We start from the raw sequence: 112,599 nt of genomic DNA, 5'->3' as shown, positions 1-112,599 counted from the left end.
GGGGAATACCGAGATCGAACGACTGGCGTTGGAACGGCGACGGGCCGTAGACCGGCGCCTGTCCCGGCTGGTGGTCGACGCACAGCAGGAAGGCTCCCTCCGGCAGGACATCGACCCGCGCACCACCACGCGGCTGTTGTTCGGAACCATCAACTCGCTCGTGGAGTGGTACCGCACCGATGGCCCATCCACTCCCGAGCAGGTCGAGGAAAACGCGATCGCCATGATGCTCGATGGGCTGCGCGCCTGAACTGTGGTCTCATCACGCCGAGGGTTGATCGCTGCGCGGATTCGGGGGCGGCAAGGCTCCGGCGGTACCATCGGTAGGTTCCCTCCGTGCGGCCCCTCGCCCACGCCTGCTCCCATCCGTTCGATAGGCATTCTTCGTGGACCAGCTCTTCCAGACCCTCTTTAACCAGGCCGCTGGCACCGACACCGCAACGATCCTCGCGCTCGACGCACTCAGCGTGCTGTTCACCGGGGTCGCCCTGTTGCTGCTGGCCCGCCGCAACGACCTCGGCTGGTGGTTCCAGATCATCGCCGTCTTTGCCGGGCCGATAGTGATCGCCCTGCAATTCGGTTTCGACGGCTTCTTCAAGGCCGTTCCCTTCCTGTTGGTACCGATCTACGGCCTGTGGCGCTTCAGCAAGTACCCCTTAGTCGGAAAGTTTGGCCGCACGGTCGAGGTGCGGGCGTTCACTGCGTCGTCGCTCATCTGGGGTTTCGTCATCACCCTGCTCATCGCCTTCGCATCGGCCATTCCCACCATCTTCAGCGGGCAAAGCCTGGGCAGCATCCAAATCAGTTTCTGGTTGACCCTGGTCTTTTCCGCTTTGGTTCCTGCTGGTCTGGTGGGTGTGGCCAACGGCTTCCGCTGGGCGTGGCTTATCGTGGCGGCTTCCGCCGTGGCCCAGGTGGCCGTCTACTTCGGCAACCAGCCGGCCTTCGCCACGCTGGCGGTCCTCGTGCTTCAATTCGGTGCCTCGCTCTTTGGTTGGTGGTCCTGGCGTCAACTTCCGGCCGAGGCCATTCAGGACGACGCAGTGGAGTACCCGCCGAGCCCCTACCAGGAGGCCTAGCCGCCGCTCACGCCACTGGTGTGCGGCCCTCTGCTGCGGACCTTAACCCGGCAGGATGTCCAGGGGGACGGCTTCAGGCGCCGGGTCCGTGGCCAGCCGGGCCCAGAGAGCCGTATCAAAACGCTCCCAGGTTCCGCCCTCGTTCTGGTAGCGCAGCTTCTCCCGTTCGACCCCTTCGCGGATGAATCCCGCAGCCGCGGCGACAGCACCGGAGGCCGGGTTGTTCAACCGGTGCCCCAATTCCAACCGGTACAGGCCCCACCTGGAGAAACACGAGCCGGCGAGCGCAGCGACTCCCGCGGTGGCCAGCCCCTGGCCACGAGCCGAGGAAGCGACCCAATAGGACACCCACCCCGTCTGGTGCCGCCATTCCATCCCGGAAACCATGACGTTTCCGACGGCTTCGCCATCCACGTCGATGGCCAGGGCCCGCAGCGTGGCCGGTTCCGGCCCCTGATCCTGTGCCTCCTCGGCGCTCGGTTCCTGGACGTCGGCGCGTGGGACCGTGACGTCCAGCCACGCACGGGCACCAGCGGCATCGGCGATGGGCCGGGCCGACTGCCCAGCCATATCAGGGGCGGCGAAGGCCTGGATCACCGCGGCGGTGTCATGGTCGCTGAAGGTCCAGGGGCGCAGGACTGCCGCCCGGCCCGCGGCGGTTTCAAAACTCTGGATCATGGTCCCCATCCTACGGACGAGCCGTCGCCTCCGTGGCTTCTGCTTCATGACGGGCTCGCGTCAACGATTCTGGAGCCAGAGGCTACTGTCCGGTAACTTAGCTGTCAGCAAGCAAGGACGCCGCGGGGCCCTCCCCGGCATCCGCGTCCCGGCGTGACGGATCATTCAACGGCGAAAGAGGTCACCGATGACAACCATCCAGCACACCCCCACGACTGCCGGTCACCTGATCGTGGCGACGCTGGTCTCCCACGGGGTCCAGCGGGCCTATATCGTCCCCGGCGAAAGCTACCTTGACGTCCTGGACGGGCTGCACGACTCCCCCATCGACACGGTGGTCTGCCGTCACGAAGGCGGTGCCGCCTATATGGCCGAGGCCGACGGCAAGATGAATCCGCGTCCGGGCATCGCGATGGTCACCCGAGGCCCCGGTGCTGCCAACGCCCACGTCGGCCTGCACACCGCTTGGCAGGATTCCACCCCGATGGTCCTCTTCGTCGGGCTCATCCCCTTCGAACACCGCGAAAAGGAGGCCTTCCAGGAATTCGACCCCAAGGCCTGGTTCGGCACCGGTGCCAAACGCGTGATGATCCTCGACCACGCAGAACGCGCCTCGGAGGTCGTCGCCGAGGCGATGTTCGCGGCCATGTCCGGCCGCCCGGGCCCCGTGGTCGTCGGCCTACCCGAGGACATCATCAAACGTCAGGTCCCCTCGGATCTGCACCCACGGATCCCGGTCGCCTCCGGTGGCATGACGGTCACCGATTGGAAAGCGCTGAACGGGGCGTTGCACGGCTCCGAGAAACCGTTGTTCATTTTCGGCGGCAATGATTGGACGGCCGAAGCTGCCCAGGAATTCACCACCTGGCTTGAGGAGCATGACCTTCCGGCCGCCGCAGAATGGCGGTGTGAGGGAACCGTCCCCTTCACGTCGCCCTCATACGTGGGGCCCATCGGTTACGGGCGCCCCAAACCCACCTACGACCTGCTCGAGGAGACCGACCTGCTGATCTTCGTCGGCACCGTCCCCGGCGACGTCATCACCGACGGCTTTGCCATCCGGCAGAACTGGGAGAAGAAGAACTTCCTGGTGACCATCGACCCGTCCCTGCGTGGACGCTCGGGCCCGGTATCGCACCAGATCGTGGCCAAACCCGAGGTCTTCGTCCGTGACCTGGTCCGCATGGAACTGCCGGTGAAGGATTCCTGGCGTGAATGGACCACCAGGATGCGCGCCGAACAGGAAAGGTTCGCCGCCTTGCCCGACGCCACACCCGGGGACGGGCAAGCCAGGATGTCCACGTTGATGGCCCAGTTGGTTCCCACGCTGCCCCGCGATGCCATGGTCACCTTCGGCGCCGGGGAACACACCAACTGGGCGCACCGGTACTTCCCCACGAACAGCTACGCCTCCATGATCAGCGCCCGCAACGGATCGATGGGCTACTCGATCCCTTCGGCGGTCGCTGCCTCCCTCGACAGTCCCGGTCGGCGCGTGGTGAGCATTGCCGGTGACGGGGAATTCCTCATGAACGGCCAGGAACTGGCCACTGCGGCACAATATGGGGCCACCCCGCTGATCATCGTGATGGACAACCAGGAATACGGCACGATCCGCACCCATCAGGAGCGTGACTACCCACACCGGATTTCCGGGACGCAGCTGAAGAACCCCGACTTCGCCCTCATGGCCACGGCCTTTGGCGGCTTCGGGATCCGTGTAGAAAACGACGTCGATGTCCCCGCGGCACTCCAGGCGGCACTGGCCGCCATTGATCACGAAAGACGCTTCGCCCTGATCCATCTCATCGTCGAACAGCGGGTCAAGGCATACTAGGAAGCCTCTCATCTGCGGCTCATCCAAAGGAGGAACACTAGGGGCATGAGACGGTTCGTGAATCTCACCGCATCCATCGTGATCCTACTGGCCCTGGTGGTCGGCGCCTTTGCTGCTGCCCGGGCGCTGACCGCCCCACAGCATGAAGATGTGGGGCCCGGCCTCGTCGTCGACGATGGAACGCTGCCGGCCCTACCAGGGGACCTCAACGCCCCCGGCTCCGGCGACAAGGCCTCCTATAGTCCGCCCATCAATGCGACCGAATGGCCCGTATCGTCGCCGGCCGCACCCTCTTCCACCGACTCCGTCTCGACCGAGGCGAGCCCCTCCAGCGTGCCGACCGCCCCGGCACAGACCCGGGTTCCCCCCAAGACCAAGGCCCCCGTCGCACCGCTTCCCCCATCCCCCGCGGACGACGACGACGATGACGATGACGACGATGAGGATGACGATGATGATGAGGAGGATTAGCCCGGCACGTGGGGGTTGGTCGGTCCGATCCCGTGTCCTCATCGGAATGATCGCCATCGTGACCATCACCCTGGTGGTCGCCGGGGCAACCATTTATCTGCTGCAACGTTCGGCACTGAACGAACGGATCGATGATTCCCTGCGCCGGACCGTCGGTGAGTTCCAGGTCCTTGCGGCCCAGGGCCTGGATACCGAAACCGGCAAGGCCTTCACCGAGGCGAATGATCTGCTTTATATTGCCATGCAACGCACCCTGCCGGCCCGGACTGAAGGCATGGTCAGTTTCAGTGAAGGGAACCTGCAGTGGACGGCCCCCGAAACGGTCGACCTGCGCTTGGAAAACGATGAGGAATTCGTGGACTGGGCTTCGACCACCGGCCAACCGCATCGGATTGCCCTCAGTTCGGTCACCACCGCCACGACCACCTATCGTGCCGTGATCGTCCCAGTCCAGTTGGCTGCCGACCAGAAACCGGCCCGACTCGTCCTCGCCTACGACTACGGTGCCGAGATCAAGTCGCTCGATCGCAGTTTCGAATTTTTCATCGCCGTCGGCGCCGGGGTGACCGTGCTGGCGGGCATTGCCAGCTGGCTGATGGTTGGGCGGATGCTCTTGCCGGTCAGGCTCCTGCGTGAGACCGCCGTGCAAATCTCCGAAAACGATCTCTCCCAACGCATCGATACCGTGGGAAACGACGAGTTCGCAGATCTGACCATCACGATCAATGCCATGCTCGACCGCCTCGAAACCGCGCTGACCTCCCAACGACAACTGCTCAACGACGTTGGACACGAGTTGCGCACCCCGGTGACCATCATCCGAGGGCATCTGGAACTCATGGACGACCACGACCCCCAGGACGTCACCCAGTCCCGGGATATCGCTGTCGATGAGCTCGATCGCATGTCGCTACTCATCGATGACCTCGTCACCCTGGCGAAATCGGATGGCCCGGGCTTCGTGGCCCCGCGGCCCGTGGAACTGGGCCCCTGGCTCGATGAACTTCTGGAAAAGGCACGCGGGCTCGGCGACCGGGACTGGCAGGTGGACCAGCGCGCCGATGCCTCCGTCGCCGTGGACCCCAGACGCCTGACCCAGGCCATGCTGCAATTGGCAGCCAACGCCGTGAAGTTCAGCGGTACCGGTTCTGCCATCGCCCTGGGTTCGACCATCATCCGCGCCGACGGTCCCGGCACCGGAACCGGTACCGACCTGCTGCGGCTGTGGGTCCGTGACCAGGGAACCGGCATCGAGATCACGGATCAGCAGCGGATCTTCGAGAGGTTCGGCCGGGGCCGCAACAGCACCCGGAGCTTCGGCTCGGGGCTCGGACTGAACATCGTCTCGGCCATCGTCGCTGCCCATGAGGGTACTGTCGAAGTGGACTCCGCCCCGGGGCGCGGTTCAACCTTCACCCTCACGCTTCCCGTCCACGAGGAGAACACTGCGCATGAGCCGGATCCTGATCATCGAGGATGAGCAGCGCATTTCCTCCTTCGTCGCCAAGGGCTTGAAGGCGGCGGGCCTGCAACCCAGCGTCGCCCATACCGGCGAGGACGGCCTACAGCTGGCCACCGACGAGGACTTCGAGGCCATCGTCTTGGATCTGGGACTCCCCGATCTCGATGGGTACGAGGTCCTCAAACGTTTGCGGGCCTTCGGGCTGCAGACCCCGGTGATCATCCTGACGGCCCGCAGCAGCATCGATGACACGGTCACCGGGCTGCAAAGCGGGGCGGATGACTATATGGCCAAACCCTTCCATTTCGAGGAATTGCTGGCACGGCTGCGATTGCGGTTGAAACCCGAAAACAGCGCCTCTGACCCGGCCCTGCTGAGCAATGGCGATCTGGAAATGGACTGCCGGGGTCGCCGGGCCCTGCTCGATGGCCGGGAAGTGGACCTTTCGGCCCGTGAGTTCGCCTTAGCCGAGACGTTCCTGCGCAACCCCGGCCAGGTCCTCAGCCGGGAGCAGCTGCTCTCACGGGTCTGGGGCTACGATTTCGATCCGGGCTCGAACATCGTGGACGTTTACGTGAGGTACCTGCGCAATAAGCTCGGCACCGAACGCTTCGAGACCGTCAGGGGCATGGGATACCGGATGGTGGACCTGGGCTGATCTGCCGGCGGCCCTCGCCACCGGCAGATCCCCGAAGGCCTTATCCGCGCCCCGGCCAGTTCTGGTAGATGGTGTCTTCCTTCTCCACCAAGGTCAAAACGTCATAGGTCGCCACGATCTCATCATCCTGGTTGTGGATGATGGCATCCCAGGCGACCTCCCCATACTCGTCGGTCACCCGCGGGGTGATCTTCTTGGCGGTGAGCGTGACCCGAACCCGGTCCCCGGCCGGAACGGGAGTGATGAAGCGCAGGTTCTCCAGCCCGTAGTTGGCTAGCACCGGCCCCGGGGCCGGCTGGACGAAGAGCCCTGCAGCCCAGGAAACCAGCAGATAACCGTGCGCGACGACCCCGGGGAAGAACGGGTTGGCCGCCGCTGCTGCGGCATCGGTATGGGCGTAGAACGTATCGCCGGTGGTCTTCGCGAAATCGGTGATCTCGTCCAGCGTGACTTCACGCAGCGGAGAGGCGAAGGCGTCGCCGATCCGCAACTCAGCCAACGATTTACGGAACGGGTGGATGGCTCCTGCCACGGCCCCGAATTCGGGGGCCCCGGCGATGACCCGATCCGCACCGGTATGCCAGACGCCGGTGACCGCGGTCAGCAAGTTCGGAGAGCCCTGGATGGCGGAGCGCTGCATATGGTGTTTGATGGACCGAACGCCACCGAGTTCCTCGCCACCCCCGGCGCGGCCCGGCCCGCCATGGACCAGATGCGGTACCGGGGAACCGTGACCTGTGGAGGTGCGGGCGGTTTCGCGGTTCAGGATGTGGATCCGGCCGTGATGCCCGGCGATCCCGATGGTCAAGGCACGGGCGGTCTCCCCATCATTGGTGCACACGGTAGCGACCAACGAGCCGCTGCCACGGGCGGCGAGTTCCACCGCCTCATCCAGGTCCCGATAGCCCAGCACGCTGGCCACAGGACCGAAGGCCTCCAGCGAGTGGACGGCCTCTGCCTTCGCGTCGGTCCAGGTGAGCAGCAGCGGGGACATGAACGCCCCGTCGGGGACCTCCTGCTCCTCACCCGAGGCGGTTCTGACCCGCGGGGCATCCAGCGTCCCGTAGGCGATTTCTCCGCCGGCGGCCACCATGGCCTCCACCGCACCTCGGACATCACCTAGCTGATCCAGCGACGCCAAGGCGCCCATGGTGACGCCTTCGGCCCGGGGGTCCCCCACGACCACGCGCTGGGTCAGGCGGTCAGCCAAGGCAGCAACGACGTCGTCCTCGAGTTCTGCCGGGACGATGGCCCGGCGGATCGCCGTGCACTTCTGTCCGGCTTTGACGGTCATCTCGGTCACGACGGATTTGATGAACGCATCGAACTCCGGGGTGCCGGCGACGGCGTCGGGCCCCAGGATCGCAGCATTCAGGGAATCGGTTTCGGCGGTGAAACGGATTCCACCGGACACGACGTTCGGGTGGGACTTCAGAGCATCGGCCGTCGAGGCCGAACCGGTGAAGGAGACCATATCCCGGTAGTCCAGAACGTCCAACAGGGTACGGGCGGAACCGGAGACCAGCTGCAGGGAGCCCGCCGGAAGGAGCCCGGATTCAACGAGCATCCGCACCACGGCTTCGGAAAGGTAGCCGGTCGGGGTGGCGGGCTTGACGAGGGTGGGGACACCGGCGATGAAAGCAGGAGCGAATTTCTCCAACATGCCCCAGACGGGGAAGTTGAAGGCGTTGATCTGTGCCGCGACCCCGGGGATGCGGGTGTAGATGTGGCCGCCGAGGAACGAACCGTCACGAGAGAGTGGCTCCGCGGGGCCGTCCTGGACGACGTTGGAATTAGGCATCTCGCGACGGCCCTTGGACGAAAGGATGAACAGGGCACCAATACCGCCATCGATGTCGACCATGTTGTCGACCTGGGTGGCGCCGGTCTTATAGGAGACCTCGTAAAGTTCCTGGCGGCGTTCATTGAGGTACTGGGCCATCTCCTTGACCCGGAGGGCGCGTTCGTGCAGCGTCAGTTTCCCGAGCTCCCGGTGCCCGACGGTGCGACCGTGGTTCACGGCGTCTGCCAGGTCGAGGCCGGCGGCACTGACCAGGGCCAGTTCCTGACCGGTGTTCGCGTCGAGGACCGTCGTGGCCCCTTCAGTGCCAGTGGGGGTCCACCAGGAGTCCTGAATATAGCTCGGTACCAGCTCGGGGGTCTGCGTTGTCATCGTCGACAAGTCCTTCCTGAACGATCGGTCAGTATTTGAGATCCAGCCTACATGACGGGCAGCAGACGTTGCCGAATCACCAGTGATTGACATACACCGATCACTGGTGTTGTCTCGGAGGACCACCTACGCTCGCCGACTCCCGGGAGTCACCATCACCTTGAAACCGAACCCCCCTCTTGATCCAGCCGAAACCTTCCAGAAGCTGAAGCCCACCGCAACCCACGCCCCCATCCCCGGCGAGGCGCGCCCTGCGGGATGGAACATGCTCGACGACTCCCTGGCCGAAAACCAACGCTGGTCCACGTGGAACAGCGTGGAGAAACTGATGCGCGGCCCCGAGCCACGTCCCGAATTCATCATTGAGGACGCCGGGGCCATCGACACCGAGCTCGGTGTGTTGAAAACCGGCAAGGAAGCAGATGTCCTCCTCCTCGAACGTGCCACAGATACCCGCCGATCCCTGTTCGCGGCCAAGAGGTACAGGACGCCGGAGCAACGCTCCTTCCGCCGCTCCACCATCTACACCCAGGGCCGCACGGTACGTCGCAGCCGCGACTCCCGGGCCTTAACGAACGGCTCCGCCTATGGTCGCCACATCGAGGCCGCCCAATGGGCAGCCGCCGAATGGAATTTCCTGGTCCGCGCCCACCAGGCCGGGATCCCGGTCCCCTACCCCATACAGGTGGATGGCATGGAGATCCTCATGGAATTCATCAGCGACCCCGACCACCCCGGCACTGCCGCGCCGCGACTGCAGCAATTGCGGCCGACGAGGCCCGTGCTGGAATCCTACTTCGACCAAATCCTCGAAGCCATGCACGGGCTGACCTCACTGGGCTACGCCCATGGGGACCTCTCCCCCTACAACGTCCTGGTCGCCGGATCGAGGCTGGTGATCATCGATCTGCCACAACTGGTGGACCTGGCGGCGAACCCGCTCGGTGCCGATCTATTGGCCAGAGATTGCCGGAACATCTGCGCCTGGTTCACCGGCCGCGGACTCACCCGGGATCCAGAGGAATTGCTCGCTGAGCTACTGGCCGCCGCCTGGTCTTGAGGAGTTTTCCGGCAAAAGGATTGTCAAATAGGCCGTCGGGGTCTACATTGACCTCACCGGCCGATATCATCGCCGTGTGAGCTCTTGTGGCCGGCCTGCATCCGACGAATCCTAGGACGCAACGCGTCCACCCCTTCGACGGAGCCGCCGGTTCCGTCCCGCTCGTTGGAGCCCAGCCCTCATGCGGCAAACTTATAAGATCCTCGCCCACCTCATCGCTGCAGCCGTCGTCATTCAGGCGGTGATCATCGCCTGGAGCACCTTCACTGTCATCAACATGCTTGAATCCGGAGCGACCGTCACCGGCCCTCCGGCATCCGCCATGATCCACAGCATGCTCGGCATGTACGTTATTCCGCTTCTGGCGGTGGCACTACTGGTCGTGGCCTTCCTGTCACATGCTGGCGTCCGCTGGGCAGCGTGGCTTCTGCTCGCTGTCGTTGTCCAGATCGCCGTAGCCCTTGCCGCCTTCTCCACTCCTGTCCTCGGCATTCTGCACGGGCTGGTGGCTTTCGGCATCCTCGCCTTGGCGGAGGTCGGCGTCTGGTCCGTGGCCCACGCCTCGGCTCACGTAGCCGCTCCGGCACGAATGAAACCAGCCGTCTGATCCGCCATGTGGAGGACGGAAGGGGCCCCGTCGCCCCCCGCCCCCGCCTCAGCCCAACCGGCTGATCAGCTCCGCCTCATGATCCGGACTCAATCCCGAGCGCGGATCATCGGTGGGGTCGTGGGCGGCAATGATATCGGTGAAGGTCTCGGCCAACGGTCGACGCACCAGCCCCCATTTCAGGGCCCTGCGGTCAGAACGTCGGGCAAAACCGGCGAATTCGGTCCCCGCGGGCAGAACCAGCGGGAGGGAACGTGGACCTGCCCAGGGGGCGACGGCGTCGTCCTCCATCCGGTGCAATGGGTAGGGTGCCACCGCTGCGGTGTACCCCGCAGCGCTCTGGGCACTGGCGATCACATCACCCAACGGCATCTCGGCGCCGACGACGTTGACGGGGCCGTTCCGTGCCTCCAACCCGGCGCGCAGGATGAACGCTGCCAAATCACGGACATCAACGATTTGGACATAGCGGGCATCACCGTCGTCGTCGGGGACGAGGACCGGTTCCTGCCCGCGGGCAAAACGTAGAGGCCAATAGGTGGAACGTCCGGTGGGATCCCCGGGGCCTCCGATCAGCCCGGGACGGACCAGCAAGGCTGCGTTGCCGCGCGAAGCAACCGTGAGCCATTCACAACCGGCCTTGGCTTCGCCGAACTTCTCGTCGCAGTAGTCGATGCTGGAATCTTGTGCGACCAACAGTTTGGAGGCCTCGACGGCTCCCGGCCTGGAGTGGACGGCATAGGCGGAGCAGGAGGAGACGAAAACCCAGTGTCCGGCTTGTGGGGACAGGGCTTCCACCGCAGCCTTGGCGTGGGCGGGCTGGCAGGTCAGTTCCACGACCAGATCCCAAGGTTCGTCCGCGGCCCCCGCATAGGCGTCCTGGGCGTCACGGTCGGCCCGGAATATCCGCGCCCCCTCCGGAAATTCGCCCGAGTTACCGCGGGCGAGACACCCGACGTCGTGCCCGTCCTTCAGGGCTTGCAGCGCCATGGTTCGGCCAAGCCAAGCGGTGCCACCGAGAACGAGGATTTTTGCCATGCCAACTAGCCAACTCCCCCGGCCCATGTTCTGGCAAGTCGGATTCGGAAAATCGTTGGATCGGACAATATATGTCCTGACCCGCGGAGGCCCGCACCGAGGCCGCGCGATCTAGGAGCCCGAGAGCAGCTCGCGCACGGCATCGATCTCTTCGTCGCTGAGCCCCTGCTGACGCAGGAAGGTCTCCACGTCGATCCCGTCGATGAATTCGGCCAGCGCCTCCTGACGTCCTGCCAGCACGGGTTCGAGTTCTTCCTCGCTCAGATGTCGTTCGTAGGGGTGCTTGACCGGGCTGATCCGGTGCCATTCGTTGATGCCGCGCGCCCCGGCGTCGTATTGGCCGGCGATCAGATCCTGCCGACCGACCAGGGCTAGCGCCATGCTGATGATCATTCCCGTCCGGTCCCGTCCGGCCGAACAATGCACGACGACGAAACCCCGGGCCCCCGCCAAGGCACGGAAGACGTCAGCGATAAGTGAGGGAAAGTGGTCCAGATTCGCCGGATAGTAGCGCGGGTCGCTCAGGTACGGGGTGTCCGCTGAGGCGGCCGCCGCCATGAATTCCTCATGGTTCTGGTCCTCGGTGGGGCAGTGCAGGACGGTGATCCCTGCCAGCGCTTCGGGCTCGACGACGGGATCGGTGGGTCGACGTCGCCGTTCGTCCTGGTTGCGCAGATCAATGACCGTGCGCAGCCCCTCATCGTGGGCCTGACGCCACCCTTTTTCGGTGAGCCATTCGCTGCGGCCCATCCGGTAGAGCCGTCCGGCCACGCGGCGCGCGTTGACGGCGCCGTCCCAGTTCACCTCGTCCATGGGCCTATCCTGCCACGCCGCGGGTCAGGGACCCGGGCGGACCGGTTCAGCTCCAGTTGTAGAAGCCCCGTCCGGATTTGCGGCCCAGTTCCCCGCGTTCGACCTTTTCGCGCAGGATGGCCGGCGGGGCGAACCGTTCACCGAGTTCGGCGTGCAGGTATTCGGCGATCCCCAAACGCACGTCCAGCCCCACGATATCTGTGGTCTTCAACGGTCCGGTCGGGTGTTTATACCCCAGCACCATGGCGTTGTCGATGTCCTCGGCGGAGGCAACCCCTTCCTCGAGCATGCGCATGGCTTCCAAGGCGAGCATCACGCCCAGGCGGGAGGAAGCGAATCCTGGAGCGTCGTTGACGACGACGGCCGTCTTCCCCAAACCGGCCACCCACCCGCGAGCCCGCTCCACGAGTTCCTGCGCGGTCTGATCGGCAATGACGACCTCGATCAGAGTCGAGGCCGGGACCGGGTTGAAGAAGTGCAGCCCCAGGAAGTTTTCCGGGCGGGTCAAATGTCCTGCCAGTCCACTCATGGACAGCGAGGAGGTGTTCGAGGCCAACACGGCGCCGGGGCCCAGCTCTGTCTCAACGGCCCGCAACGAGGAGACCTTCAGAGCCCAAATTTCAGGTACGGCTTCGACGACGAGTTCCCGGTCGCCGAAATCGGCATAGTCGGTGCTGACCCTCAGGTGGCCAAGATGCTCCTCGACGGTTCCTGCCAGACCACGGTCGATGGATTTGCCCAGCGCCGTGGCTACTCGTTCACGGGCGGCATCGGCACTGGCTGCGTCGCGTTCGACGATCAGCACCTCGGCTCCCTTGATGAGGAAGCCGTGGGCGATGCCGGCGCCCATCCGTCCCCCGCCCAGGACCCCGACCCTGGTCGGCAGGTGGACGGTCGTCGCGGTATCGGTGGCCGGGGTCTTTTCCGGGGTGCTGGGGGTCATCGTTACTTCTTCTTCCGGTCGAGGAATGCCTGCATGCGGTCGAATTTGGCCTCGGATTCAAAGAGCATCGACTGGGCCAGGGTGTCGATGACCGGGTGGGCTTCCCGGGGAGTGTGGAATACGGCCTTGGAAACCCTGACAGCCAGCGGATCCTGGGCGCCGATCCGGTCCGCCAGGGCTTCGGCGGCAACCGACAGCTCTGCCGACTCAACCAGTTCGCCGATCAGTCCCACCTGCAGGCAGTCCTCGCCGGTCAGGACCTTCCCGGCGAGCAGGATCTGTTTGGCCATGGGCTCCCCCACGAGCTCCTTTAGTCTCCAGGTGGCCCCGGCTGCTGCCATGATGCCCAGATTCGTTTCGGGATTGCCCATCCGTAGGGAGGGTGTTCCGATTCTGAAGTCCGCCGCGTAGGCCAATTCGGCACCGCCTCCGAGGGCGTAACCATCCAGGGCGGCGATGACCGGCATCGGCAGCCGGGCGATCCGCTCGAAGAGCGAGGAGTTGATCCCGGCCAAGGCGTCTTCGCGGCGGCGTTGGCGTAACTGGGCGATATCGGCACCGGAAGCGAAAATGCCCTTGGTTCCGGTGTCAGGATCGCCGGGGGTACCCGCCAGGATGAGGATCTTCGGGGAGGCCTCCAGATAGCTGCAGACCGCGTGTAGTTCATCGACCATGGCCTGGTCGATGGCGTTGCGGACCTCTGGGCGGTGCAGCCGGACGGTGAGCCGGTTAGCCCTCTCGGTGACGATCAGCGTACTGAAACCCTCCGCTTCGAGCGTGGCTGCGCCGTCGTGCTGTTCTTCGGTTCCCAGCTCTTTTCCGCCCACCCCTAGACTCCCTCGACGAGGAGGGCAGCTCCTTGGCCAACGCCCACACACATGGTCGCCAGTCCCAGTTTGTTCCCGGTGGAGGCTTCGCGCTCCAACCGGCCCAGCAGGGTCAGTGCGATGCGGGAGCCGGAGGAACCCAAGGGGTGGCCCAGGGAAATGGCGCCGCCGTCGTTATTGACAATGTCGGGGTTCAGGCCGAGTTCGCGCATGGAGGCCAGTGACTGCGAGGAGAAGGCCTCGTTGAGTTCCACGGCGGCGAGCTCGTCCACGGTGTGCCCGGTGCGTTCGAGGACCTTGCGGGAGGAGGGGACCGGCCCCATCCCCATGATCTCCGGCGCCACCCCTGCCGAGGCGCCGTCGAGGATGCGGGCCCGCGGGGTCAACCCGTATTTCTCGATGGCCGCCTCGGAGGCGACGATGATCGCCGAGGCACCATCGTTGAGCGTCGAGGCGTTGCCTGCGGTGACGACCGAGCCGCCCTTGACTACTGGGCGCAGGGCGGACAGGACCTCCATGGTGGTCCCGGCGCGCGGACCCTCATCGGTGTCGACGATGGTCTGGGCGCCCTTGCGTCCGGTCACGGTGACCGGGACGATCTCCTCGGAGAAGCGCCCTGCCGCTATGGCCGCGAGGGCGCGTTCGTGGGACCTGACGGCGAAGGCGTCGCAGTCCTCCCGCGAGGTCCCGAAGACGCGGGCTACCTCCTCTGCCGTCTCGGGCATGGAGAAGGTGGTTTTCCCGTCGCGGGAGAGTTCCCCGGAGAGGAAGGCGGGGTTGGGGAAGCGCCAGCCGATCGAGGTGTCGTAGGTGGCTCCTGGCTTGGCGAAGGCCTTGGAAGGCTTTTCCATCACCCAGGGAGCCCGGGACATCGATTCGACGCCGCCTGCCACGACGATATCGGCGGCCCCAGCCTTGATCATGTGGCTGGCCATCGTGATCGCTGACATGCCCGAGGCGCACAACCGGTTGACGGTGATCCCCGGGACGGAATCGGGGTAGCCGGCCAATAACCAGGCCATGCGGGCGATGTTCCGGTTTTCCTCCCCGGCACCGTTGGCGTTGCCGAGAATGACCTCGTCGACCAGTTCCGGATCGACGCCCGCCCGTTCAACGGCCGCGCGAACGGTCAACGCCGCCAGATCATCGGGACGTATGGACGCCAAGGCTCCGCCGTAGCGACCTACCGGAGTGCGGGCTCCGCCCACCAGGAATGCTTCGGACATGAAAACCCCTCTTCGGTTGGCCTCTGTTCAGGCGTCTTTGCCGGCCGTGGAATGCGTCACGGGACACAATTACCGACCAATCGTTCACTAAGAGATTCCCACCCCAAATCCGACCGGTCAACTCACCCACGTATTGATGACGAAATTGACCGCTTTTATACCTCCCGGTAACATAGATGGCTTTGACAGACTCCGGTGTTTGATGGCCGGATCGTGGACCGCCGCTGGCCCGTCCGTCTCGAGCGTTCGGAACCGGCCCCTGTCGACGAAAAGCTGAAGATATTTGGGAGGCACTCATGCCACCGGACGACAGCACACACACCGCAGCCACGGACGGCACAGCCGCCAGCGGCACCCCAGAGCCCATCGACTACTCCGAGGACATCGGCCCGGATCTGGCGACCGCCGAGGGCCGCTCGATGATTCACAAAGCCACTGCAGCTTCGGCCATGGGCAATATGACCGAATGGTTCGACTACGGCGTATACGCGGTTGCGGTCACCTACATCACCGCTCATTTCTTTCCCGGGGAGTACGGAACGATCCTGGCCTTGGCCACCTTCGCCGTCTCGTTCGTCGTGCGCCCCCTGGGGGGAATCATCTGGGGCCCGCTGGGCGACAGGCTCGGACGCAAAACCGTCCTGACCCTGACCATCCTCATGATGTCCGGGGCCACGTTCCTCATTGGCGTGCTCCCGACGTTCGACATGGTCGGGATCCTGGCTCCGGTCCTGCTGATCCTGCTGCGCCTGGTGCAGGGTTTCTCCACCGGCGGCGAGTACGGCGGCGCGGCGACCTTCATGGCCGAATACGCCCCGGATAAGAAGCGCGGATTCTTCGGCTCTTTCCTGGAGTTCGGCACACTGGGCGGTTTCGCCCTCGGTGCTGCCGTCATGCTGCTCTTCCAACTGGTGCTCCCTGAGGCGGCCATGGATTCCTGGGGCTGGCGGATCCCGTTCATGCTGGCCCTCCCGATGGGCCTGGTCGGTTTGTACCTGCGCAATAAGCTCGAAGACACCCCGGTGTTCCAGGAGCTCGAGGAGACCGGCGGGGTGGAGGAGGACGGCAGCCTCAAGGCCGTGATCACCCAATACTGGCGTCCGATGTTGGTCATGTTCGGCATGGTCGCCTGCCTGAACATGGTGAACTACACCTTGATCACCTACATGCCCACCTATCTGGAAAGCCAGCTGGGGATGGATTCGAAGCAGGCGCTGATCGTCATCATCCTCGGTGAGGTGGCCATGATGTGCGTCATCCCGTTCGTTGGCGGCCTCTCCGACAAGGTCGGTCGCAAGCCCATGTGGTATGCCTCCACCATCGGTCTGATCCTCTTTCCGGTACCGATGTTCTGGCTCATCGGCCAGAGCTTCGGGCTGGCCATCCTCGGCTTCGCGGTGCTGGGTCTGTTGTACCTCCCGCAGCTGGCCACGATCACGGCCACCTTCCCGGCGATGTTCCCCTCCCAGGTCCGTTTTGCCGGCTTCGCCATCACCTACAACGTGGCTACCGCACTCCTCGGGGGGACCGCGGCCATCGTCAACGAGGCGGTCATCGATTCCACCGGTTTCGTACTCTTCCCGGCCGTCTACATGATGATTGCGGCGGTCGTGGGTCTGATCGCCGTGCGATACATGGTCGAAACCGCCGGAGCATCGCTGCGCGGCACGGACACCCCGAATGCCAACGACACCGGGATCCTCGCCGAGGATCCCCGCTAACCGTCCCGAGAGTACGGCTGCGGGCCCGGAACCACCCAAGTGGTTCCGGGCCCGCAGCCGTTAGCGGGTTCCTCAGTCCTCCGTTGCAACCCCGGGTCCGGGATCCGGTTCGACATCCGCCCCCGAAGTACTCATCCCGGTTCCTTCACCCGGGTTCCCCTCAGCGCTTTGGCGAACCTCTTCGTGGTCTCCTCGGGTTTCGGCGGCCTGCCCCAGGTTCCGGGCCAGCTCGTCGAGCCGGGCCTTCGGGTCCTGCTCGTCGTCGCCCACGATGCCGTGCAGAATCCCCGAATCCCTGCGGTCCAGTACCACCGTGCACCCGAATTCGGTTTCGGCCAGTTCGAAGGTGATCTCCGAGGCGCCCAATCCCCACCCGGGGCCCGAACGCCAGGTCATCTTCCGTCGGTTCGTCGCCGTGGTGACGTGTAGTCGGGTACTGTCCTGGCCTTCCGGCCCGTGCAGGGTGATGGACTGGCCGTCCTGAATGCCGCCATCAACCTGCTCGACTCCGGGCACCCAGCTGCAGTATTGGGCGCCATCCTGCAGCACACTCCACACCACGTCAGCGGTGGCTTTGACGTCCTGTTGGGTTCGCAACGATTCCATCCTCGGAGCCTACAGCCCCTCACCTCCTACGTTCAGTAGCGGAAGATCGCTGACATGGGGCTATCCGGGTCAACGGGTGCCGAACTGGCATGGACCAGTCCCCCGTTGCCCATCGTGGCAACGGCTGCCGCCTCGATTTGCTCACAGATCGCATACCGGTCGTCCTGGCCCAGGGCCACGATGGCATGTGGGCCCGAAGCCGCCTGTTCCCAACACCACGGATCGGCTTGAACGAATAAGGTCTCGACCCGGCCGTGCAGCGCGGCTTCATGGATTTCGGCACGATCGCTGGAGACCCTTCCGGTTCCATGGAGGGAACGGAACTGTTCGATCAGCCTCGACCTCTCGGCGCGCAACCGGTCTTCGATGACGGGCCAGGCCAGTCGATGCAGTTCGCCGGAGGACAGCGGGTCCGGGTTGCGGATCACGGCATCGTCCAGGATGTGGGGATAGTCGCCGGTGCCCCGATATTCGCTCACGAGCAGATCGGGGCCCACGAGCACCAGCGGCAGCCCGCGTTCGAACAGCAGCGGACGCAACCCGCTGGCGGCTTCACGTACGAACCGTGTCACTTCGTTCTTCTTGAAGTGCTCATCGGCGGCACCGTGGCCGTAGAACACGGCCGAACCGCCCTTGGTTCCGGCATCGGCGGCGGGCCGGGCCATGGTGTCCGAACGGGGTTCCTGGGCCTCGACGACGTCACGCAGGGCCGTGGGCACCCCGTTCAGCTCGAGTTCAACCACCTGCTGACGATCGCCCTCCAGCAGACGAAGATTCCGTTGGCTGATGGCCAAGAGCAGGAATTGTTCATCACCGGTGAGCAGCCGGAACAGCGGCCCCAGCACCAGTCGGTCACCAACCGTGGAGAATTCAGGGACGGAATACGGCACACGGTAGCTGGCATGCCACCCAGGCCGCATGAACAATGCGACCCCGTCGCTCATGTGCTGCCAGCCCCACGCGTCGTCACGCAGTTCTCTGGCAGGTGCTAACAGCTCGTCGATTTCGGCCGGGCGCAGACGCCCTTCCAGTGACTCCTCGAGAGCGTTCAGCAGGTTCTTCCAACGCAGCTGGTCCGCCCGGGACTGGTCGCCGAAGCGATGGGTGGGCATGAACATCGAGATATGTAGTGCCGCCGGATCGGCTTCAGCCAAGAACGGTAGATCGGCACGGGTGATCATTTCCAACGTGTCCTCCTGATTCCAGTGGACACTTCATTCTACAGGGTGTCGAAAAACCCGGTCGGCGGTGAGCGGCACTCGCGCTGCCGCTAGACTCGTGGGCGTGATTGAAAACGTGCTCCCACCCCAGGTATCCGATCTCTTCGACCCCACCCGTTGGCGGGTCGTGGAGGGCTTCGATTTCGAGGACGTCACCTACCACCGGCAGGTCGAACGGGACGCGGACGGAATGATCCTCCGTGATCTGCCCACCGTACGCATCGCCTTCGACCGGCCCGAGGTGCGCAACGCCTTCCGCCCCGGAACCGTCGATGAACTCTTCAGGGCTCTCGATCATGCCCGCATGACCTCGGATGTTGCCGCAGTGTTGCTGACCGGCAACGGCCCCTCGGCCAAGGACGGGGGCCACTCCTTCTGTTCCGGCGGGGACCAGCGCATCCGCGGCCGGGACGGCTACCGCTATGCCGGCGGGGAGACCGCCGAGACGATCGACCCGGCCCGTGCCGGGCGCCTACACATCCTCGAGGTCCAGCGGCTGATGCGCACCATGCCCAAGGTCGTCATCGCTGTCGTCAACGGCTGGGCGGCCGGTGGCGGCCATTCACTGCACGTGGTCTCTGATCTGACCATCGCCTCCCGTGAACACGGGAAGTTCAAACAGACCGACGCTACCGTCGGTTCCTTCGATGCCGGTTACGGTTCGACGCTGCTGGCCCGCCAGGTCGGGCAAAAGAACGCGCGCGGCATCTTCTTCCTCGCCCGCGAATATTCTGCGGACGACATGGTTTCGATGGGAGCCGTCAACGAGGCGGTGGAACACGAACGCCTGGAAGAGGTCGCCCTGGAATATGCCGCCGATATCGCCCGCCAATCACCGCAGGCGATCCGGATGCTCAAATTCGCTTTCAATCTGGCCGACGACGGACTGGCCGGTCAACAGGTCTTCGCCGGGGAGGCCACCCGTCTGGCCTATATGACCGATGAGGCTGTTGAGGGCCGCGATGCCTTCTTGGGCAAGCGGGAACCGGACTGGTCCTCGCATCCCTACTACTTCTAGGAGCCTGGATGGACTTCGAAGCCACCCTGAAAGTCGTCGCCGCGGCCCTGAATGATGAGGGACCTGCGGTGGAGATCCTGCCCGGCGATACGACGGGCAGCCATCGCATCGAAACCCCGCAGGACGCCCCGGAGGGTACCGCCGCCGTCGTGCGGACCTCCGGCTCCACAGGCACCCCGAAGCGAACGGTGCTGCCGGCGAACGCGTTGGCCGTTTCCTCCATGTCCACGGCCGAATATCTGGGGGCCGAAGGACAATGGCTGCTGGCCCTGCCGGTGCACTACGTCGCCGGGTTGGCAGTGCTCACACGCAGCCTCTACGCGGGGACCCGCCCGTGGGCCATGGACCTGAGCACCTCGTTCACCGCTGAGGCCTTCACTGCTGCCGCAGGCGAGCTGACCGACAAGGTGCGCATGACCTCGTTGGTGCCCACCCAGTTGGCCAGGCTGTTAACGGATCCAGCTCCGGAGACCATCGCGGCCCTACGCCGCTTCAACACGATCTTGCTCGGTGGTGGACCGGCCTCGGACTCGCTGCGTGCCAGCGCCCGCTCCCACGGGCTCAAGATCATCCGCACCTATGGAATGACCGAGACCTGTGGTGGCTGCGTATACGACGGAGAAGCACTCCCCGGAGTGCGCATCGACACCGTGGAGGGGAGGATCCGGCTGGGCGGTGATGTCCTCGCTGGCGGGTATTTGGGCGCCCCCGAGCAGAGCGCCGAACGTTTCCTCGTCGACGCGGAGGGAGAACGTTGGTTCACCACAGATGATCTGGGCCAGTACGAGAACGGGCTGCTCAGTGTGGCAGGACGCCTCGACGATGTCATCAACACCGGTGGCGTCAAGGTTTCTGCCGCCGCAGTGGCTGCCGCCGTGGAAACCGTTCCCGGAGTCCGTTCCGCATTGGTCGTCGGGGTCCCCGACACCGAATGGGGATCCGCCGTCGGCGCCCTGGTCACCGGGGATGCCACCGGCGAGGCCATCCGCGATGGCGTCCGGGCTTCCTTGGGAAGATCCGCGGTCCCGCGCCGGCTGTTGCAGGTCTCCGAACTGCCGGAACTCCCCGGTGGAAAACCTGACCGGCGGACCGCAATTTCCCAGTTGGCGGCGGCGGGGAGAGAATAGGACGCTGGAGAAACAGCCAGCATCCAACCGAGAGGACCCTGCCGTGGCCACCCCCGCCCAATGGATCGAAGGCGCCCGGTTGCGCACCCTTCCGATGGCCATTGCCCCGGTCATCATCGGCACGGCGGCAGCGTTCGGGGTGGCGGGAGACGTCCACTGGATTCGCGCTGCACTAGCGGCGCTGGTGTCGCTGCTTTTGCAGATCGGCGTGAACTACGCCAACGACTACTCCGACGGGATCCGCGGCACCGATGACGTGCGCGTCGGCCCCTTGCGGCTGACCGGCTCCGGTGCGGCGAAGCCCGGCCAGGTCAAGGCCGCCGCCTTCGCCTGTTTCGGCGCGGCAGCAGTCTCCGGGCTCGTCTTGGTGGTGCTGTCCGAGGCCTGGCCACTACTACTGGTCGGTGTCGCCGCAATTTTCGCTGCCTGGGGATATACCGGCGGCGACCGGCCCTACGGCTACCAGGGGCTCGGCGAGGTCTTTGTGTTCTTGTTCTTCGGCCTCGTCGCCACCTTGGGCACCACGTTCACCCAAATCCTCGAATTGCCCGCCACGGCCTGGATCGGTGCCTGCGCCACCGGGTTGATCGCCACAGCGCTGTTGATGGCCAACAACGTGCGGGATATCCCCACCGACCGCGAGGTTGGCAAACGGACCCTGGCAGTGCGTTTGGGTGATAACGGAGCCCGCGTCTCCTATGTGCTGATGCTGGGGCTGGCACTGCTGCTGCCACTGTTGGTGGTGACAGACTTCCCCTGGCTGATGCTCGTGGTGCTGGTAGCGCCGTTGTGTTTGATGCCGTCATGGGTCATGCTGCGTACCCGGGAGCGCAAGGCACTGATCCCGGTGTTGCGGCAGACAGGGTTCATCAACCTCGGCTACAGCGTGCTCTTTGCCATCGGCATGGTCGTGACGGTCCTGCTCCGTCAACAGGGCTGATGCCCCGGCGGGCTACAGGCGGTCGTCCTCGGCTTCTTCGTCCTCACGCTCTACCGCTCCCTTATGGGTTCCCGGGCTCCGGCGGAATTCTTCGACCCGGCCCTGGACCTGCTGAACGCTTTCATGGCGCAGCCGGTTCAGGAACAAATAGGCCACGCAGAAGGCGACCACGGCCGCGATGATCGCGGCCATCCAGAGATTAAAGCCCAGCAACCAATACAAGGCGGCGAAGACCGCGAAGAAGAGGACCAGTCGGATGAAGGTGTACTTGAGGAACTGCACTCTTCGATTCTACCGGCTGAAGCGGCATCTCGTTTTCTTCACTACACTAGTTCCATGGTCAGAAACTTGATGCTCGGTGCGCTGGTGGCCCTCGCCGTCACCATCTACGCGGTGATCCAGTGCGTGCAGACACCGGCAGACCGGGTGCGCAGCATTGCTAAGCCCTGGTGGATTCTGGCCATCATCCTGCTTCCCCTGGTCGGGGCGCTCTTATGGTTCTGGCTGGGCCGTCCGGATGATTCGGGCTCCGGCCCCGCCCAGGGCCAACGGCCCACGCGTGGCCCGGCAGCACCCGATGATGATCCCGATTTCCTGCGCAGCCTCGAAACTCAGCGCCGTCAACGCGCCAAGGAGGAGGACCTGCGTCGCCGGGAGGCCGAGTTGAAGGCCCGCGAGGAACAAGCCCGGAAGGATCAGCATCCGCCGCACGACGACGGATCACATTCCTCCGATCAGGATTCAAACCCTCCGACGTCCTGAAGCCAGGCTGCCCAAGGTCCTTGCGGTGTTCATTCCTGGGACTGCCGTGCTGCTTCCTTGCGGACACGCGCCCACAGGATCCCCAGCGTGACGCCGCAGGCTAGGACGAAGACCAGCGCCAACGCCAGCAACACCAGCTTGGCTACCAATGCCGCCAGAAACGTCGATACCAATGCCAGGGCAATGGCGACCATCGCCAGTAACAGCGGCAACATGGCAGTGCGGTGGAAGGGCAAAGGGTCTTGGACTGAGGGCATTAAACCACTCTAGGTCATGAAGCCCGGCACCCCCTGAACGGCAAGGACCCGGGAGGAAACCACAGTGGTTTCCTCCCGGGTCCTGGGGCGACTCTAGTGGTGGCTAGACACCCGCATAGGAGTGCAGGCCGTTGAAATACAGGTTCACCACGGTGAAGTTGAAGACGACGCAGAGGTAGCCGATGATGCTCAGCCAGGCCGAGCGGGTGCCGGTCCAGCCGCGGGTGGCCCGGGCATGCAGGTAACCGGCGAAGACCACCCAGATGACGAACGTCCAGACTTCCTTGGTGTCCCAACCCCAGTAGCGCCCCCACGCGGCCTCCGCCCAGACGGCCCCGGCCATGAGCGTGAATGTCCACATCACGAAACCGATGGTGTTGATCCGGTAGGCGAAGTTCTCCAGGGCGGCAGCACTGGGGACCATTCGCAGGAACGCGAGCTTATCGGGCTTGCCGGCGGCCAGCTTACTCTGGCGATCTGCCTGGAGCAGCTGCAGCACACTGAGAGCAAAGGTGATGGTGAACAGTGAGGAAGCCAGGACGGCAATGGAAACGTGGATGATCAGCCACGGGCTCTGCAGCGCCGGGACCAAATGGGCGACAGGGGTCGGGAAGCCCATCGTCGCGGCGCAGAGCATCAAGGTGACCAGCCCGATGACGAACGTACCCATGAAACGCAGGTCCTTGCGCAGGAGTACCACCAGGAAGACGGTGGCCACCACGAAGGCACCCGTGGTGAGGAACTCGTACATGTTCCCCCACGGCACCCGGCCGGCGGCAATGGCACGGGAAACGACGGCGAAACCGTGGATCAGCCAACCGATCCACGCGACCGAGACACCGATGCGGGCTGCGGTGCGCTTACCGGCATCCCGGGTGTAGTTCATCGATTCATTGACCAGGAGGCCATCATCTTCGGCGGGCGCATGCGGCCCGGACGGGGAATGGGTGGCTGCCGAACCACGGTCGGTTCCTGTTGTGGCCGCACCGGCCATGGCCAGCTGTCTGGCCTCATCAGCCAGCAGTCCCGATTCGAGTTCACGGATGGTGCGGCTGGATTTAGCCAGATCCCAGGCGAAGGAGATAAAGGCAATAGCGTAGGCCATGGCCGCCAACAGCATGAAGAGGTCGCTGTAGGCGCCGAGGTTTTCGTTGATCGTGGGCATGCGTTGTTCCTCTGTCTCCTAAACTTCGGTCCGGTCGGTTCCGGTGAATTCACGCTCAAGAAGTGTGCGAAGCTCCCGGGCTTCCTGCCGTACACGTGGGTCCTCGCCACGGGCGAGCACCCCGTATTCGATGATACGCCCACTCTTTTCCTCGGAAGCACTAGGCTCCTCCGTCGCGGGGTGCACCTTGATCCAGACGCGTCGGCGGGGGGTGAAGAGGGAAACGCCCAGCCCCATCAGGGCCAGTGCGGCGAAAATGGCCACCGGAAGCTTTCCTGGATCGTGGTGGACGTCCAGTGCGGCATAGCGTTTGATGCCCTTGAAGGTGATCGAGCCCTTGTCTTGGGGCAGTTTCACGGTTTCTCCCGCATTGACGACCAGACCGCCGGAATCCAATTTCCTGCTGTTCAGCTCGGTCAAGTCATCGGTGTCCAAGACGAACACGTTCTGCGGATCCCCGGCGTCCAGCCCGAGGTCACCGTAGTAGGAGTTCAGTTGCAACTGCGGCACCGTCGGGCTCGGGTCCAACGAGACCCCCACTCCATCGGCGGTGAGCCCGGCGGTGGGGAGGAATAGCCCAACAAAGCCAAGCTGGTCGGGTGCGGCATCGGGGACCTTGAGCACCAGTAGCGAGGTGAAGACGTCGTCCTGCGGCACGGCGACCACCGGGCCCGAGTAGGCGACCTTGCCGTTGCCGTCATGGACAACGATGTCGGGGGCGTACCCGTTGCCCACTAGGTAAACGGCGGTTCCGCCGATCCGCAACGGATGGTTCACGCGCAAGTCGTGTTTTTGTGCTTTCTCGCCGGGTTCGCTCGTGGTGACCTGGGCGTGGAAGTCGATGGGCTGGCCGTAGTGGGTCGTTGATTCACGGTCGTAGGTGACGTCGAAGTCGTCCAAAGTCACGGAGAAGGGGCTCAACGAACTCTCTTTGAAACCCGTTCCGGGGTTGAAGGAGTCGTAGGAAACCAGCGTGTTGACCAGTGATTCGCCGACCACGACGATCCGCTGGCCGGTATAGCCGAAGACCCCACCGATCGCGACGGAGATCAGGACCCCGATGAGCGAGAAGTGGAAGACCAGGTTCCCGATTTCACGGACGTAGCCGCGTTCGGCGGCCACGGACGGCGTCTTGTCTTGTGGACGTTGCTCGACACGGTAACCGCGTTTGCGCAGCAGCGCGGCGGAACGGCTGAGTACCTCGCTGTCGCTCCGGGCCGCGGCATCGGAGGTGATCTCGAACTTCCCGTTTTCGGGAAGCCGCGACAGCCGTGCCGGCGTCCGCGGTGGAGGAGTGCGCAAGGTCTTGTAGTGCTTTTTTGCCCGCGGAAAAACACAGCCGATCAACGAGATGAACAGCAGCAGGTAGATCGCGGAGAACCAGACGGAGGAGAAGACGTCGAATAGCTGGAAAGTGTCCAGCCATTTTCCCAGCACCGGCTTATTCTCCAAATAGGCGGTGACTTCCGTGGGGTTCACCGGGCGCTGCGGGAACAGCGATCCCGGGACGGTAGCCACGGCCAGGAGCAGCAGCAGGAACAAGGCGGTGCGCATGCTGGTCAACTGCGTCCAGGCCCACCGCACCATGCCCCACGGCCCAAGCGAGGGGACCGTCACGTCGGACTTTGCCCCACCGCGGGGTTTTTTCCCGCCATCGGATCCCGACGACGGGTGATTGGACTTGCTCTTCACGGCCATCAGATCGGCAACCTTACTTCGTTGGTGAACCATGTTTGCAGCTGGACGACCCAGTCACCCCACAGCCCTGTGGCCATCACGATGCCCAGCAGGATGAGCAGGAGGCCACCGGCGCGCATGACGGCCAGTTGGTGTCGTTTGAAGAAGGCCAGCGTGCCGGCTGCACGGCGGAAGCCCAGGGCGATGAGCAGGAACGGTACGCCCAATCCCAAACAGTAGGCGAAGGTCAGCAGGGCGCCGCGCATGACGTTGGCGTCGGGGCCGGTTCCCATGATGAGTACGGCCGAGAGCGTCGGACCGATGCACGGGGCCCACCCTAGCCCGAAGGTCATTCCCAGCACGGGGGCACCCCAGAGACCTGCTGGAGGTTTGCTGTGGATCTTGCGGTCGCGCTGGAACCAGGAGAATCCTCCCATGAACACCAGGCCCATGATGATGACCACCAGGCCCAGAACCTGGGTGATCCAGTCGCCCTTCACCGTCAACCAGACGCTCAGCTGCGAGAAGACGACACCCACCAGCATGAAGACCACGCTGAAACCCAGGACGAATAATCCGATGCCGGTGAGCATCCGCCCGCGTTTCTGCTCGGCCAGGTCGGCACCGGTCAACCCGGTCACGTAACCCAGGAACCCGGGAACCAGCGGCAGAACGCAGGGCGAGAGGAAGGAGACGAGACCGGCGAGGATGGCCACCGGGATCGAGAGGAGTAGCGAGCCATCCTGGACGGCCTCGGCGAAGGGATTGCCCTGGGCGTTCAGCGCCGGCAGGGCAGTGACGAGCCCGGCGATCACGCGGACTCGGTGACCAGGTCGGAGATCAGTGCCTTCAGGGTGGACTCATCTGCCTCACCCAGCAGCCGGGCTGCCACCCGACCCTGGCGGTCCAACACCAGGGTGGTCGGCACAGCCTGCGGGGGAACGTATTCGGTCATCGAGAGCAGAATCGAGCCATCGGCGTCGGGCATTGAGGGGTAATCGATCTTGAAGGTGCGTTCGAACGCTTTGGCCGTGTCGTGACCATCACGGACGTTCACACCGAAGAACTGCACACCCTTTTTCTTGAAGGCCTTGCTCAGTTTGGCCAGATGCGGCGCTTCCAGTCGGCACGGAGCACAGGCGGCATACCAAAAGTTCAAGACCGTGATCTGGCCGGTGAGCTGCGCCGAGTCAATGGTTTTACCCTCGTACGTCGTGCCGTTCAGTTCCACGGGCTTCCCGCGGCTTGCTTGATCGTATTCCTGAACGGATCCGTCGCCGGCAATGTAGTTCTTCCCGTTGCCTGCTTTGGCCTGCTCCGCCAGCGGGTCTTCCGAGGCCGTGCAGGCGGCCAGCGGCAAGACGACGGCGAAGAGCGCTGCGGAACGCAGGATGTGGCGTCGTGCGGGAAGGGATGAATCGGACGGGTGGGACGGCATGTTCTTTAGGCTCCGGGGATATTAGCCGCGTTGGCCAGCAGGTCAGCGCAGGGTTCGGTATAACGAACGGCAACGAGCCGTTCCCCCTCAAAATCCAGGCTGGTGACCGACGCTAGCGTGCATTGCCGCTTCCGGGGGTCATGCCATAGGTGCTTTTTTTCGGCGGCCAGGCGCGTTACCCAGATGGGTAGCTGGTGGCTGACCAGCACTGCCTGTGCCCCGGGGCCGCCGAGTGAAACGGCCCGGTCGCGGTGATCCTTCACTGCGGACATCATGCGTTCGACCTGGACCTGGTAGGGCTCCCCCCAGGACGGACGCAACGGGTTGATGAGATAGGGCCAGTGCCGCGGGTTGCGCAGGTGACCCTTGACTCCGGAGAGTCCTTCGAAATGGTTCCCACCCTCGATCAGTCGGTCATCGGTGGCGATCTGCAGGTCCAGGGCCTGGGACGTGGGTTCGGCGGTTTCCTGGGCCCGGACCAACGGCGAGGCCGCCAGATGCACGATCTCGGCTCCTGCCTTTCGCTGGGCACCGAAGTACTCAGCGGCCCGATATGCCATGGTGTGCCCGAGGTCGGAGAGGTGGAATCCGGGTAGCCGACCATAGAGCACCTTGTCCGGGTTGTAGACCTCCCCGTGACGGAGCAGGTGGACGGTGGCGACAGGCATGCCCCCAGTGTCTCAAAACTTTGCGGCGACACCTAAAAGGAAGTAGTGATCCCGCCCACTCTTGCTTCGGTCCGGCACAATTCAGCCTTCTTGATGATGCCCCGGCCCGGGGGTGGCGCATTAGTCTGGGAACTGGGCCCGCCGTACGCAAGACCATTGGAGGACAGAGAATGAGCACCCCCACCCCCGAGGATCCCCGACAAGACCCGGACGCCGTCTCCGGTGACGGCGTTCCGCCGGTGCCCGGACCTCCGCAGTACGGGCAGCGCCTGCCCGACGGCGGAGCAGGCGCCTCCGGATCCCCGCAATACGGCCAAAACGCCCCGGGCCAGTACGGCCAGGGACAATACGGTCCAGGCCAGTACGGCCAGCCGGGTCCCGGCCTGCCTCCGGGCTACGGCCAGCCCGGTCAGCCGAACCTACCGCCCCCCGGACAGGGCTACTCCACTCCAGCCCCCTCTGCCTACGGCTATGGCTACGGCCAGCAGCCCGCCGGTGGAGCGCCGGGGTTTGCCGGTCCTGCCGGTACGAGGCCGACGCCGCCGAAACAGCTCAATATCGCCTTCTGGCTGATCATGGCTGCTGGGATCCTCACCCTGGTGCAGGCACTCGTCCTCATCTTCGTCCCCTCCTCGGTGTTCATGCAGGCGTTCAACGAGGCCATGTCCGCCCAAGATCCCGAGATGCAGCGACAGTTCAAGGATGCGGGGATCGACATCCAGTCCATGGTCGCCCCGATGAAGATCGTCGCCACCATCCTCATGGTCGTCACGGCAGGGGTATATGCCCTGATCGCGAGCTTCATCCGCAAGGGCAGCAACGGGGCACGAATCACCGGAACCGTGTTCGCGGCGATTTCATTGATTGGCCTCGTGGCCCCCTCGGATCCTTTGACCCTGATCATCACCGTGCTGGGCATCGCCGGGATCGTGTTCGCCTGGTTAACACCTTCCTCGCAATACGTGAAGGCGATGACCCAGCGTAAGCGCGGCGGTTTCCGCTAGGAGGCGTCAGGCCGGGTCAGCCGGCCTGCCGGCCCCGAATCCTGCATGGTAGGCCAGGATCTGCAGCTCGCGGGCCATATCTACCCGACGTATGTGGATGCCCTCGGGGACGTGGAGGATGACCGGGGCGAAACTCAGAATGTTGGTGATCCCCGCACCAACGACCCGGTCGCAAAGTCTCTGGGCCGCCGGCCCGGGCACGGCTAATACGGCCATGTTCAAACCCAGTTCCGCGGTCGCGGCTGCCAGTTCACCCACCGGGCGGACCGTGAGCCCGGCCACGGTATCGCCGATGATATTTTCGGCGACATCGAAGACGGCTTGGATGCTGAACCCGCCCTCCCGGAACCCGGCGTAGCCGGCGAGTGCACGGCCCAGGTTGCCGGCGCCAAGGATCCCGACCCGCCAATCCCGTTCCAACCCCAGGGTCGCGGAGATGGTCTCAGCCAGCACTTCGATCCGGTAGCCGACACCACGAGTCCCGAAGGTCCCCAGCAACGACAGGTCCTTACGCAGGATTGCCGAATTCACGCCGGCAGCGGCGGCCAGAACTTCCGAGGAGATGGTCGAGCGGCCGACCTCGCGCATGGCTTCCAACGCCCGAAGATAGCCGGTCATCCGGCTCAGCGTCGCTTCAGGTAATGCCTTTTGCACGGGAATCACGCGCCGATCAACTTCTCGAGCCGGTCAGCATCGATCACCCAGAAATCCCGTTGTACGCCGTCGACCAGCAGCACCGGAACCTCTTCGCCAAATTCGTGCATGAGCGCTGGATCGTCATCAATGAGAACCTCGTCCCAAGCGACTCCATGCCGTTCCGCCACCGTTTGGACGGTGGTGCGGGCGGCCGCGCAGAGATGGCAGCCGGTCCGGCTCAAGAGCCTGACCCGAGGTGTCTGAAACGAAGAATCCATACTCTCAACCTACCGTTTCACCACCGCTGTGCAGCAGAAACGAGCCGTCCCATGACGCGCACCACAGCTCGTGTGCTCGGCGTCGGTGGATAGACTGTCCAGATGCCAGAGCAGCCCCGCGCCGCCCACGTATCCGCAGACCCACCCATTCGTGGGCATGCTGCCGCCTTCTTCGATGTCGACAACACCATGATGCGCGGGGCCAGCCTGTTTGCCGTGGCCCGCAAAATGTACAGTCGCGGGGCGTTCAGTCTGCGCCATGCCCTGTGGATGGGCGTGCAGCAGGTCAGTTTCATCCTGCGCGGCGAGGACCTGGCACAAGTCCATCGGATCAGGGACCAGGCGCTGGCCCTGGCCGCAGGCATCTTGGTCGACGACATGAGCGCCCTCGGCGACGAGATCTACGACGAATTCATTGCGAGCCGGATCTGGCCCGGGACCCGGGCGCTGGCGCAGGCGCATCTCGATGGGGGCCGCCCTGTGTGGCTGGTGACGGCCACACCCGTGGAAGTGGCCGAGGTGATCGCTGGCAAGCTGGGCCTCTCCGGGGCCCTGGGCACCGTGGTGGACCAGCACGAGGGGGTCTACACGGGCCGACTGGTCGGCGAGATCCTGCACGGACCGGCCAAGGCCACCGCCGTCACCGAGCTGGCCGCACGCGAAGATCTAGACCTGTCGGAGAGTTGGGCCTATAGCGACTCCTATAACGACGTGCCGCTGCTCACCGTCGTCGGGCATCCGGTGGCGATCAACCCCGACGTACGGCTGCGCCGACACGCCCTGGCCCACAACTGGCCCGTCTACGACTTCCGACGGGGTCGACGTGCGGCAACCATCGGCATCCGGGCCGCAACCCTGTCGGGAGCCGCCTACGGCCTCTGGCGCGGCCTGCAAATGATGCGGCGTCACTTCCGCCCCTAACGCACGCTGAACGGGCGGCAGGCAACGTTTCCGCGCCGATCTCCTGATATAACGACGGCGGGGCCCCACCCGAAGGTGGGGCCCCGCCGTCATGCGCCCAGAGCGGGATCATGTCCCGCCGGGTGCTACTTCTTATTGCGGCGCTGGTGGCGCGTCTTGCGAAGCAGCTTACGATGCTTCTTCTTGGCCATCCGCTTGCGGCGCTTCTTGATAACTGAGCCCATTTGGTTCCTCACAGACTAATGTTTGATTACTGCTGACGGCCACGCGGGGAGCAGGCAGCAACCGTCGCGGACGTTAAATGTTCCCTACTAGTTTACCTTGCCCATGGAGGCCATGCGGACCACGCCCTCAGGCGGTCTCCGACGCCCCATCCACACGCGCGGTTTTCAGGTATTCCTCAACGGCGGTCTCCGGAACGCGGTACGAGCGACCGAAGCGGACTGCCGGAAGGTCTCCTGCGTGCACGAGGCGATACACAGTCATTTTCGACACACGCATCATCTCGGCGACTTCCGCCACCGTCATGAAGCGCGCGTTCGAAAAGTTCTTAGCGTCGGCCATCGGCAATTTCTCCTGAATCGGATGATAAGGAACACCCCAGCGAGGCAACGCGCAGAAAAACCGCACGCAGTACCATCTAGCAGACCACACTAGTGGCTGGTGGTGTGATTGTGAAACCCGTCGCACGAACTCCGGTCATCCCGTGTTCATCTGGGCCAAGCGCCGAACCTTGGAATACTGGGCCACGACGGCGTCCTGCCGGTCATCGCCTCAAATGCCGGTATTCACGGGAAAAGTGGATCAGTGGGTCGTTCCCACCGGCCGAATCCTCGGTGGTGCCCATGGCCACGACCTCACCGACGACCACCAGATGTGTTGCCACTTCGTGCACTGCCGTCGTTCTCAGATCGAACCAGGAAATCGCACCGTCGATCACTGCGGCCCCGCTCACCGGCGCCCGCCGGAAGGGGACTTGGCTCAACAGGCCATGGACGGGGTTGGCGGGGCTGGCCAACCAGTTGGCGATCCCCTGGTGCTCCCCGTGCAACAGCGACAGGGTCCACCCCTCGGATTCGGAGACTGCTTCACCTATGCGACCGTCCCCGTAGAGGCTGACCAGCATCGTCGGCGGATCGTAGGACACGTCCAAAAACCCGGTGACCGTCGCGGCGATGTCTCGGCTATATCTGCGTGTGGCCACCACCGCGGCCCCCGAGGCAATGTCCCCGGCGAGCAGACGATACGTGTCGATATCATCTTGCTTCGGCGCGTCCGGGTCGATGCGGTGGGCGGTGAGTGCTTCGGTGTTCTCCATACCCCCATGTAAACACCCCTGACACGACGATGTCCCGGACGCCGTGGCGTGCGGGACATCGACCGAGGGTTTCGGGTGTTGGACCTAGATGACGCCCAGGGCCAGCATGGCATCGGCGACCTTGGTGAAGCCGGCGATATTGGCGCCGGCGACGTAGTTGCCGGGTTTTCCGTAGCGGTCCGCAGTCGTGGCACACGTGGAGTGGATGCCAATCATGATTTCCTCGAGACGGCGTTCGGTGTGACCGAAGCTCCACGAATCACGGCTGGCGTTCTGCTGCATCTCCAGCGCGGAGGTTGCCACACCACCGGCGTTGGCTGCCTTGCCCGGCCCGAAGAGGACCCCTGCCTCCTGGAAGATGGCGGTGGCATCGGCGGTGCAGGGCATGTTCGCCCCTTCGGCGACCGCGACGATGCCCGCTTCGACCAGACGTTTGGCGTCCTTGGCTTCGAGTTCGTTCTGCGTGGCGCTGGGCAGGGCCACCGTGGCGTCCACATCCCAGACACAGCCGTTCTCGACATATTTCGCCTTGCCACCGCGCCGTTCGGCATATTCGCTGATCCGACCGCGTTCGACTTCCTTGATCTGGCGCAGCAGGGCCACGTCGATGCCGGCTTCGTCGACGATGTATCCGCCGGAGTCGGAGGCCGCGACGGCCGTCGCCCCGAGGGACTGTGCCTTGTCGATGGCGTTGATGGCCACGTTGCCCGACCCGGAGACGACCACGCGCTGGCCGTCGAAGGTGGCCCCTCGGGTCTTGAGCATCTCCTGGGCGAACAGGACGGCGCCATATCCGGTAGCCTCCGGACGCAGCAGCGAGCCTCCCCAGCCCATGCCCTTTCCGGTGAGCACGGCCGATTCGTAGCGGTTGGTGATCCGCTTGTACTGGCCGAAGAGGAAGCCGATTTCACGGCCTCCCACACCGATATCGCCGGCGGGAACGTCGGTGTATTCGCCGATGTGGCGGTACAGCTCGGTCATGAAGGACTGGCAGAAGCGCATGACCTCGCCTTCGGACCGGCCGCGCGGGTCGAAGTCCGAACCGCCCTTGCCGCCGCCGATGGGCATTCCGGTCAGGGCGTTCTTGAAGACCTGTTCGAAGCCCAAGAACTTTACGGTGCCCAGGTAGACCGAGGGGTGGAAGCGCAGGCCGCCCTTATACGGGCCGAGCGCCGAGTTGAATTCAACCCGGAAGCCGCGGTTGATCTGCACCTTGCCCTCGTCATCGGTCCACGGGACACGGAAGATGATCTGGCGCTCGGGCTCGCACATGCGCTGCAGAATGGCCGCGTCGGCGTATTCGGGGTGCTTGCCGATCACTGTGTTGAGGCTTTCGAAGACCTCGGTCACGGCCTGGTGGAATTCGGATTCACCCTGATTGCGGTGGAAAACGTCTTCGCGGATATCGAGCAGATGCTGATCCAAGCGGTACTCCTTAGAACTTACGGGGTGGGCGCGACGGCACCCATAGGGGGGGGTGATGAGCGTCGGCGCTCCGAGAAGAACAATGGCACGTCCGGGGCCATCAGACCCAACCGATCGTAAAATATCCGAGAACCAGTCGTAACGTAGACCAGCCCGATGGCCGCCTCTAGCGGCGCCGGCCGAACTTCGGTTTCTGTAGCCTTTCGAGAAGGTCCTGGGCCCGACCGGTGACCTGTTCAACTGTACGCCCCACGGTCCGCCCCAACTGTTGTGGAGTGTTCCCGGAGCCCGGGTTTGCGGGGTTTTCCTGCTCAAGAGCCAACGCCTCCTGGGCGGAACGCTCCTCCAGTTCTCGTTGCTGGGCGGAACGATACGAAGCCGCCGTCTCCAAAGCTCGGACCGTCGCTTCCTCCCCCGCATTGTCGTCGACAGTTGCCGTATCGAGGTCGTTGCCGAATGACCCGTCTTTCTTGTATTCTGCGCGCGTAATCGCGGTCACGGCCATTTCGGCACCAGCGTGGCCAGGAAATGCAGCCAACCAGCTGGCGGCCCGGTGCAGGGCCCCTGGTTCGACAGAATAGATTCGACGCTGCCCATCGGCACGCATGCGCAGCACACCGACTTCACGTAAAACCTTCAGATGTTTGGATACCGTCGGCTGGGACACCTCAAGGAGCTGGACGAGGTCTCCCACGGAGTTCTCCTCTTCACGCAGGGCCTCGAGGATCCTGCGCCGGGTCGGATCTGCCAGGACGGAAAAGACGTCGTCGAAGGTCATTCCATCACCTTATCCGCAGATGTTCGTCCGGGCATCCCGGCCCCTGAACGCTCAGTCGAACCACGGGTCGAGCCCAAAGACGGGAAAGACCTCTTTGCGGGTGGCCATGATGGTCCGGTCAATGAAATCAGCCGGGTCGTAGCCCACTTCCCAGGAGCGCCACCAGAGGTCGACGCCATCGTTCATCAGCGCGGGACCGGCGGCACCGTACTTTTCTTTCACATAGGCCAACCAGCTGCCCGGCACCTCGGTACGCAACGGCACCGGCTGGCCTCCAGCGATCGCCACCAGATGGCTCCACGCCCGGGGAACGACCTGGATGAGGTTATATCCCCCACCGCCGGTGGCGATCCACCGTCCGCCACAGTGGCGTTCGGCCAGGTCGGAAATATCCAGGGCATTTTGTCGTTGACCGTCGACGCTCAAACGGAGATTGCTCAAATCGTCCTCGCGATGACCGTCACAGCCGTGTTGACTGACGATCACCTCGGGTTCGAAGGCGGCCACCAGTTGCGGTACCACCGCGTGGAAGGCTCGCAACCAGCCAGCATCGGTGGTCCCTGCCGGCAGTGCCACGTTCACCGCACTGCCGATGGCTTCGGTGCCACCTGTCTCATTGGCGAAGCCCGTCCCGGGGAACAGTGACATCCCCGATTCGTGCAAGGAAATGGTCAGGACCCGGGGGTCATCCCAGAAGATCGATTGGGTTCCATCGCCGTGGTGGGCATCTACGTCGATATAGACGACCCGCTGCGTACCACCGTCGAGAAGCCGCTGGATGGCCAACGCGGCGTCGTTGTAGATGCAGAATCCGCTGGCTTTGCCACGGGAAGCATGGTGCATGCCGCCGGCAAAGTTGACCACATGCAGGGCACGTTCGGCCAGCACTGCCTCGGCCGCCTGGAGCGAACCTCCAGCCAGGCGGGCACTGGCCTCATGGATATCGGCGAAAGCCGGGGTGTCCTCCGTGCCCAGCCCGCGTTCCTCGTTGACTTCATCAGGATGCTCGCCGGCGTATTGGACCGCTGAGATGTATTCCCGTTCGTGTACAAGCGCCAGCTCGTCGATGGTGGCAACCTCGGGGGCCAATAGTGAGATGTTCTTCCGCTCCAGGATGCCCAGACCCTCGATCATGCGCATGGTCAGATCCAGACGCGAGGGATGCATCGGATGACTGTCACTGAAACGGTAGGACATCAAGTCCTCGCTCCAGAGGATCTCCGTCGGCGGTGAAGGCGGTGTCGTCAAGCTCACGGGGTCAGGCTACGCGATATCGCCCTCCGACGGGTGAATGTCATCGCCGCGGCGGTTGCCCGCCGCCTAGCCGGTGGGAGGTGCTTTACTGTGGACAGTGCCGGGAAACGCCCGGATCCACCGTTTCCCGGAGCAGCCCGCGACCATGTCCGCCATACCACCAGCCACCCCGCTCAGTTGGGGGAACGCCGTGCCGCGTTTCCTCCACGGGGTACGCGACTTCGTCGACACTGTCGCGGCCACCTCGCCGGCACGGTTGGCAATCGGTGTATTCCTTCTGGTCATCGCCCTGTTCACGACACTGCTTTCGTTGCCGGTGGCCTCCTCTAGCGGGGAATTCACTCCCCTCCACGATGCCCTCTTCACGGCCACTTCAGCTGTCTGCGTGACCGGCCTGACGGTGGTGTCCACGGCGGCACACTGGTCGTTCTTTGGCCAAGTAGTCATCATCGTCGGCATCTTCATAGGTGGTCTGGGCATCCTGACGCTGGCCTCGTTACTCTCCTTGGCGGTGAGCAAACGGCTGGGCGTGCGCGGCAAGCTCCGCGCCCAGGAAGCGATGAACATCCAAAATGTTGGGCGCCTCGGAGAGGTCGGCACTTTGTTGCGGGTCGTCATCACGACGTCGGTGACCATCGAAGCCCTGCTGGCGCTGGCCCTCGCCCCACGGTTCTTGGTGTTGGGCGAGTCCATCGGCCAGGCCATCTGGCATGGGATCTTCTACGCAATCTCGGCTTTCAACAGTGCTGGTTTCACCCCGCATTCCGATGGTTTGGTCCCCTACGAAACCGATTTGTGGGTTCTGGTCCCCATCACGGTCGGGGCCATCATCGGTTCTCTGGGGTTCCCGGCCCTCATGGTGCTGATCGTCTTCCGCGGTAAATTCCGCAAATGGAACCTCCACACCAAACTGACCGTCGTGGTCTCGGGCATCCTGCTGCTGGTGGGCAGCCTCAGCTGGGGCCTCATGGAGTGGAACAACCCGCAGACGATCGGCGGGATGAGCCTGTCAGATAAGCTCATCCACTCCTTCTTCGCTTCGGCGATGACCCGTTCAACTGGTTTTTCCCTGGTCGACCAGAACCAGCTCGAATCCTCCACGATGCTGCTCACCGATGCCCTGATGTTCGCCGGCGGCGGTTCCGCCTCCACCGCGGGTGGCATCAAGGTCACGACGATCGCCGTGATGTTTTTGGCCATAGTGGCCGAAGCGCGGGGCGATAAAGACATCAAGGCCTTCGGCCGGCGCATCCCCGAAAGCACCATGCGCGTGGCGATCTCCGTCGCCGTTCTCGGCGCCACACTGGTCAGCGTGGGGACCGGCCTGATCCTATCCATCAGCGACGAACCGTTGGACCGGGTCCTTTTCGATTCGATTTCCGCGTTCGGCACGGTGGGGCTGAGCACGAATCTGGCTGCCGAACTCCCACCCGAGGGTAAATATGTTCTCTCCGCCCTCATGTTTGCCGGACGCGTGGGCACCATTACACTGGCGACGGCACTGAGCCTGCGCCAACGCAACCAGTTGTACCACTATCCGGAAGAGAGGCCGATCATTGGCTGATAACTCGTCGAACCACAATGCGCCGGTGCTGGTCATCGGTCTGGGCCGCTTCGGTGCGGCGGTGGCCAATCAGCTCGTGCGCCAGGGCCGGGAAGTTCTGGCCATCGAACGGAACCAGGATCTGGTGCAGAAGTGGGCCGGTACGCTCACCCATGTGGTGGAGGCCGATGCGACCAACGTCGATGCCTTGCGTCAGCTCGGAGCCCAGGACTTCAGTTCGGCGGTGGTCGGCGTGGGCACCTCGATTGAGTCCTCGGTGCTGATCACCGTGAACCTGGTCGATCTCGGGGTCGAGCACCTCTGGGTGAAGGCGATTACTCCTTCACACGGCAAGATCCTCTCGCGGATCGGTGCCAACCACGTAGTTTACCCGGAAGCTGATGCCGGAGTGCGCGCAGCCCACTTGGTGGGTGGGCGCATGTTGGACTTTATCGAGTTCGACGATGGGTTCGCGATCGTCAAAATGTACCCACCGAAGGAAACTCAGGGCTTCACCCTGGGCGAATCACAAGTCAGGTCCAAATACGGAGTGACCATCGTCGGCGTGAAGTCTCCCGGAGAGGACTTCACCTATGCCCAGCCCGATACCAAGGTCACCCGGCGGGACATCCTCATCGTTTCCGGACACGTGGACCTGCTCGAACGATTCGCTTCCCGCCCTTAGGCCGGGGGATCTAGCCGGCCAGCTCGCGAGTGATCTGCGCCGCCCGCTCGGAAGCTGCCTTAACGCCTGAACCGATTCCTGCACGCACCCCCGCCGCGTCGAAGCCCTCCAAAGCGGCCTGGGTGGTGCCCCCGGGGCTGGTGACTGCGGTGCGCAGCGCGGAGGGGTCGGCATGCGGTTCGTCGAGCATGACCCCGGCACCGGCAACTGTCGCCCGCGCCAGATCGCGAGCCAACCCGGTCTCTAGGCCCAGTTCTTCACCCGCAGCGGCCATCGCCTCGGCGAGGTAGAAGGCGTAGGCGGGACCGGAGCCACTCACCGCCGAAACGGCATCGATCTGGTCTTCCGAGACCACGCGCACCATTCCGGATCCGGAGAGCAACGCGGAGACCGCTTCAAGGTCGGCCTCGCTCGTGGAAGAACCTCCCGCGAGAGCCACGACGCCCTTGCCAACGGTCAGGGGGGTGTTTGGCATGGCGCGGACGACCGACTGCCCCTCTGGCAGCGACGCTTCGATCATGGCGATGGTCACCGCGGCGGCCACACTGACGACGACGGCCCGCTCGGGAAGGGCCGGGGCGATATCGCGGCAGGCATCTTGGATACCGACAGGTTTGACGCCCACGAAGACAATGTCGGCCGCTGCCACCGCTTGCCGGTTGGCTTTCTCATCCTCGGAAGTGGCCAGGGTGGCAACCCCGGTGTCGGTCGCTAGGAGCTCCGCTTTTTCGCTGCCACGCACCGTGGCCGTGATGGACTGGGGGTCGAACCCTCCGGCGAGGATCCCACGGAGAATCGCCCCGTTCATGTTGCCGGTGCCGATGAAGGCCAGGCGCTGTCCAGTCGACGGGGTGTCAGGGGTTTCATTCGAAGTTGCCATGGAATCATTCTTCCATGGTGTGTGCACCGGCCGTGTCGCCGCCCCTCACGTGGCGGGCCCGGGGGGCCTCTCAGGACCGCAGCGTGGAGGAATCCGTGGAGGTATCGGCTGGGGCAGGTTCGAGGTGTTCTCGGGCGAAGCGGAGGGTCTCTGCCAGCCATTCCTCGCGTCCGCCGGCTCCCTTGGCCTTGCGGGTCGACACCTCCACGACGACATGGCCGTCCCATCCGCTGTCCCGGAGGTACCGCATCGACTCGACAACCGGCTGGGTGCCCCGTCCGGGGACCAAGTGCTCGTCCTTGCCGTTATCAACCCCATCGCAGAGGTGGACGTGGCTGAGGCGGCTGCCGAGGGACTGAATGGATTGCAGCGAGTCCACGTTCGCGATGGCGGCATGGGAGAAATCCCAGGTGACGTACTCGTAGGGTTGCGGAACGGGGTTCCAGTGCGGCAAGTACATCTTGGCCTCACGGCCGCGGGCCCGCCATGGATACATGTTCTCCACGGCAATACGCACACCGTAATCGTCCATGATCTTCTTGACGCCGTCGGCGAATCCGGTCGCATACCCGCCTTGCCAGCGGAATGGGGGGTGGACGACCACGACATCACTGCCGACGTCACGGGCCATGGCTGCGGACATCTCGATCTTTGACCAGGCATCTCCCCAGACCTGCTGGGTCAGCAGCAGGGTCGGGGCGTGGATCGCCAAGATCGGCTGATCGTAGCGGGAACTGAGTTCGTTCAGCTTGCGGGGGTCCTGCGACAGGTGGTTGCCAGTAACCAGCACCTCGACGCCGTCGTAGCCCAGGTCGTGCGACATGGCGAAGGCATCGTGAACGTTCAGCGGGAACACCGATGCACTGGACAACCCCACCTGAATCGGATCCTTCGACATTGCCTGGCTCCCTCTTTTCAATCGACCGCGCCCACGGTGGGCACCCTCGGCAGCTGGCCGAGTTCGACGTGGCCAACTCCCACGCTACTCCCCAGAGGTAAAGGTCCGTCAAAGATCAGGTGGTCGAAGCGTCGAAGGATCAACCCTTCACGCAGCGCCCACGGGCAGATGCGCAAGGATTTCACGCCGAGGGTGTTCATGGCCACGGAGGCCACGATGGCTCCGGCGAGCATCTGTGGTGCGCGTACTTCGGAGACCCCTGGTAGCTCGGTGCGTTCCAGGGTCGTCATGGCTTCGAGCCGGCGGGTCCAGAGTTTGAGGTCTTCGAGCCGCAAGACCCGTTTGACATGAATTCCCTCGGCGCTGGGCGCGGCCCCGGTGATCCGGGCCAAGGATCTGAAGGTCTTGGACGTACCGGTGACCAGGGTCGGTTTGGGATGTTGGGCGATCCGGGCCAGTGGTTCGGCCAACGTGTCCTTGACGTAGGCACGTAGCGCTTTCACATCGGAGGTGCGGGGCGGATCCCCGGGGAGCCAATCGCGGGTCAGTCGGCCGGCGCCGAGGGGCACCGAAAGGGCCAGCTCAGGGAATTCGTCGGTCCCGTAGGCCATTTCAAATGATCCGCCGCCGATGTCGAGGTCCAGGATGCGTTCCGAACTCCAGCCGAACCAGCGACGGACCGCATGGTAGGTCATCCCCGATTCCTGTTCGCCGGAGAGCTCAGCCAACTGGATCCCGGTTTCCTGCATGACTCGTTCGAGGACGGCCGGACCGTTGCTGGCGCTGCGAATCGCCGAGGTGCAAAACGCGAGCAGATCCTCAGCACGGTGACGGGTGGCGAACAGCGAGGCTTCATGAACAAAATCAAGCAGCTCGCGCTGGCCGTCCTCGGTAATCGCACCGTCCTCGTCGAGGTAAGCCACCAAGGACAGCGGTCGCTTATGCGAGGCGAAGGCAGTGGGCCGTGCACCCGGATAAGCATCGATCAACAGCAGGTGAACCGTGTTCGAACCAATATCAAGGACGCCCAGTCGCATCGCTGCCTCCGCCTGCGCTACTTCTTCTTCTTGGCTGCCGGGCGCTTGGCCGGGGCCTTGCTGCCGCGCTTGACCGGCCCCTTGGCGCGCTTCTCGGCCAATAGCTCCACTGCCTGCTCACGAGTCAGGTCCTCGACTGCGGTCCCCCGCGGAACCGTGATGTTGGTGGCCCCATCGGTGATGTAGGCACCGAAGCGGCCTTCCTTGACGATGATCGGCTTCTCCGAGACCGGGTCGTCGCCGAACTCGGCCAACGGCGGAGTTGCTGCGCGGCCACCGCGTTGTTTGGGCTGGGAGTAGATCTCCAGCGCCTGTTCCAGCGTGATGGTGAAGATCTCCTCCTCGGTGCCGATGGACCGCGAATCGGAGCCCTTCTTCAAATATGGGCCGAAGCGGCCGTTCTGCACGGTGATCTCCACGCCTTCGGCGTCGGTACCGAGCACACGAGGCAGCGAGAGTAGCTTCAGCGCATCATCGAGGGTGATGGTTTCCAAGGACATGGACTTGAACAGCGAACCGGTGCGCGGCTTGATCTTCGCCGGCTTCTTCGGGGGTTTGGGTTTGCCGTTCTTGTAGTATTCCACCGGCCGGGCGGCCAGTTCCTCCTCGGTCGGTTCAACGATCACCTCGGACACGAAGGGACCGTATCGTCCGTCTTTGGCCACGATCTCGCGTCCGGTCGACGGATCGGTGCCCAGGACGCGTTCGGAGGGGCCGGCGTTGTCCATCAGGTCGATGGCCTTTTCGGCGGTGAGTTCATCGGGTGCCAGGTCCTCGGGCACGTTCGCTCGTTCGGGATCGGTGCCCTCCGGGGAGCCTGCGGGCGCCGGACGTTCCAAGTATGGGCCGTATTTGCCCACCCGCAACACGATGCCCGGTGCGATGTCGATCGAGTTGATGGCGCGGGCGTCGATATCACCGAGATTCTCGACGATTCCCTGCAAACCCTTTTCCTCGCCGTCGCCGAAATAGAAGTCTTTCAGCCAGGCAGAGCGGGCCAGATGACCTGCGGCGATCTCATCGAGATCATCTTCCAAACGGGCAGTGAACCCGTAGTCGACGTACTGGGCGAAGTGTTCCTCGAGCAGGCGGATCACCGAGAACGCGATCCAGCTCGGCACCAGGGCGCCACCGCGCTTGGTGACGTACCCACGATCCATGATGGTCGAAATCGTGGGGGCGAACGTCGAGGGCCGACCGATCTCTCGTTCTTCGAGTTCGGCGATAATCGAGGCCTCGGTGTAACGCGGCGGTGGGGAGGTTTCGTGGCCCGAAGCCGTGACGTCTGTGCCCACGAGGGCGTCGCCTTGGGTCAGCTGTGGCAGACGGCGCTCGGCGTCCTTTTCTGCTTCTTCGGCCGCTGAGACGTCCTTGCCCTCTTCATAAGCGGCCATGAAACCGCGGAAGGTGATGACCGTACCGGAGGCTGAGAATTCGGCGCGCCGGCCGTCGGTGGATTCACCGGCGAGTCGGACCGAAGCGGTCGAGCCCTTGGCATCAGCCATCTGTGAAGCAACGGTGCGCTTCCAGATCAGTTCGTAGAGGCGGAACTCATCGGCCCCGAGCTGAGATTTCACATCGCGAGGACGGCGGAAGGCGTCGCCAGAAGGCCGGATGGCCTCGTGGGCCTCCTGGGCGCTATCGGATTTGGCCTTGTACATGCGTGGCTTGGACGGTACCGATTCCTGCCCATACAGTTCGGCGGCCTGTTTCCGGGCGGCCGAGACTGCCTCGTTGGAGAGGAACACCGAGTCGGTACGCATATAGGTGATGTAACCGTTTTCGTACAGACGCTGGGCGACCTGCATCGTCGACTTCGATGACCACCGTAATTTGCGTGAAGCTTCCTGCTGCAGGGTCGAGGTGGTGAAAGGTGCTGCGGGACGGCGCGTATACGGCTTGGTGTCGACATTGGTGACAGCGAAGTCGCTATCCTGCAGGCCAGCGGCCAGCGAGGTAGCGGCTGCTTCGTCCAGGTGGACGACTGCGGTGCCGGATTTGGGGGTCTTCAGTGCGCCCCGGTCATCGAAGTCACGGCCAGCGGCCACACGGCCACCGTCCACGGCAACGAGCTTGGCGCGGAATGACTCCCCGGCGGTGGTGGCGAATTCGCCGGCCAGATCCCAGTAGAAGGCCGAGCGGAAAGCCATCCGTTCGCGTTCACGTTCAACGACCAGGCGGGTGGCCACGGACTGCACGCGACCTGCCGAGAGCCCCCGGGCGACCTTGCGCCACAAAACGGGCGAAATCTCGTATCCGTAGAGCCGATCCAGAACACGACGGGTTTCCTGCGCATCGACCAGATCGGTATCGAGCTCACGGATGTTCTCCATGGCCCGGGCGATGCCTTCCTGGGTAATTTCCGTGAAGGCCAGACGATAGACCGGAACCTTGGGCTTGAGGACCTGCAGGAGGTGCCACGCGATGGCTTCGCCTTCGCGGTCCGCATCGGTAGCCAGATAGAGTTCGTCGGCATCCTTGAGCTCGGCTTTGAGCTCCGAAACCTTCTTCTTCTTGTCCGGATAGACCACGTAATAGGGCTCGAAGTCATTTTCCAGGTCGACGGCGAACTTGCCGACCGGGGACTTCTTCAGTTCCGCCGGCAGCTCCGAGGGCTGCGGAAGGTCCCGGATATGACCGACCGAGGCATCGACGATGAAGCCGTCGCCCAGGTACTTGGCGATCGACTTACTCTTGGCCGGTGACTCGACGATCACGAGTTTCTTGCCGGTTTTTTCCTTGGCCTTGGGGGGCACAACACTCCTATTTGCAGCTGATGGCACGCCGTTGGGGGCGCACCTGCTCATTCTGCACTAGGTTAGCCGCTTCCGGCACACCAACTGCAAGCCAACACCCCCGGTTGTGGTCAACGCCGCGTTGGCCGGGTCAGGAATCGGTGGCGGCAACTTCCGGCAGGAAGGAGAGCATGTAGTAGATCCGTTCGCCTTCCACACCACGTTCTTCCGGTTCTGCCATGGCCTCATATTCGTCAACCAGCCCGTAGACCCGTTGAGCGAATTCCTCCTGTAGTTCCTTGCGCAGGAACACCATGCCGGTGGTCAGAACCGGTGGCCGGCCCGGAGACGGTTCGATTCCTGCCTTACGTTCTGCATCACGGCGGTTGATCTCCACGCTGAGCCGTTCGCGGAAGGCATTGAGTTGGACGTTGAGGAACGCGTTCTTGGCTGCCGTTGATTCGGTCAGGGAACCGACCACCAGCTGATCCCCGGCCGCCTTCCAACGACGCTCTCGCCCATCCCCTTCACTGGCGGCACGTTCGACATAGCCGTATTTCTCCAACGCCCGCAGATGATAACTCATGGCGCTAGGCGTCAGGTTGCAGCGCGAAGCCAGTTCGGTCGCGGTACGGGTGGACTGCGAGGCGAACAGCTCTTCGAGAACCTCCAACCGGGCTTCATGTGCCAACGCACGGATGGCCTGCGGGTCACTGATGACCACCGGCTTTTGGGCCTCTCGCCGGAACTTTGCCTCAGTGGGCAGCTCTTCTCCGGATGTGTTCTGAGTCATACAAAAAAAGTTTAGCCTTTGTTTCGCATTTCGGTGACGAACCCTTGGGTAACGAGTCGATCAACACTGGCCAGTAGGTCATCGGCAATCTCCTGCGGGTCCCCTTCCACCAGGGAGGCAACGGCCTGCGCCAGCACACCCGCGCTGAATTCGCCATCGCAGGCTGAAACGAATCCGGCCTCCGCCGAACTGAGCAGGGTGGTCCGGCGCAGCCCGGCCCCCTGCCGCAGCAGAATGACCCCCGGATGTTGCGCACCGGGGCGCTGGTGCCGTTCTTCGGTCACATCATCGGCAACCACCAGAACGAGTTCCGCGCGGTCACGTCCCATCAGGGAGTCGGTGGCCTCGATCTGCGCCTGCAGATACGGAGCGATGGGCTGCTCCAGGGGATGAGCGATCTCCTCGAATCGGAGGCCGAACCCCAGTTGCCCCGGTTGAACCGGCCGGCGGAGCCAGAGCATGCCAAAGCCGATCCCGTCCACGTCACGGCCGGCGAAGTCTTCCAAATAGTCGCCATAGGCCTCGGCGTAGGCTTCCTGATCACGCCCCTGAGAGGCGTCACGCAACCAGGTTTCGGCATAAACCTCGGGGGCGGTGACATCTCGCTGGATGAACCACGCCTCCGTGCCGGAAGAAATCCAGGAACGCGGCCGAACCTCCCAGGCACTAGGTGTTTTATCATCCGGTGCAATTTCACCTTCCGGAGGGTTTTCGTTGTTCGACGCAGGCTCTGCGGCGGCTCTGATTTCCCAGTTCGCCAACAGCTGTGCCGTGCCCCCTGGCGCGAGCACGGCAGGCAGGCCGCGGACGAGGGACTCGACGAGGGAGTCTCCGGGCATGCCTCCGTCACGGTAGGTGTATCGGTCTTCGGCCCGCTCGGTCTCCCGCCGCGGGGTGATCACGAAGGGTGGGTTGGAAACGACTAGATCGAACTCTTCCCCCGCTACGGGTTCAAGCAGTGAGCCGTGTCGAAGCTGGACCCGATCCTCGAGCCGTTGTGGATCCAGCCCCAGTGTCTGGTGGTTGAGCAGGAGGTTGAACCTGGCGAAGGCCAGGGCCCGTTCCGAGATATCGGTGGCCACGATTTGCTGGCAGTGGGTCAGCAGATAGAAGAGCTGGATACCGGATCCCGTGCCGAGATCCAACGCTTTTTCCACGGGGCGACGAATGACCGCCTGCGCCAGTGTCACCGAGGCGCGGCCGACGCCCAGCACGTGGTCATGCCGCAACGGCCCGGGCCTTTGGTGGGCCCCGAGGTCGCTGGCAATCCACGTTTCGGCAGCTACATCGCTAGCGTGGGGGCGCAGATCCGCAGCAGCACGGAAATATTCTCCGTCCGCTTCGATCAACTGCAGTCGGCTGGCACCTGCGGCCCCGGTCAGTGGCAGTGCAGCATCGAGAACTTCCGCACCGAAGGACATCCCCAGAAGCCACAAGCCCACCAGCACCGGCAAAGCTTCGGTGGTTCCGCCCTCCAGGACCCTCTCAACGACCAGTTTGGCCGGTACGATCTGGTCCCGCCCCAGAGCCTCATGGGCGGCATCGCCGAGCAGTACGGCCACGGCATCCTGAACATAGCCGGCCCGGGTCAGATCTGCGGCGAGTGCTTCGAGTAGATCCTGCTCGTGACTCAGCGGGGCATGGTTCATGACGGAGAGGGGGTCCGAGATATTCACCTCTTGAGCCTATCGGCGGATAGGCTTCCGATGCACTGACCGCACCGGAACTTGAGGAGCAGTTTTGACCTTGGTCACCACGACGTCCCTGCAGATGACCTCTGCCGGGTCCTTGAACCCTGCTGCCCGCCCCCTGCCCGAGGGGGCCCGGATCGAACGGGTCCCGGGGATCACCGCCGACTACAGCAAGTTCCTCTACCGTTCGGTGGGCGGATCCTGGAACTGGGCGGATCGGCTTCCCCTGACCCGAGAGCAGTGGTCGGCCGAAGTTCAACGCGATGGCAGCGAGACCTGGGTGTTGACGGTCGACGGCGCTCCGGCCGGCTACATCGAACTCGGCGGTTCAGCCGACGGGGTCGTGGAAATCGTCTATTTCGGTCTTTTCCCCGAACAGCTCGGACGCGGCCTTGGCGGTCTGCTGCTCAGCGAAGGGACGGCACGGGCCTGGGACCTCCATACCCGATGGGAGGGGTTCGCTGCCGTCCACCGTGTGTGGGTCCACACGTGCTCTCTTGACGGTCCTGCTGCCCTGGCCAATTACCGGGCCCGCGGCTTCGAGGTCTTCGCAGTCGAAGAGGCAGATCAGGTGGTGGGGGACGGCTCGAGCGGGCTCTGGCCGGAAGCGTAGCAATCGGGGCAGAGCCGCAGCTGGTCGTCGGAGGCACAATCAGCGCAGAATAAGCGCAATTTGCGGCAGGAGGCCGTGGCGCAGTTCTCGAACTTATTTGTCGGCCCCTGGCAGCCCACGCAGCGCCCGACCGTCACCGCCTCTGGCGTGAATTCCAGGTGCATCCGACGGTCGAAAACATAGAGCGATCCCTCCCACATGCCGCGGTCCCCATACTGTTCGCCGTAGCGTGCAATACCGCCTTCGAGTTGGTAGACCTCATGGAAACCGCGGTTGAGCATCAGTGCCGAGAGCACCTCACAGCGGATGCCGCCGGTGCAATACGTGACCACTGGTTTATCTTTCAGGTCATCATATTTTCCCGAGTCGAGTTCCTTGACGAAGTCGCGGGTGGTCTGCACGTCAGGAACGACGGCATCACGGAATTTGCCGATCTGCGCTTCGAAGGCGTTGCGTCCGTCGAAGAAGACCACCTCTTCTCCCGCTTCGCGACGGGAGTCAACGAGTTCATGGACCTGTTGGGGACTCAGATGCCGACCGCCGCCTTGGACTCCGTCATCGGTGACCGTCAATTCGCCCGGCGCCCCGAACGAGACGATCTCCTCACGGACCTTGACCGAGATTCGCGGGAAATCCTCTGCGCTCCCGTCGCTCCACTTCACATCCAGGCCATGAAAAGCAGGGTATTCGCGTGTGGATTTCAGATATTGCTTCACCGCACGGATTTCCCCGCCCACGGTTCCATTGATTCCGTCCCGCGAAATGAGGATGCGTCCGCGCAGCCCCCATTGCTCGAGGAGTGACCGCTGCCAGAGGCGCATGGCCTCGGGATCGGGCAACGGTTTAAAGGCGTAAAAGAGGGCGATGCGGTGCTGGGCCATCCCTTAAGGATAAGGCGAGCACCCCCGACTCAGCGCCTGCACCGGGACCGCACCTTCGGCACCGGGGATGAGGGCCCCACTGAACGGTCGCCGTCGTTAACAATTCGCTACCAAAGTGCCGAAGTTGCCCTCCCGACTCTGCAGAGGATCGCACCACCGGGTATTGTCAGAAGCATGGGATCGACTGCAACTGACAATTTGATTGGCGTCTGGGTCACCGGCTGGGTCGGTGCCCGCGGTTATGAAAGCCGCACCGAAGGCCGGGTCCATGCCGCCCTGCGCCACGACACGAGCGGGGACTGGGAATACATCATCCACGAGCCCAGCTCCGAGGAGCTCGTGGCCGTCAGTGAGACGTTGCATAAGCACCCTGCCCGTCGGCTGACGATCGTCACCAACGATTCCCTCAGTACCACCGAGGCTGCCCTGACGGCCGGCTTGGGTGTGGTCACTTCGGACGAGGCCTTGATGGTCGCCGATATGTCCGGCCAGGACGTGGAATCACCTCGACCTGCCGAGGGCTTCACCATCGAGACGGAACGTGATGGCAAACATGCCTACGTCTCCATTCACCTCGAAGATGATCCAGAGGTCGTTGCCGCCAGCGGGCACGTCGCCGTCGTCGACGAGTACGCCGTCTTCGACCGGATCATCACCGCCAATGATTTCCGTCGCCGCGGACTGGGCAGCCTGGTGATGCGGGCCCTGGTTTCACTGGCTCTGGAACACGATGTCGAAGAGGGCCTCTTGGTCGCTTCCACCGATGGGCAGGCGTTGTATCACTATCTGGGTTGGACCCCCATCGGCAGCATCGTCACCCTTGAGGGCCAGAAGGACTAATCGCCCCCGGCCACCATTCTGTCGGCCAACGATGCCACAATGATGCGGTGAGAGAACCCAACGCACTCATTGAGCAACTGGGCCATGGTGCTTCCCCGGACGCATTGACGCATTTACACGTCATTCCTGCCCGAGAAGCAGTCCATGGCCCGTGGCCCGAATGGGCGCACCCAGAGGTCGTGGAGGCCTTCGAACGATCCGGAGTCCAGACTCCTTGGTTGCATCAGGTGCAGGCTGCGCACAGCGCCCACGAGGGCCAGCACACCATCGTTGCCACGGGCACTGCCTCGGGCAAATCCCTGGCCTACCAACTGCCGGCCTTGGACGCGGTCCACCGGGCCGAGCTGGACCAGACGGTCAGCCTGCAGGCCACCGGTGCTGTAGTTCTCTACCTCTCCCCCACCAAGGCGTTGGCCGCCGACCAACGCTCGGCGCTGATCGGGTTGGGGTTACCCACGCTGAAGGTCGCCAGCTACGACGGGGATACCGAGCCCGGAGAACGCCGCTGGGTACGCGATCATGCCAACCTCGTGTTGACCAATCCAGACATGCTTCATTTCGGCATTCTGCCCAACCACCCTGGATGGGCCAGGTTCTTCCGTCGGCTGAGCTATGTGATCATCGACGAAGCCCACAGTTATCGGGGAGTCTTCGGTTCCCATGTGGCCAACCTGCTGCGGCGCCTGCGTCGAATCTGCGCCCACTACGGGTCAGATCCCGTGTTCATCGGCGCATCGGCGACCAGCGCCGACCCGGCCGAATCCTTCGGTCGGCTCATCGGCGCCGAGGCACGTGAGGTGACTGTTGATTTCTCGCCCCACGGTCAAACCGTGGTGGCACTCTGGGAGCCCCCTCTCTTGGAGGGGCGGGGCGAGAACGGTGCCCCGGTCCGCCGCACCGTCATCGCCGAAACTGCTGATCTCTTGGCCCATCTGGTCAGTGGCCAGGTCCGCACTATCGCGTTCATCAAATCGCGGCGGGGTGCCGAAACCATTTCCAGCATCGCCCGGCGGCTGGTCGACGAGGTCCACCCCTCGCTGCCCGGACGTATTGCCGCCTACCGTTCCGGCTACCTGCCGGAGGAACGTCGGGACCTGGAAATCCAACTGCGTACCGGCGAACTGCTGGGAATTGCCTCGACTTCGGCCCTGGAACTGGGCATCGACGTGGCCGGTTTGGACGCGGTGCTGGTGGCGGGTTGGCCGGGAACCCGTGCCTCGTTCTTCCAGCAGATCGGCCGCGCAGGGCGAGCTGGGCAGGACGCACTGGCCACGTTCGTCGCCAGCGACGATCCCTTGGATACCTATCTGGTCCACCACCCCGAAGCCATTTTTGAAACCTCGGTAGAGGCGACCGTCTTCGATCCTTCCAACCCCTACGTCCTGGGGCCCCACCTGTGTGCCGCAGCCGCTGAACAGCCCTTGCGGGCCGAGGACGTCGACCTCTTTGGCCCCACCGCAGCCGGGCTCTTGGATTCACTCGTCGAGCGGGGCTACCTGCGTCGGCGCCCTTCGGGCTGGTTCTGGACCCACCCTGAAAATGCTGCGTCGATGGTCAACCTCAGGGCGGACGGCGGCGGCCCGATGAACATCATTGACGCCGACACCGGGGCCCTCCTGGGAACCATGGGCTCTCCCCAGACGCAGTACCAGGCGCATACCGGAGCGGTCTATGTGCACCAAGGAACCACGTATGTGGTGGAGGAACTCAATGAGCAGGACCATTGCGTGCTGGTGCAGCGAGCTACCCCTGATTTCTACACCCAAGCCAGAGACATCACGACCATTGGTGTTCTCGAAGTTCTCCGCACCCTGGATTGGGGCCCGGTCCAGGTGCACTTCGGCGAGGTAAAGGTGACCACACAGGTGGTTTCCTTCCAACGCAAGGCGTTGGTCTCCAACGAGATCCTCGGCGAAGAGCCTCTGGAACTCGATGCTCGGGACTTGTTCACCAAAGCCATCTGGTTCACGGTGCCTGAACGTGAGATGGCGGCCGCCGGAATCTTGCCCGACGCGGCCCCCGGAGCCTTGCATGCTGCAGAACACGCAGGCATCGGCATGCTCCCCCTGGTGGCCACCAGCGACCGATGGGATATCGGTGGGGTCTCCACGGCTTTGCATATGGATACCGGGATGCCCACCATCTTCGTCTACGACGGGCATCCCGGCGGAGCGGGTTTCGTCGAGCGGGCGTACGACCAGGTGACCACCTGGCTGCGCGCCACACGCGAAACCATCACCGCCTGTGAGTGCGATGCGGGATGCCCCTCTTGCGTCCAGTCCCCCAAATGCGGCAACCGCAATAATCCTTTGGACAAGGCAGGAGCCGTCGCCTTGCTAGACCTGTTGCTGCGCCACTCCTCATAAGCGGCGGATCAGGCCGGAGGCGCCCAGGGGCTCGTCGGCGGTCCGGCCCGGGAACGACCGCTGGCTTCCACCCCCAACGGGGCCAGCCACGACAGGCCCGGCCCGAGCGGGACACTGGTCCAAATATCGACGAGCACACCACCACTGCCCGACCTGAGGCATTGGTCCACCTGAGCCCCGTTACGTGCTGCCGTCCGAGCTGCGACGGCGCACGGCTCACCGGTGGTCAGCCCACGAGCCGCGTCGGCGGCAGCCAACGCGGCCAGATCGGCAGAGCCTGCCGCCCGACTGGCAGCCGTGGCCACCGCAGACACCGAGAGGACCACGACGAGACAGAAGGCCAGGCCGGCGACGAGACCCACGACCAGCAGTGTGCCGGAACCGTGTTCGGCTCCCGAACCACGCAGCTCGGACGTCTTCACGGCGCTCCTGTCAGGGACCATTGGCGCCCACCGGGACGTTGCGGGCCTTCTTCGGTTCGCGCTTGGGCTTGTGCGCTGAGCACTAGGAGCTCGCGATCAGAGAACCAGGGCAGGGTGATCGTTCGAGTAACTTCAACACTGCGATACCGGCCAGCGGGTCCGACCCGGACGGCGGTACTCTCCCCCGCCAGGCGGTGCCCGGTTTCCACGGCATGGGCTGCAGGTTCTCCGCGGGCCAGTTCCCGGGCTGCTGCCCGGGCTGCCTGCTCCAACCTGATTTGGGTGCTACCGCATACGCCGGCACCCAAAACCAAGGCGAGGAAGGCGGCCACGACCGGCAGCAACACGGCGAATTCCGCCGTGCTGCTGCCCCGCTGATGGTGTAGTGACATGACCGGTCCCTTAGAAGGACAGGGCCTGACGGACCAGCCCCATCAGCAGCTCACGGACGCCTCCGCTGCTCAGAATGCTCACTAGCAGCCCGGCAAACCCCACGGCGGCCAGAGCCACGATGGCAAATTCGGCGGTAGCGATCCCCTCCTCGCCTCCTCCTGCTGCTGAAGGCAGCGCAGAGGCGCTGTCCTGGCCGATCGCACGGTCCTGCCCACCGGGGTCGACCTGTTCGTCCTGCTCGTTCATGATGTTCTCCTGTCTCTCTGGCTGCGGGCCCCACCATGGGACCTGTCTCCACTGTCGGTGCCGGCGAGGCCGGAACGGGGTCGGGAGAACACCCTCTGGACAACGCAGCCACCACCCCATCCTGTGAGGGGTTCGTGGGCCGGCAGGAGCCCGCAGTGCCGCAGGCACGGTTAGCCGAGCGCGGGCAGCAGTGCCATCACCATGGGGACAATGCCCAGGCAAATAAAAGCCGGCAGAGCGCAGACGCCCAGCGGAATAACCATCTTCACACCCAGTTCCGCGGCCTCCTTCTCGGTTCTTCTGGCCTCAGCCCTGAGTGCCTGGTCCGCTGCAGAGCGGAGTAGGCCCGCCGTGGCGGCCCCGGTGAGGTGGGCAAAGGCCAGTGCCTCACCGATGCCTCGCAATTCGACGGGGGCAGTCTGCCAGGCCCGCTGCCAGCTGACACCCAAATCCAGGCACCGGACCACCGGCTGCAATCCCCGGCAGGGGGCCACCTCGCGTCCCAGAGTGGCCAGGACACCATCAACAGGGAGCCCCGAGTCAAGCAAAGTGGCAGCCAGTTCCAGTAAAAGCGGAACATCGGCCGTCGTCGGCCGCTGGTGAGCTGGTTCGGTGGCCGGCCGAAGGGGGCCTGATCCTGTCCCCGCACCGGTGTCTCGCCGCGAAGAGGGGCGGTGATGGACGGCCAGGGAACAAAATGCCGTCACCCCGGCGAGGAGCGCGGCGACCAGGACCGTCATCGACGCCGCCCACTCCCCCGGAGACGCCGCCGAGTCGTCGGCGGTCGAGCCGCAGCCAGAAGATGTCGGCTCCACAGCGCGTTGGCCCCCCACAGTGCGCCACCGGCCATCAGACACATCCTTCCCAGAGCGGTTCCGGTGAGCACCCCGAGCGGGTCGGCACCCATGAGCTGGGCCAACCCCAATCCCAGGGCCGGTAGCCAGGCCAGTAACTTCTGTGTCATCCGGGGTCCGGCCAAGGCGGCTTCGAGGGCGCGACGTCGATCTTGTTCGGCTTCGAGCTGGTCGGCGAGTCGTTGGAGTAGCTCTCCTAAGGGAGCACCGGTGGACTCCGAGAGACGGATGCACCACAGAAGTCGCTGCCAGGCGTGGCTAAATTCTGGTTGTTCGCGCTGATGGCGTTCGATACCTGACGATGGGCCCGAACCGGTTTCGTGGGAGATCCGAGCAGCACGACAAGCCGCCACAATATCCCGGGCGGCAGTAGTGGTGGCGGCCCGTTGATTCCGCCAGCCACGCCGTGGACCCCGTGCGGTTTTCCGTTGACCTTCGGCCTGCGGAATTCTCATACCCCAGGTGGTTTCCAAGAGCATCCAGACTTCACCGGGATGCCGGCCCGAACGCAGCAAGGCAGCCAGTTGGCGCATCAATTCGACGTGGTCGTCCACGCCCATCCCGGCAGCCGGGCCACGGGGACGGAACCATCGCTGGCCTGCGCCGCGGCGACGGGCGGCTTCGGGCGCGGCGTCCCCCGGAAAGCCGGAACCTGCCCCTATTGGGTTCGCAGTAGGCCCCTGGACTCGGGGAAGCTTGGTGAAGGCCGGCAGAAACCAACAGGTCAGCCCGGCCAGGACGGTGCCCGTGATGATCACCAGGGACATGGAAGGGACCTTTCGGCGAGCAGCCCGGCCAACCATTCGGCCGAAGGCCCCGGCCGCAGTGTTTGGTCCGTACCCATTTGCAAGACCGGGGAGACCGTGAGAAACCCACGCCCATCCCGTACCAAACGCCCCAGTTCGAGCGGGCTGCGCTGTCCTGCCGTTCGGCTCATGTGAATGATCAGGTCCAGGGCGCTGGCCGTCTGGACGGTGAGCGCGTCGCCGGTCATTCCCGACAGGGCAGCCAAGGCCGCCAGCCGGGCGGGGACCGCGGCGGCGGAACTGGCGTGCACCGTGCCGCCGGCTCCGTCGTGTCCGGTGTTCATGGCGGTGAGAAAGTCGCTGACCTCGGCGCCGCGGCATTCCCCGACGACCAACCGGTCGGGGCGCATGCGCAGGGCTTGCCGGACCAGTTCCGTCATTCCCACCGCGCCGGCCCCCTCGATGTTTCCGGTCCGGCATTGCAGGCTGACCACATGGGGATGGTCCGGTTCAAGTTCTCTCGCGTCCTCGACGATCAGGATTCTTTCGGTGGGCTCACATTCGCCCAGCATCGCTCCGAGCAGTGTGGTTTTTCCGCTACCGGTTCCCCCGCTGACCAGGAAGTTCAGCCGCGCACCGATCACTGCCGTGAGAACCGGGTGCCAGGGGTTGGAGATGCCGCCGGGCAGGATGGCTTCCAGCCCCACGGATTTACCGGCTCTGACCCGCACCGAGATCAACGGTCCACCGGCAGAGATGGGCGGGAGGACGGCATGGATGCGGTAGCGTCCCACGACGACATCGGCGAAGGGTTGGGCCCCATCGAGCCTGCGTCCGCCAGAGGCCGCCAATCTCACGGCCAGTGCCCTGATCCGTTCGGGTTCGGTGAACTGCAATGTGGTGCGGCGCAGTCCCACGTCGCTGTCCCGCCAGACCAGTCCGGCTGCGTCAACGAGAACGTCGGTGGTTCCCGGTTCATCCGCGATGGCTTGTAGCGGGCCCAGGCCCTGCAGGTCCTCCTGGAGCAGACGAATGACCTGGGCTGCGCTACCGCTGCCGACCACCAGCCCGGAGGACCGCACGGCACCGGCCAAATCTGCCCCGGTCAGCGGTCCCGCCCCGCTCAACGCCCGTTGCCGCACCTCCTCCAACAGGCGTTCGTCGAGGCCTGGCCCAGCGGGGTGTGCGGATTCCTGTGGATCCCAGCGGCGGCGCCCGCTGGGCTGTTCCTCAGTACGAGCGTTTGATGGCCCATTGCTGCTCATGAGGTCCCCTGCCCCAGGCTGGCCGGGTCGTCATCGGGCGGCAACGTCCACCCCACAATTGTTCTGAGCCTGCGGCGCAGACGACGGCGGGTGAACACCCCACCCAGTCGTCCTTCCCCGGCCGCTGTAGCGAAGGCAGCAGTGGCAGGAACATACCCCAGCAGTTCCAGGTCCACAGCGGAGGCCAACCGGCTGGGATCGATGCCGGTGGGCAACCGTCCCGTGACTACCAGGCGCCGGGGGCCCCGGTGGGCCTGCCCACCACCGGGACGGGCAGGACCGACACCAGTCATGGTTCCCGGCGCCACGATAATCACCGAGTCCGCCAGGGAGGCCAGTGTCTGGTCCACCCCGACGGCTCTACCGGCATCGACAACCACCGTGTCGAAGGTCCTGCGTGAAGCGGCGATGACCTCATTCACCATCGCGGGCGGGAGTGTTTCGGGGGTGCTGCCGGACCAGGTCAGCACCGCTGTGCCGTCGGCTGCCGGCAAGACGTCGGCAAGATGCCCGGGAGCGATGCGCCCCCGGGAGCGCATGAAGTCCTCCCATCCCACCCCGGAAACCGTCGGCCGTCCCAAGAGCGGCCACAGCCCCCGGCTCTGCGGGTCCGCATCGACCAGCAGGCTCCGGACACCCCGGCGGCCGGCCCCCACCGCCGAGAGCACCGCCAAGGTGGTGGTTCCGGCACCGCCGGTCGCCCCGGAAAAGACCGTCACCCGTCCCCGCCCGGAATGCAGGGCCCGTTCCCCGAGGTATTCCCCCAGCCAGGCAGCTGCTTCGGGCAGCACCGCCACCCGCGATCCGGGATCCCTGGCCGCCGCCCGCCAAAGGTCCTCACCGTCGGGGCCGAACCCGACCAGCACCACCGGAGCCCCTAACCTGCCGGCGACGGACTCCAACGCGGCGTCGTGGCCCAGCAAAATCATGGAACAGCCCTCTGGAACGGTATCGGGAAGCGTCCGTTGGAGCTGCAGCACAACACCGCAGGCGGCAGCAATGAGGGCGACGTGATCGGCCAGTCGTTCATCACGGGTGACCAGGAGGCAACCGGTGCCTGCCGGTCCGCCGTTTTCCGTCTGTTCCCATCCGGTCGCCTCCGGGGGGTTGAAGGGGTCACCCCTCTGCTCGGCAGTTGTGCCTGATGGTGGTGCCGAGGGGGTGAATGCTGGCGACTGATCCATGGGCCTACCGTGCCCCAGCACCCGTTCTGGTCGGGCCCGTGTCCGGGGCGTTGTGGACTCACCGGCGGCGGCCCCTTCCCGGGACCAGTTGTGCAGGGCGCGTCGGGTCGGAAGTCCCTGTCAGAATAGGAAGGTGCCCGGTTACGCAATTCTTGCCACTCATTCCACCGTCCAGGCGGCTCCCGATCAGGGGGCTGCCACCGCCGTCGTGCAGTTATTGGATGACTCAGGGATCGCCGAGGCCCCTCCCGTCGTCCTGTTCCACGACCAGTTGGCGGGGCTGGTCCGGGATATGGCGCCACGCCGGCTGCGCTGGGTTTGGGGGCGGACCGGCGACTGGTATCCGGGTCTGCTGGCCGCCGGTTGCACCGTGGAACGGGTCAGCGATCTCAGCCTGAACCGGACCATCCTGCGCCATGCCCCAGCCGCCACCAACACCGACTATCTTGCGTCGCTGCGGGTGGCGGGGGCCGGCCGGGACGACGGCGGCGAGCCGGCTTGGTCCCTGCCCCCGGCCCGGGTACCAGAAAACCAGGGGGCGCTCTTTGCTGAGCCCAAAGACGATCAGACGTCTCTTGAGGCCGTCATCACGGAGTTTCGTGAACAGCAGCGCACCATCCCCGCAGGGCCCGCGGGGCGTCGGCTGCAATTGCTGTTGGCCGCGGAATCCGCGGGCGCCCTGGTCGCCGCCGAAATGCAGCATCAGGGCATCCCGTGGAACCGCGGCGTTCACGAACAGTTGCTGGTGGACCAGCTGGGTCCACGCCCGGCCTCGGGAGTCCGCCCGGCCCGGATGGAAGAGGTCGCCTCCGAGCTACGTACCGCCTTGGGCGCCCCGCAACTGAACCCGGATTCCCCGCAGGAGCTCCTCAAGGCCCTGCACCGCGTGGGCATCGACGCCAAAAGCACCGGGCAGTGGGAGTTACGCGAATTTTCGCACCCGGCCTTGGACGTCCTGCAACGCTATAAGAAGCTCTCCCGCCTACACTCTGCCAACGGATGGGTCTGGCTGGACGAATGGATCCATGACGGGCGGTTCAGACCCGAATATGTGGTCGGTGGGGTGGTTACCGGCAGGTGGGCCTCCCGCGGCGGTGGGGCATTGCAGATCCCGCATACCATCCGCGACGCCGCACGGGCCGACGCCGGGCACCTGCTGGTCGTCGCCGATGCCGCCCAGCTTGAACCTCGTATTTTGGCCGTGCTGGGCCGCGACACCCCTCTGGCCGAGGCCGCCCGGGGGCAGGACCTCTACCGGGGCATCGCCGACAAAGGTTTCGGCGGAGACCGCGCCCACGCCAAGATCGCGATGCTCGGGGCCATGTACGGTTCCACCACCGGTGAAGCCGGGAGACTCATGCCCCAGCTGACCCGGACGTTCCCGCAGGCGATCGCGGTGCTGGAACGGGCCGCCCGGACCGGGGAAGCCGGAGGGGCGGTGCAGACCTTCTTGGGGCGTGGCTCCCCCGCGGCAACACAGGACTGGGTGGACGGTCAACGAGCCGCCTCGGCGGAAGAGCAGCGTCGGGCCGATGCTGCCGCCCGTACCCGGGGACGGTTCACCCGGAACTTCGTGGTCCAGGGAACCGCTGCGGAGTGGGCGCTGTGTTGGCTGGCAGAGATCAGGCTGCAACTGCGGGCCGCCCGGTCCGCCGGCCGTGACGACGGCGAACTGGTCTTCTTCCTCCACGACGAGGTGATGCTCCATGTTCCCCGGGAGGCCGCCGAACGGGTGTCAGCGATGGTCCAGGAAGCCGCGGAGCGGGCGGCAACACTGCTCTTCGGCAGCGTCCCGGTGCAGTTCCCCGTCGGGGTCACCGTCGTGGAATCCTACGCCGACGCCACATAGTCGTCAGGTTCAGGAGAACGGGTGGGGCCTGATCCTCGAGGGGTCCCAAGGAAGGGCCCAGCCCAGATCGTCGAGCAGCCTCGATAAGACGATCCCCGTGAACCCCCAAATCAACCTGCCGTGGAGATCGAATGCCGGAGACCTGTGTTTCTGGCCTCCCCGGCTGACTTCAACACTCAGCCGGTTCCGCGGGTCCACCAGGTCAGCCACCGGGGCACGGAATACGGAGGCCGATTCCCGTTGATCGACGGCGAAGACCTCGCAGGGCAGCTTCCACCAACCCAGCACGGGGGTCACGACGAAGTTGGTGACCGGAAGTTCGGCCTGCGGCAATTGGCCGAGAATCTCCACGCCGGCGGGGTCCAGTCCGGTCTCTTCTTGGGCTTCACGGAGGGCCGCCGCCCGGCTGGAAGAGTCGGTGTCATCGATGGCCCCACCGGGGAAAGCCACCTGCCCGGGATGATCGCGCAGGTTTGCTGCCCGCTCAACGAACAGCACATCAAGATCCGCCGGAGCTGTGAGCGGTGCTGCCATCGCATCGATATCGTCCAGACGCCCGAACAGGATGAGCACCGCGGCACGGCGGGCCAGCGAATGGTCCAGCCCCTCAAACATCCAGGATGAGGGCATTTTGCTGGCCCCCAGGTCACCGGCCTCGACCAGCGGTCGGTGACGTTCGATCATGGCCAGGAGGTCCTCGCGGGCCGGGCCCGAGGTCATGGGGCGCCAGGCGGCCACGTCGCCTTCGAGCTCCGGTCCACTCATGTTCCCAACCCGAAGCCCAGCGCCCGCAGTTCTCGCCGCGATTTTCCGGAACGCATCAGCTCCAGCAGGTCTTCGCGGCCCGGGGCGAGCTCGTACTTCAGCAGTTTCGCCGCCTTTTCCGGGTCAACCTCCCCTTCCCCGTAGGACGGGCACAACGTGGCGATCGGACAGACCCCGCAGGCCGGTTTCCTGGCGTGGCAGATCCGCCGACCATGGAAGACGATCCGATGCGAGAGCATCGTCCAATCACGTTTTTCGAAGAGTTCACCGACGGCGTGCTCCACCTTGACCGGGTCGGTTTCCAGCGTCCACCCCAGCCGGCGGGCCAACCGCAGGAAATGGGTATCCACGGTGATCCCCGGGATGCCGAACGCATTGCCGAGCACCACGTTGGCCGTCTTGCGCCCGACTCCGGGCAGGGTGACCAGGTCCTCGACCCGAGAGGGGACCACGCCGTCGTACTCGTCGACCACAGCACGCGCGAGGGCGATGATATTGCTGGCCTTGGTCCGGTAGAAGCCGGTGGTACGGACCAACTCCTGGACGTCCTCCAGTTCCGCTTCCGAAAGGGCGATCGGATCCGGGTAGGCGGCGAAGAGTGCCGGGGTCGCGGCGTTCACCCGCACATCGGTGGTTTGGGCCGACAGGACGGTGGCGATGATGAGTTCGAAAGCGTTCTCGAAGTCCAGTTCGGGGACCGCATAGGGGTAGGTTTCGGCCAGAACCCTATTGATCTTCCGGGCCCGGCGTTTGAGGCCAATCGTTGTTTCACGATCACGCGGCGTCGCCTTGCGGGGTTGTTCCACCGGCATCGTCAGGCGCGTTCGATCCGGCTCAGATCGCGCAGTACCCCCACCGCGCCGTCGGAGGTCTGGACGAGGAACTCGTATCCGCGATCCTCCAAGGCCAAGATCCACTCCCCGGGCTCCAGGACGAAGGAGTTGCGGCCCGTGGCCTCGTTAACCGCTGTGCGGCTATCGGGCACCGCGAACCAGAAGGCCGTTGACGTCGAGGCGTTCCCACCACTGGTGGCGGTGAAGGACTGTTCGGCTTCCTGTTGGGAAGCTGTATCGCTGCTGGCGGCCACCGAATGCACCGTCGTTTCCGGTGCCGGTGCCGGTGCCGGTGCCGGTGCCGGTGCCTGAGCTGCGGAAGCTGGTGATGCTTCGGGCCCCGGGACGTCCTCGGCGGTGTCTGGCTTCGCTGCCGGTGTTTCGGCCGCTGGCTCCTGGGCTGCCGGTGTACCGAGAAGTTCTGGGCCGGCGCTCGGGGACGGGGAATCGGCAACGACCGGCAGGGTTCCCGCATCGGTGGGGGGCCCCGCCGGCTCAGGTGTGGTGGCCTCCGGTTCCGCTGGTTGACCGGTCGGGCCGTTCGTGGTGTCGGCGATCTCGCCAGGTTCTGCCGCTTCATCGGCGTCAGCGGACACCGGCCAGGCTCCCGGAACGGGTTCGGGCGTCGTGCTGTGGCCGGCGGCCAGCCCGGTCGCCACCGCGGCCTGGTGTTTCTCTTCGGGAGTCTGGCCGGGCGTTTGGGCTCCGGCGGGGACGGTCGTCCCGGTGGCGGCTGCGGCTCCGGTGGCCGGTTCCGGTGGGACGGCAGAGGTGTTCGAGGCAGCGGGCCGGGCCTGGGCACGCGGTGCGCTGGGGCGGATCGGCCGGGTCAGCAGGGCCGCCTCGCCGGGCGCGAAATCCAGCACGAACCCCGGGATATAAGGGGCCGCCGTAGTGCCTGCGGTCATCACCAGGGCGCCGACCAGTCCCAACAGGAAGGCGGGGTTCATCGACATCACCGAGTAGATGAAGAAGTACAGGATGCCCAACAGGGAGACCACCGAACCGAGCTGGTCCAAGGTGAGGGAACCGGCGGTCACCCGGGTCCTGCCGGCGAGTCGGCGCCAGGCGAAGGCCCCGCCAATGATCAGCGGCAGGGCCAGCGAGATGAATTGGTTGAAGGCGCTCGTCTGGTGGTTCCACACGTTGGCATAGGAGCCTCCGGCGACCTGGAACGGCAACACGGATCCAACGAGCAGCAGCAGGGCGCCAGCCATCACCGCGACTTCGCGCAGGGTGAAGGGGCCGGCCAGTGCCGGGGCGGTCCCCGACGAATCGGCGGAGGAACTAGCCATCATGACTCCTTTCGCCGCCCACTTCGTGACGGTCTGCAATCGGCTTCGGTCCCCAGCCTATCGGCGCGGTACGACCAATGCCGCACGGATTCCGAGGCCATTTCACTCTCCAGGGGGCCCCGAGGGTACCGTTCACCGCAGAATCCGCACGGTGAGCGTCTCACTGCGTGATCGAGGCCACCACCAGAGACGATCGGTTGTAACCTGACTCACAGCACTTAATTCCGCGCCGAAAGGATCCGCACCGTGTCGGACAAGCACTCCACCCTCGATAACCTCTCCCATGAGGACCGCAGCTTCGCGCCGAGCGCCGAATTCGCGGCCCAGGCCGTGGCCCGCGAGGAGTTGTACCAGCGGGCAGCCGACGACCGGCTGGGATATTGGGCCGATCGCGCCCGGGAGGCGTTGACCTGGGAGACGGACTTCACCGAAACCCTCGACTGGTCCGAGGCCCCGGTGGCGAAGTGGTTCGTCGGAGGCAAGGTCAATGCCGCCTATAACGCCCTGGACCGGCACGTCGAGGCCGGAAACGGCGACCGGGTCGCCATCTATTTCGAAGGTGAGCCCGGCGATACCCGCAGCTACACCTACGCCGAACTCACCGAGGAAGTGAAACGTGCCGCCAACGCCTTTGGTTCCTTGGGTGTCGGCAAGGGCGACCGGGTTGCCGTCTACCTCCCGATGATCCCCGAGGCCGTCATCACCATGCTGGCCTGCGCCCGGATCGGTGCGATCCATTCGGTGGTCTTCGGTGGCTACTCCGCCGACGCCCTGCGCAGCCGCATCGACGACGCCGAAGCGAAGCTGGTCGTCACCGCCGACGGGACCTGGCGTCGGGGCAAGCCCAGCGCGCTGAAGCCTGCCGTCGACGAAGCAGTAGCTGGTTGTGCCGGTTCGGTGCAGAACGTGCTGGTGGTCAAGCGCAACGGCGAAGACGTCGCCTGGACCGAGGGTCTGGACCTGTGGTGGGACGACGTTGTTGCCACCGCCGACACCGAGCACGTCGCCGCAGGCCACGACTCCGAGCACCCGCTCTTCGTGCTCTACACCTCGGGCACCACCGGTAAGCCCAAGGGCATCATCCACACCACCGGCGGCTACCTGGTGCAGAACGCGGTCACGCACCGCGATACCTTCGACCTACACCCCGAATCCGACGTTTTCTGGTGCACCGCCGATATCGGTTGGGTGACCGGGCACAGCTACGTCACCTACGGCCCACTGCTCAATGGCGCCACCCAGATCATCTACGAAGGCACCCCCGACAGCCCGCACCAGGGCCGGTGGTGGGAGATCGTCCAGAAGTACGGGGTCTCCATCCTGTACACCGCCCCTACAGCCATCCGCACCATGATGAAGTGGGGCCGCGAGATCCCTGATGGCTACGACCTGTCCTCGCTGCGCGTGTTGGGTTCGGTGGGCGAACCGATCAACCCCGAAGCCTGGATGTGGTACCGGGACGTCATCGGTTCCAATGCCGGGGCCAACGGGGAGCGCAAGGAGCATCCGACGCCGATCGTCGATACGTGGTGGCAGACGGAAACCGGCGCCCATATGATTGCCCCGCTTCCGGGGGTCACCGCGGCCAAACCGGGTTCGGCGCAGGTCCCGGTCCCGGGCATCAACATCGACGTCGTGGACGAGAATGGCGAGGCGGTGGCCAACGGTGAGGGCGGCTACCTGGTCATCCGCGATCCGTGGCCTGCCATGCTGCGCGGGATCTGGGGCGATATGCAGCGTTATAAGGACACCTACTGGTCACGCTTCGACAAGATGTATTTTGCGGGCGACGGGGCCAAACGCGATGAGGACGGCGACCTCTGGCTGCTGGGCCGCGTCGACGACGTCATGAACGTTTCGGGCCACCGGCTCTCCACCACCGAAATCGAATCCTCGCTGGTGGCCAGCGAACTCGTGGCCGAGGCTGCCGTCGTGGGTGCGAAGGACGAAACCACCGGGGAGGCCGTGTACGCCTTCGTGATCCTCCAGCGCGAACCGAAGAACGGGGAGGACGTGGTGCAGCTGCTGCGCAGCCACGTGGGCAAGCAGATCGGCCCCATCGCCAAACCCCGCGATATTTTCGTGGTCCCCGAGCTGCCCAAGACCCGTTCGGGCAAGATCATGCGCCGCCTGCTCAAGGACGTCGCAGAGGGCCGCGAGGTCGGCGATTCCAGCACCCTGGCCGACGCGTCGGTCATGGCGCAGATCGCCGATTCGGTGCGCCACTGATCCGGCCGACCTACCGGGAACGAACCACCACACGGTGGATGCCGTTCGTGCCACGCCCCGTCATACATCACGTATCGGCGGGGCGTGGGGGTTTAATGAGGGCATGACTGACACCGCTTCGGAGCCCCGCCGCGTCCTGGTCCTGAACGGACCGAATCTGAATCTGCTCGGTACCCGCGAACCGGGGATCTACGGGACAGCAACCCTTGCCGACGTCGAGGCGTTATGCCGTGACCGGGCCACGGCACGTGGTTGGGAAGCCGATTTTTTGCAGTCCAACCATGAAGGCGCCCTCGTGGACGCGATCCAGGCAGCCCGCGGTACGTCGTCGGGCATCGTCCTGAACGCCGGGGCCTACACCCATACCTCGGTGGCCATCGCCGACGCCATCTCCGCCGTGGGGCTTCCCGTCATCGAGGTCCACCTGTCCAATGTCCACGCCCGCGAGGCCTTCCGGCATCATTCGTTCATCTCCCCCGTCGCCGCAGCAATCATCATTGGTGCCGGGATCAACGGTTACGGGTATGCCATCGACCAGCTGGCTGGCCTCCACTAAGCCAGAGGACCCACCACGGAGGCAGGAACGGATCATGGAGGAAACCACCGACGAAGTGGCGGCGACGGCAGCCACCTACGACCAGTACGCCCGGCACTGGTTCGACGGGCATTCTGCGATCTACACGGCATGGGCCTCCCGGGTCGCCGCCGACCGGGACATGGCCTCACTCATCGCCTCCCTGCCACCGGCCAAACGCCAACCCAATCTGGTGTTCGCTGCCAGCCGTTTCCTGGGCTGCCCGGATCAGGACGCCGATGCCCTGGCCCACTTCCTGCACGATGCCTGGCCGGAGGTCTTCCGCGTGGTGTTGGAGCGGCGCACCCAAACCAACGAACCGCGCCGTTGCGCCACCCTCCTGCCGGCCCTGGGACTGATCGCCGCAGCCGACGAACGCCCCTTGGCGCTGATCGAGGTCGGCCCCTCCGCGGGGCTGTGCCTACTCCCTGACCTCTACTCCTATGAGTACGACGGCGGCCCCCGGCTGGGTACTGCGTCTCCCCTGCTGCGCTGTACCACCACGGGCAATCCGCCACTGCCCTCAACGCTGCCCCGGGTCGCTTCGCGGACCGGGGTGGATCTGAACCCGTTGGACGCTACCGATCCCGATACGGTGCGCTGGCTCGAGTGTTTGGTCTGGCCCGGGCAGGAGGACCGGCTACAGACCCTGCGAGCCGCCCTGGGACGGTTGGCTTCCCTGGGGGCGGAAGGCCCGTCGCTGCTGACCGGGGACCTCAACGACCGGGTCGCCGAGCTGGTGGCCGCTGTGCCCGACTCCCATCACGCCGTCGTCTTCCATTCCGCAGTGCTCGCCTATCTGAGCCCCGCCGATCGCAGCCGCTTCGCCGCAACCATCAGATCCTTGGACTGCCGGTGGCTCTCCAACGAGAATTTCTTCCTGGATGAGGCCGGGCTGACCGTCAATTCTCTTCAGGGTGACCGGTTCACGCTCGCCCTGGACTCGGTGCCCTTGGCCTATACGGGACAGCATGGGGCCACCTTGGATTGGATCGGCTGAACAGGTCAGTGCGCCGAGCAGGCCCCCGTGGACACGGTTTCTGAATACTGCGAAGCCTGCTTCAGGACCGGGCCGACTTCCTGCAGGGAGAGCGCGTAGCCCACATCGGTATCGCCCTTGGCCTTGGCGAAGATGACCCCCACCAATTTCCCCGAATCATCCAGCAGCGGGCCCCCCGAGTTGCCCTGTTTGACGTCGGCACCGAGTTGGTAGATCTCCAGGTTCGAGGCGTCCGCCCCGTAGATGTTCTGGACCGAAATGCTGCGCAGGGACTGGACCACCGCCCCCTGGGCCTGGAAGGGTCCGCCTTCGGGGTATCCCATGAAGGTGGCCGAATCCCCGGTGGACAGATCACGGCCTTCCTGCACCGGTTTCAGATCGAGCGAGTCCACGGCCAGCACGGCAAGGTCTTGGGAAGCGTCGAAGTGGACGACCCGGGCGGCCAACGCCCGACCATCAGCAGTGTTCACGACCGGTTCGGCGATACCTGCCACGACATGGGCGTTGGTCAGGATCCGGTCCGGGGCGATGACGAAACCGCTCCCGGTCTGGTTCACTCCGCAAGCGAAGGCCGTACCGGTGATTTTCGCCACCGAATCCTCCACGGCGTTCGTGGCCGCGGCATCGGGTTCAGCATCGGCTGCCGCACCGTCGGGGACCGGGGCAAAGGGCTCGATCAGATCGGGGATGGACTGGCCCATCACCACGGAGCGTGCCTTGGCCATCGCCGAGGACACCGGATCGGGGGTGACGTTGCGGATGGTGCTGATGACCTGTGAGGAGGCGATCTGCTGGGATAGGAACGGGAGGCCCATGCTCGCTGCCGAGAACGCGATCGCCGAGATGACCAGGGCCGCGACGACGACGTTGGTGATTCCGCCCAGGAGCCGGTCGAAGGTCTTGACGACGGGGAAGTTCAGCATCAGCCGGACCCGGTTGCCCACGGCCACGCCGATGGAGTGGCCCAGAAGCACCAGAACGACGGCGGTGGCGATGACCCAGAAGACCCGCCAGCCCGCGGTGGACACCCAGCTGGAGACGAACGGGATCGCGTAGAAGGCACCGATGCCGCCGGCAACGAGCCCAACCACGCCGCCGAGGGTCACGAAAAGGCCCTTACGCAGGCCCGATACAAGGAAGGCGACAAACGACAGCAACAGCAAGATGTCGAGCCAGCTGAACCCGAAAATCACCAAAATCTCCAACCCGTCACATGAGACCGCGGCGGGTTTCCGGCAGGTTCCGGTGCCCGTACGGCTCAATCAGTCTACGGGCACGCCCGGGTCAAACATTGGTGCTGAGGGCTGAAATCATGCAACTATCGTTGTGGAAGGTGTCACATCGGTTCTGACTACGGCACAATAAGACAAGCGCCATCACATTTGCGAGGAGAATTCATGGACATCGAGGTACTGCGCCGGGCACCACTATTCACGACGCTCAGCGACGAGGTATTCGCCGCCCTGACCGAGGAATTGATCGAGGTCGATTTGTCGCGCGGGGCATCAGTGTTCCGCGAGGGAGATCAGGGAGATCAGCTCTACTTCATCGTTTCGGGCAAGATCAAGCTGGGGCGCACCGCACCCGACGGTCGTGAGAACCTGCTGGCCGTCCTCGGTCCGGGAGAGCTCTTCGGCGAAATGGCCCTGTTCGATCCGAGCCCGCGCAATGCCACGGCGACCGCCGTATCGGAAACCCGTCTGGCTGGCCTGCGTCACGAGAACCTGCGCAAGGTTCTACAGAGCTCCCCTGAGGTCTCCGTGCAGCTCCTGCAAGCGTTGGCTCGTCGCCTGCGCCGGACCAACGAGTCGCTGGCCGACTTGGTGTTCTCGGATGTTCCCGGCCGTGTTGCCAAGGCCCTGCTGGACCTGGCTGACCGTTTCGGCCGCCCGGCCACCGACGGTGTTCTGGTCGCCCACGAGCTCACCCAGGAAGAATTGGCCCAGCTGGTCGGCGCTTCCCGCGAAACCGTGAATAAGGCTTTGGCGGAATTCGTCCAGCGCGGCTGGCTCCGTCTGGAGGCCCGCGCCGTGGTGATCCTCGACATTCAGCGTCTGCGTCAGCGTTCGCGCTAACGTCGAAGCATCCGGGCGAGCCGTAGGCCCGACGAATCACCCCCGCCACCGGGGCCCCACGATGGGGTGTCCGGGGCGGGGGTGCTCGGTTTAAGCGGCCGTGCGGCGAGAGCGTCCTGCCGGGCCTATCCGACGGAGCAGACTCAGCGTCCGCGGGCCGCGGCCCCGCCTTCGGAGGCGGCGCTGATGCTCACATCCAGGTAGAAGGAACCTTCTACCTCGATCAGTTTGGGGTGGTAGGACTTCACCCGGCGGCGGTGCGAGAGGTAGGCGACCGTTCCACGGGTGGTGGCAACCTTCTCCAGGATGAACTCAACTGCGGGTGTGGTGATCGCGCTCAGTTGCTGTCCGCGGGTGTCCTGCTGGTCGACTTCATCACCCAATGAGGCGGTGGCACGGTCCTTCAAGACGTCGGCAGCCGACTTCCAGGCGCTCCAAACCCCTTTGCCTTGGAGGAGGCTGGCCTGTTGCTGCGGCGGCAAAGCTGCGGCGAAATAGCGGGTATCGAAACGCCGGTGGGCGAAGTCGGGGCTGATCCAATGCGAGAGCGGACGCAGCAGGTCGGTCCGCAGACCCAGCCCACGTTTGGCCAGCATCGCGGTGAAGCTGATGTCCTGCCCGGCGACGGCCTCGCGGATCTGCATCCATTCGGCGGTATTGCAGTTCTCCACGATGGACAGGGCGTCCGAACCGGCCAGCAGGATCCCGGTCTCCTCGAAGAGCTCACGGACCGCGCACATGATGTGGCTCCGGGCGATGCGGTGATCGAGCACGCCCAGCTGGCTGGACCACCAGCCCAGGGAGGGGCCGAACCAGTCAGTGTTTTCGTCATCTCCGGCTTCGAAGCTCCCGCCGGGAAAGGCCACCGAGCCCAGCGGGGAACCCCCGGGGCGGTAGCTGAGATAGGTCTCCACACCCTGGGGCGAGTCCCTCAATAAGACAACTGAAGATGCCCTCCTGGCCGCACGTGGGGTGCGGCTGCCATAGGTGATCCAACTCTCCGCCGCCCCGTATTGGGACGGCGGGAGCGGGAACAGCCGTCGGAGCATGCCGGTGCGGGGCGTTGCGGATTCCGCTGGACGCGGTCCCCCGCCCCGACCTGACACGCCGCCGACGACGGGTCGTGTCGAATCAGCTGAATTCGGCAATCAATTCAACTTCGACGCAGGCGTCCAGCGGCAGTGCCGCCACGCCGACGGCCGAACGGGCATGGATGCCCGCATCGCCAAACACGGTGCCCAACAGCTCGGAGGCACCGTTCACCACGCCCGGCTGTCCGGTAAAGGACGGATCGGAGGAAACGAATCCGACGACCTTCACAATTCGGGTGACCCGGTCGAGGTCTCCGATCATCGATTTCACGACTGCCATGGCATTGAGAACTGCCGTGGCAGCCTGTCCCTTGGCGGTGTCGGCGTCGACCTGCGCGCCGACCTTTCCGGTTACTGTGAGTTCGCCGTTAATAAACGGCAGTTGTCCCGAGGTGTGCACGAGGTTGCCGGTGATGACTGCCGGCACATAGGCAGCAACGGGTGCTGCCACCTGCGGCAACGTCATCCCGAGTTCGGCAAGACGCTGTTCGACAGCGGATGAAGGCTGGTTTTCCACGATTTCCGGTTTCCTTTCGGACTACTGCTTCGGGCGTTTGAGGTAAGCCACCGGAGCATTCCCATCGGGCCCGGCGATGACGGTAACAAGCTCCCAACCGTCGTCTCCCCATTGGTCCAGGATCTGCTTCGTGGCGTGAATTATCAGCGGTAAAGTCGCATACTCCCATTTCGTCATACCGAATACGTTAGCCGCTCCGGCTAAACTGGTCCGCATGGCGTCTAGAAAGTCCCCCTTCTTCAACACTGCAACCACCCTCGGCAAGATCGTGGCCTTCTTCGGGGTCAGCGCACTCTGCGGGGTCCTGGCTGCCGGAATGCTGGTGCCTGCAGCCTCAGTGGCCGGCTCCACCGCAGCGATCGGGATGGACTTCTTCGATGCTCTACCGGCCGAGCTGAAGCAGGAACCACTCTCCCAACCCTCCAAGGTCGTGGCCAAGGACGGGACGACCCTCGCCACGTTCTACGCGGAGAACCGCACACCGGTGGACCTCGATGACATTTCCAAGGACATGCAGAACGCGATTGTCTCCATCGAGGACGAACGGTTTTATAAGCACAACGGCGTCGACCTGCGCGGTATTGCCCGCGCCGCGGCCCACAACTTCACCAGTTCCTCGCAGCAGGGTGCCTCGACGCTGACGCAGCAGTACGTCAACAACGTGCTCATCAACGCCGACTCGCTCAAGGGCGTCGACCGTTCAGAACTGACCCTTTCGGGTACCAAGGACCTCGCCGATAAGCTCCGTGAGGCCAAGCTGGCCATCTCCGTGGAGAAGGAATTCACCAAGAAGGAGATTCTGCAGGGCTATCTCAACCTCGTCCTCTTCTCCGGGACCAACTACGGTGTCGAGGCCGCCGCGGAACGCTATTTCTCGGTCCACGCCAAGGACTTGAACATCCAGCAATCCGCCATGCTCGCCGGTATGGTCCAGCGCCCGAACACCTTCGATCCGCTGAAGAACCCCGAGCTGACACTCAAACGACGCAACACGGTGCTCGGGGCCATGCTCAAAACAAAGTCGATCACCAAGGCCGAATATGACAAGGCTTTGAAGACGAAATTGGGTCTGAAGCCCAAGGCCGTGAAATCCGGTTGTGTCGCCGCCAAGACGGCGAATAACTTCTGCGATTACGTCGCGCACGAGTTCCTGAAGGATCCTGCCTTCGGGAAGACGGAGAAGGACCGCGAATCGTTGCTCTACCGTGGCGGTCTCACCATCAAGACCACCTTGGACCCGCGGCTGCAGAAGGAAGCGGAAAAAGAAACCCGGAAGGTTATTCCTGCCGGTGACAGCTCCAACATGGGGTCGGTCATCGTCACCGTGGAACCGGGCACCGGCAACGTTCTGGCCATGGCGCAGAACAAGAAGTTCGGCTCCGAGCCGGACAACTCGGCATATACGACCTATAACCTCGCCGCGGGCCGGTCGATGGGTGGTACAAACGGCTTCCAGGGCGGCTCGACCATGAAGCCCTACACGGCCATCGCCTGGTTGGAAGACGGTCGGCATATGTGGGATCAGGTCAATGCTGCCCGCGATAGCTACGGACCGGAATTCCATTGGAAGGCCTCCTGCATGCCCAAGGGCTATGTGAGCCTGGACCCTCCGGGCTACCCGGTGGGAAACTTCTCCAAGGGCTATAAGAAGCGCATGACCGTGGACTACGGCCTCTACTGGTCCATCAACACCGCAACGGTCAATGAGGCCTCCCAGCTTGATTTGTGCAAGATCGCCGACGTCACCAAGCGGGTCGGCCTCTTGAATGCTTCGACGGGCAAACCGATGACCGGAGCCAACCCGGCGTTCGTGATCGGTTCGGATCCGATCACCCCCTTGGCCCAAGCCACCGCCTTTGCGACCTTCGCCAATAAGGGTGAGTACTGCAAGAACCGGGTCCTCACCGCCGTCACCGACTCCTCCGGAAATTCCTATAAGGTCCCCGGAGAATCCTGTGAACAGGTCATCGACGAGCAGGTGATCGCCAACCTGAACGGCACCCTCAAGAGAATCGCCGGCACCCGCGTGGCCAAGGACACGATCAGCCAACCGATCGCCGGTAAGACGGGCACCAATAACAGTGCCTCCTCCACCTGGTTCGTCGGTTACACCACCGGGATGGCCACCGCTGCCTGGACGGGCCGCTTCGACGGGAACGCGGAAATTGCCGGAGAGCTGATCAACGGCAAACGCTATGCCAACCCCGACTCCTCGACCCTGGCCGCACCGTTGTGGCTGGATTACACCAAGGACGTCATCGACTACTATCCGGCGGAGAGTTTCGGCAGCAAGGATTCAAAACCTGGCAAGTCCTCGGACTCCGGCGACGATTCGTCCAATAACGATCCCGCGGGTGACAACGGGGACAATAGCAACAACAACGACGGCGAATAACAGCTAGGACGAGGGAGGGCTCCCACGCCATGGGCGCAACACAGGACATCACGCAGGCCGTCAAACGAGCGGCGCCCTTCGTGGGGGCCGCGGCCGGCATCGGCGTCTCGCTGGGCGGGCTGGCCATCGGCTACGGGCTACTGGAGCGCAACGCGTTCAGCATCCGCCATGAGACGGTGGCCCTCCTTCCCCCGGGGATGCCTGACCTGCGGGTCCTCCACCTCTCAGATATCCACATGGTGCCGGGCCAGGACGCCAAGAAACGCTGGCTCGAATCCTTGGCCGGGCTGAACCCCGACCTGGTGGTCAACACCGGGGACAACCTCAGCCACCGCCAGGCCGTCCCCGAACTTCTGGAAGCCCTCCGACCGCTGATGGCCTTCCACGGGGTGTTCGTCCCGGGATCCAACTGCTATTACGGGCCGCGTCCAAAGAACCCGCTGCGCTACCTCACCGGTGCCCGCGACAAGTCACGCAACCTGGCCAAATACGCGTTGCCTTGGCAGCAGATGCATGCCGGCTTCGGCGCAGCCGGTTGGACCAATTTGACCAACCGGGCCATTTCCAAGCCCGTGAACGGGGTCCGACTGGACTTCTCGGGGGTGGACGACCCCCACCTGAAACTCGAGAAATTCGCTGGGTGGCCCCGCGGCTCCTCCACCGCTGGCGAAGCGCCCCACGTACGCATTGCCGTAACCCATGCCCCCTACCAGCGGGTTTTGGACCAGTTCACGGACTCCGGAGCGGATATTATTTTCGCCGGGCACACCCATGGTGGACAGATCTGTCTTCCCGGTTATGGAGCACTGGTGAGCAACTGCGATTTGCCGACGTGGCGCGCCCGCGGTCTCACCGAATGGGAGCACCGGGGCAAGACCGTCCCCTTGGAGGTCTCGGCGGGCATCGGCACCTCGAGGTTCGCTCCGATTCGGATTGCTTGCCCGCCGGAAGCCGTCTTGTTGACGCTGACCGCACGCGACTGACCCGCGCCCCCAACGGTCGCCGAAACGCCATCGAAATTCCTCTGCCGGGTCCTGCCCGGTCAATAAACCGCCGCCTCGTGGGAGCACACCACCTCGCTGATTGATGAAACCCAACCGGTGGTTGTACGCTGTCTTTGATTGCTGTAGGCAAACACAACAGATCGAGGACGCCCTCCGTGGTGCAACACCAGAATAGTCAGCAACAGCCCGACGCCCCGGCGTCGTTCTGGCAAACCGTGAGCCGACTCGGCCCACAAATCCGCCCCTTCGCTCCCCGCCTTTTCGCGGGATTCCTCTGCGCGCTCGGAGCAGGCGTCGTGGCCCTAACGATCCCGCAGGTTCTGGGCCAGATGGTCAAGTCCGTGCTGCACGCCGGCGGCTCAACAGCCGACGTCTGGTTCAGTGTCGGCATCGTCGCCTTGCTGGGGCTGGCCGAGGCGGTACTGGTCTTCTTCCGGCGGATCTTCGTGATCACCCCGGCGGCACGCATCGAAACGAACCTGCGCGTGGGGATGTACCAGCACCTGCAACGACTCCCCGTGGCCTTCCATGACAAATGGGGCTCCGGCCAGCTGCTCTCGCGCTCCATGGCCGACCTCGGGCTGCTGCGCCGCTGGCTGGCCTTCGGCTCGATCATGCTCATCGTCTCCACCGTGACCGTCCTGGTGGGCCTGACGCTGATGTTCACCAGTAGCTGGCTGTTGGGGACGATTTATCTGATCGGGGCCATCCCGATCACCATCCGCGCCTTCTACTTCCGCAACGTTTTCCGCATCGCCAGCCGGCTCAGCCAGGACCAGGCAGGTGACCTGGCCACCAACGTGGAGGAATCAGTCCATGGCATCCGGGTCATCAAGGCCTTCGGCCGTGGCAGCGAGGCCCTGGAAGGATTCGGCGTCCGGGCCAGACGACTACGGGACACCGAAATTAACAAGGCGCGTACGCTTTCCGGTTTCCTGATGTTCGTGGTCTCCATCCCCGAAGTGACCCTCGGCGTGGGCCTGCTGGTCGGCATCTGGCTGACAGCCCAAGGCGAACTCGACGTCGGCGATCTGACGACCTTCTTCGCCACCGCTGCCGTCCTGGCCGCCCCCGTGGAAGGCATCGGCATGCTGTTGGGCATGACCCTGACGACGAAGACCGCCCTGGACCGCCACTTCGACGTCATGGATACCCTCAACAGCATCGACTCCCCCACCACACCGGCCCGCCCGGCCAGCCCCGAGGGGCGGTTGAGCCTGCGCAACGTCTCCTTCAGCTACCCCGACGCCCGCCCCGGGACCGCACCGGTCCTGGCCGGGGTCGACTTGGAGGTCGAACCGGGAGAAACCATGGCCCTGGTCGGGACCACCGGCAGTGGCAAGTCGACCTTGCTGCAACTGATTCCCCGGCTGTACGAAACCTCAGGCGGCAGCGTGGCCATCGACGATGTGGATGTGCGTCACTACGATCTCGAGGAGTTGCGCACTGCCGTATCGGTCGCCTTCGAAGACACCACCCTATTTTCCTCGTCGATCTCGGAAAACATTCTCCTGGGTGCCTCAATTCCCGCCGGGACGGCCCCGCGAACCGCCCTGGAGGAGGCGCTGGATGTCGCCCAAGCCCATTTTGCACACGATCTCGAGGACGGCGTCGACACGGTCATCGGCGAGGAAGGCCTCTCCCTCTCGGGGGGCCAACGGCAACGGATCGCCCTGGCCCGGGCCATTGCCGCCAAACCCCGCGTCCTGGTCCTGGATGACCCGTTGTCGGCCCTGGACGTGCGCACCGAGGAGGCAGTGACCGAGCGCCTGCGCGCGGTGGTCGCCGATATGACGACCCTCATCGTGGCCCACCGCCCCTCGACGGTGATGCTCGCCGACCGGGTCGCGCTGCTCCGCGATGGACGGATCGACGACGTCGGCACCCACACCGAACTCCTGAGCCGCAGCGACCACTACCGCTACGTGATCGCCAGCCTCGATGACCCACCCACGGTGGAGGACGTCCTGCAGACCAAAACCGGAAAGGGATCCGAAGCATGAGCGGCACACGCGGCGTCGAGAACGAAGACCAGATTCTGCTCGGGCGCGAGGACCGGGCCCGGGTCAGGTCCCGTTCCTGGGCCCTGCTCAAACAGTTGGCGGCCACCCAAAAACCCCTGCTGGCCCTCACCGTGGTCCTGGTCGTCGTCTCCAACCTGGCCCGCGCCTCCTTCCCGCTTATTGTCGCGTGGTCCATCTCCTGGGCGCTGCCTCAACTGATGGACGGCAACACCACCCCCTTCGCGCTGACGGGAGGGCTCTACATCGTGTCCGGACTCCTCGCAGGGCTGCTGTTGGGTTGGTACAACCTCTGCACGGCCAAGGTCAGCCAGGCCATGCTGCTCACCCTGCGGATGCGCGTCTTCCGGCACACCCAGCTACTGAGCCTGGAATTCCACGAGAAGTACACCTCGGGACGGATCATTTCCCGGCAGACCTCCGATCTGGAGACCCTACGGGAGCTGCTGGACCAGGGCATTTCGGAATTGGCCTCCGGCATCGTGTTCATCACCTTCACCGCCGTCAGCATTTTCTTGTTGGATTGGCGTTCGGGGCTGATCATTCTCTGCGCACTGATCCCCATTTCGGTCATCTTCAGGTGGTACCAGAAGCGTTCCGAGCTGGTCTACCGCGAGTCCCGCGTCTTCTCAGCCCGGCTGATCACCTCCTTCGTGGAGACGATGACCGGAATTCGTGCGGTCAAGGCCTTCCGGAGGGAACGTGATAACAACGAAAGCTACCGCGCAGTCGCCCACGACTACCGCGACAACTCCATCCGCTCCATCAACCTCTTCGGTGTCCTGCAACCGTCCCTGGTCCTGATCGGCAACCTGACGGTGGCCGCACTGCTGCTCTTTGGCGGCTTCCGCGTCCTCGAGGGGACCCTGGACGTCGGGACACTCATCGGCCTGCTGCTGGCCGGGAAGCGGGTCTTCCAGCCCGTGGACCAGATCGCCATGTTCTACAACTCGCTGCAAGCCGCCACGGCTGCCCTGGAAAAGGTTTCCGGCCTGCTCGAGGAAGAGCCCACCGTCGTCGACCCCGAGGATCCGCTGCCGTTGGAGGATCCCACCGGGCATATCGAGTTCCGTCAGGCGGTCTTCGGCTACGGGGACGGGCCGGTGGTCATGGAACGCTTCGACCTCGACATCCCCGCCGGCCAGACCGTTGCCGTGGTGGGCCAGACCGGTGCCGGAAAGTCGACCCTGGCCAAGCTCATTGCCCGGTTCTACGATCTATCCCACGGCTCCTTGACCCTGGACGGCGTCGAACTGAGTCACCTGGCCAACGAGGACCTGCGCCGGGCAGTGGTCATGGTGACCCAGGAGGCGTTCCTGTTCTCGGGCACCGTCGCCGAAAACATCGCCTTAGGTAAGCCGGGGGCATCCGTCGACGAGATCATTCTGGCGGCACGGGCCGTGGGGGCCGATGAATTCATCAAATCCCTCCCCGACGGCTACGACACCGACGTGAATAAACGCGGGGGCCGGGTCTCGGCGGGCCAACGTCAGCTCATCTCCTTCGCCCGGGCCTTCCTGGCCGACCCGGCAGTCCTCATCCTGGACGAGGCCACCTCGTCCCTGGACATCCCCAGCGAACGGCTGGTCCAGCGCGGGCTGCAGACCCTGTTGGGCCAACGGACGGCCCTGATCATCGCCCACCGGCTGTCCACCGTGGAGATTGCCGACCGGGTTCTGGTGGTCCATGACGGGCGAATCGTCGAGGACGGCAGCCCCACCGAGTTGGTGCAAGCCGGTGGACGCTTCGCTGCCTTGCATCACGCCTGGCAGCAAAGCCTGAACTAGCCTCCGGCAGGCACGCAAATGGTCCGGCCCCCCAAGGGGCCGGACCATTTCCTTCTGACATCAATGCTCCTGCGGTGTTCCCAGCGGAACGCCGGGATCAGGAGACGGCTGCGTGCGGCCAGTTACCAACATTGATCGTTGAGTGCGGCCAGTCACCCACATTGATCTTTGAATGCGGCCAATTGCCCACGGCAACTGCCGAGTGCGGCCAGTCACCCACATTGATCGTTGCGTGCGGCCAATCGCCGACGTTGATCGTGGCATGTGGCCAATCACCAACTGCTACAGAGGAATGCGGCCAGTCGCCGACGTTCGGGGTGGCGTGGGGCCAGTCTCCGACAGCCAGGACCGAACCGGCCGCCAGGGCGGCCGTGGCCGCGAGCGCTGCAACAAGCTTCTTCAATGTCTTCTCCTTGTGTGGGTCGCCACGAATTCTTCGATATATACCTCAGTGAGTGGCGCATCACTTAACATTCATTGTAAATTGGAAGGAACATGTTTCGTCAAGGTTTGCTACTAGACCTTTTCGAATAACAGAGAAATATTCACTTCCAGTTCGTTCTAAGGGGTTTCCATGGGAATCAAATTCGGCGAAAAGCTCCGCCATGCTCGCCAGCAGATGAAGTTGACCCAGGCCCAGCTCGGACACGGTAAATACTCCACGAGTTATATTTCTCTTTTGGAGACAGGAAGTCGTGAACCGACCGCAGATATCATCACCGAGCTATCCGCCCGACTGAATTTGGACCGCGAACTCATGGATTCGTGGAACACCCCGGTCTCGGCCGATGAGGCGGAATTCGTCCTGTTAGAGCACCGGGCCCGCCAGTCGTTCACAGCTCGCGAATATTCCGACGCCGGAGAGACGGCCGCCGAAGCGGCGTTGGTGGCGCTGCGGCTCAAGAATTCGAGTGCCTGGTGGAACATGATGTTCCTGCGCGCCGAGGCGCTACGGGACCAGGGCCGCCATGATGAATACCGCACGACCGCCGAAGAGGTCCTGAACCACCCGCTGACGGACGAGTCGCTCGCGTTGAAGGTGCGGGCTGAAACCCTGGTCGCCAATGCCTACCTGGGACTGGGGAAACTGCATATCGCCGTCGAGCATGCGATCACCGCCGTCGACCTGGGGAAGAATCTGCCCGGGGACTCGCTGATCTACATCGGCGCACTGTTCTCGCTGATCGCTTCCCTGGCCGAATCCGGGCAGCTCGACGCCGCCTGGACCAGTTGTGAAGCATTGGCCGAGGCGGTGGCCGAAGGTGCCCCCAGCCAGACGGCAGGCAACGCCTACTGGGCGATCGGCAATGTGGCCTTCAAACGCCAGGACATCGTCTCGGGCCTGAGCAACCACCAATTAGCTGCCCAGCGACTGCTGCCTGCCAGCGATATCGAACAGTGGGCCCGCTTCAATAAGGCCTCGGCGTCGATGCGGTTGACTGCCGGTGTGGTTGAACCCGAGACGTTGGAGTGCATCGAAAAGGCCGAGCTGGCGATCAGTGTCATCGGCGGCAATCCTGCCGAAGCCCTGGAATTGGGTCTGATCCGCGCCCGCTGGCTGCACCTGAACGGCCAACCCGAGCAGGCGCTCGAGGAACTCGCGCCCGTCGAAAAGGACCGGGAGATCCTCTCCCAGCACCTCCAGGGAGAAATCGACCTGCTCACGGCCCGCTGCATGGTGGGCATGGGCAACGGAACCGAGGCCATCGACCACCTCGCCCGCGCCCAGCAGGCCTTTGCCTTGGCCGGTTCCCCGGACCGCGCCTCGCTGGCGATCGAATTGGCGACAGAGATCCGCGCTTCACGACGCTAGGAACCCCACGCGTGGGGCGGGAGGTTCTTCGCGCCCCACGTTCGGCCGCGGTGGCAGAAACCTCCGCCGGTCAGGCCGTGAAGGTGTTCCCGGTGAGTCGTTCGTAGGCTTCGATATAACGGGCCCTGGTGCGCTCGACGACCTGCTGGGGTAGTGGCGGTGGGGGGACGGCGCTGGTGCGGTCCCAGCCCGAGGCATCGGAGACGAGCCAGTCGCGGACGAACTGTTTATCGAAGGATGGCTGGGCCTGCCCCGGAACATAGGTCTGGGCATCCCAGAAGCGTGAGGAATCGGGGGTCAGCACCTCATCGCCGAGGGTAATGGCCCCGGTGGCCGGATCCAGGCCGAATTCGACCTTGGTGTCGGCCAGAATGATGCCGCGTTCACGAGCAATCGTTTCGGCCCGGGTATAAATACCCAGGGTCAGATCACGCAGCTGCCCGGCCACTTCGGCTCCGACCCGTTCGACGACCTCGTCGAAGGTGATGTTCTCGTCGTGTTCGCCCACCTCCGCCTTCGCCGAGGGGGTGAAGATCGCCGGCTCCAGCGCCGAACCATCGACCAGCCCTTCGGGTAATGGAAGTGAACACACGGTCCGGTTCCCCCGGTACTCCGTCAGCCCCGAGCCGGTCAGGTAGCCGCGGGCAATACATTCGATCGGGTACATCTGCAGTTTCCGGCACACCATGGCCCGGCCGGCAACGGCTTCGGGCACCGCGGTGGAGATGACATGGTTGGCGAACCCGTCGAGTTGGTCGAACCACCACAGGCTCAGCTGGGTGAGGACCTTTCCCTTATCGGGGATCGGGGTGTCCAAAACGAAGTCATAGGCGCTGATACGGTCACTGGCGACCACCAGCACCCGATCGGCCTCCTCGGGAGAGATTCCTGCGGGGGTGTACAGGTCGCGGACCTTGCCCGAATACAGGTGATCCCATCCCGGTAGTTCCAGGATCTCGGTGGTGAAGCCGGTCATCAGTGGCCTTCCGGTTCGACGATGATTTTTCCTTGTTCTGCCCGCAGGGCAATATCGGTTCGATGCTGGCTTCCCGCGAGGCCGATCTTGGCGATTCCCGCGTAGGCCCGCTCCCGTGCCGAGGACAGGCTCTTCCCCAAACCAACGACCGCGAGGACCCTGCCCCCAGCGGAAATGGTGGCGCCGGCGTCGTTCACGGCAGTTCCTGCGTGCAGGACGCTGACCCCCTCAAGGGCTGCTGCTTCGTCGAGCCCGGTAATGACGTCCCCAGTCACCGGGGCATCCGGGTAATGGGCCGACGCCACCACGACGCCAACCGCTGTTTCCGGGCGCCAGGTGAGCGGTTCGACGTCGTCCAGGGTGCCCTGGGCCGCCGCCAGTAGAAGTGAGCCCAGCGGGGTCTTGAGCCGGGCCAGGACGGCCTGCGTTTCGGGATCCCCGAACCGTGCGTTGAATTCAATGACCCTGATGCCACGACGGGTCAGTGCCAGCCCGCAGTACAGGACACCGGTGAACGGGGTGCCGCGGTCTGCCATGGCGTTGATGGTCGGTCCGGCCACCCGTTCCATGACGTCGTCGACGAACCCCTCGGGGAGCCATTCCAGCGGACTATAGGCGCCCATGCCCCCGGTGTTCGGGCCTTGGTCGTCGTCGAAGATGCGTTTGAAGTCCTGGGCAGGTGCCAGCGGAACGGCGTGACGCCCATCGGAAAGGACGAAGAGGGAGACCTCGGGGCCGTCCAGGAATTCTTCGATGACGACACTGCCGCCGGCGGCGAAGCATTCGGCCGCATGGGCCAAGGCTTCCTCGCGATCCCCGGTGACCACGACCCCCTTGCCCGCGGCCAGACCATCGTCCTTCACCACGTAGGGTGCCCCGAAGGCGTCCAGGGCGTCGGCCGCGCTGACGGCATCGGTGGCGACCCGGGCCATCGCGGTCGGGACACCGGCGATGGCCATGATTTCCTTGGCGAACGCCTTGGATGCCTCCAACTGGGCTGCTGCCTGGGAGGGGCCGAAGACCGGGATATTGGCCGCCGTCAGGGCATCGGCGACACCGGCTGCCAACGGGGCTTCCGGTCCGACGATCACCAGGGAGGATTGCAGTTCCCGGGCCAGCGCAAGGACTGCCTCCGGGTTCTGCGCATCGACGGCGTGGGCCTGAACGTCGGCGGCTATGCCGGCGTTTCCCGGGGCCGCATGGACCTCGGTGACGAATGGATCGTTGAGGAGGGAACGAATAATGGCGTGTTCGCGGCCGCCCGGGCCAATGACGAGTACCTTCACGATCCCCTAGCCTACCGGGGCGGGAGGCACTCGGCTTGAGTAGGGTGGTCGGTGTGCGTAAAGAAACCCTCTGGGAAGCCCAGTGCAAGGAAAATCCTGGACATTCACGGTCCTATATCGAACGTTTCGAGTCCCTACGCGCCGAAGGGGCCGACCTCGACGGTGAAGCGCGTCTGATTGACGCCATGCTCCCGCGGGGAAGCAAGATCCTGGACGCCGGGTGCGGCCCGGGACGTGTGGGCGGGGAACTGGGACGGCGCGGTCACCAGGTCGTCGGTGTGGATGCCGACCCGGTGCTGCTCGCGGCGGCGAAGGCCGCCTTCCCGGAACAGGACTGGAGGGTCGGCGACCTCTCCGAATCCACACTGTCGGCGGAGGAAGCCACCTTCGATCTGGTGGTCTGCGCCGGCAACGTCATGGCGTTCCTCGCGCCGGGGACGGCACCAGCGGTGTTGCAGGGCTTCCATTCACTGCTGGTGGACGGAGGCCGCGCCGTCATCGGCTGTGGCACGGATCGAGGGTACGACCCGGAGGTCTTCCAATCCGATGCGCTGGCCGCTGGATTCACCGTGGACGGTTTGTTCTCCAGCTGGGATCTACGCCCGTACCCCGGTGACACCAATTTCGTGGTCGCTGTTCTGGGCCGCGCGGCCTCCGCCGCCTGAGCCGGATCAGCGGAACGGCGAATACACTAGGGGCATGCCACAGACCCACCCCGACTTCGCCGATCTGGCCGTCATCGACCGCAGCGGCCTCGTCGAGTCGCGCCACGCAGGTACGGCCGTCGTCCTCGGAGCCGACGGGGCGGTCCTGCATGCGCTGGGCGATATCGACGCCCCGATGTATCCACGCTCTTCGCTTAAGCCCTTTCAGGCGCTGGCCTCCATGCAATCGGGCGTCCCCTTACGCGGCGCGGAGGTCGCCTTGGCCTGCGCCAGCCACGTGGGCAGCACCGAGCACCAGGAACTGGCGGCGTCGATGCTGGCCAAGGCAGGACTCTCCGAAGCAGATCTGCAATGCCCCACTGCATGGCCCCGACATGAAGCCACCCGCATGGACTCCATCCGTTCCGGTGGGTCCCCCTCCCGACTAGCCTTCAACTGTTCCGGCAAACATGCTGCCTTCCTCTGGGCTTGTACCGAGAACGGCTGGGACACCACCACCTATCTGGACCCGGAACATCCACTGCAACGGCGGGTCGTCGAAGTCGTGGAGGACTACGCCGGGGAGAAGATCACCCATCTGGCGGTCGACGGTTGCGGGGCCCCGGTTCCGGCAATTTCCCTCAGGGGTCTGGCCTCTGCCACCGGGAGGTTGTCCCGCTCCCCCGGACATAAGTCCTCCGACGCCCGGGCGACGACGATCGCCACCGCCATGCTCGACTACCCCTGGGCCGTGCACGGACACGGTGAGGAGAACACGGTGGTCATGGAGGATCTGGGCATCATCTCCAAGCTCGGGGCCGAGGGCGTGCTGATCCTGGGTACCCCTGAAGGGGTCTCCTGCGCCTTGAAGATCCGCGACGGCAACTCCCGAGCCGCCACGCTGGTCGGTCTGACCCTGCTGGCCTCCGTTGACGCCCTCGAGATCGATGCGCTGACCGCGGTCCTCGAGAAAATCAACAAGCCGGTCTTGGGCGGTGGCCGGCCGGTGGGCCGCATCCGTGTCGCCAAACCGGTGTTGGATCTGTTGGATTAAGGGCATGGCTGTACGACGACGGATTCCCGCCGAACAGGGGCTCGCTGCGGTGGCCGCGTGGCGGCAGGCCGACCATGAGGCACGGGCAGCCCTTCCCCGTCCGACGATTGCCATGGCCGTACGTTATGCCCTGGAGGAACTTTCCGAACGGGCCGAAGGCAACTCGGTGGAAGTCAGGGTTCCACCCTTCGGGGTCGCCCAGTGTGTGGCAGGCCCCCGCCACACCCGAGGCACCCCACCGAATGTGATCGAACTCGATGCCACGATCTGGCTGCCGTTGGCCACCGGTGAACTCGGTTGGTCCGAAGCGGTGGCCGCCGGTTCGCTTTCGGCTTCGGGGCTCCGGGCCGACCTGTCCGAACATCTCCCACTCTTCGGTATCCTTTAAGGCATGGATTCACCCCGTTCCGCGCCCCTTCCACCCGACCGCGACAGCAGTTCAGCCTCCGAATCCGTGGAGGTCGTGGTGTCCAGTTCGCCCAAGTTCTGGCCCTTCGTCGGCGTCGGGGCGGCCGTCGGCATCCTTGCTGCTTTATTCACCGCATTGGCCGGGGATCCGGGGGCCGAATTCACCCGTGGCTCGGTGTTCGGTTTCTTCGCCGTCGTCTTTGGACTGGCGGGGGTCATGCTCGGCTGCATCGGCTACCTGGCCGTCGACGCCATTCTGCGTCGGCGTACCACCCGGGCACGTGCGGTCCCCATGGATGACGGGAGCGCGTCAAAGTAGCAGCTCCAAGACCTGCAGGTCACCCACAACGTGCAAGAATGATGACCATGGTGCGTGGTGACGGAATGCTTTCACATGATCTTTTGGCCGACGAGAAGGGCCCGCAGGACGAATGCGGGGTCTTTGGTGTCTGGGCCCCCGGCGAGGACGTGGCGAAGCTCGCCTACTACGGCCTCTATGCCCTGCAACATCGCGGTCAGGAATCCGCAGGCATCGCTACCTCGGATGGCCAACGGATCAACGTGTACAAGGACATGGGGTTGGTGTCTCAGGTCTTCGATGAGAACACCCTGAATTCGATGAGCGGGCACATCGCCATCGGGCACTGCCGCTATTCGACGACCGGCTCCAACCATTGGGCCAACGCCCAGCCCACCTTGGGTGCCACCGCCGATGGCACGGTAGCCCTCGGCCATAACGGAAACCTGATCAACTCCGCAGAATTAATGGAATTGGTCGTGGCCGAACAGGGCTCGAAGTTCCGTGGCGAACTCGCCCAGGGCAATACCACCGACACGGCCCTGGTCACCGCGTTACTGCGGGGCGAGGAAGGAACCAGTTTCGAGCAGACTGCCTTGGACCTGCTGCCCAAACTCCAGGGCGCCTTCAGCCTGGTCTTCATGACCGAAGGCACGTTGTATGCGGCCCGTGATCCTCACGGGGTCCGTCCGCTGGTTCTCGGTCGGCTCTCTCGCGGCTGGGTGATCGCCTCCGAACAAGCAGGTCTGGCCACCGTCGGCGCCAGCTTCATCCGAGAGATCGAACCCGGCGAATTCATTGCCATCGACGAAGAGGGCATCCGCTCCCAACGTTTCGCCCCCGCGACCCCCGCCGGCTGCGTTTTCGAATACGTCTATCTGGCCCGCCCCGACGCCGCGATCAACGGCCGCTCGGTCTACGAGTCCCGGGTGGATATGGGACGCCAACTGGCCCGTGAGAACATCACCGAAGCAGATATCGTCATTCCCGTCCCGGAATCGGGCACCCCGGCGGCCATCGGCTACGCCGAGGAATCGGGCATCCCCTTCGCCCACGGCTTCGTGAAAAACGCCTATGTCGGCAGGACTTTCATCCAACCCTCACAGACGTTGCGGCAACTGGGTATCAAGCTCAAACTCAATGCCCTCGAACCGGTCATCCGGGGCAAACGCGTCATCGTGATCGACGATTCGATCGTGCGCGGCAATACCCAGCGGGCGGTGGTGCGGATGCTTCGGGAGGCTGGCGCCGCGGAAATCCATGTCAGGATCTCCTCCCCACCCATCAAATGGCCCTGCTTCTACGGCATCGACTTTGCTTCCCGGGCCGAACTGATCGCCAACGGAGCCACCATCGAGGAGATCACCACGTCGGTCGGCGCCGATTCCCTCTCCTACATTTCGCAGGACGGGATGATCGCCTCCACCAAGCAGCCGCGCGAACGCCTGTGTACCGCCTGCTTCTCGGGGGACTACCCGATCCCGCTGCCCGATCCGCAACACCTGGGCAAGAACCTGCTCGAAAGCCCCAACGCCGGCAGCAACGGCTGCGATCCAGGCCCTGACGCAGAGTTCGAGAACACCCTCACCCCCGCAGACAAGACCCCGAGCTCCCAGTAAAGGACGCCCACAGAATGACTTCCTCCCACCCCGGATCCGCAGGCATCACCTACGCAGCAGCCGGCGTCGACGTCGAGGCCGGCGACCGCGCCGTCGAACTCATGAAGGACGCCATCAAGGCCACCCATAATGATTCGGTCATCGGTGGGGTGGGCGGTTTCGCCGGCCTTTTCGATGCCAGCGCCCTGCGCTCCTATCAGAGGCCGCTGCTGGCTACTTCCACGGACGGCGTCGGAACCAAGGTCGCGATCGCCCAGGCCATGGACATCCACCACACCATCGGCCAGGACCTCGTGGGCATGGTCGTCGATGACATCGTCGTGGTCGGGGCCAAGCCGCTGTTCATGACCGACTACATCGCTTGCGGCAAGGTTGTTCCCGAACGCATTGCCGACATCGTCCGTGGCATCGCCGAGGGCTGCTCGCTGGCCGATACCGCCCTCGTCGGCGGGGAGACCGCCGAACACCCTGGCCTGCTCGGTGAGCACGACTACGATATCGCCGGTGCTGCAACCGGTGCGGTGGAGGCCGACGCCCTGCTCGGCCCGGAACGGGTGCGCGAGGGTGACGCGGTCATCGCGATGGCCTCTTCCGGCATCCATTCCAATGGTTATTCCTTGGTCCGTAGCGTCATCAATCATGCCGGCTGGGCGCTGGAACGCGATGTCCCCGAATTCGGGCGCACGCTTGGCGAGGAACTTCTGGTCCCGACCCGCATCTACACGGCGGACTGCCTTGACCTGATGGACCAGCTCAATACCGGCAGCACCATGGCCCTGCACGGTTTCAGCCATGTCACCGGTGGCGGTCTGGCGGCGAACCTGGCCCGGGTCCTGCCGCAGGGGCTCATGGCTTCCGTGGACCGCTCGACCTGGTCACTGCCTGCGGTGTTCACCCTGATCAGCGAGCTGGGGGGTGTCCCGCAGTCCGATATCGAGCGCACGCTGAACCTCGGCGTGGGCATGATCGCCATCGTCGATGGCGCCTCGGCGGATGCCGCCGTGACCCGTTTGAACGAACGTGGCGTCCCGTCCTGGGTTGCCGGAACTGTCGGGACCGTCACCGATGAAGCCGCGGGCGCCGGCGTGGACTTCGTTCAGGGCGCCAAGGGCGTGGACGGCGGGGCCGTACTGATGCACGGCAACTACGCGAGCTGATTCGCCCCTGAGGCCAACCGCCGCGTTCCCGGCCAGGGGGCGCGGCGGTTGGCGTTGGTCTTCAGTCCAGCGGATCAGCCAGCCGAGAGGCGCCAGTGGCCGTATGCGGTCCTTCGATCCCCAGTGCCTGTGTCAGTTCCTGCAAGGCAGGGGTGACCCTGGTCCGCCATCTCCAATCGGCCTTGGAATCCCCACGGCTGGGGCCCCCATTGATGATGCCTACCGGGCGGCCTGCGGCAACGGCGTTGAGCACTAATTTATAGCCACTCATGACCGCCAGGCTCGACCCGATGACCAGAAGTCCACCGGAGCTCTCCTCGAGGCCTTTCAGGGTGGCCTTGCGCTGGGCCGGGACGTTCTCCCCGAAGTAGACGACGTCGGGTTTGAGCTCGATGCTTCCGCAGGCCAGGCAACCGACCATGGTGAAGTCGGAAATCTGTTCCTCGGAGAGGGTGATATCGCCATCGGGGTTCACGGACCCGGGGTCCACGACGATGCGTTCGAGGTATCCGGGGTTGGCTTCGACCAGACGTCGGTCTAAATTGACTCGGTTTTCCACGACGCCGCAGTTCAGGCACTTCACTTCGTCGAGGTCTCCGTGCAACGGCAGAACGTCGGTGGATCCGGCGCGACGGTGCAGGCCGTCAACGTTCTGGGTCACGACCCCGTTGAGGAATCCTGCGTGCTGCAGTGCTGCCACCAGCCGGTGCCCCTCGTTGGGCTCCGAGACGGACATCCTGCGCCATCCCACGAAGCTGCGGGCCCAATAGCGTTGGCGGGCACCGGGGTCGTGTTTGAACTCCTGGAAGGTCATCGGCCGATGTGATCGCAGGGAGCCGTTCGGACCACGGTAGTCGGGAATCCCCGAGTCGGTGGAGATCCCGGCCCCGGTCAGGGCCAGGACGGATCCGCCATCGAGCATCTCGGTGATACCGCGGCGTGCCACGTCGGGGTCATGCGGTGGCATCGACTCGGCAACGACCCGTTCAATGGAACGAATGGCCGCCTGGTGGGCGTTGGCGATGGGTAGTTCCATGGGCATCATCCTGACGTTTGGGCACAAAAGAATACGCGGACGACATTGCTGTGTCGTCCGGCGTCAGTGCACCGTATCGGGTGGAACTTATCGCCACCGCACCGAAAAGATGCCGTGGTCAGCCGATCCGACGGGATTCGCCCTCGTCGTCATCGCTGGAATACCTGTCCGCATACTCCGCGTAATCCGCGTCGTAGGAATCGTCGGCATGCGAAGAGGAGCCTGCTCCATGACCGCGGCCTTGTCCCAGCTCGCGTTGCAGGGCAGACAAATCAGTGGCCGGGGAATAGTACTTAATATCCCTGGCCTGTCGTGTCGCTTTTGCCTTCTGACGGCCGCGCCCCATGGCGTGACCCCCTTTATCGCTAGATCCGGAGGTGGTCCCTCGCTTCAAGGAGGAAGGCCCCGGAGAATGTGGCTGTTTCTTTCGTATTCCAAGGTTAACATGTTTCCCAGTCGGGTGCCGTCTCAGCGGGTCATAAGCGCCGGTTAGAGTAGGTGGTAATACTCTCATCGCCGCACTCGTCCTGAAGGGAGCGCCCGTGGAGCAGCCCCCTGATCAGCATCCGCAGGGTTACCAACCCGCACGGTCGGCTCAGACTCAGGCCTCCCACCGGTTCGGGGTCGCTCCCGTGTGGTTAGTGATCGGTTCCATCGGCATCATCCTGATCCTGATCTTCGGCATCACCCGCTTGGTTCATGTCATGCAGCCGACCCCGGAACCGGCGACGAGCGTGCCGCGGAACAGCTCCCCGGGTATCGACGGGATCATTGCGGAGATGGCCCCCGCCACCCAATTCGAGGTCGGCGATTGCCTGACCGAGTTCAGTTCCCCCCTGGAACCGGCGACGATCGTCACCTGCTCGACGCCGCATGCGGCCCAGCTCATTGGCCTTGAGACCCTTGATGACGTCCCCTTCCCCGGCGATCCACGCGTGACCTCAAAAGCCGAAGAGGCCTGCCGGGCCATCAAGCTCGATCCTGCCGCGGCGCTGGAAGGCACCTGGAATTATGCCTTCAGCCGGCCCTCGGCAGGAACGTGGGAGGCCGGGGATCGCAGCGTCGCCTGCTTCCTCGCCTTGGAGGACGGAACGACGACGGTTTCGCTCCTCCCGGCCCCCGAAACGACCACAACCTAACTGGCGGTGGGTCCTTCAGGCCCTGCGGACCGATGGATCGTTAGCGCGCCCTGATCGGCATCCAGCTGGACGTCGACGGTGTCCCCGTCGACGATTTCTCCCGAGAGCACCGATTTGGCCAACCGGTCCCCGATTTCGCGTTGGACCAGCCGGCGCAGGGGCCGCGCCCCGTAGGCGGGGTCGTAACCGGTTTTGGCCAGCCATTGCCTCGCTTCGTCGTTGACCCGCAGTGTCAGTCGACGCTCAGCAAGTCGACGGCTCAGGGTTGCCACCTGGATTTCCACGATCCGGCCCAGCTGCTCGAGCGAGAGCGGGTCGAAGAGGATGACGTCATCGAGGCGGTTCAGGAATTCAGGCTTGAAAGAGGTGTTCACAATGTTCATGACCGCTTCCCTCTTGGCGTCGTCCGCCAGGTGGGGATCGACCAAGAACTGGGAACCTAGGTTGGAGGTGAGCACCAGAATGGTATTCCGGAAGTCCACCGTGCGCCCCTGCCCATCGGTCAAGCGCCCATCGTCGAGGACCTGCAGGAGGATGTCAAAGACCTCAGGGTGGGCCTTCTCGACCTCATCCAGCAGGATCACCGAGTACGGCCGACGACGGACCGCTTCGGTGAGTTGTCCGCCTTCCTCGTAGCCGACATATCCCGGAGGGGCTCCAACGAGCCGGGAGACCGAATGCTTTTCCGAATATTCGGACATGTCGATACGCACCATGGCGTGTTCGTCGTCGAAGAGGAAGTCCGCAAGCGCCTTGGCCAGTTCTGTCTTGCCCACACCGGTGGGCCCCAGGAACAGGAACGATCCGGTCGGCCGGTCGGGGTCGGCGATCCCGGCCCGGGAACGGCGCACTGCGTCGGAGACCGCGGTGACCGCGCTGCCCTGGCCGATCAGTCGTTGCCCAAGCAGGGACTCCATATCCAACAGTTTCTGGCTTTCCCCCTGGAGCATGCGCCCCGCGGGGATCCCGGTCCAGGCGGAGATCACGTCGGCGATGTCATCGGCGGTGACCTCGTCGGAGACCATCGTCTCTTCGTGAGCCCCCTCGGCTTCTTCGGCCTGGGCGGCATCGAGTTGACGCTGCAGCTCGGGAATCTCTCCGTACAACAGGCGCGATGCCTTCTCCAGGTCACCTTCACGTTGGATGCGTTCAGCCCGTGAACGCAGCTCATCGAGCTGGACCTTGAGGTCACCGACACGGTTGAGGCCCGCCTTTTCGGCTTCCCACCGTGCGTTCAGGGCATCGAGTCGTTCCCGCCGGTCGGCCATATCCGCCCTGAGGGCCTCGAGTCGCTCCCGTGAGGCGGGATCACTTTCGCCCTTGAGGGCGAGCTCCTCCATGGTCATCCGGTCCACCACCCGACGCAGTTCATCGATTTCTTCGGGAGCCGAATCAATCTCCATCCGCAGACGGGAAGCGGCCTCGTCGACCAGGTCGATGGCCTTATCCGGCAGCTGCCGTCCTGAAATGTACCGGTTGGACAGGGTGGCCGCGGCCACCAGGGCCGAATCGGCGATCTCGACCTTATGGTGCGCCTCGTAGCGTTCCTTGAGGCCGCGCAGGATACCGATGGTGTCGTCGACGCTGGGCTCGCCGACATACACCTGGGCGAAGCGGCGTTCCAGGGCAGGATCCTTCTCGATGTTCTGCCGGTACTCATCCAAGGTGGTGGCACCGATCAGCCGCAGTTCCCCGCGGGCCAACATCGGTTTGAGCATGTTGCCGGCATCCATGGCGCCCTCGGAGGCGCCGGCACCGACCACGGTGTGGATCTCATCGATGAACGTGACGATCTGCCCATCGGAATCACGGATCTCCTCCAGTACCGCCTTGAGCCGTTCCTCGAACTCGCCACGGTATTTGGCCCCGGCGACCATGGACCCCAGGTCCAGGGCAATGAGGGTCTTTCCGCGCAACGATTCGGGGACGTCACCGGCGATCATCCGCTGGGCCAGTCCTTCGACGACAGCCGTTTTGCCGACTCCCGGGTCGCCAATGAGCACCGGGTTGTTCTTCGTCCGGCGGGAGAGCACCTGAACGAGGCGGCGGATTTCGGCGTCACGGCCGATCACCGGGTCGAGTTTGCCCGAGCGGGCGATGGCCGTCAGGTCGGTGCCGAACTTCTCGAGGGCCTCAAAGGTGCTTTCGGGGTCTTCCGTATCGCGAGGGTGATCCCCGCGCAGTCCCTCTACCGCTGCCTTCAGTGACTGCTCGGAGGCCCCTGCCGAACGCAGGATCTCCCCCGTTTTCCCTGCGTCGGCTGCCAACCCCAGTAGCAGGTGCTCTGCAGAAACGCGGCTGAAGCCCAAGTCGGAGGCAGCCGTGGTGGCGGCGTTGATGACCTGCAGGAAGGACCTCGAGTATTGGGCTTGGGCGACGGTGCTGCCGGAGGAAGCGGGCAGATCACGGATCGCCCCGCTGGCAGCCACGGAAACCGAATCCGGGTCGACCCCTGCCTTCTTCAGTAACTCAACAGCCAATGATCCGCGGTCGTCCATGAGTGCCTTGAGCAGGTGAGCCGGTTCGACCTGGGCGTTACCTGCGGTGGAGGCGTTCATGCCGGCAGCTGAGAGGGCTTCCTGGCTCTTGGTGGTGAATTTCGCGTCCATGTGGATCCTTTCCTGGGAGGTCCATCCTCGTTTCAAACTTGAGTCTACCTGACTCAACTATGTTTTGGGATGGATTATTCCTGGGGCGAAGTCCCGGAGCCGAGGGCCACTTCGGCTGGCTCAGTGACCCCCGTTCGCCGGTGAATTCGCGGCACTAGCACCGAACTGCGGCAAATGGCCCAACTGATCCACCTGCTCGGCCAAGGCGTCAATCACGGAGCGCAGCTGGACCTGGGCCACCCGCGTGTAGGTGCGGACGTACTCGATTTCCGGAACGGGCTCGTTGTAGCCCGGGACACCAGGGGCCGCCGGAGCAGCGGCACCGCCCGCATTCTCTTCAGCTTTCTGCAGGATTTCCGTATATTGCTTTCGAGCACCGTCGATGAGGTCATGGGCATACTGCTCGGCCTCGCTCACGTGCTGATCGGCGATGATCTGGGCCCGGCTCAGCAGGTTCACGGTTTCGGCACTCACATCCATCGCTGGGCCGTGGTCTTCTTCGACGCGTCGTCGAAGCGTCAGAATTTCCTCACGGTCCGACGCCATCTGCCGGGCGGCATCGGAGAGGAAGGAATTGATGGCCGCCGGGTCGAGTCCACCGGCTTCCACGGCCGGAAACATGGCATCGCGAACGGCTTCTGGCGTCAGGGGGCGAACTGGCTGTGTGTCATGGGCAGAGGGCATTATCGGGATCCTTCTTCGTCGGTCTGGCCGATGGCCGAGGAACTCTTATCAAGAGTTGCGAACGTTTCGTAGCGGAGGTCCTCCGGGGCGAGCCCAGCAGCCCCCAATTGGGCCACGGCATGCCCCACCATGGGCGGCGAACCACAAATCAGGGCTGTTCGCCCGGCCCATGACCCTTCGGCGGCAACGGCAGATCCCACCAAACCGCGTAGTCCATGGAAGGTCGGGTCGTCCGAGACGACCGGCCGGTAGGTGAACCAGGGTTCTTCCGTCAGCGTGGTGAGCTTGTCATGATCGTAGAGGTTCCACGGAAGTCGGGCGCCGTGGAACAGGTCGACTCGCGGCCCGGCCCCTTCGGCCCTCCACTGTGTGTTGATTTCATCCAAGACCGCAGCCAGTGGGGCCAGCCCCGTTCCCCCGGCAACCATGAGCAGGTCGTTGTCATTGAATGGACGGGTGAGTTGGTCACCCATCGGAGCGCCCAGTCGGGCGGTGTCACCGGGGCGGACTTTGCGTACCGCGGTGCTGCTGAACTGTCCGCCGGGCACCAGCTGGATATGGAGCTCCACCAAGCCATCCGAGCGCGGCTGGTTGGCAGGTGTCACGTAGCGCCACAGACGTGGCAGTCGTCCCAGTTCCATCGCCATGGATTGCCCGGGCCGGTAGTCCATGGCAACCGAGGTCCGCATTTGGAGGACTGTGACGTCGATGCTCCGTCGATCAACGGAGACCACCTCGGCATCCCACCACGGCGGTGCATCGTCAGCAGCGTCCTCGGCGGCAATGACCATGATCTTTGCGATCTGGCCGTAGGCTGCCGACCAATCCGCTGCGACGCTTTCGGTCCATTGGCTGCCCAGGAACTGTTTGAGAGTTGCTAGCAACGATGAGCCGACCGCAGAGTAGTGCTCCGGTTCCACCGCGAAGCGTCGGTGATCGCGCCCCAGTTCCTCGATGAAACCCGTGTCCGAGTCCAGTTTTTCGACATTGCTGACGATATGGCCCAGGGCGCCGAACAGCTTATCGCGCTGGCTGGCCATGGAAACCGGGAACATTTCGCGCAGTTCCGGGTGGGTGATGAATAAGTGGGAATAGAAGTACAAGGGGGCTTCATCGCCGGCCTGCGACATATCCGCCCAGGTGCTCTTGAGCATTTCAATGTTCATGGCAGCTCCCACAGTCGTGGAATGCGGTCGCGTTACACGCCGTCCTCCGACTCGATACAACTGCCATCTGACCTATTCGGTCCATGTATTGCTATCAACTCTCGTTGTGGGGGCCATCACTGTCGGTCGATAACTATGCCACAAAAGTCAATACCGTAAGGGTGGATTCCAAAAGGACTCGACGTGCCCGACGAGACGGAAGCTCTTTGGACCTCGAGGGCTTCGTCGAGTTAATGGGCACCTGACCGGTGGTGGGTCAGGCTGCCGGCCCCATCGGCAAACGTGAACCCGAGGGGACGATGACCTTTCCCAACGGGACCAGGGACACGGGGATCAATTTGAGGTTGGCGATGCCCAACGGAATGCCGATGATGCTCACGAACATCGGGATCGCGGTCACCACGTGACCCAGAGCAATCCAGATCCCTGCCACCAGGATCCAGACGACGTTACCCACGGTGGAGAAGAACCCGGTTCGTCCTCCCCGGTCGACGATGGTGCGCCCGAAGGGCCACAGCGCATAGTTGGCAATTCTGAAGGACGCCAGGCCGAAGGGGATGGTCACGATCAGCAGGCAGCACACGACGCCGGCTATCAGGTAGCCCAGAGCGAGCCAGAGGCCGCCGAAAACGAGCCAGATGATGTTCAGGATCAGGTTAAGAGGTCCGTTCATGTCTCCAGTGTGCCTGTCACCAGCCAACGCCGCCATCCGGGAAGACCCTGACATGACGCCGGGGGCGACGACGACTAACGTTGACCTAATGAATGATCCCGCAGCCCCCAAGCCCCCGGTCAACGGCCGTGCCGCCGACGATTTGCGCTTCTACCGGACCGATCCGGTGTCTTTCGTCCGCCGCGGCTCCCGTTTGCATGGCAAGCGCAAGGACTCGTGGGACCGGCTTTCCGGAGATTACGTCATCCAGGTTCCGCGCCATCATGCAGATACCTCGGTCCACGAAGATTTTCGCTTCGACGCCGAGGAGGCCTTCGGCCGCAAGGCCCCGTTGACCGTGGAGATCGGCACCGGCCTGGGCGAGGCCATCGCCGAAGCCGCGGAGGCACACCCCGAACGGGACTTTCTCGCCGTGGAGGTCTACCTGCCGGGTCTGGCCCAGCTCATGGCTCGGATCGACGCGAAGGGCCTGACCAATGTGCGGGCCGTGCAGGCGAACGCCCCCGAGGTCCTCGACGTCATGCTGGAGCCGGGTTCCGTGGACGAACTCTGGATCTTCTTTTCCGACCCGTGGCATAAGACCCGGCACCATAAACGTCGGTTGATCAAGGAATCGTTCCTGCCCAAGGCCTCCCGTGTGCTGGCCCCCGGCGGTATCTGGCGGCTGGCCACCGACTGGTCCCAGTATGCCGAACAGATGCGTTCGATCCTCGACGCCTCACAGGATTTCTCCTCCCTCCACCCCGGAGAAGAAGCCGGGGAGCACTCCCCACTCACCCGGGTCCGCCGCGACGGGCTGGAAGGCCACGACCCCGAACCGGATTTCACGGACGACATCGGCGGTTGGGCTCCGCGCTATGAGGGGCGAATCCGCACCAGCTTCGAGGCCAAGGCCATCGCCGCCGGCCGCCTCGTCTTCGATCTGGCCTACCGCATGGAGCCCGACGCCGGCTGAGGGGCTACCGGGGCTGCTAGCCGAACTCGGGGGTCCCCCCGATGAGGATGCGCGCCAGATTGTGCAGGGAGAGCGTGCCGGGGTCCCGATAACCATATTCGGGATCGTCCGTTCCGGGCACGAAGCGGGAGGTGTTATGCCCGGTGACGGCTTGTAGCCCCGATTCCGGGTGGCCCTCCACCGCGAACGGGAGCCCCGCAACCGTGGTTCGAGCGCTCAGGATCCGGCCGTAGCGTGCCAGCAGATCTTTCCTGGCCACCGCCTCATACCTCCGGTGCGGTGGGACGCCCAAACATGAGGGGTCCCGCAGCAGGCGCTCGGGAATGCCCGCGGAACCGATGGTCGCCAACGTGTCGATCCGGGTTCCCGCCGTTGCGGGCCGGTGCCCACCGGTGCCCAACCGGGCGAGCGCATATGCGGCCAGCGTTGCACCGTAGGAATGGGCTTCAATCGCCGTATGGGTGGTGCGAGGAAGCAGTTCCCCCACGCGACGGATATCGTAGGCCAAACGCGCCGCACACGTCCGGGCCGCATGGTCCGAGAGGGCCTTCAGCAGGCCCGGCGCCGGGTAACCAAGCCACGCGATGACTGCCGGGCGTTCGGCACCGGCGGCACGCTGTTGGAGCAAGAGTTCGCCGGCTTCGCGGGCGGTGCCCCACATGGCCGTTCCAGGGCGGATCCCGGCTCCGGAGATCTGCCAGGTCAGGTGGGTGGCGTGGTCCGGGTCCCCGAGCACCACGGCCGCCAGCGGATGGGGCCCTGCCAGGTCGAGGAAGAGGAGACGTCTGGCGGGAAGACGCGAGGTCATGGACGTCGCTCGCAGGGCATGGGCGACCCCATCCACTGCTGCCCGACGGTCCTGGTTGAAACCGTCACGTCGCCTCTTGGCGTTCTCGAACTCGCGCTCCGCCCGGGTGATGAGCTCGGCAACGGTCGCCGGGCCTCCGGAGACCATCGGTGATCCGCCTAGTCCTGGGCTCGCCAGATGACGACGGCCTGACTGCGGGCCCGGGGGCGTTCTCCCCGGGCGAGGGTGACGATGTCACCGCCACCGGATCCTGCAGCAAAGACGCGCTGCAGTTCAGAGGAGCGACGGTCGGCTTCGGCCAGTTCCTGGCTCAGCTCGGCTACACGGGAACGCAACGCCGCGACTTGGTTCTCAAGTTCGAGGACGCGCCGGATCCCTTCCAAGGAGACCCCTGCCTTGGAGAGGCTCTGAACCTCCCGCAGGAGTTCGACGTCGTGCTTTGAATAGCGACGCTGCTTACCGCGCTGCCGCGAGGGCGATACCAGACCCATCCGGTCATACTGGCGCAGTGTCTGCGGGTGCATATCGGCCAGTTCGGCCGCGACGGAAATCACGAAAACCGGGATGAAACGATCATTGATGGCCAGTGCCTTGCCTACTGCCATGTGCTTGCCTCCTCCTGGTGTGTTCGGTTCCGCGGGGTGTTTCGCGTTCGGTTCCCGCCGTTAGAGTACTGCCTTGGCGGCGATTTCTGCGCGCGGATTCGCGTCGCTGGTGGCTGCTGCGAAAGCCTTCACGGCCTCCTGCGCCTCGGCGTTGAGCTTCTGCGGAACGACGACCTCGAGGGTGACCAGCAGGTCGCCGGTGGCCTTGGACGTCTTCACGCCACGCCCCTTCAGGCGCAGGGTCCGCCCGGATGAGGTTCCTGCGGGAACCTTCATCTTCACGGTCTCCCCCGTCAGCGTGGGAACCTCCAACGTGGTCCCCAGGGCTGCCTCGGCGAAGCCCACCGGGAGGTGGATCCGGATGTTATTGCCCTCGCGGGCGAAGAAGGCATGTGGTTTGACCGAGACCTTCACCAACAGATCGCCGTTTCCTGCCGGACTGCGCTGGCCCTTTCCGCGGACCCTGACGCTCTGGCCGTCGCGGATGCCCGCGGGGATGCGCACGTCGATCACTTCGCCATCAGGTTCACGCAGCCCGATGCTGGTGCCGCGGATGGAACCGGCGAAGGAAATGGTGGTGGAGGCGGTCCGGTCGGCGCCCTTCTGCGGTGCCTGCTGGAATCCACCGAAGCCTCCGCCACCGAAAAGGTCGGCAAACTCCGGGGGAACTTGCCCACCGCCGGGGAACCCGCCACTGCGGCGTCCCCCACCTCCGGAATTGAAGAGGTTGCCGAAGACGTCGTCGAAGCCGGCACCTCCGCCGGCCGGCCCGCCGGCGCCTCCCGAGGTGAAGCGGGCGCCGGAGCCCATGGCCCGGATGGCGTCGTACTGTTCGCGTTCCTCGGGGTCGGACAGCACAGCATTTGCCTCGGTGATGTCCTTGAACTTCTTTTCCGCGGCGTCGTCGCCGGGATTGGTATCAGGGTGGTATTTGCGTGCCATCTTGCGATAGGACTTCTTGATATCGGCTTCGCTGGCGTCCTTGGAGACGCCGAGGGTGGCGTAGAAATCCTTATTGACCCAATCCTGACTGGCCATCGGGCGCCTCCTGTTTCCTGGTTGTTTCTCAAGCTAATGGGGTGCCGGCCGCCCCACCTGGGGTGGGACGGCCGGGGTGTGGCTTATTCTCCGGTGGAGACAACCACCTGGGCTGCGCGGATGACGCGCTCGCCCTTCTGGTAGCCGATCCGCAGGACCTGGGCCACGTGGTCCTCGGGGACCTCGGAGCTGGGCTGCTGCATCAGGGCTTCGTGGAAGTTGGGGTCGAAGACGACTCCTACTTCCTCGATCCGGGTCAGGCCGTGGCCCGCGAGGATGGCGTCGATCTTCTTTGCCACCGCCGCGAACGGCCCTTCCTCGAGATCGCCGTGCTTGCGAGCGGCGTCGAGGTCATCGAGCACCGGGAGCAAGCTGACCAGCACCGACTGGACGGCGAGTTCGCGAACCGACTCCCGGTCGCGCTCCACGCGCTTGCGGTAGTTCACATACTCGGCCTGCAGCCGCAGCAGGTCGTTACGCAGTTCCGCTTCGACGTCGGACGTCGCCTCGGGCTGCTCCTGCGCTTCGCCTGCCTCGTTGAGGATCTGCTCGGCCTGGGCCAGCGCGTCCTCGGACTCGGCGCCTTCCGCTGCAGCGGTCGCTTCCTCATGCCCTTCGGCGCCGCGCACTTCGCCCGTCTCGGGATCGACCTTGCGCTTATCGGTGAAGCGCACCGGTTCGTCGCCGTCGTGCCCTTCTTCGTTGCCGTGTTCTGGCATCAGCTTCGAACCGCCTTACTTCTTCTCTTCGTCTTCTTCGTCGACAACCTCGGCGTCGACGATATCCTCGTCGGGTGCCTCGGTGCCTGCGGACTCCCCTGCGTCACCGGCTGCGCCTTCGGACTCGGCCTGGGCGTAGATGGCTTCGCCGAGCTTGGTCTGCGATTCCTGGAGCTTCTCGTACGCGGCCTTCACCTCGTCGTCGTTGTCCTGGCCTTCGAGGGCTGTCTTGAGGGCGTCGACGTCGGCCTGGACCTCCGTCTTGACCTCCTCGGGCAGCTTGTCCTCGTTGTCCTTGATGAGCTTGTCCACGGAGTATGCGGACTGCTCGGCGGAGTTGCGGGTGTCGGCGGCCTCGCGGCGCACCTTATCCTCGGCTGCGTGTTCCTCGGCTTCCTGGACCATGCGATCGATGTCTTCCTTCGCCAGCGAGGTACCGCCGGTGATGGTCATCGACTGTTCGGTCCCGGTGCCCTTGTCCTTGGCGGAGACGTGGACGATGCCGTTGGCGTCGATGTCGAAGGTGACCTCGACCTGCGGCACGCCACGCTGGGCCGGTGCGATACCGGTCAGTTCGAAGGTGCCCAGCGGCTTGTTATCGCGAGTGAACTCGCGTTCGCCCTGGAAGACCTGGATCGACACGGATGGCTGGTTGTCGTCGGCCGTGGTGAAGGTTTCCGAACGCTTGGTCGGGATGGCCGTGTTGCGCTCGATGAGCTTGGTCATCACGCCGCCCTTGGTCTCGATGCCCAGCGACAGCGGGGTCACGTCGATCAGCAGGACGTCCTTGCGTTCGCCCTTCAGGACGCCGGCCTGCAGGGCTGCGCCGACGGCGACGACCTCATCCGGGTTGACGCCCTTATTGGCTTCCTTGCCGGCCAGTTCCTGGACCAGTTCGGCGACGGCCGGCATGCGGGTGGAGCCGCCGACGAGGATGACGTGGGCGATATCGGAAACCTTGACGCCGGCTTCCTTGATCACGTCGTTGAACGGCTTGCGGGCGCGCTCGAGCAGATCCTTGGTCAGGTCCTGGAACTTGGCGCGGGACAGGTGCTCGTCCAGGTGGACCGGGCCATCGGCGGTGACCGAGAGGTACTGCAGCGAGATGTTGGTGCTGGTCGCGCTGGAGAGTTCCTTCTTGGCCTGCTCGGCAGCTTCCTTCAGACGCTGCAGGGCGATCTTGTCCTTGGACAGGTCGGCACCCTTGGCCTTGGCCTGGGACAGCAGCCAGTCAACAACTCGCTGGTCCCAGTCGTCGCCGCCGAGGCGGTTGTCGCCGGACGTCGAGCGGACCTGAATGGTGGAGAAGTCGTCTTCGTCCTTGCCAACTTCGAGCAGGGACACGTCGAAGGTGCCGCCGCCGAGGTCGAACACGAGGATCAGCTCGTCTTCCTTGCCCTTGTCCAAGCCGTAGGCCAGTGCGGCAGCCGTGGGCTCGTTGACGATCCGCAGCACGTTCAGCCCCGAGATCTCACCGGCTTCCTTGGTGGCCTGGCGTTCGGCGTCGTTGAAGTAGGCCGGGACGGTGATGACCGCGTCGGTGACCTTTTCGCCCAGGTACGACTCGGCGTCGTGCTTGAGCTTCATGAGGGTACGGGCGGAGATTTCCTGCGCGGTGTACTTCTTGTCATCGATCGTGGTGCTCCAGTCGGTGCCCATATTGCGCTTGACCGAAGCGATCGTGCGATCGATGTTGTTGACTGCCTGACGCTTGGCGATTTCGCCGACCAGGACTTCGCCGGACTTGGAGAAGGCCACCACTGAGGGAGTGGTGCGTGCGCCTTCGGCGTTGGCGATGACAGTGGGCTCGCCGCCTTCCAGAACGGAGACGACCGAGTTGGTGGTTCCGAGGTCAATACCTACGGCACGAGACATAATGCATCCTTCTTTCCGGTGGGAAATGCTGGTTTCTCCGCCCAACCGGGGAGGTTGAGCGTTCTGCACTCAAGTCTACTCACGCTCATTTCATTGTCAATTCGAACTTGAGTGCAGTTGGCTCAAGTTTGTTTTTTCGCGGAATTTGGCCCACACAAAAGGCGCCGTTCCCCCGCTGCTGACGGGGAACGGCGCCTCGGTGCCGGACTCGATAGCCCGGTTCATCTCCTGCGCGGGTGGTCAGCCCTTGTAGTTGGACTGCGGAGCCCCGGCGCGACGACTACCGCGCCCACGCCCCGAACGGCCGGCCGCGAGGGCTTCCTGGGTCTTCTGCCCAATGGCCTCGCCAATCGTGTTGCTCTGTCGGCTACCGGATGCCGTGGGACGCGAAGAGGAGGAAGCGCGGCCGGCGTTGGCCTCGCGACCCTCCGGACGCCCCGATCCCTGACGCTGTGATGAACGACTGCGGCCGCCTCCGGAGCGCTGGCCGCCATTGCGTCCGCCGGCGCGCTCGCCGGTGCGCTCATTGCGGGCAGCCGCAGGGCGGCCTCCACGCTCGGCAGCCGGTCGGCCGCCGCGATCACTACGGGGCCGGTCATCGCGTGACCGCTCGCCTCCGTCGCGTCCACCGCGGTTTTCGGCACCGGAGGCCGGGGCTTCGCCCCGTCCTGCCGGCCGGCCCGGACGGGAGTTGCCCCGACCGCCGCGGCGGCGTCCACGCCCACCGGCGGCATCGGAATCGGCCAAGGTCTTGGCACGCGGGTTCGACTGCGGCCGGGGCGCCACATAGGTGACCGATTCGGCCTTGTCGCCGCGGACGGCAACGACTGCCGCCGACTGCGGGCCGACCTTCTCGAAGGGGACCTTGATTCCGGCAGCACGCATCAGGGACTTCACGTCACCTTGCTGATCCGGAGTGGCGATGGTCGCCACCATCCCTGCGGACCCGGCGCGGGCCGTACGGCCCGAGCGGTGCAGGTACGCCTTGTGCTCTGCGGGCGGATCGACGTGGACCACGAGTTCCACGCCATCGACGTGGACACCGCGAGCGGCCACATCCGTGGCGACCAAAACCCTGGCATCCCCGCCGGAGAAGGCCGCCAAGTTGCGGTCGCGGGCGTTCTGGCTCAGGTTCCCGTGCAGGTCAACCGCAGGAACGCCTGCCTTGGAGAGCCATACGGCCATCTTCTTGGCGTGGTGCTTGGTGCGCATGAACATGATGCGCCGTCCGGTTCCGGAGGCCAGCTCGAGAATCAGTTCCTTCTTGGAGTCCGCGTCCACCACGAACACATGGTGCTCCATGGTGTCCACGGCGGCCTGCGAGGAATCCACCGAATGGATGACCGGCTGGTCCAGGTAGCGCTGGACGAGCTTATCCACTCCATTGTCCAGGGTGGCCGAGAAGAGCATGTGCTGGATGCCTCGCGGAGTCTGGTCCAGGATCCGCTTGACCACGGGCAGGAAGCCGAGATCGGCCATGTGGTCCGCCTCGTCCAGCACCGAAACCTCGACGCGAGAAAGGTCGACGACCTTCTGCCGCAACAGGTCCTCGAGACGGCCGGGGCAGGCGATGAGGATATCGACGCCGGAGTTCAGTTCCTTCTCCTGGCGGACCTGGGAGACCCCGCCGAAGATGACCGAGGTGCGCAGTCCTGCGCCCTCGGCCAGCGGGATGACGACGCGGCTGATCTGGGTGGCCAGCTCACGGGTGGGAGCCATGATCAAGGCCCGGGGGAAGCGTGCCTTACGCGGCTTGGGATCCGCGGCCAGACGTGCCACCAGCGGCAGCGAGAAGGCCAGCGTCTTGCCGGAGCCGGTCCGCCCACGCCCCAGGACGTCCTTGCCGGCCAAGGTCGATGGAAGCGTGGCTTCCTGGATGGGGAAGGCGCTATCGATGCCCTGCTCGGACAGGATGGTCGCCAGGCGTGCGGGCACGCCGAGGGAAGTAAAAGAAACGCTCACGGGGGCTGCTTTCGGTCGTTGCTGTGCGCAACCGGGTTCGGCGCGCTATCTCGCCGAAGAAAAAGAATGCCTGGGCCCGGTGATTCTGGGCTCCGCCGGACCTCCACGAGGGTGGCCAGCCTTCCGCCGCAACGTCGTGCCTCACCCAAAGTGGGGCGGCGGCGGGAAAAGGATCAAATCTGTCGACGCATGGCCGGTCTACCGGCAATCCTGCCGGCGGCACGAGCCACAAGGACCCATCTTACCAGCAGGCTTCGTAGCTCTTCGCCTTAGTCCCCGGCTTGGGACAGTTTCGAGGGCCACCAAATGACCTTTCCGAGGTCATGGGCCAGTGCTGGCACCAATAAGGAGCGCACCACCAGGGTGTCCAACAGCACACCGAAGGAAACGATGAAGGCCAATTGGGCCAAGAACATAATGGGGATCACACCCAAGGCGGCGAAGGTCGCGGCCAGGACGACTCCGGCCGAAGTGATCACCCCTCCGGTGACGGCCAAACCACGCAACACCCCCTCACGGGTTCCGTGCTTGAGCGACTCCTCCCTGACTCGGGTCATCAGGAAGATGTTGTAGTCCACGCCGAGTGCCACCAGGAAGACGAACCCGAAGAGGGGAACGGAGGGGTCGGCTCCGGGGAACTGGAAGATCCCGTTGAAGACCCAGGCCGAGACGCCCATGGCCGTCCCATAGGAGAGCACCGTGGTGATGACCAGTAGCACCGGGGCCAGAACCGAACGTAGGAGCATCATGAGAATCACCAGGATCGCCAGCAGGATCAACGGGATGATCTTCGCCAGGTCCTCTTCGGCAGTGACATTGGTATCCAGGGAGATGGCCGTGGGGCCGCCGATGAGTGCGTCGGGGTCCACCCGCTGCGCTTCCTGACGCAGCGAAACCACCGATTGCTCGGCCGCCGCCGAATCGGCAGCCGCTTCGAGGGTGATGGAGATCAGATTCCGTCCGTCCACCTCCTGGGCGGGGCGTTCCCGACCCGGCGCTCCGGCGTCTGCCGGACCGCCACCCTCCGCCTGCAGGTAGGCCGAGGCCACGCCGTCATCCTTCTTCACCGTCTCGAGCATTTTCTCTGCGCTATCGCTGGCGGTGATCAGCACTACCGGGCTGCCGGCGCCGGCGTCGAAATGGCGGGCCAAAACGTCTTGTCCGGTCGCCGATTCGGTCTCACCCAAGACCAGATCGCTTTGGGGGACACCGGTGGCCTTGAGCTGCGTGATGCCCAGGGAACCGACGATGAGCACCAGCGCCGTGGCGATCCAGATCCGGCGTGGATGCCTGCCGACCAGACGGGACACCGAGCCCCAGAGCCCGATCGCTGCCACGGGAGAGGGGTCGAGGTGATCGGCATGGCGTGGGACGAACGGCCAGTAGGCGACCCTGCCGAGCAGGGTCAGGGCCGCCGGGAGAAACGTCAGGACAGCAATCACCGAACAGATGATCCCCGAGGCCCCGATCGGCCCGAGCGCCTTATTGGAGTTCAAATCCGAGAACGTCAGGCACAGGAGTCCAACGGTCACCGTTCCGGCCGAGGCGATAATCGGTTCCACCGCACCCTTGAGCGCCCGGGTGGCAGCCTCGAATCCCCGGTCGCCCGCGGCGATGGCCTCACGATGACGGGCCACCAGCAACAGCGAATAATCCGTGGCCGCGCCGATCACCAGGATCGACAAGATGCCCTGGCTTTGTCCATCGAGCTTGATCCAGTCCCATTTGGCCATCCAGAAGACGGCAAGGATCGCCAGGCACAGGGCCGCCACCGCGGTGAACAACACCGTGAAGGGCAGCAGCAGAGAACGGTAGACCAACAGCAGGATCACCAGCACCGCGCTCAACGCCACCAACAGCAAGATGCCGTCGATTCCGGCGAAGGCCTTCACCAGGTCCGCGGTGAACCCCGCAGGACCGGTGACATAGGCGTTGACCCCGTCGGGGACCTGGTCGGCAAGGGCGGCACGTAGCGAGGCCACGGCGGCATCGGCTTCCATGTCCTCGGTCAGCGGGACCACCATTTCCAGCGCCGTGCCGTCCTCGGAGGGAAAGGGGCCGGCAATGTCCCCGGAGACCAGATTCCCCGCCGCGATCCTCTTCTTGAGCGCGTCGGCGTCGAAGGATTCGATACCGGCTGCGGTTTTTCCTTCGAGCACCACGACGGCGGGGATCGCTTCACTGTCGCTGAACGCGGCTTGGGCATCCAAGGCCTTCGTGGCCTCGGCCGTCGCCGGGAGGAACCCCGCCTGGTCGTTGGTCTGGACCTGGTCCAGCTTCCCGAAGGTCGGGCCACCGATCCCGGCCACCCCGAGCCAGACTGCGACGATCAGGACCGCCAACAGGGCACGAAGCACCGGCCCTCGGCTCCGGTGGCCAGCGCTCGACTTCGTCGGGGAACCGGCATGGGGGTCCTTGGTCTGCTGGGTCATCTCTGCTCCTCGGCATGGGCGGCACGGCCGTACCCGGTGTTCATGATCTCAAAGGATCCTACTTTAGTTCCACCATAAAGTAATATGATTTTCTAGTAAAGATGATCGGCCTAAGCTATCACCATGGAAAGCCACCCGGATCTTCGTCTCGTCGAACTGCTCCAGCAGTTCGTCATGGCCACGGACCGCTACGTGGAGACCGCCGGCTCTGGGCATGGGATGCATCGGACTGACCTCAACGCACTGTCCTACGTCATGCGCTCAGAGCAGGCGGGCCAAGCCCCGACGGCCAGCAACATCTCCGCCGAACTGAACCTGAGCTCGCCGGCGACTTCCGCCCTCCTCAACCGGCTGGCCGCCTCCGGGCATATCACCCGCGACCGCAACGATGCCGATCGCCGGGTGGTCAGGATCCAGAGCACCGCCACTGCCGTGGCGGACGGGAGGGCCATGTTCACCGCGCTGGCCGCAGAGCTCGGCGACGTCATCGCCGGCTACAGCCCCGAGGAGCGTCTGGTCATGACCCGGTTCATGGCCGACGCTGTCTCCGCCGTGGACCGGGCCACGGGATCCCACCGCCACGAAACCAGTTAGCGGGCTCCTGCCCCCTAGAATCTTGGGGTGACCCTCTCCCTTTGGCTTTCACTGCTGGGTGCCTGCATCCTGATCAGCTTCACCCCCGGCGCCGGGGCCATCAACACCATGAATAATGCGCTCAATGCCGGGTTCAGGCGCTCTTTTTGGGGCATCCTGGGACAACAGGCCGCGTTGCTGGTGCACGTGATGATTGTCGCCGCCGGCATCGGGGTGCTGGTGGCCAACTCACCGGTGGCCTTCGCCGCCATCCGCTACCTGGGTGCCGCCTATCTGGTGTATCTCGGCGTGGGTCTGCTGCGGGCCAAACCGGACCCCGACACGTCCGCGGTAGACGTCAGGGCCCACGAATCCGCCCTGTCCATGTTCCGTCGCGGGCTCTGGGTGAACCTCCTGAACCCGAAGGCGATCGTCTTCGCCGCTGTCAAGTCGTGGGCTATTATCGGCCCATGTCGCACATCGCTATTTACGTCAGGCAATCGCTGGATAGGACCGGCAACGCCGCAGCAGTAGACCGCCAGGAACAGGCCTGCCGCCAGCTTGCAGCCGCCAAAGACTGGAAAGACTTGCACCTATACCGCGACAACGACCGCTCGGCGTCCAGCGGCAAGACTAGGCCGCAGTTTGAGGAATTGCTCAAGGGGATCGAATCGGGGACCGTAGAAGCCGTGGTGGTCTGGCACTTGGACCGCCTCACGCGCTCTGTGCGCGACCTTCACCGCGTCATCGACGTTGGCAAGCCTCGAGGCCTAAACATCGCTTGTGTACACGGCGTTTCCCTCGACATGTCGGACCCTACCGGCGTGGCCGTGGCAACGATCCTCACGGCCATCGCGCAGATGGAAGTAGCCCACAAAGGCGAGCGTCAGAAGGCATCCAACCGTCAACGGGCGAGCCAAGGCAAGCCCCACTGGAGCGCCCGCCCGTTCGGTTACGACAGGGACGGGGACACCGTCACGGTAGTGCAACCGGAAGCCAAAGCATTGCGCGAGTCCGCACGCCGCATACTGAGCGGCGAGCCCGTCCGGGGCGTCGTCCGCGACCTCACGGGCCGGGGATTCACCGCCACCACGGGCAGTCCCCTAACATCGCGCACGCTGACGCGAACCCTTCTAAATCCGACCGCTATCGGCCATCGGGCGTACAACGGGGAAGTAATCGCCAAAGATGCTTGGCCCGCGATTCTCGACGCCGACACTCAGGCTCAGCTTGAGCAGCATTTAGCCAACCCGGGCCGGAAAAAAGCGCCGGACGACCTCGACGCCGTACATTTCCTGTCCGGCCTCATGGTCTGCGGGAAGTGCGGAAAGAAGATGTACGCAGGTGCCCATGTGACTCGAGGCGAGAAACGCATGGTCTACAAGTGCCACGGGGGCTACTGCCTGACCCGGCAACTGCCCCTTGTAGACGAGTACGTGAATGCGGTAATCGTGGCCCGCCTGAGCCGCCCCGACGCCGCCCAATTGCTCACCGAGGACAACGACGTGAGCGCCGAACGCGCTGAAGCGGCCCAAGTACGCCGCCGTCGTGACGCGCTGGCCGGGTTGCTTGCGGACGGCCTCCTATCCCCCGCCGCTGTGCGTGAGCAGGCCGGGAAACTCAGCCTGGAACTATCCCGACTTGAGGGCATTATCAACAGCGCCCAGCAGGTTAGCCCGGTCACTGAGGTACTGGGAGTCGCCGACGTTGCCGCCGCGTGGGAAGATCTGCCGCTGAAGAATCGCCGCCAGATCGTCCGCGCCCTCACCGATATTACGGTGTTGCCCACTACCCGGGGCCGGGGATTCCACCCGGAACACATCAAGATTGATTGGAAGCAAGCATGAGCCGACGCAGGCCCAAACCCGACCCCCGCATGATGGAAGCCCTCCGCGAGCGCTTCGTCATCAAGATTGGTTGCACAGGCCGAGACACGCACAAGCGTGCAATTCTCGGTTCGTTCTACGTGCTGGGCGACTTGGAGGAGGGCGAGGGCGAGACGAAAATGCCCTCTAACAAGGATCTCCACAACTTCACGGACGGCGAAGATTACGCGTTCGTGAAGCCGCTACGGGCACCAGAGGGGCACTTTGACCCGTCGAAGGGCATTCACAAGACTTACCCGTTCAAATGCCCGAAGTGTGGCCGTGACGTGCCAATGGGGCAAATCAGATTATGGCGGTCGTTGCGCCAGCTCAAGGCCGCAGGCTTGCACTTTTTGGACCTTTCGTCACTTGATGCTATAGGCTAGAAGCAATAGCGCCGGGGTAAGCCCCGGATACGCCGGTCGTCAGGATGCCGCTTACGAAGCCTGTAGGAAATTGCCTCCCGCCGGAGCATGGAACATTCATGCCCGGAGGTTGAGAATTGTCGTCTTGGACAAAAACCCGATCACAGATTGCCCACGCTAAGCGCCGCGACCCGAACGCGGACGTAACCGAGCTGCGCCGCCAGCTCAAGGCCGAACATCTCGAAGACTACGTTGCTCGCGTGGTCGCCGAAGCGCCGCCCCTGACCCCGGGCCAGCTCGACCGTATCGCCGGTCTCCTTCGCCCCGTTGGCTGTGGTGCAGCTTGAGAGCCGCCACCCAGCCTCAGCCCGTGAGCGAATGCTCAGCCAAGGGAACCCCAGCCAAGGTAGATAACGCGGTAGAACTGCCTGACCTCGGCACCTACTTCCGGCGCGAGCGCGGCATGTCACGCCGGAAAGCCCAATTCACCGCTCGCGAGGTTTACCGGGACGAATCGCTGTCCCGGCGAATCCTCCCCTCAGGCTGGCACGAAGCGATCTACCCGCCCGCCGTCGGTTACGTACGCACCGCCCGCGTCCTGGCCGAACCGTTCACCCCGGAACAGCACGCCGCATGGCTCAAGGCTGGCGGTGACCGCGCCTAATGACCCAGGAAATGGAAAAGGCCCAGGCGGCAAACCTGGACCTTCTCAACACGCACAGCACACCCAAACCGGATACCTCCAGCATAGCCGACAAATCTACTAGTGCCGTTGACCACCACGCACTGATTACCGGCGTGTACGTCGCCGTCGTGCAGGTGCGCGGGGATCACGTACCGCCCCGCTACCGCCGCCGCGTCATGTTCAACCTGCCCAGCGCCCAGCGTGCCGTGGACCGGGCCACCATGGACGGCCTAGACGCCTCAGTGGTCCTATGCCAGCTCGCCCCAGTGGGAGGCGGTGACCATGGATAACACCGCGTTCATCGCCACCAACGCCCGCGCCCACGCGCTTTACACGCAGGGCTGGGAGGACGGCCACGCACAAGGGCACCGGGACGGCCTCAGGGACGCCGGGAACGCCGCCGAACTCGCCGCCGTGCGCTTCTACACGCTGGAGGCCACCGACGCCCACAACAGGGCGCAGGTCGCCGACACGGCCCGGTCCCTCGACGTGCCCAGGTTCCGTGACCGGCCCATGCCCGTCTCGACCATCAAACCGAAGCCCAGCCTTGCCCAGTTCCTCGACGGGCTGCGCCGTGGCGGGATCTTGACCGACCGCCAGGGGGTGTCAGCATGAGCGAACTAGCCGAAGCCTTCGCCGTCGCGACCGGGCAGGACTACGCCGCCCTACCCGAGTGGCAAGACGAGGGCCTGCAATCCCATCAGCGCATCGCCTCCAGGCTGGCAACCTACGGGCGCGGACGCATCCTCTACGTCAACGGCTCCGGCTGGCATTTCTGGGACGGCACCCGGTGGGCACCGGATGACCGGGCCGCACGCGCCCACGCGCTACTGACCGAATTGTTGGCCCTGAGCTGGCAGCAAGGGATGACGGATAAGGCCCTGGCCGCTGACGTGAAGGCAAGCATGACGGCCAACGGCAGCGCCGGAGTACTCGACCTTGCATCACGGAAACTCTTCACCGCCCAGGTCGACGTGAACCCGTACCTGCTCAACTGCCGGAACGGGACGCTGGATCTTCACACGCTCCAGCTCCGCGCCCACGATCCCGCCGACCACATCACAAAAGTCACGGGCTGCGACTACGACCCCTCGGCCACCAGTGAGGACTGGGACCACTTTCTGGCCTCCAGCCTCCCAGACGAGGAAGTGAGGGCATTCCTGCAACGGTACGCAGGGCTGGCACTGATCGGGCGCGTTATCGAACACATCCTAGTCATCGCTACCGGCACCGGGCGCAATGGCAAAGGCGTCCTAGCCCGTGCGCTGGCCGGGGCACTCGGAGACTACGCCATCACCGCATCAAACGACATGCTCATAGCCAGCCGGTACGGGCAGCGCTCAGCCGGTGAGCTCGCCTCACGAATGCGGCTACGCGGGGCAAGATGGGCGGTCATGTCGGAGCTTGAGAAGGGCGACAAGCTCGCCGAATCGACCATGAAAAGCCTGACCGGCGGGGACACCATCGAAGCAAAGTTTATGGGACAAAACCCCGTGGAGTTCGACCCGTCGCATACGTTTTTCATGCTGACCAACGATCTGCCGAAGGTGGACGCGGACGCGACCGCCGTATGGGCTCGAATGCGGGTAGTGCCGTTCGATGTGTCGTTCATCGGTCGGGAAGATCCGAAGCTTGAGGAACGCCTAGAGCTGAACCGCGCCGCCGTCCTGGCATGGGCCGTTCTAGGGCTGGCCGGATACCAAGACGAGGGGCTGGCAGCGCCCGCCGCCGTCATGGCCCGTACCGACTCCTACAGGACCGAAAACGACGAGCTGCAACAGTTCCTCACTGAATGCTGCACCGTGGCCCCCAGCGCCCGCGTGACGCGCTCAGAGCTGCATCACGTCTACCTCGAATGGGCACGGGAAAACAACGCCGAACAGCTCCCGGCGCGGGCATTCACACAACGCATTGGGGCACTTCCCGGTGTCTCTGAAGGCAAAACCGGCGGTTATCGCATCTGGAAGGGACTAGGTACGCAAAATGACTTATAACGATCTGACTAGGCGAAATGCGAAAAAGGGGCACATAGGGTCACTTTCTCCCGGTCATTCTCACGAGGAAACGATTATAGAAACGACTGGGAACAAGTGCCCCAAGTGCCCCACCGGAACATTCACCGACTGGCTACAGCGGCAGAAATACCGGCACGACCCCATAGGCGAGCTGGCGCGGGACTTCATCCAAGCGGCCCAGGACGGCACCCACGCCGACCACTACGAACGGCCCGACGAGCTGCGCCAGATCCTCCACCAGCTCACCACCTACCAGCCCGTTATCGACGCCCTCGACCGCGCCGAAAACGAATGGACCACAACACCCCCAGAAAGGCACCAAATGACCACCCACCCAACGCCCGACACCCCCACCACCCGGCGTGATCCCCGGTTCAAGTCGAAGCCCTCCCGATTCAAGGCCAAAGCAACGAACGACGACGGCACGGGACGGACGATCCAGATCCGCATGGGGCAAAGAGTCGCCGTCGTCACCGAAGAAACCGCCCTTCGACTCTCAGACCGAATCGTAGACGCCGTGGAAACCGCCAGAACCAACAAGAGCGCCCAGCAACGGCCCGCATCACCGAGAACTGCACAGCCCGTCCACACCAGCTACAGCGCCCCGCTGACAGCCGCCGACGGCACCGCCGAACCAGCACTACCGACCACCACCGCAGAAAGCGAATAAACCATGATCCGAATCATCACCACCGAAGGGACATTCGACGTCCCCGGCACCGCAAAAGACCTCGACACCGCCGGAAACCTCAAAATCCGACACGACGGGCACACTATCGCCGAATTCCGACGCTGGATTCACTGGCTCGAAATCACCAATCAGGAAGGCAACACCAAATGAACAACGACAAAGAAACCCGCGAATGGGTGAAGGGACTTTTCCAAAACAACGGAGAAACCCGACTCAACATCACCGAAGCCCGCACCGCGCCCCAGGACCGAGCCGAAGACCAACAGATGCGCGAAGCAATGAAAAGCCTGTTCCAAGACGATGAAGGCGACACCCGCCTGAACATCGCAGACGGCACCCCGAAGCCCTACACAGACAACCAGTAGAAACGAGCAAGAACATGAACGACCGTGCACAACTCAGCAACCTTGCATCAGCCCTTCGCCAGGTCGGCCTACAGCTTCCCACCGCCAAGGCCCTACTCGCCATCAAGAAACCCCAGGCCACCGCTGAAGACGTCCTGACCGCAGTCCTCGAAAGCAAAGAACCAAACCCCTACGCGGACCCCCGCGTGATCGCCACCGTCACCGAGTGCCACGCACGCGACCTCGCCGACTTCGAGATGCTCCATGAAATCAAGCAGGCAGAAGCAAACGCCGCCGAAGTCCGAACCCAGCACGCGAACCTGAACACGAAGCTGCGCGAACTATTTGCCGAGCATGCGGCCACCATCGAAACCGCAGCACAGACCCTCGGCACGATGAAAGACCCCGCAAGGCTCAACCTCAGCACGGCCAGCACCAGCACGGCCAGAGCCGCCATGGACCTCATGCCCGCGCTGGCATCACTAGACGGAGTGATCGCAGCATGGGGCAGCCTGCACCACTTCAAGAGCGGACACGCAATCGACAGCAGGGCAAAGCTATTCGCGTACACGAACCCCACGCCCGAACAGTGGGAAGCACTGCGGGAAGAGCCCAGCGCATGGGAAGCAGCACGACAAGGAATCGCCCTTGACCTCGCAGACACACCCCGAGAAGCAAACAACCGACGAACCGAACTCATGAAGACAAGGCAACGCCAGCGCGACGCCTTGGAGGCCAGCGTTCCCGGCTATTTGGGGTGGTAAAAAGCGGCAAGAAAACGCTGCTCAGAATCGACAGAATCAGCCAAGCGGCACAGTGAGGCACGAGGCGTCGTTGCGGGCCTTGCAGGGGCAACCTTGAGGCCCGCAGCGGCGATTTCAGGGGCACCGTGGGCAATGCCAGGGGGAACCCGGTCCCCACCCGCGGGCGAATCTGCCCCCCGGCATTGAGATACATACACAGCGGCGCTGGATGAATCGGCCCATTCCCCGCTTTACCCGCGTGTTCTCACGGAAAGGACAGTGAAAATGCAGCATAAAACGCCCTCGAATTTGAAGAATGGGGGCCGAAAGCTATGGAAAAGCGTTACTGACGACTACGAACTAGGGCAACATGAGCTCACAATTCTGTTGGAAGCAGCCCGCACTGTGGACGCGCTCGAGCATCTAGAGGCCATCGTCCGTAAGGAGGGCGTCACGGCGGTTACGCCGCAGGGTGTGCGCGCCCATCCGGCCTTGGTGGAGTTGCGACAGCAGCGCGTAACGCTCGCCAAGCTCGTTGCTTCGCTGCGGATTCCCCTCGAGGATGACCAGGAGGCCGACCGACTGCCCCAGAAGCGTTCCGGCGTCCGCGGATTGCGGGCCGTCCAGTGAGGCGCCGCAAGAAGGAGCAAGTGGCCTTCGACGGCTCGGCAATCCCGGCGTCTGTCTCTGATTTTGTGATGGCCGACTGGCCCGGTGGTTCGGAATATCAGCGGTGGGCAGCGTGGGACGCTGCCCGGACTGCCTGGGCTGAAGCGAACTTGCCTAACGGCGTGGCCTCGTTGCCGATTGAGATGCGCGAGCGTTTCCCGGCGCCGGATCAGCCGTGGTCCGAGGTCGCCCACACGATCTAACCCCAAGATTTGGCGTCAACGTCACCGGGGGACCGCAACACCGCGGGCCCGGAACGATGGCGGGGGAGTAGGAAGCGTTTCCTTGCAGTGATCCCGCCAGCGCCAGCAGCCGACAAATGGGCAGGTAGTGACCAGATTAGGAAATCTGCCGCCTTCCATACCTGCCCCGGCTGCATCAGGAAAAGCGCCCCGCCGATCTTCGGATCTGGCGGGGCGTTTTTGGCGTTTGAGTTAGGCGTCGCAGGTTCCCCCGACGTTCCCGCCTTCGGTGAGGTAGTCATCATCGGTTCGGGTGTCCACGTCCTTCGTTTTGCCGTCTTCGGTCACGGTGGTCACAACCTGGACTTCCGGCGACTTGTCGGCCAGCCCCACGAGTATGAGGCCGCCAACCGAATTCAGGTTCTCTTTGTTCCAGTCGTTCCCCTTGACGGTGATCACAATCTCGCCGCAGCGGGGGGACTTCCATTCGAGGTTCTTCACCCACGCCTTCTCAATGTCGTCTTCCTCGGCGGTGCGCATGGCGGCGTCCACGTCCATGTCGATATAAACCGAGTCGTGGGCAGACGGTTGATCCTCCGCGTAGTTCTTCACCCATTCGTCATGTTTCTTTTCGATCCATGTCTGAAGTTCTGGCGTTGCGCCGGATAGCTTTAGGCCTGAAGGGGCGACGCTGGGCGGCGCGGAGGTTGCCCCGCTGGCGGCTGGTGCGCTCGCTGCGGACGTCGCGGCGGCATCGGGCGTACTTGTGCCGACCGTGCACGCCGAGAGGCTTAGAGCGGCGATGGCAGCAACGGCAGCGAATACGGTTTTCTTCATGGTTCCCCCTATCCCAGCAGGCTTGAATTGATCGTGCCGCCATCGCGGATACTCCACGCGCTGCCGGATTCGATTCCGTCAAAGTTGATTTTATCCACGGTCGCCTTTTCGTAATGGACATTCAGGACCGTGTAATCCGTATCGTTCCCGTAGTCGTCCGTCGAGGCAAATGATCCCTGAACATAAACTGTCTTGTAGCTCTTCACGTTTTCCCGAACAGCCTTAAGGATCTTGATCGTTTCATCCTGCGCGTCTAGCTTGATCGCAAGCTTTGAAAGGTGGTCGGCAATCGGAAATTGAGCAATGACCGGCTTGCCGGGCGCGGTGGATTCCGTGACTGTCAGCCCGTCCACGTTCGCCGCCAACTCGGCAGCCTTCAACGGGTCCTTCGCCGCGGCCTTCGCTTTCTTCTCGGCAGATGCCTTAGCTGATTCCCCTGATTTATCTGCCTTGTTTTCCTGCTGCGCGACAGTCGGGCTATCCTGTGTTTCCGGCACGTAAAGTGTCCCAATTACTATGACGAGCGCCGCAAAGCCGACGATGCAGCCGCCAATCCATAGGACCACTTTCATTGGCTTTGTCATGGGCTTTTTGGTTGCTGCGGTCATGGTTCCCCCATCTAGTTTTGTTTGAGCCTACGGGCCGCGCCAGATGATCCCGAGCGCGACGGGGTAGGTGTGGCCCGCCGTGAGGGTGCCCCCGATGACGACGAGCCCGATAACGGACATGCTGGCGGTCAGGCGATGCTTGAGAATTTCCTCCATGACGTCTGCCGATCTTGCTAGGGTTCGATGCTGGGAACCGGGCTACTTGCTTTAGCCCGGTTCCCTTCAAGGTACGTGGCTAGGGTGTCGGTTTGCTTGAGTGCTCACGGGGTTAGGTTCAAAGATGAAGCGGACCCTATGGGGCTGGCCTTGCTTGGTCCCCCACACCACAACAGCACCCCAAACGCCGCCCACCTTCATTCGGAATCAGCACTAGTAGCCCGCCCTCGAAATGAGGACGAGCTGTAGCGGACCTGATCGCGTGGCCTTTGCGAACAGTGCCCCGGCGGTACGGGGCCTAACGTGGGTAAACTCAACCGCGCCTCTACCGGTTTACGTCTGGGGAGGCAGGAGCGACGCGAGCGGGTAGCTCGGAAACCGCCACGGGAAGGGCACCGTGACGGCATCCCAGCACCCGCACAGGGCAGGGTGGGAGGACCGTCTAGAACGGCCCGGTAATGAGGCTGGGGGAGAATGCCAAGGTGAACAGCAGGGCAGCGTCCAGGGCGGCGCTGAGCCGGTTCACAGGGCATCCGCTGTGGTCGCATTTGAAATGCGAGCAAGATTGGCCGCTCTAGCCTCAGCAGCTAGGGAGGCATAGACGCCTTCCAGACGTCGGAGCAGCTCGGACGGGGCGATATTCAAAAGCAGAGCCTCAGTGGCGAGCTCGGTAACGGTGCCGGGGAGCCCGCGACGGTGGCACTCGGCTACGGTCACGGTGTCGTGCCCCGGCTCGACGTTGGGGAAGGTGTCTAGGTGCTTGGCGTGCAGCGTGGCGCCGCAGCGGTAGCACTCGTCGCGTTCGCCGTCTTCCCACTGGAACGTGTGGGCGGTGCAAGGGGGCAGTGGGAACGCGTACGGGTTGTTGCTAGTATCAGCCATGTGATCACTCTCTTCAGTGGTTGCCACGCCTCGGACCGCGCTAACGGTGCCGAGGCATTTCCTTGTATGAATGACCCCAATCATGCACAGCGGGTTTCTTCCTGGCGTTCACCCCGCAGTTCATCCGTCCCGCAGCCCCCCTGGCACCCCAATACCTCATACTCATTGGGACCATCGTTGCGGTGGACGTCCTGGTCATGTGGTTCTTCTTCGCCGCCACGGCCAAGGGATTCCGTCGTTTCACCCGCAATGCGCGCGGCCAACGCATCCTCAACCTCTCCTTCGGGACGTTGTTCATCTTCGTGGCCGCGCTGCTGGTCTTGATGCACCAGTAGCCGCACCGGCCGACGACGCTGTCACCGGCGCGACGGCCCGCCTAGATGTATTGACCACTGAGGTTGGGTACGCGGGCAGCGGGTGGAAGTCCTCGTAGTGA

Annotated in this window: 117 protein-coding genes (1 of these 117 only partly in view); 52 read left to right on the top strand and 65 right to left on the bottom strand. The window is 64.3% G+C overall.

The features are described from left to right. Both FM101_RS07905 and FM101_RS07900 read left to right on the top strand, forming a co-directional pair. Positions 1–250, top strand: the 3' end of a protein-coding gene (locus FM101_RS07905) for a TetR/AcrR family transcriptional regulator (RefSeq protein ID WP_086997955.1). 359 nt of this gene lie to the left of the window's left edge; 250 of the gene's 609 nt are visible here — the last part of the coding sequence; its start codon lies off the left edge, out of view; the stop codon is at positions 248–250. Between the two features lie 136 nt (positions 251–386). Next, positions 387–1,079: a nicotinamide mononucleotide transporter gene (locus tag FM101_RS07900; protein ID WP_086997952.1), complete on the top strand. Its 693-nt coding sequence runs from the start codon at positions 387–389 to the stop codon at positions 1,077–1,079. A gap of 42 nt (positions 1,080–1,121) precedes the next feature. On the opposite strand, the gene FM101_RS07895 is transcribed toward FM101_RS07900, so the two are convergent. Then, on the bottom strand, positions 1,122–1,757 hold the full coding sequence (locus FM101_RS07895; protein WP_086997949.1) for a GNAT family N-acetyltransferase: 636 nt from the start codon (positions 1,755–1,757) through the stop codon (positions 1,122–1,124). Between the two features lie 187 nt (positions 1,758–1,944). On the opposite strand from FM101_RS07895, the gene FM101_RS07890 reads away from it, so the two are divergent. Genes FM101_RS07890 through FM101_RS07880 form a run of 4 tightly spaced genes read left to right on the top strand, consistent with a single transcriptional unit; the run spans position 1,945 to position 6,185 of the window. Further along, entirely contained in the window at positions 1,945–3,594 is a 1,650-nt protein-coding gene (locus FM101_RS07890) for a thiamine pyrophosphate-dependent enzyme (protein ID WP_086997946.1), read from the top strand. A gap of 45 nt (positions 3,595–3,639) precedes the next feature. Then, positions 3,640–4,065 (top strand): hypothetical protein, encoded by a 426-nt coding sequence (locus tag FM101_RS15735; RefSeq protein WP_158225906.1) that lies wholly within the window; start codon positions 3,640–3,642, stop codon positions 4,063–4,065. Positions 4,066–4,123: 58 nt separating this feature from the next. Further along, entirely contained in the window at positions 4,124–5,545 is a 1,422-nt protein-coding gene (locus FM101_RS07885; RefSeq protein WP_241895317.1) for a sensor histidine kinase, read from the top strand. Next, positions 5,517–6,185 (top strand): response regulator transcription factor, encoded by a 669-nt coding sequence (locus FM101_RS07880; RefSeq protein WP_086997938.1) that lies wholly within the window; start codon positions 5,517–5,519, stop codon positions 6,183–6,185. The genes FM101_RS07885 and FM101_RS07880 overlap by 29 nt, the downstream gene beginning before the upstream one ends. Before the next feature lie 40 nt (positions 6,186–6,225). Here the strand turns inward: FM101_RS07880 and paaZ are convergent, their stop codons facing one another. Then, the gene (paaZ, locus tag FM101_RS07875) at positions 6,226–8,358 is read right to left on the bottom strand and encodes a phenylacetic acid degradation bifunctional protein PaaZ (RefSeq protein ID WP_086997935.1); all 2,133 of its coding nucleotides are present in this window, start codon (positions 8,356–8,358) and stop codon (positions 6,226–6,228) included. 160 nt (positions 8,359–8,518) lie between these two features. Here paaZ and FM101_RS07870 point away from each other — a divergent pair, with 160 nt between their 5' ends. Beyond that, positions 8,519–9,418: an RIO1 family regulatory kinase/ATPase gene (locus FM101_RS07870; RefSeq protein WP_241895319.1), complete on the top strand. Its 900-nt coding sequence runs from the start codon at positions 8,519–8,521 to the stop codon at positions 9,416–9,418. Between the two features lie 181 nt (positions 9,419–9,599). Next, positions 9,600–10,025, top strand: coding sequence for a hypothetical protein (locus FM101_RS07865; RefSeq protein ID WP_086997929.1), 426 nt, complete (start codon positions 9,600–9,602; stop codon positions 10,023–10,025). Positions 10,026–10,073: 48 nt separating this feature from the next. On the opposite strand, the gene FM101_RS07860 is transcribed toward FM101_RS07865, so the two are convergent. From FM101_RS07860 to FM101_RS07840, 5 genes are all read right to left on the bottom strand, one after another. Beyond that, entirely contained in the window at positions 10,074–11,063 is a 990-nt protein-coding gene (locus FM101_RS07860; protein WP_086997926.1) for an NAD-dependent epimerase/dehydratase family protein, read from the bottom strand. A 111-nt stretch (positions 11,064–11,174) separates the two neighbouring features. Then, complete coding sequence (locus tag FM101_RS07855) at positions 11,175–11,876, bottom strand: tyrosine-protein phosphatase (protein WP_086997923.1); 702 nt, start codon at positions 11,874–11,876, stop codon at positions 11,175–11,177. Between the two features lie 46 nt (positions 11,877–11,922). Next, a complete protein-coding gene (locus FM101_RS07850) occupies positions 11,923–12,819 on the bottom strand; it encodes a 3-hydroxyacyl-CoA dehydrogenase family protein (protein WP_086997920.1) in 897 nt (298 codons plus the stop codon). Between the two features lie 2 nt (positions 12,820–12,821). Beyond that, positions 12,822–13,631 carry an enoyl-CoA hydratase/isomerase family protein gene (locus tag FM101_RS07845; protein WP_086998046.1) on the bottom strand — a complete coding sequence of 270 codons (810 nt, stop codon included), beginning with the start codon at positions 13,629–13,631 and terminating at the stop codon, positions 12,822–12,824. A 17-nt stretch (positions 13,632–13,648) separates the two neighbouring features. After that, complete coding sequence (locus FM101_RS07840; RefSeq protein WP_086997917.1) at positions 13,649–14,872, bottom strand: thiolase family protein; 1,224 nt, start codon at positions 14,870–14,872, stop codon at positions 13,649–13,651. Between the two features lie 296 nt (positions 14,873–15,168). Between FM101_RS07840 and FM101_RS07835 the strand changes: the two genes are divergently transcribed. Next, complete coding sequence (locus FM101_RS07835) at positions 15,169–16,593, top strand: MFS transporter (RefSeq protein WP_179204269.1); 1,425 nt, start codon at positions 15,169–15,171, stop codon at positions 16,591–16,593. 72 nt (positions 16,594–16,665) lie between these two features. On the opposite strand, the gene FM101_RS07830 is transcribed toward FM101_RS07835, so the two are convergent. Beyond that, the gene (locus tag FM101_RS07830) at positions 16,666–17,199 is read right to left on the bottom strand and encodes an SRPBCC family protein (protein WP_086997915.1); all 534 of its coding nucleotides are present in this window, start codon (positions 17,197–17,199) and stop codon (positions 16,666–16,668) included. 32 nt (positions 17,200–17,231) lie between these two features. Beyond that, entirely contained in the window at positions 17,232–18,380 is a 1,149-nt protein-coding gene (locus tag FM101_RS07825) for a hypothetical protein (protein WP_086997912.1), read from the bottom strand. Between the two features lie 106 nt (positions 18,381–18,486). Between FM101_RS07825 and FM101_RS07820 the strand changes: the two genes are divergently transcribed. From FM101_RS07820 to FM101_RS07810, 3 genes are read left to right on the top strand one after another with little or no spacing between them, the layout of a single operon-like run. Next, a complete protein-coding gene (locus FM101_RS07820; protein ID WP_086998041.1) occupies positions 18,487–19,437 on the top strand; it encodes a 1,4-dihydroxy-2-naphthoyl-CoA synthase in 951 nt (316 codons plus the stop codon). Between the two features lie 8 nt (positions 19,438–19,445). Then, complete coding sequence (locus FM101_RS07815; protein WP_086997909.1) at positions 19,446–20,564, top strand: AMP-binding protein; 1,119 nt, start codon at positions 19,446–19,448, stop codon at positions 20,562–20,564. A 43-nt stretch (positions 20,565–20,607) separates the two neighbouring features. Beyond that, positions 20,608–21,504 carry a 1,4-dihydroxy-2-naphthoate polyprenyltransferase gene (locus tag FM101_RS07810; protein ID WP_086997906.1) on the top strand — a complete coding sequence of 299 codons (897 nt, stop codon included), beginning with the start codon at positions 20,608–20,610 and terminating at the stop codon, positions 21,502–21,504. A 12-nt stretch (positions 21,505–21,516) separates the two neighbouring features. On the opposite strand, the gene FM101_RS07805 is transcribed toward FM101_RS07810, so the two are convergent. Beyond that, complete coding sequence (locus FM101_RS07805; RefSeq protein WP_086997903.1) at positions 21,517–21,786, bottom strand: DUF4229 domain-containing protein; 270 nt, start codon at positions 21,784–21,786, stop codon at positions 21,517–21,519. A 54-nt stretch (positions 21,787–21,840) separates the two neighbouring features. On the opposite strand from FM101_RS07805, the gene FM101_RS07800 reads away from it, so the two are divergent. After that, positions 21,841–22,266: a PLD nuclease N-terminal domain-containing protein gene (locus FM101_RS07800; protein ID WP_086997900.1), complete on the top strand. Its 426-nt coding sequence runs from the start codon at positions 21,841–21,843 to the stop codon at positions 22,264–22,266. Between the two features lie 29 nt (positions 22,267–22,295). On the opposite strand, the gene FM101_RS07795 is transcribed toward FM101_RS07800, so the two are convergent. The 6 genes from FM101_RS07795 to FM101_RS07770 form a co-directional block, all read right to left on the bottom strand. Beyond that, positions 22,296–22,523, bottom strand: coding sequence for a hypothetical protein (locus FM101_RS07795; protein WP_086997896.1), 228 nt, complete (start codon positions 22,521–22,523; stop codon positions 22,296–22,298). A gap of 103 nt (positions 22,524–22,626) precedes the next feature. Further along, positions 22,627–23,688 carry a c-type cytochrome biogenesis protein CcsB gene (ccsB, locus tag FM101_RS07790; protein WP_086997893.1) on the bottom strand — a complete coding sequence of 354 codons (1,062 nt, stop codon included), beginning with the start codon at positions 23,686–23,688 and terminating at the stop codon, positions 22,627–22,629. A gap of 18 nt (positions 23,689–23,706) precedes the next feature. Then, positions 23,707–25,386, bottom strand: coding sequence for a cytochrome c biogenesis protein ResB (resB, locus tag FM101_RS07785; RefSeq protein ID WP_086997890.1), 1,680 nt, complete (start codon positions 25,384–25,386; stop codon positions 23,707–23,709). Next, positions 25,386–26,180 carry a cytochrome c biogenesis CcdA family protein gene (locus FM101_RS07780; RefSeq protein ID WP_428844149.1) on the bottom strand — a complete coding sequence of 265 codons (795 nt, stop codon included), beginning with the start codon at positions 26,178–26,180 and terminating at the stop codon, positions 25,386–25,388. The genes resB and FM101_RS07780 overlap by 1 nt, the downstream gene beginning before the upstream one ends. Further along, positions 26,177–26,803 (bottom strand): TlpA family protein disulfide reductase, encoded by a 627-nt coding sequence (locus tag FM101_RS07775; protein WP_086997887.1) that lies wholly within the window; start codon positions 26,801–26,803, stop codon positions 26,177–26,179. The genes FM101_RS07780 and FM101_RS07775 overlap by 4 nt, the downstream gene beginning before the upstream one ends. Positions 26,804–26,808: 5 nt before the next feature. Further along, positions 26,809–27,471: a histidine phosphatase family protein gene (locus FM101_RS07770; RefSeq protein WP_086997884.1), complete on the bottom strand. Its 663-nt coding sequence runs from the start codon at positions 27,469–27,471 to the stop codon at positions 26,809–26,811. Between the two features lie 170 nt (positions 27,472–27,641). On the opposite strand from FM101_RS07770, the gene FM101_RS07765 reads away from it, so the two are divergent. Continuing rightward, positions 27,642–28,475 carry a hypothetical protein gene (locus FM101_RS07765; RefSeq protein ID WP_086997881.1) on the top strand — a complete coding sequence of 278 codons (834 nt, stop codon included), beginning with the start codon at positions 27,642–27,644 and terminating at the stop codon, positions 28,473–28,475. Positions 28,476–28,481: 6 nt separating this feature from the next. On the opposite strand, the gene FM101_RS07760 is transcribed toward FM101_RS07765, so the two are convergent. Together FM101_RS07760 and FM101_RS07755 are read right to left on the bottom strand one after the other, a co-directional pair. After that, positions 28,482–29,138, bottom strand: coding sequence for a redox-sensing transcriptional repressor Rex (locus FM101_RS07760; RefSeq protein ID WP_241895322.1), 657 nt, complete (start codon positions 29,136–29,138; stop codon positions 28,482–28,484). Next, positions 29,135–29,389 (bottom strand): glutaredoxin family protein, encoded by a 255-nt coding sequence (locus FM101_RS07755; protein WP_086997875.1) that lies wholly within the window; start codon positions 29,387–29,389, stop codon positions 29,135–29,137. The genes FM101_RS07760 and FM101_RS07755 overlap by 4 nt, the downstream gene beginning before the upstream one ends. Before the next feature lie 102 nt (positions 29,390–29,491). Here FM101_RS07755 and FM101_RS07750 point away from each other — a divergent pair, with 102 nt between their 5' ends. After that, the gene (locus FM101_RS07750) at positions 29,492–30,310 is read left to right on the top strand and encodes an HAD family hydrolase (RefSeq protein WP_086997872.1); all 819 of its coding nucleotides are present in this window, start codon (positions 29,492–29,494) and stop codon (positions 30,308–30,310) included. A 125-nt stretch (positions 30,311–30,435) separates the two neighbouring features. On the opposite strand, the gene FM101_RS07745 is transcribed toward FM101_RS07750, so the two are convergent. The 6 genes from FM101_RS07745 to FM101_RS07720 form a co-directional block, all read right to left on the bottom strand. After that, positions 30,436–30,534 (bottom strand): 30S ribosomal protein bS22, encoded by a 99-nt coding sequence (locus FM101_RS07745; RefSeq protein WP_003792170.1) that lies wholly within the window; start codon positions 30,532–30,534, stop codon positions 30,436–30,438. A 127-nt stretch (positions 30,535–30,661) separates the two neighbouring features. Beyond that, positions 30,662–30,874, bottom strand: coding sequence for a helix-turn-helix domain-containing protein (locus FM101_RS07740; protein WP_086997870.1), 213 nt, complete (start codon positions 30,872–30,874; stop codon positions 30,662–30,664). Positions 30,875–31,076: 202 nt separating this feature from the next. Further along, the gene (locus FM101_RS07735) at positions 31,077–31,628 is read right to left on the bottom strand and encodes a flavin reductase family protein (RefSeq protein WP_086997867.1); all 552 of its coding nucleotides are present in this window, start codon (positions 31,626–31,628) and stop codon (positions 31,077–31,079) included. Positions 31,629–31,712: 84 nt separating this feature from the next. Next, positions 31,713–33,053, bottom strand: coding sequence for an NADP-specific glutamate dehydrogenase (gene gdhA / locus FM101_RS07730; RefSeq protein ID WP_086997864.1), 1,341 nt, complete (start codon positions 33,051–33,053; stop codon positions 31,713–31,715). Between the two features lie 166 nt (positions 33,054–33,219). Continuing rightward, positions 33,220–33,831 carry an ArsR/SmtB family transcription factor gene (locus FM101_RS07725; RefSeq protein WP_086997861.1) on the bottom strand — a complete coding sequence of 204 codons (612 nt, stop codon included), beginning with the start codon at positions 33,829–33,831 and terminating at the stop codon, positions 33,220–33,222. A 51-nt stretch (positions 33,832–33,882) separates the two neighbouring features. Beyond that, positions 33,883–35,028, bottom strand: coding sequence for an acetoin utilization protein AcuC (locus tag FM101_RS07720; protein WP_086997857.1), 1,146 nt, complete (start codon positions 35,026–35,028; stop codon positions 33,883–33,885). Between the two features lie 202 nt (positions 35,029–35,230). On the opposite strand from FM101_RS07720, the gene FM101_RS07715 reads away from it, so the two are divergent. Together FM101_RS07715 and FM101_RS07710 are read left to right on the top strand one after the other, a co-directional pair. Next, the gene (locus FM101_RS07715; protein WP_086998034.1) at positions 35,231–36,649 is read left to right on the top strand and encodes a TrkH family potassium uptake protein; all 1,419 of its coding nucleotides are present in this window, start codon (positions 35,231–35,233) and stop codon (positions 36,647–36,649) included. Between the two features lie 25 nt (positions 36,650–36,674). Further along, positions 36,675–37,313, top strand: coding sequence for a potassium channel family protein (locus FM101_RS07710; protein ID WP_086998031.1), 639 nt, complete (start codon positions 36,675–36,677; stop codon positions 37,311–37,313). 10 nt (positions 37,314–37,323) lie between these two features. On the opposite strand, the gene proC is transcribed toward FM101_RS07710, so the two are convergent. The 6 genes from proC to FM101_RS07680 all read right to left on the bottom strand — a co-directional run bounded on the left by proC (position 37,324) and on the right by FM101_RS07680 (position 45,332). After that, entirely contained in the window at positions 37,324–38,193 is an 870-nt protein-coding gene (gene proC / locus FM101_RS07705) for a pyrroline-5-carboxylate reductase (RefSeq protein WP_086997854.1), read from the bottom strand. 70 nt (positions 38,194–38,263) lie between these two features. After that, positions 38,264–39,091, bottom strand: a complete 828-nt coding sequence (locus FM101_RS07700; protein WP_086997852.1) for a sugar phosphate isomerase/epimerase family protein — start codon at positions 39,089–39,091, stop codon at positions 38,264–38,266. A 17-nt stretch (positions 39,092–39,108) separates the two neighbouring features. Further along, positions 39,109–40,128: an exopolyphosphatase gene (locus FM101_RS07695; protein WP_086997849.1), complete on the bottom strand. Its 1,020-nt coding sequence runs from the start codon at positions 40,126–40,128 to the stop codon at positions 39,109–39,111. A gap of 17 nt (positions 40,129–40,145) precedes the next feature. After that, a complete protein-coding gene (gene topA / locus FM101_RS07690) occupies positions 40,146–42,884 on the bottom strand; it encodes a type I DNA topoisomerase (protein WP_086997846.1) in 2,739 nt (912 codons plus the stop codon). 130 nt (positions 42,885–43,014) lie between these two features. Continuing rightward, complete coding sequence (locus tag FM101_RS07685) at positions 43,015–43,656, bottom strand: ArsR/SmtB family transcription factor (RefSeq protein WP_086997843.1); 642 nt, start codon at positions 43,654–43,656, stop codon at positions 43,015–43,017. A gap of 11 nt (positions 43,657–43,667) precedes the next feature. Further along, positions 43,668–45,332, bottom strand: a complete 1,665-nt coding sequence (locus FM101_RS07680; protein WP_342744373.1) for a DUF7059 domain-containing protein — start codon at positions 45,330–45,332, stop codon at positions 43,668–43,670. 64 nt (positions 45,333–45,396) lie between these two features. Here FM101_RS07680 and FM101_RS07675 point away from each other — a divergent pair, with 64 nt between their 5' ends. Further along, a complete protein-coding gene (locus FM101_RS07675; RefSeq protein ID WP_241895324.1) occupies positions 45,397–45,960 on the top strand; it encodes a GNAT family N-acetyltransferase in 564 nt (187 codons plus the stop codon). Here FM101_RS07675 and FM101_RS07670 read toward each other — a convergent pair. Then, positions 45,915–46,841 carry a rhodanese-related sulfurtransferase gene (locus tag FM101_RS07670; RefSeq protein ID WP_086997840.1) on the bottom strand — a complete coding sequence of 309 codons (927 nt, stop codon included), beginning with the start codon at positions 46,839–46,841 and terminating at the stop codon, positions 45,915–45,917. The genes FM101_RS07675 and FM101_RS07670 overlap by 46 nt on opposite strands. A 174-nt stretch (positions 46,842–47,015) precedes the next feature. Between FM101_RS07670 and FM101_RS07665 the strand changes: the two genes are divergently transcribed. Both FM101_RS07665 and FM101_RS07660 read left to right on the top strand, forming a co-directional pair. Next, a complete protein-coding gene (locus tag FM101_RS07665) occupies positions 47,016–47,681 on the top strand; it encodes a GNAT family N-acetyltransferase (protein WP_086997838.1) in 666 nt (221 codons plus the stop codon). Between the two features lie 47 nt (positions 47,682–47,728). After that, positions 47,729–50,047, top strand: coding sequence for a DEAD/DEAH box helicase (locus FM101_RS07660; RefSeq protein WP_086997835.1), 2,319 nt, complete (start codon positions 47,729–47,731; stop codon positions 50,045–50,047). A gap of 8 nt (positions 50,048–50,055) precedes the next feature. Here the strand turns inward: FM101_RS07660 and FM101_RS07655 are convergent, their stop codons facing one another. The 7 genes from FM101_RS07655 to ssd all read right to left on the bottom strand — a co-directional run bounded on the left by FM101_RS07655 (position 50,056) and on the right by ssd (position 55,157). Next, the gene (locus FM101_RS07655; protein ID WP_241895326.1) at positions 50,056–50,469 is read right to left on the bottom strand and encodes an Rv3654c family TadE-like protein; all 414 of its coding nucleotides are present in this window, start codon (positions 50,467–50,469) and stop codon (positions 50,056–50,058) included. After that, a complete protein-coding gene (locus tag FM101_RS07650; protein WP_086997830.1) occupies positions 50,466–50,861 on the bottom strand; it encodes a TadE family type IV pilus minor pilin in 396 nt (131 codons plus the stop codon). Before FM101_RS07650 ends, FM101_RS07655 begins: the two co-directional genes overlap by 4 nt. A gap of 10 nt (positions 50,862–50,871) precedes the next feature. After that, a complete protein-coding gene (locus tag FM101_RS07645) occupies positions 50,872–51,108 on the bottom strand; it encodes a DUF4244 domain-containing protein (protein WP_086997827.1) in 237 nt (78 codons plus the stop codon). A gap of 170 nt (positions 51,109–51,278) precedes the next feature. Continuing rightward, positions 51,279–51,848: a type II secretion system F family protein gene (locus tag FM101_RS07640; protein WP_086997824.1), complete on the bottom strand. Its 570-nt coding sequence runs from the start codon at positions 51,846–51,848 to the stop codon at positions 51,279–51,281. Further along, entirely contained in the window at positions 51,845–52,729 is an 885-nt protein-coding gene (locus tag FM101_RS07635; RefSeq protein ID WP_086997822.1) for a type II secretion system F family protein, read from the bottom strand. Before FM101_RS07635 ends, FM101_RS07640 begins: the two co-directional genes overlap by 4 nt. Next, positions 52,717–53,973: a TadA family conjugal transfer-associated ATPase gene (locus FM101_RS07630; protein WP_086997819.1), complete on the bottom strand. Its 1,257-nt coding sequence runs from the start codon at positions 53,971–53,973 to the stop codon at positions 52,717–52,719. The genes FM101_RS07635 and FM101_RS07630 overlap by 13 nt, the downstream gene beginning before the upstream one ends. Then, positions 53,970–55,157, bottom strand: coding sequence for a septum site-determining protein Ssd (gene ssd, locus FM101_RS07625; RefSeq protein ID WP_086997816.1), 1,188 nt, complete (start codon positions 55,155–55,157; stop codon positions 53,970–53,972). Before ssd ends, FM101_RS07630 begins: the two co-directional genes overlap by 4 nt. A 133-nt stretch (positions 55,158–55,290) precedes the next feature. On the opposite strand from ssd, the gene FM101_RS07620 reads away from it, so the two are divergent. Continuing rightward, on the top strand, positions 55,291–57,006 hold the full coding sequence (locus tag FM101_RS07620) for a bifunctional 3'-5' exonuclease/DNA polymerase (protein WP_241895327.1): 1,716 nt from the start codon (positions 55,291–55,293) through the stop codon (positions 57,004–57,006). A gap of 9 nt (positions 57,007–57,015) precedes the next feature. Here FM101_RS07620 and FM101_RS07615 read toward each other — a convergent pair whose 3' ends face one another. From FM101_RS07615 to FM101_RS07605, 3 genes are read right to left on the bottom strand one after another with little or no spacing between them, the layout of a single operon-like run. Continuing rightward, positions 57,016–57,771, bottom strand: a complete 756-nt coding sequence (locus FM101_RS07615) for an NUDIX hydrolase (protein WP_241895328.1) — start codon at positions 57,769–57,771, stop codon at positions 57,016–57,018. Beyond that, entirely contained in the window at positions 57,768–58,583 is an 816-nt protein-coding gene (nth, locus tag FM101_RS07610; RefSeq protein ID WP_086997809.1) for an endonuclease III, read from the bottom strand. The genes FM101_RS07615 and nth overlap by 4 nt, the downstream gene beginning before the upstream one ends. 2 nt (positions 58,584–58,585) lie before the next feature. Further along, positions 58,586–59,902, bottom strand: a complete 1,317-nt coding sequence (locus FM101_RS07605; protein WP_086997806.1) for a hypothetical protein — start codon at positions 59,900–59,902, stop codon at positions 58,586–58,588. 243 nt (positions 59,903–60,145) lie between these two features. On the opposite strand from FM101_RS07605, the gene acs reads away from it, so the two are divergent. The 3 genes from acs to FM101_RS07590 all read left to right on the top strand — a co-directional run bounded on the left by acs (position 60,146) and on the right by FM101_RS07590 (position 63,702). After that, complete coding sequence (gene acs, locus FM101_RS07600) at positions 60,146–62,128, top strand: acetate--CoA ligase (protein ID WP_086997803.1); 1,983 nt, start codon at positions 60,146–60,148, stop codon at positions 62,126–62,128. 103 nt (positions 62,129–62,231) lie between these two features. Continuing rightward, positions 62,232–62,684 carry a type II 3-dehydroquinate dehydratase gene (gene aroQ / locus FM101_RS07595; protein ID WP_086997801.1) on the top strand — a complete coding sequence of 151 codons (453 nt, stop codon included), beginning with the start codon at positions 62,232–62,234 and terminating at the stop codon, positions 62,682–62,684. 34 nt (positions 62,685–62,718) lie between these two features. Continuing rightward, complete coding sequence (locus tag FM101_RS07590; protein ID WP_086997798.1) at positions 62,719–63,702, top strand: DUF2332 domain-containing protein; 984 nt, start codon at positions 62,719–62,721, stop codon at positions 63,700–63,702. A gap of 5 nt (positions 63,703–63,707) precedes the next feature. On the opposite strand, the gene FM101_RS07585 is transcribed toward FM101_RS07590, so the two are convergent. Next, positions 63,708–64,895, bottom strand: coding sequence for a MarP family serine protease (locus tag FM101_RS07585; protein ID WP_241895329.1), 1,188 nt, complete (start codon positions 64,893–64,895; stop codon positions 63,708–63,710). Positions 64,896–65,099: 204 nt separating this feature from the next. On the opposite strand from FM101_RS07585, the gene FM101_RS07580 reads away from it, so the two are divergent. After that, positions 65,100–65,777, top strand: coding sequence for a Crp/Fnr family transcriptional regulator (locus FM101_RS07580; protein WP_086997794.1), 678 nt, complete (start codon positions 65,100–65,102; stop codon positions 65,775–65,777). A 143-nt stretch (positions 65,778–65,920) separates the two neighbouring features. Here FM101_RS07580 and FM101_RS07575 read toward each other — a convergent pair whose 3' ends face one another. The 3 genes from FM101_RS07575 to FM101_RS15730 all read right to left on the bottom strand — a co-directional run bounded on the left by FM101_RS07575 (position 65,921) and on the right by FM101_RS15730 (position 67,562). Further along, complete coding sequence (locus FM101_RS07575; RefSeq protein ID WP_086997791.1) at positions 65,921–66,826, bottom strand: NUDIX hydrolase; 906 nt, start codon at positions 66,824–66,826, stop codon at positions 65,921–65,923. A gap of 82 nt (positions 66,827–66,908) precedes the next feature. Further along, positions 66,909–67,334, bottom strand: coding sequence for a RidA family protein (locus tag FM101_RS07570; RefSeq protein ID WP_241895346.1), 426 nt, complete (start codon positions 67,332–67,334; stop codon positions 66,909–66,911). A gap of 72 nt (positions 67,335–67,406) precedes the next feature. Continuing rightward, complete coding sequence (locus FM101_RS15730) at positions 67,407–67,562, bottom strand: hypothetical protein (RefSeq protein ID WP_086998016.1); 156 nt, start codon at positions 67,560–67,562, stop codon at positions 67,407–67,409. Between the two features lie 37 nt (positions 67,563–67,599). Here FM101_RS15730 and FM101_RS07560 point away from each other — a divergent pair, with 37 nt between their 5' ends. The 4 genes from FM101_RS07560 (at position 67,600) to FM101_RS07545 (ending at position 74,592) form a co-directional block, all read left to right on the top strand. Beyond that, on the top strand, positions 67,600–69,780 hold the full coding sequence (locus tag FM101_RS07560) for a transglycosylase domain-containing protein (protein WP_179204268.1): 2,181 nt from the start codon (positions 67,600–67,602) through the stop codon (positions 69,778–69,780). Between the two features lie 29 nt (positions 69,781–69,809). Further along, positions 69,810–70,763, top strand: coding sequence for a metallophosphoesterase (locus tag FM101_RS07555; RefSeq protein WP_086997781.1), 954 nt, complete (start codon positions 69,810–69,812; stop codon positions 70,761–70,763). 176 nt (positions 70,764–70,939) lie between these two features. Next, positions 70,940–72,787, top strand: coding sequence for an ABC transporter ATP-binding protein (locus tag FM101_RS07550; protein ID WP_241895330.1), 1,848 nt, complete (start codon positions 70,940–70,942; stop codon positions 72,785–72,787). Then, entirely contained in the window at positions 72,784–74,592 is a 1,809-nt protein-coding gene (locus FM101_RS07545; protein WP_086997778.1) for an ABC transporter ATP-binding protein, read from the top strand. The genes FM101_RS07550 and FM101_RS07545 overlap by 4 nt, the downstream gene beginning before the upstream one ends. A gap of 97 nt (positions 74,593–74,689) precedes the next feature. Here FM101_RS07545 and FM101_RS07540 read toward each other — a convergent pair whose 3' ends face one another. Continuing rightward, a complete protein-coding gene (locus FM101_RS07540; RefSeq protein ID WP_086997775.1) occupies positions 74,690–74,995 on the bottom strand; it encodes a hypothetical protein in 306 nt (101 codons plus the stop codon). Between the two features lie 171 nt (positions 74,996–75,166). Here FM101_RS07540 and FM101_RS07535 point away from each other — a divergent pair, with 171 nt between their 5' ends. Next, entirely contained in the window at positions 75,167–76,405 is a 1,239-nt protein-coding gene (locus FM101_RS07535; protein WP_086997773.1) for a helix-turn-helix domain-containing protein, read from the top strand. Positions 76,406–76,475: 70 nt separating this feature from the next. On the opposite strand, the gene FM101_RS07530 is transcribed toward FM101_RS07535, so the two are convergent. Together FM101_RS07530 and purD are read right to left on the bottom strand one after the other, a co-directional pair. Further along, positions 76,476–77,381, bottom strand: coding sequence for a phosphoribosylaminoimidazolesuccinocarboxamide synthase (locus FM101_RS07530; RefSeq protein ID WP_086997771.1), 906 nt, complete (start codon positions 77,379–77,381; stop codon positions 76,476–76,478). Further along, the gene (gene purD, locus FM101_RS07525; protein ID WP_086997768.1) at positions 77,381–78,667 is read right to left on the bottom strand and encodes a phosphoribosylamine--glycine ligase; all 1,287 of its coding nucleotides are present in this window, start codon (positions 78,665–78,667) and stop codon (positions 77,381–77,383) included. Before purD ends, FM101_RS07530 begins: the two co-directional genes overlap by 1 nt. A gap of 53 nt (positions 78,668–78,720) precedes the next feature. On the opposite strand from purD, the gene FM101_RS07520 reads away from it, so the two are divergent. Genes FM101_RS07520 through purM form a run of 6 tightly spaced genes read left to right on the top strand, consistent with a single transcriptional unit; the run spans position 78,721 to position 83,847 of the window. Further along, positions 78,721–79,332: a class I SAM-dependent methyltransferase gene (locus FM101_RS07520; RefSeq protein WP_086998012.1), complete on the top strand. Its 612-nt coding sequence runs from the start codon at positions 78,721–78,723 to the stop codon at positions 79,330–79,332. 34 nt (positions 79,333–79,366) lie between these two features. Further along, positions 79,367–80,365 carry an asparaginase gene (locus FM101_RS07515; RefSeq protein ID WP_086997765.1) on the top strand — a complete coding sequence of 333 codons (999 nt, stop codon included), beginning with the start codon at positions 79,367–79,369 and terminating at the stop codon, positions 80,363–80,365. 4 nt (positions 80,366–80,369) lie between these two features. Beyond that, the gene (locus FM101_RS07510; protein ID WP_086997763.1) at positions 80,370–80,753 is read left to right on the top strand and encodes a sterol carrier family protein; all 384 of its coding nucleotides are present in this window, start codon (positions 80,370–80,372) and stop codon (positions 80,751–80,753) included. Positions 80,754–80,756: 3 nt separating this feature from the next. Next, positions 80,757–81,092 (top strand): hypothetical protein, encoded by a 336-nt coding sequence (locus tag FM101_RS07505; protein WP_241895331.1) that lies wholly within the window; start codon positions 80,757–80,759, stop codon positions 81,090–81,092. A 47-nt stretch (positions 81,093–81,139) separates the two neighbouring features. Beyond that, positions 81,140–82,690 (top strand): amidophosphoribosyltransferase, encoded by a 1,551-nt coding sequence (gene purF / locus FM101_RS07500; RefSeq protein ID WP_086998007.1) that lies wholly within the window; start codon positions 81,140–81,142, stop codon positions 82,688–82,690. Positions 82,691–82,704: 14 nt separating this feature from the next. Next, on the top strand, positions 82,705–83,847 hold the full coding sequence (gene purM, locus FM101_RS07495; protein ID WP_086997759.1) for a phosphoribosylformylglycinamidine cyclo-ligase: 1,143 nt from the start codon (positions 82,705–82,707) through the stop codon (positions 83,845–83,847). Between the two features lie 61 nt (positions 83,848–83,908). Here the strand turns inward: purM and FM101_RS07490 are convergent, their stop codons facing one another. Continuing rightward, entirely contained in the window at positions 83,909–84,892 is a 984-nt protein-coding gene (locus FM101_RS07490; protein WP_198962396.1) for a Sir2 family NAD-dependent protein deacetylase, read from the bottom strand. 109 nt (positions 84,893–85,001) lie between these two features. Then, positions 85,002–85,229 carry a DUF3073 domain-containing protein gene (locus FM101_RS07485; RefSeq protein ID WP_086997752.1) on the bottom strand — a complete coding sequence of 76 codons (228 nt, stop codon included), beginning with the start codon at positions 85,227–85,229 and terminating at the stop codon, positions 85,002–85,004. Positions 85,230–85,425: 196 nt separating this feature from the next. Between FM101_RS07485 and FM101_RS07480 the strand changes: the two genes are divergently transcribed. Next, positions 85,426–86,022, top strand: coding sequence for a septum formation family protein (locus FM101_RS07480; RefSeq protein ID WP_096223390.1), 597 nt, complete (start codon positions 85,426–85,428; stop codon positions 86,020–86,022). Here FM101_RS07480 and clpB read toward each other — a convergent pair. From clpB to FM101_RS07460, 4 genes are all read right to left on the bottom strand, one after another. After that, the gene (gene clpB, locus FM101_RS07475) at positions 86,019–88,631 is read right to left on the bottom strand and encodes an ATP-dependent chaperone ClpB (protein WP_086997746.1); all 2,613 of its coding nucleotides are present in this window, start codon (positions 88,629–88,631) and stop codon (positions 86,019–86,021) included. The genes FM101_RS07480 and clpB overlap by 4 nt on opposite strands. Positions 88,632–88,751: 120 nt before the next feature. Beyond that, positions 88,752–89,315 carry a hypothetical protein gene (locus FM101_RS07470; protein ID WP_086997743.1) on the bottom strand — a complete coding sequence of 188 codons (564 nt, stop codon included), beginning with the start codon at positions 89,313–89,315 and terminating at the stop codon, positions 88,752–88,754. Continuing rightward, a complete protein-coding gene (locus tag FM101_RS07465; RefSeq protein WP_086997739.1) occupies positions 89,315–90,481 on the bottom strand; it encodes a globin domain-containing protein in 1,167 nt (388 codons plus the stop codon). The genes FM101_RS07470 and FM101_RS07465 overlap by 1 nt, the downstream gene beginning before the upstream one ends. Positions 90,482–90,737: 256 nt before the next feature. Beyond that, on the bottom strand, positions 90,738–91,154 hold the full coding sequence (locus FM101_RS07460; protein ID WP_086997736.1) for a YccF domain-containing protein: 417 nt from the start codon (positions 91,152–91,154) through the stop codon (positions 90,738–90,740). Between the two features lie 88 nt (positions 91,155–91,242). Here FM101_RS07460 and trmB point away from each other — a divergent pair, with 88 nt between their 5' ends. Continuing rightward, positions 91,243–92,109, top strand: a complete 867-nt coding sequence (gene trmB, locus FM101_RS07455) for a tRNA (guanosine(46)-N7)-methyltransferase TrmB (protein WP_086997733.1) — start codon at positions 91,243–91,245, stop codon at positions 92,107–92,109. Positions 92,110–92,125: 16 nt separating this feature from the next. On the opposite strand, the gene FM101_RS07450 is transcribed toward trmB, so the two are convergent. From FM101_RS07450 to FM101_RS07420, 7 genes are all read right to left on the bottom strand, one after another. Further along, on the bottom strand, positions 92,126–93,064 hold the full coding sequence (locus tag FM101_RS07450; protein ID WP_086997730.1) for an alpha/beta hydrolase: 939 nt from the start codon (positions 93,062–93,064) through the stop codon (positions 92,126–92,128). Between the two features lie 11 nt (positions 93,065–93,075). Further along, positions 93,076–93,522, bottom strand: coding sequence for a heat shock protein transcriptional repressor HspR (locus tag FM101_RS07445; protein ID WP_086997725.1), 447 nt, complete (start codon positions 93,520–93,522; stop codon positions 93,076–93,078). Positions 93,523–93,582: 60 nt separating this feature from the next. Further along, positions 93,583–94,560 carry a DnaJ C-terminal domain-containing protein gene (locus FM101_RS07440; RefSeq protein ID WP_086997722.1) on the bottom strand — a complete coding sequence of 326 codons (978 nt, stop codon included), beginning with the start codon at positions 94,558–94,560 and terminating at the stop codon, positions 93,583–93,585. 83 nt (positions 94,561–94,643) lie between these two features. Further along, positions 94,644–95,279: a nucleotide exchange factor GrpE gene (locus FM101_RS07435; protein ID WP_086997718.1), complete on the bottom strand. Its 636-nt coding sequence runs from the start codon at positions 95,277–95,279 to the stop codon at positions 94,644–94,646. Between the two features lie 15 nt (positions 95,280–95,294). Then, positions 95,295–97,154 carry a molecular chaperone DnaK gene (gene dnaK / locus FM101_RS07430; RefSeq protein ID WP_086997715.1) on the bottom strand — a complete coding sequence of 620 codons (1,860 nt, stop codon included), beginning with the start codon at positions 97,152–97,154 and terminating at the stop codon, positions 95,295–95,297. Positions 97,155–97,394: 240 nt separating this feature from the next. Beyond that, entirely contained in the window at positions 97,395–99,116 is a 1,722-nt protein-coding gene (locus tag FM101_RS07425; protein ID WP_086997714.1) for a DEAD/DEAH box helicase, read from the bottom strand. Positions 99,117–99,385: 269 nt separating this feature from the next. Continuing rightward, complete coding sequence (locus FM101_RS07420; RefSeq protein WP_086997711.1) at positions 99,386–101,548, bottom strand: MMPL family transporter; 2,163 nt, start codon at positions 101,546–101,548, stop codon at positions 99,386–99,388. 123 nt (positions 101,549–101,671) lie between these two features. On the opposite strand from FM101_RS07420, the gene FM101_RS07415 reads away from it, so the two are divergent. The 13 genes from FM101_RS07415 to FM101_RS07355 all read left to right on the top strand — a co-directional run bounded on the left by FM101_RS07415 (position 101,672) and on the right by FM101_RS07355 (position 109,459). Beyond that, positions 101,672–102,142, top strand: coding sequence for a MarR family winged helix-turn-helix transcriptional regulator (locus FM101_RS07415; RefSeq protein ID WP_086997708.1), 471 nt, complete (start codon positions 101,672–101,674; stop codon positions 102,140–102,142). A 27-nt stretch (positions 102,143–102,169) separates the two neighbouring features. After that, positions 102,170–102,655 (top strand): LysE family translocator, encoded by a 486-nt coding sequence (locus FM101_RS07410; RefSeq protein ID WP_086997705.1) that lies wholly within the window; start codon positions 102,170–102,172, stop codon positions 102,653–102,655. Continuing rightward, positions 102,592–103,968 (top strand): recombinase family protein, encoded by a 1,377-nt coding sequence (locus FM101_RS07405; RefSeq protein ID WP_086997702.1) that lies wholly within the window; start codon positions 102,592–102,594, stop codon positions 103,966–103,968. Before FM101_RS07410 ends, FM101_RS07405 begins: the two co-directional genes overlap by 64 nt. Positions 103,969–103,997: 29 nt before the next feature. After that, on the top strand, positions 103,998–104,372 hold the full coding sequence (locus tag FM101_RS07400; protein ID WP_143269245.1) for a hypothetical protein: 375 nt from the start codon (positions 103,998–104,000) through the stop codon (positions 104,370–104,372). Between the two features lie 349 nt (positions 104,373–104,721). After that, the gene (locus tag FM101_RS07390; RefSeq protein WP_086997693.1) at positions 104,722–105,015 is read left to right on the top strand and encodes a hypothetical protein; all 294 of its coding nucleotides are present in this window, start codon (positions 104,722–104,724) and stop codon (positions 105,013–105,015) included. Beyond that, complete coding sequence (locus FM101_RS07385; RefSeq protein ID WP_086997690.1) at positions 105,015–105,326, top strand: hypothetical protein; 312 nt, start codon at positions 105,015–105,017, stop codon at positions 105,324–105,326. Before FM101_RS07390 ends, FM101_RS07385 begins: the two co-directional genes overlap by 1 nt. Next, a complete protein-coding gene (locus FM101_RS07380; RefSeq protein WP_086997687.1) occupies positions 105,319–105,651 on the top strand; it encodes a hypothetical protein in 333 nt (110 codons plus the stop codon). The genes FM101_RS07385 and FM101_RS07380 overlap by 8 nt, the downstream gene beginning before the upstream one ends. Further along, positions 105,648–107,030: a DNA primase family protein gene (locus tag FM101_RS07375; protein ID WP_086997684.1), complete on the top strand. Its 1,383-nt coding sequence runs from the start codon at positions 105,648–105,650 to the stop codon at positions 107,028–107,030. Before FM101_RS07380 ends, FM101_RS07375 begins: the two co-directional genes overlap by 4 nt. Then, positions 107,020–107,721, top strand: coding sequence for a hypothetical protein (locus FM101_RS15570; protein WP_143269244.1), 702 nt, complete (start codon positions 107,020–107,022; stop codon positions 107,719–107,721). Before FM101_RS07375 ends, FM101_RS15570 begins: the two co-directional genes overlap by 11 nt. A gap of 3 nt (positions 107,722–107,724) precedes the next feature. Then, the gene (locus FM101_RS15725; protein ID WP_179204267.1) at positions 107,725–107,892 is read left to right on the top strand and encodes a hypothetical protein; all 168 of its coding nucleotides are present in this window, start codon (positions 107,725–107,727) and stop codon (positions 107,890–107,892) included. Continuing rightward, positions 107,889–108,107, top strand: a complete 219-nt coding sequence (locus FM101_RS07365; RefSeq protein WP_086997678.1) for a hypothetical protein — start codon at positions 107,889–107,891, stop codon at positions 108,105–108,107. Before FM101_RS15725 ends, FM101_RS07365 begins: the two co-directional genes overlap by 4 nt. Before the next feature lie 14 nt (positions 108,108–108,121). After that, positions 108,122–108,850 carry a hypothetical protein gene (locus FM101_RS07360; RefSeq protein WP_086997676.1) on the top strand — a complete coding sequence of 243 codons (729 nt, stop codon included), beginning with the start codon at positions 108,122–108,124 and terminating at the stop codon, positions 108,848–108,850. 264 nt (positions 108,851–109,114) lie between these two features. Further along, entirely contained in the window at positions 109,115–109,459 is a 345-nt protein-coding gene (locus tag FM101_RS07355) for a terminase (protein WP_086997673.1), read from the top strand. A gap of 473 nt (positions 109,460–109,932) precedes the next feature. Here the strand turns inward: FM101_RS07355 and FM101_RS15565 are convergent, their stop codons facing one another. The 4 genes from FM101_RS15565 to FM101_RS07335 all read right to left on the bottom strand — a co-directional run bounded on the left by FM101_RS15565 (position 109,933) and on the right by FM101_RS07335 (position 112,163). After that, on the bottom strand, positions 109,933–110,517 hold the full coding sequence (locus tag FM101_RS15565) for a hypothetical protein (RefSeq protein ID WP_143269243.1): 585 nt from the start codon (positions 110,515–110,517) through the stop codon (positions 109,933–109,935). A gap of 8 nt (positions 110,518–110,525) precedes the next feature. After that, on the bottom strand, positions 110,526–111,125 hold the full coding sequence (locus FM101_RS07340; protein ID WP_086997665.1) for a hypothetical protein: 600 nt from the start codon (positions 111,123–111,125) through the stop codon (positions 110,526–110,528). A 27-nt stretch (positions 111,126–111,152) separates the two neighbouring features. Beyond that, on the bottom strand, positions 111,153–111,281 hold the full coding sequence (locus tag FM101_RS16060; protein WP_281255508.1) for a hypothetical protein: 129 nt from the start codon (positions 111,279–111,281) through the stop codon (positions 111,153–111,155). A 522-nt stretch (positions 111,282–111,803) separates the two neighbouring features. Next, the gene (locus FM101_RS07335) at positions 111,804–112,163 is read right to left on the bottom strand and encodes a hypothetical protein (protein ID WP_143269242.1); all 360 of its coding nucleotides are present in this window, start codon (positions 112,161–112,163) and stop codon (positions 111,804–111,806) included. A 101-nt stretch (positions 112,164–112,264) separates the two neighbouring features. Between FM101_RS07335 and FM101_RS07330 the strand changes: the two genes are divergently transcribed. Continuing rightward, positions 112,265–112,498: a LysE family transporter gene (locus FM101_RS07330; RefSeq protein WP_086997659.1), complete on the top strand. Its 234-nt coding sequence runs from the start codon at positions 112,265–112,267 to the stop codon at positions 112,496–112,498. Positions 112,499–112,599: the final 101 nt, after the last annotated feature.

This window comes from Arthrobacter rhombi, assembly GCF_900163545.1.
Classification (GTDB): Bacteria; Actinomycetota; Actinomycetes; order Actinomycetales; family Micrococcaceae; genus Arthrobacter_H; species Arthrobacter_H rhombi_A.
Note: the sequence above shows the minus strand (reverse complement) of the source record. Positions and strands in the feature narration are given on the sequence as shown.

Coding starts and splice junctions, on each gene's coding strand:
- clpB (WP_086997746.1), bottom strand. CDS start 88,631: ATGGACGCGAAATTCACCACCAAGAGCCAGGAAGCCCTCTCAGCTGCC.
- FM101_RS07635 (WP_086997822.1), bottom strand. CDS start 52,729: ATGTCCCTGGTGATCATCACGGGCACCGTCCTGGCCGGGCTGACCTGT.
- FM101_RS07750 (WP_086997872.1), top strand. CDS start 29,492: ATGCCAGAGCAGCCCCGCGCCGCCCACGTATCCGCAGACCCACCCATT.
- FM101_RS07825 (WP_086997912.1), bottom strand. CDS start 18,380: ATGATCACCCGTGCCGATCTACCGTTCTTGGCTGAAGCCGATCCGGCG.
- FM101_RS07510 (WP_086997763.1), top strand. CDS start 80,370: ATGGCTGTACGACGACGGATTCCCGCCGAACAGGGGCTCGCTGCGGTG.
- FM101_RS15570 (WP_143269244.1), top strand. CDS start 107,020: ATGACTTATAACGATCTGACTAGGCGAAATGCGAAAAAGGGGCACATA.
- FM101_RS07800 (WP_086997900.1), top strand. CDS start 21,841: ATGGTCAGAAACTTGATGCTCGGTGCGCTGGTGGCCCTCGCCGTCACC.
- FM101_RS07435 (WP_086997718.1), bottom strand. CDS start 95,279: ATGCCAGAACACGGCAACGAAGAAGGGCACGACGGCGACGAACCGGTG.
- FM101_RS07850 (WP_086997920.1), bottom strand. CDS start 12,819: ATGACCCCCAGCACCCCGGAAAAGACCCCGGCCACCGATACCGCGACG.
- FM101_RS07570 (WP_241895346.1), bottom strand. CDS start 67,334: ATGACGTTGCCGCAGGTGGCAGCACCCGTTGCTGCCTATGTGCCGGCA.
- ssd (WP_086997816.1), bottom strand. CDS start 55,157: ATGGATCAGTCGCCAGCATTCACCCCCTCGGCACCACCATCAGGCACA.
- FM101_RS07590 (WP_086997798.1), top strand. CDS start 62,719: ATGGAGGAAACCACCGACGAAGTGGCGGCGACGGCAGCCACCTACGAC.
- FM101_RS07360 (WP_086997676.1), top strand. CDS start 108,122: ATGAACGACCGTGCACAACTCAGCAACCTTGCATCAGCCCTTCGCCAG.
- nth (WP_086997809.1), bottom strand. CDS start 58,583: ATGCCGGTGGAACAACCCCGCAAGGCGACGCCGCGTGATCGTGAAACA.
- FM101_RS07465 (WP_086997739.1), bottom strand. CDS start 90,481: ATGAACATTGAAATGCTCAAGAGCACCTGGGCGGATATGTCGCAGGCC.
- FM101_RS07490 (WP_198962396.1), bottom strand. CDS start 84,892: ATGATGCCCATGGAACTACCCATCGCCAACGCCCACCAGGCGGCCATT.
- FM101_RS07650 (WP_086997830.1), bottom strand. CDS start 50,861: ATGTCACTACACCATCAGCGGGGCAGCAGCACGGCGGAATTCGCCGTG.
- FM101_RS07720 (WP_086997857.1), bottom strand. CDS start 35,028: ATGTCCTACCGTTTCAGTGACAGTCATCCGATGCATCCCTCGCGTCTG.
- dnaK (WP_086997715.1), bottom strand. CDS start 97,154: ATGTCTCGTGCCGTAGGTATTGACCTCGGAACCACCAACTCGGTCGTC.
- trmB (WP_086997733.1), top strand. CDS start 91,243: ATGAATGATCCCGCAGCCCCCAAGCCCCCGGTCAACGGCCGTGCCGCC.
- FM101_RS07745 (WP_003792170.1), bottom strand. CDS start 30,534: ATGGGCTCAGTTATCAAGAAGCGCCGCAAGCGGATGGCCAAGAAGAAG.
- FM101_RS07415 (WP_086997708.1), top strand. CDS start 101,672: ATGGAAAGCCACCCGGATCTTCGTCTCGTCGAACTGCTCCAGCAGTTC.
- FM101_RS07375 (WP_086997684.1), top strand. CDS start 105,648: ATGAGCGAACTAGCCGAAGCCTTCGCCGTCGCGACCGGGCAGGACTAC.
- FM101_RS07670 (WP_086997840.1), bottom strand. CDS start 46,841: ATGGCCCAGCACCGCATCGCCCTCTTTTACGCCTTTAAACCGTTGCCC.
- FM101_RS07560 (WP_179204268.1), top strand. CDS start 67,600: ATGGCGTCTAGAAAGTCCCCCTTCTTCAACACTGCAACCACCCTCGGC.
- FM101_RS07740 (WP_086997870.1), bottom strand. CDS start 30,874: ATGGCCGACGCTAAGAACTTTTCGAACGCGCGCTTCATGACGGTGGCG.
- ccsB (WP_086997893.1), bottom strand. CDS start 23,688: ATGCCCACGATCAACGAAAACCTCGGCGCCTACAGCGACCTCTTCATG.
- FM101_RS07445 (WP_086997725.1), bottom strand. CDS start 93,522: ATGGCAGTAGGCAAGGCACTGGCCATCAATGATCGTTTCATCCCGGTT.
- FM101_RS07335 (WP_143269242.1), bottom strand. CDS start 112,163: ATGGCTGATACTAGCAACAACCCGTACGCGTTCCCACTGCCCCCTTGC.
- FM101_RS07460 (WP_086997736.1), bottom strand. CDS start 91,154: ATGAACGGACCTCTTAACCTGATCCTGAACATCATCTGGCTCGTTTTC.
- FM101_RS15565 (WP_143269243.1), bottom strand. CDS start 110,517: ATGAAGAAAACCGTATTCGCTGCCGTTGCTGCCATCGCCGCTCTAAGC.
- FM101_RS07830 (WP_086997915.1), bottom strand. CDS start 17,199: ATGGAATCGTTGCGAACCCAACAGGACGTCAAAGCCACCGCTGACGTG.
- FM101_RS07695 (WP_086997849.1), bottom strand. CDS start 40,128: ATGCGACTGGGCGTCCTTGATATTGGTTCGAACACGGTTCACCTGCTG.
- FM101_RS07880 (WP_086997938.1), top strand. CDS start 5,517: ATGAGCCGGATCCTGATCATCGAGGATGAGCAGCGCATTTCCTCCTTC.
- FM101_RS07640 (WP_086997824.1), bottom strand. CDS start 51,848: ATGACGGTCCTGGTCGCCGCGCTCCTCGCCGGGGTGACGGCATTTTGT.
- FM101_RS07420 (WP_086997711.1), bottom strand. CDS start 101,548: ATGACCCAGCAGACCAAGGACCCCCATGCCGGTTCCCCGACGAAGTCG.
- FM101_RS15730 (WP_086998016.1), bottom strand. CDS start 67,562: ATGACGAAATGGGAGTATGCGACTTTACCGCTGATAATTCACGCCACG.
- FM101_RS07535 (WP_086997773.1), top strand. CDS start 75,167: ATGGGAATCAAATTCGGCGAAAAGCTCCGCCATGCTCGCCAGCAGATG.
- FM101_RS07605 (WP_086997806.1), bottom strand. CDS start 59,902: ATGATGGCTAGTTCCTCCGCCGATTCGTCGGGGACCGCCCCGGCACTG.
- FM101_RS07515 (WP_086997765.1), top strand. CDS start 79,367: ATGCCACAGACCCACCCCGACTTCGCCGATCTGGCCGTCATCGACCGC.
- FM101_RS07700 (WP_086997852.1), bottom strand. CDS start 39,091: ATGTCGAAGGATCCGATTCAGGTGGGGTTGTCCAGTGCATCGGTGTTC.
- FM101_RS07385 (WP_086997690.1), top strand. CDS start 105,015: ATGACCCAGGAAATGGAAAAGGCCCAGGCGGCAAACCTGGACCTTCTC.
- FM101_RS07440 (WP_086997722.1), bottom strand. CDS start 94,560: ATGGCCAGTCAGGATTGGGTCAATAAGGATTTCTACGCCACCCTCGGC.
- FM101_RS07450 (WP_086997730.1), bottom strand. CDS start 93,064: ATGGTCTCCGGAGGCCCGGCGACCGTTGCCGAGCTCATCACCCGGGCG.
- FM101_RS07355 (WP_086997673.1), top strand. CDS start 109,115: ATGCAGCATAAAACGCCCTCGAATTTGAAGAATGGGGGCCGAAAGCTA.
- FM101_RS07615 (WP_241895328.1), bottom strand. CDS start 57,771: ATGAGTGGACCGGAGCTCGAAGGCGACGTGGCCGCCTGGCGCCCCATG.
- FM101_RS07855 (WP_086997923.1), bottom strand. CDS start 11,876: ATGGACGAGGTGAACTGGGACGGCGCCGTCAACGCGCGCCGCGTGGCC.
- purM (WP_086997759.1), top strand. CDS start 82,705: ATGACTTCCTCCCACCCCGGATCCGCAGGCATCACCTACGCAGCAGCC.
- FM101_RS07735 (WP_086997867.1), bottom strand. CDS start 31,628: ATGGAGAACACCGAAGCACTCACCGCCCACCGCATCGACCCGGACGCG.
- FM101_RS07555 (WP_086997781.1), top strand. CDS start 69,810: ATGGGCGCAACACAGGACATCACGCAGGCCGTCAAACGAGCGGCGCCC.
- aroQ (WP_086997801.1), top strand. CDS start 62,232: ATGACTGACACCGCTTCGGAGCCCCGCCGCGTCCTGGTCCTGAACGGA.
- FM101_RS07665 (WP_086997838.1), top strand. CDS start 47,016: ATGGGATCGACTGCAACTGACAATTTGATTGGCGTCTGGGTCACCGGC.
- FM101_RS07835 (WP_179204269.1), top strand. CDS start 15,169: ATGCCACCGGACGACAGCACACACACCGCAGCCACGGACGGCACAGCC.
- resB (WP_086997890.1), bottom strand. CDS start 25,386: ATGGCCGTGAAGAGCAAGTCCAATCACCCGTCGTCGGGATCCGATGGC.
- FM101_RS07795 (WP_086997896.1), bottom strand. CDS start 22,523: ATGCCCTCAGTCCAAGACCCTTTGCCCTTCCACCGCACTGCCATGTTG.
- FM101_RS07840 (WP_086997917.1), bottom strand. CDS start 14,872: ATGTCCGAAGCATTCCTGGTGGGCGGAGCCCGCACTCCGGTAGGTCGC.
- proC (WP_086997854.1), bottom strand. CDS start 38,193: ATGGCAACTTCGAATGAAACCCCTGACACCCCGTCGACTGGACAGCGC.
- FM101_RS07765 (WP_086997881.1), top strand. CDS start 27,642: ATGAGCACCCCCACCCCCGAGGATCCCCGACAAGACCCGGACGCCGTC.
- FM101_RS07575 (WP_086997791.1), bottom strand. CDS start 66,826: ATGCTCCGACGGCTGTTCCCGCTCCCGCCGTCCCAATACGGGGCGGCG.
- purF (WP_086998007.1), top strand. CDS start 81,140: ATGGTGCGTGGTGACGGAATGCTTTCACATGATCTTTTGGCCGACGAG.
- FM101_RS07685 (WP_086997843.1), bottom strand. CDS start 43,656: ATGACTCAGAACACATCCGGAGAAGAGCTGCCCACTGAGGCAAAGTTC.
- FM101_RS07340 (WP_086997665.1), bottom strand. CDS start 111,125: ATGACCGCAGCAACCAAAAAGCCCATGACAAAGCCAATGAAAGTGGTC.
- FM101_RS07405 (WP_086997702.1), top strand. CDS start 102,592: ATGTCGCACATCGCTATTTACGTCAGGCAATCGCTGGATAGGACCGGC.
- FM101_RS07860 (WP_086997926.1), bottom strand. CDS start 11,063: ATGGCAAAAATCCTCGTTCTCGGTGGCACCGCTTGGCTTGGCCGAACC.
- FM101_RS07815 (WP_086997909.1), top strand. CDS start 19,446: ATGGACTTCGAAGCCACCCTGAAAGTCGTCGCCGCGGCCCTGAATGAT.
- FM101_RS07715 (WP_086998034.1), top strand. CDS start 35,231: ATGTCCGCCATACCACCAGCCACCCCGCTCAGTTGGGGGAACGCCGTG.
- FM101_RS16060 (WP_281255508.1), bottom strand. CDS start 111,281: ATGGAGGAAATTCTCAAGCATCGCCTGACCGCCAGCATGTCCGTTATC.
- FM101_RS07505 (WP_241895331.1), top strand. CDS start 80,757: ATGGATTCACCCCGTTCCGCGCCCCTTCCACCCGACCGCGACAGCAGT.
- FM101_RS07775 (WP_086997887.1), bottom strand. CDS start 26,803: ATGCCGTCCCACCCGTCCGATTCATCCCTTCCCGCACGACGCCACATC.
- FM101_RS07365 (WP_086997678.1), top strand. CDS start 107,889: ATGAACAACGACAAAGAAACCCGCGAATGGGTGAAGGGACTTTTCCAA.
- FM101_RS07890 (WP_086997946.1), top strand. CDS start 1,945: ATGACAACCATCCAGCACACCCCCACGACTGCCGGTCACCTGATCGTG.
- FM101_RS07630 (WP_086997819.1), bottom strand. CDS start 53,973: ATGAGCAGCAATGGGCCATCAAACGCTCGTACTGAGGAACAGCCCAGC.
- FM101_RS07645 (WP_086997827.1), bottom strand. CDS start 51,108: ATGAACGAGCAGGACGAACAGGTCGACCCCGGTGGGCAGGACCGTGCG.
- FM101_RS07580 (WP_086997794.1), top strand. CDS start 65,100: ATGGACATCGAGGTACTGCGCCGGGCACCACTATTCACGACGCTCAGC.
- FM101_RS07755 (WP_086997875.1), bottom strand. CDS start 29,389: ATGGATTCTTCGTTTCAGACACCTCGGGTCAGGCTCTTGAGCCGGACC.
- FM101_RS07485 (WP_086997752.1), bottom strand. CDS start 85,229: ATGGGGCGCGGCCGTCAGAAGGCAAAAGCGACACGACAGGCCAGGGAT.
- FM101_RS07545 (WP_086997778.1), top strand. CDS start 72,784: ATGAGCGGCACACGCGGCGTCGAGAACGAAGACCAGATTCTGCTCGGG.
- FM101_RS07470 (WP_086997743.1), bottom strand. CDS start 89,315: ATGCCCTCTGCCCATGACACACAGCCAGTTCGCCCCCTGACGCCAGAA.
- FM101_RS07865 (WP_086997929.1), top strand. CDS start 9,600: ATGCGGCAAACTTATAAGATCCTCGCCCACCTCATCGCTGCAGCCGTC.
- FM101_RS07380 (WP_086997687.1), top strand. CDS start 105,319: ATGGATAACACCGCGTTCATCGCCACCAACGCCCGCGCCCACGCGCTT.
- FM101_RS07400 (WP_143269245.1), top strand. CDS start 103,998: ATGATGGAAGCCCTCCGCGAGCGCTTCGTCATCAAGATTGGTTGCACA.
- FM101_RS07725 (WP_086997861.1), bottom strand. CDS start 33,831: ATGACCTTCGACGACGTCTTTTCCGTCCTGGCAGATCCGACCCGGCGC.
- FM101_RS15735 (WP_158225906.1), top strand. CDS start 3,640: ATGAGACGGTTCGTGAATCTCACCGCATCCATCGTGATCCTACTGGCC.
- paaZ (WP_086997935.1), bottom strand. CDS start 8,358: ATGACAACGCAGACCCCCGAGCTGGTACCGAGCTATATTCAGGACTCC.
- FM101_RS07530 (WP_086997771.1), bottom strand. CDS start 77,381: ATGACCGGCTTCACCACCGAGATCCTGGAACTACCGGGATGGGATCAC.
- FM101_RS07770 (WP_086997884.1), bottom strand. CDS start 27,471: ATGCCTGTCGCCACCGTCCACCTGCTCCGTCACGGGGAGGTCTACAAC.
- FM101_RS07895 (WP_086997949.1), bottom strand. CDS start 1,757: ATGATCCAGAGTTTTGAAACCGCCGCGGGCCGGGCGGCAGTCCTGCGC.
- FM101_RS15725 (WP_179204267.1), top strand. CDS start 107,725: ATGATCCGAATCATCACCACCGAAGGGACATTCGACGTCCCCGGCACC.